Here is a 97,056-nt window from a genome sequence, read left to right as displayed (position 1 = left end):
CTCAATCACTTTCGTGATGAATCATCTGATTTCTTATTTCGACATTTCTATATGCTACTGTTCCAATCAGACTCTTTGTTGCCACTTTTTAGGTTTCACGGCTTTAACCATGGTTGCTTCTTAGAAGTAACACCTATTCGATTCGTCACACAAAAAACAGTTCCATAAACAAATTTATTATACAGAAATTATCTGTACAAGTCAAATACTTTACGCTGTCCGTGAACTCTTCTACGACTCTTCTGGGAAATTCACCTGTCCCTGCAACCACACGCTGCCCTTGAAGCGGCGTCCGACAGCAGGTTCGCCCAGCAGATCAATGCTGTTGATTGCAACCTTTAAATTCAGGTCGTTGCAACACAGGGTCAGAATATGTACCTTTTCGCCCGTCAGTCCGTTGGTTACAAGCTTCATATCCGTGATTTCACCCAGAACAGAATACTGGTCACATTCCACACCATACGGCATGAAATACGTATCTACAAGACTGAAAATATCGGCTTTTTGAATCTTTCTGGAAATGGACGTGTAGGTGTCCATATCTTCTAACGTCAGGCTTTCCATCGCTTCTTCATCGCCGCCGCGTGCAGCTTGAATCAGACGGTTTCTCTGTACCGCGTCCTTGGCAATCTTCTTTTTCTGCCATTCCGTCTTCTGAATCGGCATCATGATCGTTCCCTGACAGGAAAGTGCGGAAAGGTTCAAAGAAGTACCCTTTGCCGGGATCTTGCCTTCTCCCTGCAATTTCAGATACGAAATCATATTTTGCAGGTAAAAAATCAGGGAAACACCAACCTTCGGATCGTCGCAGATTCCCGCATAGGACTCCTTCGCTGCGTGGCGCTCGATTGAGATATCCTCTGCTGTACTGACAAGATCGGAGCGCAGGTACGGAAGATAATAATCGAAACTGTACGTATCGTCCTCATCAAATTCTCCGCACACTGCTATTCCGATATCTTCGGCGAAATTCCTGTCAAATTCTGCAACCAGCGTCTTTTTCCCAACGGTCGTATAGCTGCGCTCATCCGCATGAATAATGATATCCCGGATCAGCTTTTGAACCTGTTTCTTTTCTGTATACTGACTGAATCCCACTGCTCTCAAAAATTTGTGCAAGAATCTCACCTCACTTTTTGTTTATTTTAGTTTACATAATTATTTTTTGCGAATTTCTTTCATTCCGCCCATGTAAGGCTGCAGCACTTCAGGAATTCTGACAGAGCCGTCTGCCTGCAGGTTATTCTCCAGGAAAGCAATCAGCATTCTCGGAGGCGCTACTACTGTATTATTCAGTGTATGTGCAAAGTATTTTCCGTTTTCACCATTTACACGGATCTTCAGTCTTCTTGCCTGCGCATCGCCCAGGTTGGAGCAGCTGCCAACTTCGAAATACTTCTTCTGTCTCGGGGACCATGCTTCTACGTCTACAGATTTCACTTTCAGGTCAGCCAGGTCACCGGAGCAGCATTCCAAGGTTCTTACCGGAATATCCATGCTTCTGAACAGATCTACAGTGTTCTGCCACAGCTTGTCAAACCACATCTTGGAATCTTCAGGCTTGCACACAACGATCATTTCCTGCTTTTCGAACTGATGGATTCTGTATACGCCTCTCTCTTCCAGACCGTGTGCGCCTTTTTCCTTACGGAAGCAAGGAGAATAGCTGGTCAGAGTCTTAGGCAGCTCTTCTTCCGGAATAATTGTGTCGATAAATTTACCGATCATGGAATGCTCGGAAGTACCGATCAGGTAAAGATCTTCGCCTTCGATCTTGTACATCATAGCGTCCATTTCTGCAAAGCTCATAACGCCTGTTACAACATTGCTTCTGATCATGAAAGGAGGTACACAGTAGGTAAAGCCTCTGTTAATCATGAAATCTCTTGCATATGCGATAACCGCGGAATGCAGTCTTGCGATATCGCCCATCAGATAGTAGAAACCGTTTCCTGCAACCTTTCTTGCGCTGTCTAAGTCAATACCGTCAAAGCTCTCCATGATCTCTGTATGATAAGGAATTTCGAAATCCGGAACAACCGGCTCGCCATATCTCTGAACCTCTACGTTCTCGGTATCGTTTTTACCGATCGGAACAGAAGGATCGATAATGTTGGGGATGGTCATCATGATTTTCAGGATTCTTGCCTGCAGCTCTTCTTCCTGTGCTTCCAGCTCAGAAAGTCTCTTTGCATCTGCATTGACCTGTTCCTTCATCGCCATGGCTTCTTCTTTCTTACCCTGGCCCATCAGTTTACCGATTTCTTTGGAAATCTTATTTCTGTTGGCGCGCAGATCATCTGCTTCTTTCTGTGCAGTTCTGCTCTGTGCATCCAGCTCGATTACTTCATCTACCAGCGGAAGCTTTTCATCCTGGAATTTTTTCCGGATATTTTCTTTTACCACTTCCGGATTTTCTCTTAAAAATTTGATATCGATCATGACTCTTCCTCCTTAAAATCCAATCGCCATATTCAGCGCTTTTCTTTCTTCTTCACCAAGGGCGATTTCACATTCGCCGTTTTTGATTTCCTTCGTGTAGGTATAGCAGCCGTCGCTGCTGTGTACGGAATTTAAAATAAATCCGCTGTTTCTCTCATTCAGCATGCACAGGCAAAAGCTCAGATTACCGCCCATCTGGTTATAGGCATCGTATTTTACCAGTCCAGCCTTCTGATAACAGAATTCCAGTTTTTTCAGGATATTGCGGATGTCCTTTCGATTCTTCTCGCTCTCGCTTTTGATAAATTTATTATCCTCAAACAGAGCGATAATATCCTTTTCCAGGCTCTTTCCGTCTTTGCCTTTCATAAATTTGTCGTACTTTTTCTTCAGCTTTTTGTACTTTGCAAACTGTACAATGATTAAAACCAGAAGAATCAGCAATACAACAAAAATTCCGATAAACAGCCACGCAATATCCAATCCTGCTATTCCGAGATATTCCATCAACGGGCTTGTCATTGTTTTTCTTTCCTTTCTTACGGTATTTCGGTAATTTATCTTACCGTCTCACAACTTTAACCCGTGATCCGCTCCAGCAGGCGTTCCAGATCTTCATGATTATAAAATTCAATTTCTATCTTACCCGCGCCGTTCTGTTTTGCGCTCACAGATACCTTTGTACTCAGACTCTGCTTCAACCGTTCGGAGATCTCCTGATAAATTGCCTGCAGCGTCTTATTTTCTTCCTTCGGCGGCTTCGGCGGCTTGTGCAGATCTTTTACCAGCTTTTCCACCTCGCGGACACTCAGCTTTTCATCAAAGATTTTCTGTGCGATCAGATACTGTTCTTCCGGATCTTCAATGCTGATCAGCGCTCTTGCATGTCCGGTGCTGATCATATCGTCCACTACCATCTTCTGTACTTCATCGCACAATTTGAGCAGACGCATGGAGTTTGTAACGGCAGTTCTGCTCTTGGAAACCCGCTCCGCTACTTCATCCTGCTTTAAATGAAACTCTGTCAGCAGTCTCTTATAAGCCTGTGCTTCTTCGATCGGATTTAAATCCTCTCTCTGAATATTTTCAATCAGAGAAATTTCAACAATTTCCTGATCTGTCAATTCTCTGACAATAACCGGAACCTCTTTTAATCCGGCGATTTTGGCAGCTCTCCATCTGCGCTCTCCTGCGATGATTTCATAATAATCACCACGGTTCTGTACAAGAATCGGCTGCAGCATTCCGAATTGTTTTAAAGATTCTGCCAATTCCTGTAAAGAATCTTCATCAAAATTTTTACGGGGCTGTTCTCGATTCGGCTCTACCTTTGACAGCTTTACCATCAGAGTGCCGTCTTTTCCCTCCTCAGGTGATGAGGCGGTCGAAACTGTAGCATGCTTTACCTCTGACTCCATCATCACATTTGTCGGAATCAGAGAATCCAGTCCTTTTCCTAATCCTCTTTTCAACGCCATTATATACCCTTTCTCTTTATGACTTCATCCGCAAGTGCCATATAGCTCTCTGCTCCTGCTGACTTTGCATCATAAAGATTGATCGGCATTCCATAACTCGGTGCCTCTGCAAGTCGAATATTTCTGGGAATCATCGTCTTGTAAACCTTTTGATTCAGATGATCCTTGACATTTTCAACGACCTGCATCGAAAGATTTGTTCTCGCATCATACATGGTAAATACGATACCTTCGATATCCAGAGTCGGATTCAGACGTTCTCTTACCAGATTTACGGTATGGATCAGCTGACTCAATCCCTCCAGCGCATAGTATTCGCACTGAATCGGAACAAGAACTGTATCCGCTGTCGTCATCGCATTGATCGTCAGCATGCTGAGCGACGGCGGGCAATCGATGATGATAAAATCGTACTGATCTCGAATCCAGTCGATTTCATTTTTCAAAATGTACTCTTTTTTATCTACTCCAATCAGTTCAATCTCCGCTGCGGCAAGATTGACATTTGACGGAATAATTGAGACATTCTTAACAACATTCTTGATCAGACACTCTTCTACCGAACACTCACCAAGAATCAATTCATAAACTGTGTTTTCCAGTTCATTTTTTTCGACGCCGAATCCACTGGTCGTATTTCCCTGTGGATCCATGTCAATAACTAATACTTTTTTTCTTTTCGCCGCCAGACAGGCTGACAGATTGATTGCTGTCGTTGTTTTACCAACGCCGCCCTTCTGGTTCGCAATTGCTATTGCTCTCCCCATTGAAATTCATACACCTCGTGTCGTTTCACGACTTCTTCTCTTACCGTTTCAAATTCACATCATTTATTATAACATCAACATTTCAAGAATGCCATTGCTAATAGTTATAAATTTGTAAAAAGGAATGCACTTTTTTTCAGCAGTTCCGTTTTTTGACGTAAAAAGGAAATTTTCAATCTTACACGATATTCTTATTTCAGTCTAATCTTTGAAACGCACTACTGCTCCTCTCTTTCGCGATATGTCTCTATTTTTCGTTCCGACTTGTCCGGTCAATGTTTCACGTGAAACATTTGAGGATTATAAAAAAGGAGATGTTTCACGTGAAACATCTCCTTCTCATGTTGACCAACTCAGACAATCGGCATCTTCGCCGGTGTACCTGCTTTTCTCGGATATTTTTTCGGCGTCTTCTTAATCTTATCAATCACAACCAGCGTTCTTCCCATATCTCCGCCCGGAAGCTGGAACTCGATCTTATCAGATATTTCTCCGCCAAGAAGATCGACCGCTTTCTGTGCCGCTTCAATTTCCGCCTCCGCTTTTTCTGCCTTATAAGGAATGAATTTACCGTTTTCTTTTACATAAGGAAGACACAGCTCAGAAAGCGTTGATAAATTTGCTACTGCTCTTGAAACACATAAATCGAAATGCTCTCTGAACTCTGGCTGTTTTGCATAGTCCTCTGCTCTGCCATGAAGCATCTGGATCTCACCTAATTCCAGCTTATCAGAAACCTCCTGTAAAAACTTCAATCGTTTTTGTAAAGAATCCAGTAAAGTCAGTCGAATCTGCGGAAATGCAATTTTCAGCGGAATTCCCGGAAAACCTGCGCCGGTTCCGATATCAATAACGGAAACCACCTCCGTCAGGATTTCCGGATAGGCACGAACAACCGTCAGACTGTCGAAAAAATGCTTTTTCATTACATCTTTGTAATCTGTGATCGCCGTCAGATTCATTACTTCGTTCCATTCCACCAGAAGCTTATAATATTCCTCGAACTGCTGCTTCTGGACATCCGAAAGAACGATCCGCAATTCTTTTAATTCATTTTCAAATTGATCCATTCCGTACATAGAACATATGTTCTCCTATTCTTTCTTCAAATCGCGCATATGACTTTCATGCTCCAAATATACCAAAAGCACGGAAATATCTGCTGGGGAAACGCCGGAAATTCTGGAAGCCTGTCCAACCGATACCGGACGGAACGCTTTTAACTTCTGTCTTGCCTCCAGACGCAGGCTCGGAACCTCATCATAATCCATCCAATTCGGGATTTTATGCTTTTCCATCTTCTTGTACTGATCTACCTGTCGCTTCTGGCGCTCAATATAACCTTCATATTTGATTTCGATTTCTACCTGCTCAATGACCTCTGCCGGTAAAAGCTTCCGATTATGATCAATTTCTGCAAGCATTTCATAGGAAAGTTCCGGTCTGCACATCAACTCCGCCAGAGACGCTGCCGTCTTCAAAGGTGTACTGCCCATTTTCTCCAAAAACTTCTGATGCTCTGCCGATGCGCCGATCACAGTTTTTTTCAGACGATCCATCTCCTGTGTAATCATCTGTTCTTTCTGTTCCAGCCACTGCATCTGCTCTTCCGAAATCAGACCAGCCTCATAGCCCTTTCTGCGCAGACGCAGATCCGCATTGTCCTGGCGAAGCAGTAATCTGTATTCTGACCGCGAGGTCATCATCCGGTACGGTTCTGTATTTTCCTTCGTCACAAGGTCGTCTACCAGAACACCCAGATAGCCTTCCGAACGGTCTATAATCATCGGCTCCCTGCCCTGACATTTCAGACCCGCATTGATTCCTGCAAGAATGCCCTGGGAAGCCGCTTCCTCATAGCCGCTGCTTCCATTGAACTGTCCTGCCGAAAAAAGCCCCTCAACATCCTTAAATTCCAACGTCGGGTACAGCTGTCTTGCGTCGATGCAATCATATTCAATCGCATATGCATTGCGCACGATCCGGCAGTTTTCCAGCCCTGGAACCGTCCGATACATGGCAAGCTGTACATCCTCCGGCAAAGAAGAGGACATGCCACCGACATACATTTCATTTGTATAACGTCCCTCCGGCTCAAGAAAAACCTGATGGCGTTCTTTATCTGCAAATTTTACAACCTTATCCTCGATAGACGGACAATATCTCGGTCCCGTCCCTTCAATAATTCCCGCATAAATCGGAGAACGATCCAGGTTTGCCCGGATGATCTCATGCGTTTTTTCGTTCGTATAGGTCAACCAGCAGGAATCCTGATCAATCTGTACGCTTTCCGGGTCAGTAGAAAAGGAAAACGGCACAACCCTCGGATCTCCGAACTGCTCTTCCATCTTGGAAAAATCAATACTCCTTTTATCCATTCTCGCAGGCGTTCCCGTCTTGAAACGGCGCATTGCAATGCCCATTTCTTTCAGACTGTCTGTCAGGTGATTTGCCGCCTGCAGTCCGTTCGGCCCGGTATAGGTGATGGATTCTCCGCACAGGCAGCGTGCCTTTAAGTAGGTTCCGGTACACAAAATAACCGCTTTGGCTTCGTATACCGTTCCCGTAAATGTCCGCACACCACGGATTTTTTTTGTTGCACCGGCTTTTTCGGAAACCGTGTCTGAATCCACATCATCCCATAAAAGATCGCAGACTTCTGCCTGCTTGATAACCAGATGCTCCTGATTTTCCAGAATCTGCCGCATCCGTCTGCTGTATTCCGCTTTATCCGCCTGCGCCCGCAGCGAATGCACTGCAGGACCCTTCGACGCGTTGAGCATCTTTGACTGAATAAAGGTATGATCGATATTTTTTCCCATCTCGCCGCCGAGCGCATCCAGCTCCCGGACGAGATGTCCTTTCGAAGAACCGCCGATATTCGGATTGCACGGCATCAGCGCAATACTTTCCACGCTTACCGTAAAAATAACCGTTTCCAGTCCCATTCTCGCGCACGCCAGCGCCGCTTCACATCCGGCATGACCTGCCCCAATTACACATACATCAACTTTTTCTGTTATCTGAGCCATCTTTTCCGCCTTATTTTCTGTGCTTTTCTGCAATAGAATGCGCATCATACGAACATTCCATTGTCCTAAACAAAAGAATGCACGCTCTGCAAGCATTCTTTTGTCCTAAGCAATAGAATGCACGCTCTGCGAACATTCTTTTGTCATGAATCATCGCATGCTTTCTGCACCAATCATACACGAATCCTGCGTTTCCGGCAACTGTTTCTGTGGGCAGTGTTCTACAATCCTGCTCGCTGCCGCTTTTCCAAACCGTTTGCGAAACCTTCCCTTCGAGACTTTTCGCTCCTGTTTTTTTCCCATTCCTTTAGAAAATGTCTCTTCAAGACTTTTCGACACCTGGTCAGATCATTTTCCCATGCAGAATTTGGAGAAAATTTCGTTTACCAGATCATCGCCGACCTCTTCCCCGATAATCCGTCCCAGAGATGCATAGGCACTCATCAAATCAATAGAATAAAAATCCTCCGGCATATCGTCTTCCAGGCTTTTCTGAACCATTTTCAGGCTGTCATACGCCTCGCAGAGCGCTTCTTTGTGGCGCATGCTCGTGATAACCACCTCGTCCTCCGAACGGATTTCTCCATGGAAAAACATCTGCTCCAGAAGCCGCTCAAATTCCTCGATTCCGGCATTTTTCTTTGCAGAAGTGCGGATCATGGAAACCTCCCTGCCGCCGAACGCCTCCTGCAAATCCGTTTCGCTGACAGCCGCTTCCAGATCTGATTTGTTAAGCAGTACAATGACCTTCTGATCCCGGATCATCTCAATAATCTGCCTGTCATTTTCGTCCAGCGGGCGCGACGAGTCAACCACATACAGAATTAAATCTGCCTCTTTTGCATACTGCATCGCACGTTCTACACCGATTTTTTCCACGACATCATCCGTGCTGCGGATTCCCGCCGTATCGATGATATTCAAACTGATTCCCTTTAACCGGATGGATTCCTCCAGGGCATCGCGCGTCGTGCCTGCGATATCCGTTACAATCGCGCGCTCTTCTCCGACCAATAGGTTTAACAGGGACGATTTTCCAGCATTCGGCTTTCCGACAATGACGGTGCGGATGCCTTCTTTGCGTAAAAGTCCGTCCTCTGCGGACGCGATCAGCTTTCCGATCTCTCCTAAAAGCTCCTGCGTGATTTTGCCGAGTTTTTCCGAATAGCCTTCTGTACTGATATGCTCCGGATCGTCTAACGCGGATTCGATAAATGCAATTTCATATAAAAGCGCCGCACGCAGGCTCTTCACTTTCTCTGCAACAGAGCCGCGCAGCTGTTTGATCGACGCCTGCATCGAAAACTGGTTTTTCGCCTGAATCAGATCCATAACCGCCTCAGCTTCGGATAAGTCGATTCTGCCGCTCAAAAACGCTCGTTTCGTAAATTCGCCCGGCTCCGCCATCCTCGCACCGGCATGCAGAACAGCCTCCAACACACGTTTGGTTAAAAGCACGCCGCCGTGGCAGTTGATCTCTACCGTGTCCTCTGTCGTATAGCTTCTGGGTGCTTTCATGACAGAAACCATAACCTCGTCCAAAATCGTTCCGTTTTCTTCGACAAAACCATAATGAATCGTATGCGTCTGCCAGTTTTTCAGTGTGTGTTCTTTCTTCTTATTGACCACAACCCGGTTCGCAACCGCAATCGCCTCCGGACCGCTGATGCGGATAATGCCGATTCCCGCATCAGACAACGCCGTTGCAATCGCTGCAATGGTATCTGATTTCATACTACCTCCATGAATGAAAAAGAATATGCCTTGGCACATTCTCGCGCCGAGGCGCGGTTGCTTTAGCAACCATCTACCCCTGCGCCGAGTGCGCATCCTCGCGGAGCGTTTCTTATCGAATGGGAACCACATTCCCATTCGATGAAAAAGAACCGGCAGCTTTGACACCGCCGGTTCCTAAATACTTTATCTCTCGCCGTTCTTCTTCAGCGTTACAACAACGTGGCGGTAAGGCTCTTCTCCTTCGCTGTGGGTTGTAACATATTTATCATTCTGAAGAGCGGAATGAATGATCCTTCTCTCATAAGGATTCATCGGCTCCAGCGCTACAGGTCTTCTGCTGCGCTTTACCTTGTAGGCAATATTCTTTGCCAGATTTTCAAGGGTTTCTTTTCTTCTCTTGCGGTAATCTTCTGTATCCACCTTTACGCGGATATAGTCTTCAGAATCCTTATTTACTACCAGAGATACCAGATACTGTAAAGAATCCAGCGTCTGTCCTCTCTTACCGATCAGGATTCCCATTTCATCGCCCTTTAAATCGATGTCTAAATGTTTTTCAACTTCATCGTAAGCGATATCCATCACAACATCCATCTTCATGGCTGCAAATACATCATTCAAAAACTGAAGCGCCTTATCCTCAACGGTAACCCTTACCCTTGCCTGAATGACTGCCGGTTTTGCATTGAATCCAAGGAAGCCGGTAGAGCCTTCTTCCAGAATTTCATATTCCAGCTTGTCGCTTGTCACTAAAAAATGCTGGCAGGCCGCTGTTACCGCATCGCCAACTGTTTTTGCCGAAAATCTTTGGAAATCCATGCTGACCCCTCCTGTTATTTACTTATTATTCTTCTCGTTGTAATCCCTTACCATATTTGCCTTGGAAGCAAGACTTCCGGGCTTGGACGCATTTTTGTTATAATATTCCGTTGCCTTACGCATTGCCTCTTCCTTCTGTTCCTGTGTCATAGAAGGAGCTTTTGCCTTTGTGGCGGCCGGTGCAGAACTGGTTTTTACATTTCTCGTGCTCATATTGGCGTAGTTATTGAGCTTCGCAGGATCAATTCCCTGCTTGCGCAGCTTCGCATCCCGCTTCTCCAGATTTTTCTTGATCTGCGCGTCAATATCCATCTTATCGATGTGCTTGTTGATCAGCACCTGCTGCACGCTTCTTACAACAGAACCAGCAATCCAGTAAAGACCCATACCGGAAGGCAATGTATAACAGAATACCGCAGACATGATCGGCATTACGTTATTCATCATCTTCATGGAAGCTGCCATGCTGCTGTTGTCATTATTGGAAGATGCATCGGAAGCCTGGGGCATCAGCTTAACGTTCAGCCACTGGGTTAAAGCAGACAGAACCGGAATTGCCAAACCTGCAACAACCATCAGCCATGCGCCTGCTGCGATCGCTTCATGTACCATATAGGACGGAGAGTTACCCATGTTCAGACCAAGGAAATTGTTATAATGCTCCATCTTCTGCATGGTATCCGTGATCTCTGTCGCCAGCGTCGGAAAGTGATCCGCCAGATTTTTCCATTCTGAAGTCGATGCTTTATACAAAACATCAATAAAAGTGTTCTGAATGTACTCTGCATTGCCAGAGGTAAATGCCTCATTGGCAAACTGCTTTGCATACATTGCAGCATTGGAGAAGTTCTCCGAGTTGCTTAAAAATTCTGCACTGCCGGCTGTGTTGGCAAGCTTTTCCACCATCGGGAAAAATGCTTCCTTTACCTGGTTTACATAAGCCGGTACGTTCATAAACACACGATACAGAGCAAACAGAATCGGCATCTGGATCAGCATCTGCACACAGCTGCCGGTGGGAGATACGCCGTACTTTGCATAAACAGCCTTAGTCTCCTGCTGCATCGCCATCATGGAATCGTTATCTTTCTTGCCTTCGTAGCGTTTCTGAATCGCCTGCAGCTCCGGGTTCATCTTCGCGCTGAGCTTTGAGAACTTCTGCTGTTTAATGGTAAACGGCATCAGAAGCAGATAAATAACGATCGTAAAAATAATAATTGCCAGACCAATATTCGGAATCCCGATTTTGTCCAGCACCCAGAATATGCCGTTCATGATCCAGCCGAGCACTTTGGCAATCGGTCCAAGGATAGAGCCGCCATACTGTGTTAATAAAATAGCATTCAATGATATTTCCTCCTGCTTTTTGATTCCGGTTTACGGGACCGGATCATACCCTCCTTTGGAAAAAGGATTGCACCTTAAAATCCTCCAGACGGCAAGCAGTCCGCCTTTTAACGCGCCATATTTCTCTACGGCTTCCAGTCCGTATTCCGAACAGGTCGGAAAATAGGGACATTTCGTTGTCTTTAAAGGAGACAGATACCGCCGGTAGAATTTTATCATTGCGATCAGAATAGTTTTCATCATTTTCAATTCGATTGATCGGCTTCACATTCCGTTTTGGTTTCTTCTTTCATAATGTGGTGAAGCCTTCCAAGGTGTAATACTGCGCTCTCCATCTGTTCAAATGAAATGGATGCTGCAGAAGCCCGCGCTGTGATTACTATATTTAAACCACTATTAAATATATCCTCATGTAATCGATAGCTTTCCTTTACGAGCCTTTTCACGCGATGCCGAACCACGCTGTTGCCGACTTTTTTACTTACGGAAATCCCAAGCAGGTTTTCATCCTGATGATTCTCCAATACATACATGACCAAATACCTGTTGGCGCGGGAAACGCCTTTTTTGTAAACCTCCTGGAACTGCCGGTTCTTTCTCAACGACTGCGTAAATCTCATGAAATTGTCTCCATAGAGAAAATAGGCCACAAAACTGCGGCCTATGCGGATAATCTCTTTCTTCCTTTTGCTCTTCTGGCTGCTAATACTTTTCTGCCGCCAGCACTGCTCATTCTTGCTCTGAAGCCGTGTACTTTGGAACGCTGCCTTTTCTTAGGCTGAAATGTCATCTTCATGAAAGCTACACCTCCCTTTCAGGCCTTATCTGCTATAAGGCATATTTATGACATGTATCGGAAAATATCATTGACATTATATAGGAAGAAATTCGATAAGTCAAGCAATTTCCTGTATTTTAAAGGATTTTTGAACCTGGAAAATTTTTCTACAGAAATCTTTTCAAAATCGTTATTTTACACAATACAAGATATTGTTATCGGCAAAAAAATTTTTCCACAAGATCTAGTTTATAAACATCTGTGGATTTTCGAATCCACAGATCCACAGATTTACATAACATTATCCACAAAATGTGGAAAACTTGTGGATAACCCTGAATTTATCCCCACCATAACCACAGAATCCCCAGAAAATACAATGTGTATATGTGTATTCCACTTATCCACATAATCCTCATAATTATCCACGTCAACTACTCTCTGTTTGGGGATATCCACAGCTTTTGTGGACATGATCCGTGGAGTAATTAACATTTGCCATTTTCGAACAATTCGTTTATTATAGAATAGAATAAATCTCAAAGGGGATTTTATACCCTTTTTTGGGGTTTCTTTAGTGACGGTCACAGATGAGGAGGCTTTTTATGCATTTTATTGGGGAAAACTGGGAGATGATCAAGCAGACAATCCACACGGAATATGATCTTACCAACATTTCCTATAATACCTGGATTGAACCCCTGCAGTTTTATGATGTAAAGGATGATACTGTCTACATCCAGATTCCGACCGGACAGGCTCATGCCCTCAACTACATCTCCAACAAGTACAGCAATTATTTTAAGGTAACCATTTCCGAGATGATGGATCATGATTACGATATTTCATTCATCCTCGAAAAAGAGAAGGCCGCCGATACGGATACCGATTTAAAGTCTCCCTCTTCTAATATAAATAACATCAATTACGAACAGGCGAATTTAAACCCCAAGTACAAGTTCGACACCTTCATTGTCGGCAATAACAACAAATTCGCTCATTCCGCCTGTCTCGCAGTTGCGGAATCTCCCGGAAATGCCTACAATCCGCTGTTTATCTACGGCGGTGCCGGTCTTGGAAAGACGCATCTGATGCATTCCATCGGTCACTTCATCCTGGAGCAGAATCCGAATATGAAGGTTCTTTATGTCACTTCGGAATCCTTTACCAACGAAGTAATCGAATCCATCCGAAGCGGTAACGCGACCGCCATGACAAAGCTGCGCGAAAAATACCGGACTGTAGATGTCCTGATGATCGACGATATTCAGTTTATTATAGGAAAAGAAAGTACACAGGAAGAATTTTTCCACACCTTTAACGTGCTGCATTCCGCAGGCAAACAGATCGTACTGTCCTCTGATAAGCCGCCAAAAGAAATGGAAACCCTGGAAGAACGTTTCCGTTCCCGTTTCGACTGGGGCCTGATTGCGGACATCCAGCCACCTGACTATGAAACCCGAATGGCGATCCTGCGCAAAAACGCCGAGGCATGTAATAAACCCGTCGATGATGAGATTTTTAAATACATTGCTACCAATATTAAGTCCAACATCCGGGAACTGGAGGGCGCTTTTAACAGAATTATTGCCAAATCCAAGATTGAGAACCAGAGTGAAATTACAATGGAACTGGCAGAAGACGCCTTAAAAGACATTATAAATCCTGACAAACCAAAGGAAATCACACCGGAACTGATTATAGAAGTCGTTGCGGAACACTTCGGCGTTTCTCCGGAAGATATTACTTCCAAAAAACGGAACTCCGAATTCGTTCAGCCGCGTCAGGTTGTCATGTACCTGTGCAGGAAGCTGACGGATACTTCCTATGTCAATATTGGCAAACTGCTCGGCAAAAAAGACCACACTACAATTATCCACGGTGTGAATAAAATTGAGGATGAGTTAAAAAATAACGACGAATTGGCCAGCAAGGTTGAAACGATCAAAAAGAAGATCTGTGTATAACCTGGTCATAATCCCCGACTTATCCTAAGGTTGTACACAGGATAACCGTTTCCTGTTTTCTGCTATTTTACAGGGCTTGTGATACTTATCCACATTTCAACAACGCCTATTAAGAAAGATTACGAATTTAATTATTTATATCTTTGTTTGCGCTCCTGCAGGCCATCGCACGCCGGGTGTCTTTGGAAAACCCAGTGGATGTGGATAAGTCACAGAACACACCGTTAAAAGAAGGGAGTTTTTCACATATGAAATTTATCTGTCCGAAATCAGAGCTATTAAACGGACTTCAGGTTGTTTCCAAAGCAGTTCCTGCCAAAACAACTATGACAATCCTCGAATGCATTTTAGTTGACTGTACCCAGGGATGTATCAAACTGACTGCCAACGATATGGAACTCGGCATTGAGACCATTGTAGAAGGCACGATTGAAGAACCTGGCGTTATTGCGCTGGACGCAAAGATTTTTCTTGAAATTGTCAGAAAATTACCAGATAACGATATTACGATACTATCTGACAATAGCTATCAAACTCTGATAACTTGTGAAAAAGCGAAATTCAACATTGCCGGAAAATGCGGCGATGATTTCGCTTACCTGCCGGAAATAGAGCGCAGCAATAGCATTGTTGTTTCTCAGTTCACATTGAAAGAAGTTATCCGCCAGACGATTTTCTCGATCGCTGACAACGATAACAACCGTCTGATGACCGGCGAACTGTTTGAAATTAATGGCGATGAGCTGAAGGTGGTTTCCCTCGACGGACATCGCATTTCTATCCGGAAAATTCAGCTGAAGGATACCTATGAACCCCAGAAAGTTGTTATCCCGGGTAAGACCCTGAATGAAGTCAGCAAGATTCTTTCCGGTGAAACAGAAAAAGATGTATCCCTGTTCTTTACCGACAATCAGGTTGTGTTTGAATTTGATCAGACAACCGTTGTATCCAGACTGATTGAAGGCGAATATTTCCGCATTGACCAGATGCTTTCCAGCGATTATGAAACAAAGGTGACAATCAACAAACGTGAATTGTTAAGCTGTATCGACCGTGCGACTCTGCTCGTAAAGGAAGGCGACAAAAAGCCGATCATTATTAACATTACAGACGGTCTGATGGAGCTGAAAATCAACTCTGCCATCGGCAGCATGGACGAGCAGATCGATATCGAAAAGAGCGGAAAGGATCTGATGATCGGTTTCAACCCGAGATTTTTGATCGATGCGCTGAGAGTCATTGACGATGAACAGATCACGATTTATCTGGTTAATCCAAAGGCTCCCTGCTTTATCCGCAATGAGGAGAACAGCTACATTTACCTGATTCTCCCTGTTAACTTTACAACTGTTTAACTGCAAAAGCGCCGGAAAATGGCGCAGGAAAGAAGGAACGATTCATGCAGACCTATCGGATCAGAGATGAATTTATCAAGCTTGGACAGGCTTTAAAAGCAGCGGGCTTTGTGGAGTCCGGCGTCGACGCCAAATTCGCTGTACAAGACGGGCTTGTCAAAGTAAACGGACAGGTAGAAACCGCACGCGGTAAAAAGCTGGTGCCCGGAGACGTGGTAGAATATGACGGACAGACCTTAAAGATCGAGTGAATTTCCATACACCGATCTGACAGAAAGAGGAACTATGGTTATTAAATCGCTGGAATTATCCAATTTTCGGAATTACAGCCTGTTAAACCTTTCCTTCGACCGAGGGACGAATATTTTATACGGCGATAACGCACAGGGAAAAACCAATATCTTAGAGGCAATTTATCTGTGTGCGACAACCAAGTCCCATAAAGGCGCAAAGGATAAGGATATCGTAAATTTCAACGAGGAGGAGGCACATATCCGTGCCTATCTCGAGAAAAAAGAAGACGAAATCCGCATCGACATGCACCTTCGGAAAAACAAATCCAAGGGCATTGCGATTGACGGGACCCGCATCAAAAAAGCGGCGGAGCTTCTGGGCATTATGAACGTGGTATTTTTTTCCCCGGAAGATCTGTCCATTATCAAGAACGGTCCGGCAGAGCGCAGACATTTCGTGGACATGGAGCTGTGTCAGCTGGATGCAGGATATCTGTACAACTTAAACCATTACAACCGGATTGTGAACCAGCGCAACCGGCTGTTAAAGGATATTTACCAGAATCCGTCCCTGCGGGATACGCTGTCGGTCTGGGATGACCAGATGGCGGCGTTTGGCAGCCAGGTGATCGAGAGAAGGATCACCTTTACGGAGCAGCTAAACGACATCATCGGAGAGATTCACAGCCGTCTTTCCGGAGGCAGGGAGCATTTAAAGGTTGTGTATGAACCGGATGTGACGAGCGAGAATTTTGCAGAGGCACTGCACCGTAACCAGGAGCGGGATATCCGACTGAAGATGACATCAACGGGTCCGCACCGGGATGATTTTTCATTCCTGGCAGACGGCGTGGATATCCGTAAATTCGGATCCCAGGGACAGCAGAGGACGGCGGCGTTGTCCTTGAAGCTTTCCGAGATTGAGCTTGTCAAAAAGATGACAAAGGATACGCCGGTGCTTTTATTAGACGACGTGTTGTCGGAGCTGGACAGCAACCGTCAGAATTACCTGCTGAACAGTATCGGGGACATTCAGACGATTATTACCTGTACCGGTCTGGATGATTTTGTCAACAACCGGTTTGAGATCAATAAAGTTTTCAGAGTAGCAAACGGGACGGTGGATGCCGGCCAGAATGGAGGAATATAAATGAGCGTTGAATACGGAGCAGATCAAATTCAGATTCTGGAGGGTCTGGAAGCGGTCCGCAAACGGCCGGGCATGTATATCGGTTCCACCTCTTCCAGAGGTCTGCATCACCTGGTTTACGAGATTGTAGATAATGCGGTGGACGAGGCATTGGCAGGCTTCTGTGACCAAATTGAAGTAACGATCAACGAAGATAACTCGATCACGGTTGTCGATAACGGACGAGGCATTCCGGTTGGAATCAACCACAAAGCGGGCATTCCTGCAGTAGAGGTTGTTTTCACAATCCTGCACGCCGGCGGTAAATTCGGCGGCGGCGGATACAAGGTTTCCGGTGGACTCCATGGCGTAGGCGCATCCGTTGTAAATGCGCTTTCTGACTGGCTGGAGGTCGAAATCTGTCAGGGCGGAAAGGTTTACAAGCAGCGTTACGAGCGTGGTCATGTCTGCTATCCGTTAAAGGAGATCGGAACCTGCGATTTGGAAAAGACCGGAACAAAAGTAACGTTTAAGCCGGATGCGACGATTTTTACCGAGACGACGGTTTACGAATTTGATATTTTAAAGACACGTCTGCGGGAAATGGCATTTCTGACTAAGGGATTAAAGATTTCCCTGACAGACCTGCGCGGGGAAGAGCCCCACACAAGAACCTTCCACTACGAGGGCGGTATCCGGGAGTTCGTCACCTATCTAAACGGCAGCAAGGTTCCGCTTTATGACAAGGTAATGTACTTTGAGGGCACGAAAAACAATGTTTACGTCGAGGTTGCACTGCAGCACAACGATTCCTACAACGAGAGTGTGTTCTCTTTTGTCAATAATATCAATACGCCGGAGGGCGGTACGCATCTGGTGGGCTTTAGGAATGCGCTGACAAAGACGTTTAACGACTATGCGAGAAGTAATAAACTGTTAAAGGATAACGAGCCCAACCTGTCCGGCGACGATATCCGTGAAGGTCTGACTGCGATCATCAGTGTCAAGATTGAAGATCCTCAGTTTGAGGGACAGACCAAACAGAAGCTGGGAAACTCCGAGGCGAGAAGCGCTGTGGACAGCGTGGTGAGCGAACAGCTGACGTATTTTCTGGAGCAGAACCCGTCCGTTGCAAAGACGATTGTAGAAAAGTCCGTTCTGGCGCAGCGTGCAAGGGAAGCGGCAAGAAGGGCGCGGGATTTGACGAGAAGAAAGACTGCGCTGGAAAATACAGCCCTGCCCGGCAAGCTGGCAGACTGCTCGGATAAAGATCCGAAAAATTGCGAGATTTACATCGTAGAGGGTGATTCCGCGGGCGGCTCTGCAAAGAAGGCGAGAAGCCGTGCGACGCAGGCGATCCTTCCCCTGCGCGGCAAGATTTTGAACGTAGAAAAAGCCCGTCTGGACAAGATTTTTTCCAATGCCGAAATCAAGGCGATGATTACCGCATTCGGAACCGGAATTCATGAGGACTTTGATATCAGCAAGCTGCGGTATCATAAGATTGTTATCATGACGGATGCCGATGTGGATGGTGCGCATATCGCAACGCTGATGCTGACCTTTATTTACCGGTTTATGCCGGAGCTGATCAAGCAGGGACACGTTTATCTGGCAAAGCCCCCGCTGTATAAGCTGGAAAAGAATAAAAAGGTTTGGTACGCCTACAGCGACGAAGAGCTGGCGGCGATTATTAACGAGGTCGGCAGAGATCAGAATAACAAAATCCAGCGTTACAAAGGTCTGGGTGAGATGGATGCAGAACAGCTCTGGGAGACGACGATGGATCCTGAGCACAGAATCCTGTTAAAGGTCTGCATGGATGAAGAGACGGAATCCGAAGTGGATCTGACCTTCACAACGCTGATGGGCGACCAGGTGGAACCCCGCCGGAAGTTTATCGAAGAGAACGCTCAGTTCGTAAAGAATCTGGATATTTAGAAAACTGATTGGAATGCCGCCTGGGCGGCTGGATAAGAGGAAAGATGGAAGATAATATTTTTGACAAAATAGAAGAAGTCGATCTGAAGAAAAAAATGGAGGAATCTTATATCGATTACGCAATGAGCGTAATCGCTGCCAGAGCCCTCCCGGACGTCCGCGACGGCTTAAAGCCGGTACAGAGACGTGTTCTGTACTCCATGATCGAGTTAAATAACGGACCGGATAAGCCGCATCGTAAATGTGCGCGTATCGTCGGTGATACGATGGGTAAATATCATCCCCACGGCGACAGCTCTATCTACGGAGCGCTGGTCAATATGGCGCAGGAATGGAATACCCGTTATCCGCTTGTTGACGGTCATGGAAACTTCGGCTCTGAGGATGGCGACGGCCCTGCAGCGATGCGATACACCGAAGCGAGATTGTCCAAGATCTCGATGGAAATGCTGGCGGACATCAACAAGGACACCGTTGATTTTGAACCGAACTTCGATGAAACGGAAAAAGAGCCGGTTGTACTGCCCTCCCGTTATCCGAATCTGCTGGTAAACGGTACCTCCGGTATTGCAGTCGGCATGGCGACCAACATTCCTCCCCACAACCTGCGGGAGGTGGTCGATGCGGTCGTAAAGATCATGGACAATCGCATTTTGGAAGACCGCGACACCGAAATTGAAGAGATCATGGGCATCGTCAAAGCGCCTGATTTCCCGACCGGCGGCGTGATTTTAGGAACCCGCGGCGTGGAAGAGGCATACCGGACAGGACGCGGCAAAATCCGTGTCCGCGCCGTGACCAATATCGAGACGCTTCCAAACGGCAAGAGCCAGATCATCGTGACGGAGCTTCCCTACATGGTAAACAAGGCGAAGCTGATTGAGAAGATTGCAGATCTGCATAAAGAAAAGCGTATTGACGGCATCACAGATCTGAGAGATGAATCCAACCGTGAGGGCACCAGAGTTGTCATTGAGCTGCGCAGGGATGCGAACGCAAACGTTATCTTAAATCAGCTTTACAAGCACACCCAGATGCAGGATACCTTCGGCGTTATTATGCTGGCACTGGTAGATGGACAGCCGAAGGTGCTGAGCCTGCTGGATATGCTCAAATGCTACATCGCCCATCAGGAAGATGTCGTTACCAGACGGACAAAATATGACTTAAATAAAGCCGAAGAGCGCGACCATATTTTACAGGGCTTGCTGATCGCACAGGATCATATTGATGAGGTCATCCAGATCATCCGCAGCAGCCAGACCCCTCAGATCTCCAAGGATCGTTTGATCGAACGCTTTGGTCTGACCGACGTACAGGCACAGGCAATTATCGATATGCGTCTGCGTGCGCTGACCGGTCTGGAGCATGAAAAGCTGGAAGCAGAGCATCAGGAGCTTTTGAAAAAAATTGCAGAATTAAAGGCAATTCTGGCAGACGAGAAGCGTCTGCTGGGTGTTATCCGCAGCGAGCTGCTTGTGATCAAGGACAAATACGGAGATGACAGAAGAAGTAAGATCGGCTATGATGAATTTGATATTTCCATGGAGGATATGATCCCGAGAGAGAATACGATCATCGCCATGACGAACCTTGGTTATATCAAGCGAATGACCGTCGATAACTTTAAGGCGCAAAACCGCGGCGGCAGAGGCATCAAGGGCATGCAGACGATCGAGGAAGACTTTATCGCAGATCTTCTGATGACGACAACACATCATTATGTGATGTTCTTTACGAATTTTGGACGTGTTTATCGTTTAAAAGCATACGAAATTCCGGAAGCTGGACGTACTGCGCGGGGTACGGCAATCATCAACCTGCTGCAGCTTGCTCCGGAAGAAAAAATTTCCGCCATCATTCCGGTAAAGGATTACGAAAAGGACGACAACCTGTTCATGGTAACCAGAAAGGGTATCGTCAAGAAGACTCCGATTCTGGAATACAGCAACGTCAGAAAGAACGGCCTTGCGGCGATTAACCTGCGGGAGGACGACGAACTGATCGAGGTGAAGGTAACGAATGCGGACAGCGAGATTTTCCTCGTAACGAGAGACGGCATGTGCATTCGTTTCAAGGAAACCGACGTCAGAAATACCGGCAGAACGTCGATGGGCGTGATCGGTATGACGCTGTCTGACAACGATGAAATTGTCGGCATGCAGTTAGACCATCAGGGAGATTCGCTGCTGATCGTTTCTGAAAACGGTATGGGCAAGCGTACCTCGATGGACGAATTTACGGTACAGCACCGCGGCGGCAAGGGCGTGAAGTGCTATAAGATCACGGAAAAGACCGGCTATGTCATCGGTGTAAAAGCCGTTACGGATGAAAACGAGATCATGATGATCACGACAGAGGGCATTATCATTCAGATCCGTATGGATGATGTTTCCCAGCTGGGCAGGATTACCTCCGGTGTGAAGCTGATTAACCTGGATGCAGGCGTAACCGTAGCACAGATTGCAAAGGTACGGGAAAAGGTATCGGACGGAAATCAGGAATTTGACGATGTAGACGATGCAATGGAAGATGTCTCAAAGCCGAGTGAAGTTGACCAAGAGGAAGACGACGATCCGGCGGAGGAGCATATTACCATGCCGGAAGAGACAGAAGAGGACGAATAAGACGATGAAGGTTTTTGCACACAGAGGTTTCAGCGGAAGATATCCGCAGAATACGATGCTGGCTTTCCAGAAGGCTCTGGAAAGCGGCTGTGACGGAATCGAACTGGATGTCCAGCTCACAAAGGACGGTGAGGTTGTCATTATCCACGATGAATATTTGGACGACCTGACGGACTTTACCGGAAATGTACGGGATTACACTTTAGGCGAGTTAAAAAGCTGCAATGCGGGCGGAAAATGGCAGGAAACCTACGGCTTCCAGCCAATTCCGACCTTTGAGGAATACTGCGAATGGGCATCCGGCAATTCGCTGATTACCAACGTGGAGATCAAGAGCAGCGTGTACTATTACGAGGAGCTGGAGAAAAAGACGATGGAGCTGATCGAGCGCTTTGGCTTAAAGGAGCGGATCATCATTTCCTCCTTCAACCATCTGTCTGCACTCTCCTGCAAGGATTTTATGCCGGATATGAAAACCGGTGCTCTCGTGGGAAATGGCGGCATCGCAAATGCAGGCTATTACTGCAAAAAGTTTGGGTTTGAATGTTATCATCCGGGCATTGAAGGACTGACGAAGGAAGAGGTAGAGCTCTGTCATAAAAACGGCATCGAGGTCAATGTATGGACGATTAACAATATGGACGATCTGGAAAATATGTATGAGTGGGGCTGTGATGGCGTCATCACCAACTATCCGGATGTCTGCAAAAGCTGGCTAAAAGCAAAAAAAGCGAAGGGCTGAGAAACGCTCTGACACGCGTTTTCTGCGGCGCAAGGCGCTGCAGCATTTACAAAATGGAGGGTATGGTTATGGAAAAGCAGTTTTACAATTTTGTAAAAGAGGTCTATGACAAGCAGCTTGGTGTAGAAGGCATTGCAATTGCTGACGGGGAAAAGATCCTGATGGAGCATCATTTTACACCGGATCAGGCGAGAAATATCTATTCTCACACAAAGAGCTATATGAGCACAGCAGTCGGTCTGGCAATTGCCGATGGTAAGCTGTCACTGGATGACAGACTGGCAGAGTTTTTCCCGGAGGCGGTTCCGGAAAATGCACAGCCGGAGCTGTTTGAAATTCGTCTGCGTCATCTTCTTATGATGTCGAGCGGTTTCCATGAACCATATCTGATGGGCGCAAACCGGCGTGCAGGTGTCGGGGCGCCGGATTACGTCAAATATATGCTGAGCAGACCCGTAAAGGTACAGCCGGGCAGCGAATTCGTCTATTCAACGGCAGACAGCATTCTGGCAGGCCGTATGGTGGAAAAGGCAGTGGGAAAACGGCTTTCAGAGTATCTGTATGAGCGCTTTTTTGAACCCCTCGGACAGGGCTTTCCGATCTGGGAAAACTGTCCTCAGGGACATCCGATCGGTGGCGGCGGCATGTTCATGACGCTTTCCAATATGCTTAAGATCGGTCAGGTATATCTGATGGATGGAAAATGGAAAGGACAGCAGCTGGTAGATCCTGCATGGATCAAAGAAGCAACCGCAAAGCAGATCGAAACACCGAATCCCGGAAACGATATCTGGGTTTGTGGTTATGGCTACCAGTTTTGGAGAAATCCGTATGAGGATTCCTACCGCGCAGACGGTGCCTATGGACAGCTGACGATGGTGTTGCCGAAGAAGGGACTGATCGTAGCCATTCAGTGTCCGGAAAGCGGCGATCTGAACAAAGTAAAACCGGTAATGCATGAACTTATTTTGTCTCTGTAAAACGGAAAAAGAATACATCAGAAGGAGAAAAAATACTATGGAATATTCCGCAATTTTTCATGATATGGATAAGAGATTCTGTTATGCAATCGAGAAGGATTTATTTGTAATACGCGTGCAGGTAAAGAAAGATGATATGAAGGAGATCATCCTTCACTATGAGGATAAGTATATCCCAATGGAGCGTGAGGATACGCGAAAGACCATCGTGATGAAAAAGGTTGCTACTTCACAGTTTAATGATTATTATGAAGCACAGGTTCGGATGCACCTGATCTGTCTCCGCTATTTCTTTGAATTTACGGATATGCAGGGAGAAAAGGTATATTACGGCAACTATGAGTTTGATAAGGAATCTATCACAAACAGAGACAGAATGTTTGACTGTCCGCAGAACCTTCGGGAGGAAGAAATGTTTGAGGTCCCGGATTGGGCAGCAAATAAGGTCGTGTATCAGATCTTTCCATCCCGTTTTGCAGCATCACAGCCGGTAGACAAAAAGCTTTGGTATAAAGCACCCATTACGCCTATGGATGATCTGCATGGTGACCTCAGAGGAATTATCGATCATCTGGATCATATTCAGGATCTGGGAATTGATGTTATATATATGACGCCCAGCTTCAAATCGGATTCCTGCCATAAGTACGATACCATTGATTATTATGAAATCGATCCTTCCTTTGGAACAAAGGAGGATCTTAAGGAGCTGGTACAAAAAGCACATGACCGCGGGATGAAGGTGGTTATGGATGCGGTGTTTAACCATACCGGAAAAGAGTTTTTTGCATTTAAGGATATCCTGGAAAAGGGCGAAAAATCCAAATATCTGGACTGGTATTATATCGATGAATTGCCACTGAAGGGCGAATGGGGAGAGATTCCGAACTTCTTGTGTTTTGGGTATTATGGTGGAATGCCAAAGCTGAATCTGAAAAATCCAGAGGTTGCAAACTACATTACGGACGTTGCATGCTATTGGATCAGGGAATGTGACATTGACGGATGGAGACTGGATGTAGGAGATGAAATCAGTCATTTCTTCTGGAAACGTTTCCGAAGAGCAATCAAGGCAGTAAAGAAGGATATGCTGATCATTGGGGAAATCTGGCATTATGCGGGAGATTTTCTGGAGGGAGATGAATGGGATACGGTCATGAATTATCCTTTTTATCTGAATCTGATAGATCTGCTTGCAGATGAAAAGATCAGTGTCAGCCAGTTTGTCCAGAATCTTGGATACCTGAAAGGACGCTTACACAAAAAATGTTATCCTCTTATGTGGAATCTGATCGACAGCCATGATACGGCAAGATTTTTACATTTATGTAAGGACAATAAGAAAAAGCAGCATCTGGCAGCGGCCTTCCAACTGTTATTGCCGGGAATGCCTATGATTTATTACGGGGATGAGTATGCGATGCCTGGAGCAAATGATCCAGACTGCAGACGAGGCATGTACTGGGATGAAGAATACCAGGATAAAGAGATGTTTGAATGGTATAAACGACTGCTGCAGGTTCGAAAAGCACATACCTGTATCGTAGAAGGGGAATTGGCAGAAGCCATCACAAGGGATGAAGATGAGACAATCGTTCTGATAAGAAAAAATGGGGAAGAAACCATTGCCCTGATTTTCAATTGCAGCGATCATACGAAGGAATTTAAGGAGTATGCGCAAAAACAGGATCTGCTTACAGAAAAGGCTTTTGACGGAAAAGTTGAGGCATTTGATGCCGCTGTAATAGTATTTTAAGCAGTTTAACTGTGATCGCAGAGCAGGGCTGGAAGTCCTGCTCGCGGCTCGTTTGGCACAAAGATAAAAATGGGTTACATAAAAGGAGCTTCGCAGAAACCTGTGTTTCTGTCGAAGCTCCTTTTTACTTCATAGGAAAATGTGTCCTATGAAGTAAAAACGCTCCGCGGGGATGCGCACTCGGCGCAGAGGTAGATGGTTGCAGAAGCAACCGCGCCTCGGCGCGAGAATGTGCCAAGGCACATTCTTTTTTAGATGTCAGAATTGCATTTTTTAAGCATTTTTCTTTGCTTCTACCTGGATAAATTCAACCTTGCCGCATTCACCTGGTACATAGATTTTTTCTGTGATATCTGTTGTTGTGAAGGTCATGAAATCCAAATCCTCACGCTTCCATGCTGTTGCAGGTACATGCATTACTTCTTTTTGAGCAAGTAAGGGAATACTTGTTCCTTCTTTCTGGAAAACAAGAAGGGAGGTACCGCCATCTGCAAAGGATTTCGTTTCTACATGGACAAAGGATCCGCCTTCATATACTTCTTTGCTTTCAATATTTCTCCACTGACCTTCCGGAAGATACAGATCGTATTCCTCTCTGTCAAAGGCGGGCGAAACCAATAAGGAATCTCCCAGCATATACGACAGATTCTGCATCTTTGCCATTGGATCCTTTGGATATTCCATTACCACCGGACGAAGCATCGGAATGCCGAAAAGATGGCTCTGGCAGGCTGTATGATAAAGATATGGAGCAAGACGATGTCTGAAATTGATCCATTCTTTAACGTTTTTCAGGGCCAGATCACCATACTGCCAAGGCTCTCTCGGTGTTTTGCCATGTGCTCTGGATAAGGGCATCCAAAGTCCCATCTGTACAGAGGAAAGATAATCTTCTGTATCAGGGCGCTCCTCATTTCCGGTATAACCGGTATGATAAAATCCGCCCAGATCATACCCCCAGAAGGATACACCGGACATTGCCATGCCAAGGCCGGCCTGAAGGATCGCACTGTGAGTCGCTTTATCACTGGAGGAGTCTCCTGCCCATGCTGCCGGAATCGTATGAGAACCAGCATAACCGCTGCGTCCCCAAAGAAGGGGCAATTCTCCGCGTTTTTCACAGATTTCCTTCATCCATCCGTAAATATTCTTTGCATACAGATAGGTCAGCAGATTATGTCCTTCGTATCCGTTCATTCCATTGTAGAACACAACATCCTTCGGTACTGCTTCAGAAAAATCTGTTTTAATGACAGAAACGCCCATGCGGACGATCTTCTTGATCCGTTCTCCGTACCATTCCAGAAATTCCGGATTTGTAAAGTCAAAGCAGGCACATAAATACTCTGAGTCAGCGGTGGATTTAAACAATGCCGGCTGTCCCTCTTTATTTTTAATAAAGAATCCGCGCTCTGCCAGAGCCTTATATTCCGGTGAATTTTCCTGCAAATAGGGATAGTTCCAAAGACTTAAATGAATATTCTTTTTATTTAATTCCCGGATCATTCCCTCGGGATCAGGAAAGCGTTCGGTATCCCATTCCCATAAACCGGCCATATCCGGCTTCTGCCAGCCATCGATATGGATTACATCAATGCCTACACCAAGCTGTTCCGCCTTATCAACCACATCTTCGATTTCCTTACGGCTCATATAGGAGCATTTGGACATCCAGAAACCAAAAGCCCACTGAGGAATCATAGGGATCTGTCCGGTAAGCTGCAGATACTGCTGTAACAGCTTCTTATAATCCTTACTCTCTTCTGCTAAGAAAATGTAATCCAATACAGGGTCATTACTGCCGATCTGATAACTGATCCATGAGGAAGCACCCATGTCAAAGGACGAACGGGTAAAGGTGTTTAACAAGATGGAATATCCGCGGCTGCTTGTAAAATAGGGATGTCCTTTGTAGGAATCCTCTGAGTTGGTTGACAACGCATCCTTCTGCCAGCATTCGATCCGCTGTCCGCGCTTGTTAAAGTGTGTAAACTTCTCACCAAAGCCCCAGAACATCTCATCGGAAAACAGGACAAACTGCTCGAAGGTGGAAATGCTTTTTCCGGACGCATCTACCTGAAAGCCTGTCGGAAGCTGTTTCCAGCGATTATCTACGTTCGTATCGAAGGCCTGTTCCTTTGTCAACAATTTTCCATTTTGATATACGGACATTTCCCAGTAATCTTTTTCGAAATGCAGACTTAACTGTTCTGTCTCATATACAAAATAATGTTGGGTCTCGACAAGTTTGGCATTTTTGCTTTCAAATTCGGAAGCAGACGTAGATTCCAGCACGGTCTGTCTGTGACTTTGGGCAGTCAGCTCAGGTACCATAACAAATCGGAATACAGATGGTGTCAAAAATGTGACACAGACCTTTACGGTACGATCCTTCCATGTACGTACTGCAAAATGCAGCCCATCCTCCTGAACACATACGGACTCAATTTTGGTCAGAAAATCATATTCATCCGAAAAAATAGTTCTGCGAACGCCATATTGAGGATTATATTGGGTTTCTGTTTCAGCTGACATATATTGTCCTCCCTGAAATTTTAATATTTTTGTGTCTGCCGCTATACATATTTCCAAATAAAACACATTCTTTTTGGTAATAATGCACAATTGGCAACGTTTCCGATTTCAGTATATCATACCTTTTTACTTTTTAAAATATCTTTTTGATTCTATAAAAAATGAATCAGAAAATGGTTCAAAAAAATAGGATCAGGATCCCCTTTTTTTCTGGAAAAACCTTGCAAACATCGGCATGAGAAGGTATTCTAAACATAGAATAACAGAGCATAGATTTGGGAAAAGTACGAAAGGGAAAGGGAAAGGAAAATAAAAATCAGAAAATTACGATTAAAATTGTTTGCAATTCTGCTGCTTTTTGCAGTCGGAGCAGGAGTTTTGTGGAAGCTGTCAGATAACAGTACCTTTGAAACCACCTTTTATCGCGTGACCTCGGAAAAGATCGGGGAGAATATAAGGGCAGTGGTGTTGGCGGATTTACATAACAACGTATTTGGTCAGGATAACGAACGACTGTGTTAAGGGATGTTCGCAAAAAGGACTCCTGAACGACCTGAATGAGCGCTGCTTCACTGCGCTTGCGCTCTGTGACAAAGAACGGGATATAACCGCCCTGCCGTACCTTAGGAACCATGAGGTACATCGTCCCCATACGTGTGTCCAGACGGCTCGGACGGTAGCCGCTGCGATAGCCGCTCCTTCCGTCCGAGCGCTGACTTTTCTCTGCCCCCAGCTGCTGATCCACCTCGGTCTCCATGAGCCGTGTGCACAGCCATTCCAGCATGCTCAGCATGGGATCCGGCTGAGTCATACATTGCAGTAGTAATTCTGTGAGATTTGTGTTATTCTTTTTGTGAGCCATTAGGGTCTCTCCTTTGCAGTATGATTGTCTCGACAACTTTCATTTTACAGGAGCCCCTAGTGGCTTGTCTATTTCCTTTTCACTTTTGCAAACATCATTGTACTCTATCAAAGCTGGTATCGGAGGACAGACTGCGCAGGAAATTTTCAGAAAAAGGAGCGCGGCTCATCCGGGAATCGTTTTCCCTGAAAGCGTCAATTGATCGCCTGGAACATTTTTATGAGGAGATTTGTAAATGAGTATTCCTAAGAAAATTCATTATTGCTGGTTTGGAAGAAATCCACTGACGGAGTCGGCAAAGAAATGTATTGAGAGCTGGAAAAAATACTGTCCTGAATATGAGATCATCGAATGGAACGAGAATAATTTCGATCTGACGGAAAACCGATATGCACGGGAGGCCTATGAGCAAAAAAAATGGGCATTTGTCAGTGATTATGCGCGGTTAAAGATCGTGTATGAACAGGGCGGAATTTATATGGACGTGGATGTGGAGCTGATCAAACCGCTGGATGAGCTTACAGAGCTGGATGGTTATATGGGCTTTGAAAAAGAGATAGATGGTCAGATGTGGATTGCAACGGGCCTTGGCTTTGGTGCACGTGCAGGGCATCCGATCGTCGGTGCACTTTTAAAGGACTATGAGGATATTCCTTTTATCAAAGAGGATGGAAGACTTGATACAGAGTCTTGTCCTGGACGCAATACGCGGACGCTGCGCACCTTCGGTCTGCGCCTTGACAATACAAAACAGGAAATTGACGGAATCATTTTTCTCCCGACACAATACCTTGCTCCTGTCAGCTATTTTCATCGAAAAAAAGAGATCACAGAGCATACGGTTTCCATTCATCACTATGACGGAAGCTGGCTGAACGAAAAGGAACAAAAAAGCCTTCGGTTAAGAAGGCTTTTAGGAAACAGACTGTATCATCGTCTGCAGTGTCTGTGGTATAAAATCAATCCGAGGAAAAAGCAGCCCTAAATCAGCTGATGGATTTTACGAGATGGAAAATAGTATTCTGAGCGGTCTTTTCACAGTTGTTCAGATTGCTTAAGGTATCGGAGAACAGCTTATCCAGCCGGTTTCCCAGCTCCGGAAGGGAATCGTCTGTCTGAGGCTTATCAGCTTTTGGCGCTTCCAGAGTCGGGAAAGGCGTGGTCGAAGGGGGAAGCACTGCGGACAGCTGAACTCTTTCAAGGCTTTGCTGTACCTGCTGCAGGACGTTTCCTGATTGAACCAGCTGCTTGCGAAGGGAGGTCAGATCCTTCTCTTTTTTCGCAAGGTCAGACTGCAGGGTTTCGATCTGTGCAGACTGAGCTTCGAGCTGAGTGCGCTGCTGTTTGATCTGCGCAGACTGAGCCTCGAGCTGAGCGCTTTGTTGTTTGATCTGTGTTGCCTGGGCCATTAAACGCCCCTCCTGCTCCCGTACCTGATGCTGAAGCGTCGAATCCTGTGCCGGAAATTGCTTGAGGGTTTCCATGACCTGGCTTTGCAGGGTGCGGATCAAATCCTCCGCTTCGCGCTTCTGACGGCGTGTGATCTGTATCGTTTCTTCCCGGAGTGCGCGAAGCTGGTCGGAACCGTTCTCGGAGGACTTCTTTAAAGAAGCGACCTGTTCCTGCAGCTGTTCGATCGTAGATTCATATACTGTTGATAGATGACGGTTCTGTGGATAAGTCCGGTGAAATCTGCGATGCCTGTGCATTAAAGGATAAAAGGATCAAGGTCATCCACAAAAAGAATGGCGGAGTGAGTGCGGCAAGAAACACCGGACTGCAGGAAGCTCGTGGGGAATATATCACCTATGCGGACTCAGACGATCTTGTGGGAAGGACAATCTATACAGAGCTGATCGACGCTATGGAGCAAAACGGAACGGACAGCGCCTGCTGCAGCTATGAAGCCTTTACGGGGGCTGGTACAGAGCAGGGGATGGCAGGCAGCAGGACAGGAGTGCAAAAGGCATCTGGCAGCAGTAGAAGCAGGGGGCAGATCTGCCGCGGCACGGAGGCGTTTAAGGTTTTTTTGAGAGAAAATAACTACGCACCTGTGGTGTGGAACAAGGTTTTTAAACGGGAGGTACTGAAATCTGCAGAGGGGCTGTTTTTGTTTGAAAAAAATACGACCCTGGGGGAGGATGAAAAATGGCTGGCGGAGGTTTTCTGCGGCAGAGAGACTTCTGCCTGCTTTATTGCAAAGCCGCTGTACTATTGGAGACGGCGGGACAGCAGCGCGACCCATACAGAGAAGGAAGGAATCACGAAAAACAATCTGGACAGTATCCGGGTGCAGGAGGAGCTCTTAGAGACTGTAAAAGTTCTGCAGGATGCAGAGCTGGAGGAGCTGTTAAAATGGAGGTTGTATCTGGCTGTTATGGATGTTGTGAGGAAATGCTATAAGCGCAGAGATACGGAGAATTTTCGGTACTACTATCAAAAGCTGAAACAAATCGGAAAAGTGCGCACATTTGGCGAATCCGGGACAGAAAAAATTCGGAGGCTGGTGTGGAGCGTCTTATTCCGACTGCGGGTTCTGTAAAGGGATGCCCTGCAATGGCGCGGGTGAACAGTAACATTTACGCAGAAATGATAGTGAAAATGAGAAAATTATGGTTTTCTTTTTGGTGGTGAACTGTTAGAATAAAGGATATCAGAAACGTTTGGAAAAACGTGAAAGAAAAGACAGGAAGGGGAATATTCCATGAAGAATTTTGACGTAGTTGCACTGGGTGAGCTGCTGATCGACTTTACCGAGAACGGCAAGAGCGCACAGGGCAATATGACTTATGAAGCAAATCCGGGCGGAGCGCCCTGCAACGTGCTGGCAATGTTGAACAAAGCAGGCCGCAAGACCGCATTTATCGGCAAAGTCGGACAGGATCTGTTCGGCAACAAATTAAAAGCAACCCTGGATGAGGTTGGCATCGACACTTCCAACCTGATCATTGACGAAGATGCAAGAACAACTCTGGCATTCGTAGAGACCTTCCCGGACGGCGACAGAGACTTCTCTTTCTACCGGAATCCCGGTGCAGATATGATGCTGCGCAAGGAGGATCTGCATGAGGATCTGATCCGCGATGCGAAGATTTTCCACTATGGCACACTGTCCATGACTCATGATGGTGTCCGTGAAGCGACCAAGAAAGCGATTGACATCGCAAAAGAAAGCGGCGCAATCCTTTCCTTCGACCCGAACCTGCGTCCCCCTCTGTGGAAGACCTTAGACGATGCAAAAGAACAGGTTGCATATGGTCTGTCCAAGTGTGACGTTTTAAAGATTTCCGATAACGAGATCCAGTGGTTCACCGGCGAAGAGGATTTCGATGCAGGTATCGCACAGCTGCGTGAACAGTACAATATCCCGCTGATCATGCTGTCTCTGGGAAGAGACGGAAGCCGCGCTTACTACAAGGATCTGCGCGTAGAGGTGAAGCCTTTCCTGCAGGATTCCACCATTGAGACAACCGGTGCCGGCGACACCTTCGGCGGCTGCTGCCTGCACTATGTCCTGAAATACGGTCTGGACAACCTGGATGAGGAGAAGCTGACTGAGATGCTGACCTTTGCAAACGCAGCAGCATCCATCGTAACCACCAGAAAAGGCGCACTGCGCGTAATGCCTGACGTGGAAGAGGTTGAGGCGTTTATCAAATCCAGAGCCTAAAAGGAACGGAATATGCTTTTTAATTCCCATATTTTTATGTTACTGTTTCTGCCGCTTCTGCTGGCAGGATGGTATTTTCTGAACTGGAAAAAGAAATTTCAACTGGCACAGGGATATCTGATCGGGATGTCCCTGTGGTTTTATGCGTATGCAAATCTGCAGTATCTGTGGCTGCTTCTGTTCAGCTGTCTGATAGGCTGGCTTCTGAGCTGTCTGCCTGAAAAAATTTTCTCGAAAAAAGGGAAAAAAGTGCTGACTGGTGTCGGATGTGTTTTTCATCTGGGGCTGTTGGGGTATTTTAAGTACAGCAATTTTTTCCTGGAAAATCTGAATACAGTATTTCATACGGACTTTCCGATGCTGCAGATCCTGCTGCCGGTTGGAATCAGTTTTTACACGTTTCAACAGCTGGCATACCTGATTGACCGGTGCCGGGGAGATGCGCCAAGGGACAGCTTTTTTGACTACCTGATATTTATGGTTTATTTTCCGCAGCTGCTGCAGGGACCGATTCTGCTTCGTTCAGAGTTTATGGGGCAGCTAAAGGAGCCGGAAAGGCGCAGGTTTCATGCAGAGCGGTTCTCGGAAGGGATCCAGTTTTTCGTGTTCGGTCTCGCCAAAAAAGTGCTGCTGGCGGATACGCTGGCAAAGGCGGTCAACTATGGATACAGCAATGTTTCGATGCTGGACAGCATTTCGGCACTGCTTCTGGCGGTCGGGTATCTGACGGAGCTGTACTTTGATTTCAGCGGCTATTGTGATATGGCGGTCGGTTTGGGCAAAATGATCGGTCTGGAGGTCGCAGAAAATTTCGATGCGCCGTTTCACTCTGCTTCGGTCAAGGAATTCTGGCGCAGATGGCACATGACGCTGGGACGGTTTTTTACAAGGTATGTATACATCCCCCTGGGCGGAAATCGGAGGGGGAAGATGCGGACGCTGTGCAATGTGATGATCGTTATGCTGCTTTCAGGGCTCTGGCACGGCGCGGCGTGGACCTTTGTGCTGTGGGGATTTTTACATGGAGTCGGGATGATCTGGGATAACCTGGAGCATCCGCATTTACCGAAAAAATGGATGCGGCAGGCAGCGACCTTTGCCTATGTATGTATGACCTTCGTGTTTTTCAGGGCGGAGAGCATTGCGCAGGGGGTTGACGTTTTAAAAAGCATTGTCAGCCTGAAATGGAACGGCTTTGTGTTTCAGATGGCATCGGCGCTCGACATGACGGAATGTTACATTATCACAAAGGCGCTGTCGATGAAGCTGCCGGGACTACTTTCGTGGTTCTGGCTCGGAATTTTTGTTGTGCTGATTGCAATCTGTTTCCGGGTTCTTTCCGGAGAAAAAGTATCCGGCGTGGTTGCATTGCAGAGGCAGAAAGGCTATGGCAGGCTGTATCCGGTGCTTCTGGCGGTTTTGTTTACCTGGTCAATAATCTCAATGACAGGCGTGAGCGAGTATCTCTATTTTTCGTTTTAAAGGGAAAATGGCGGCAGTATGATCTGTCCGGGACAGTGTGAGGAATGAGAGAAAAATTGAAAAATAAAATTTTTCAATCGCGAGATTTGTGTCTGCGCGCACTTGACACAAACTCGACATGCGCAAAAAGCGTGCGCAGAAATGAGCGGAAAATATGGTAAATTCCAAATGGATTCGGCGTTTTGCGGTCTGGACGGCAGCGCTTTTAGCAGCGATCGCAGCAGTGGTAGTGATTTTTGACCCGTTTTATCATTTTCACGGTCCGCTGCCGGGGATGAAAGCAGTCGTAACGAAATCGGAATATCAGTGTATCGGCACAATACGGAATTTTTCTTATGACAGCGTGCTGGCAGGATCCTCTACAGCGGAAAACTATAACAATCACTGGTTTGACGAGGCATTTTCCTGTAGGACGGTCAAGGCGATCAAAAGCTCCGGGACATGCGCAGATCTGAAATTTTATATGGATGAAGCGTTTGCGACGCACGATCTGAAAAATGTGTTTTACAGCCTCGATCTGTTTGCCTTGGACGGCGACCCGGAGACGAATTTTGTCAACGATTCGATGCCGCTGTATTTATATGATAAAAATCCGTTCAATGACGTGAAGTATCTGTTCAACAAGGATGTATTGTTTGAGGATATCCCGTATCTGCTGGCGATGAATTTCAGCGGGTACGACGATGGGATGTCTTATAATTTCTGGCAGTACAAAACCTTTTCTGAAGAAGAGGCGAGAAAGCATTACGAACAGTCGGAAGAGATTGCACCGATGCAGGAGCCGTCTGAGTGGCAGGCACGGGTAGAGGAAAATATTGGTTTGTTGACAGATATGGTAAAAAAGCATCCGGAGACAGAATTTTATTTTTTCCTGCCGCCCTATTCCGAGCTTTGGTGGGACAGCGTGTACCGGAGCGGGCAGACGGAGGAATATCTCTATGCCAGACAGGCGGCGATGGAAGCGCTGATTGCGTATGACAATGTGCAGATTTACGATTTTCAGACGGATGAGGATATTATTTTGAATCTGGATTATTACATGGATCCGATTCATTTTTCTGCGGATGTGAATCAGTTCATGGTCGTAAAAGCAAAGGAAGCCGATGTAGCATATCTGGTGACAAAAGAAAATCTGTCTGACCGGTGCAGTGCAATGCGCAGGCTGGCAGAGAAGATCACAAACAGGTAGCAGGAGTATTTACACGAGATATTTTCCAAACATTTTTAGGGTGTGATCATGACAGATATTTATCAGAAAGCTTATACGAGCATATATCCTTCCAGGCTTGGGGATATTTTGCTGGCGGCGGACGAAATCGGGCTTACCGGTTTGTGGTTTTTCGGGCAGAGCTATTTTGCAGATACACTTCCGGCAGAGCAGGTTGCGCAGGAAACGCCGATACTTGCACAGGCAAGGGAATGGCTGGACGAATATTTTTCGGGAAAAGAACCGGACTTTACACCGAAGCTGCATCCGATCGGATCGCCGTTTCGGCAGGCGGTATGGAGGATTTTGCTGCAGATTCCCTATGGTCAGACGATGACCTACGGAGAAATCGCAAGCCAGATGGAAAAGCTGCAGAACCGGCCTCATATGTCTGCGCAGGCGGTAGGCGGTGCGGTGGGACATAACGGGATTTCAATCATCATTCCATGCCATCGGGTTGTTGGGACAAAGGGGAACCTGACAGGGTATGCAGGCGGACTTGACAAAAAGATGGCACTGCTTGAGCTGGAGCATGCCAATCGGAAAACTTATCCGGAAAATTTGTCGCTGTAATGAATATGCATATCTTCCCAGTCCATAAATAATACATAGAATACTTTTCCATATTGTGGGCTTTCTACAATTCTCCCATGATCCAGTACAGAAAGATAAGATCCGTCCGCCTTTCGAAGATGAAAATGAATATAGTCATTTTCATTTCCGCTGTCGATTTGTTCCCAAATGCTTGCTTCTATCTGCTGCTGCTCATCTTCACGAATCAGGTTGTGAAAACTCTTATTGGTGAGCCTGAAGAATTCATCCATACTTTGATATCCGGTCATAGAAAGAAATTCATGGTTTGCATAAAAAAGTTCGTCATCTTCCTTGTCTGCTCTGTATATGATAAATGCACCCGGAAGGTGTTCGGAGATATCTCTAAGTGCAAAGCCCAGCTGTTTGCGAACAACGGATTGAAGTTTCTTACTGTAAGACATACATCCATTTTTCCCGTGAAGCTTTATTTCATAGAGAGCTGCATCTGCACAGCGCATGAGCTGTGAAAGACTGGATGCAAAGGTCGGATATTCCGCATATCCAAGAGAAATATAAAATTGCTGCTCCCTTCCTCTGCATGAGAATGTTTTGGGAAGGCTGGTGAATTGCTGCAATTGCGCTTCTGCTTCTTCAAAGGTATAGTTAGGGAGAAGAACACAAAATTCGTCTCCACCGTTTCTTCCTAATATGGCATCAGATGGAAAAAAAGCTTTCATGCTGTCTGCAAGACATTTCAATGCCTTGTCACCATAACCGTGTCCATAGATATCATTGATAAACTTAAAGTCATCAATATCAAAAAGTGCAGCCACAAAATGAGTTTTCGGATTTTTAGCTATCATTTTCGCTGCCAATTCATCAAATCCATAGCGATTGTAAATATTGGTAAGGGAATCCGTGTGTGCCAGTATCTGAAATCTGTTTTTATTTTCTTTCGAAGTCAGCCATACACAGGTAAGAACGGACAGAAGTATAACGTTAGCAGTTAATATCACACTGGTTTTTGCTATTAATAAATTGTTTCGCCATCCACCTTGAGGAGCTACTTCAAACATCCATTCCTCTTCCCCTATCGTAAAAGTATAAGAAACCGGATTTATCAACGAATCATTTGATTGAGAAACAATGTTATAGGTATCACTCCAGGGAGCATCTGTCTTTGAAATTCTGTATTCATATCCAAAGCTGGAAAGTGCACTGACCGCGTCTGAGAAAATGTCGGGTACACGCAGGACAACAATGGTAAAGCCCCAGAAATATTCCAACCCGTTTTCATCCTTCAGGAAAATGGGATTGCGGACAGCAATTCCAGAGCCGCCCTGTTTCAATTTGAATGGTCCCTGGGTAATGATTGTATGGTTGTCCCTTGCATAACAGGAAATCTTTCCACGATCTTTATCATGGAGCAGATCAATTTTGCCTGCTTCATTTCCGGTGGACGGATAAATATCTGTCACAACACCATTCGGAGCAAGCTGCACGCTTTCAATAGAATCAGACATAAGATTTTCTGCAATCATGTCAAACTGGTTAAATTCTCCAGATTCACTGATCAAAATCTGTTTCAGAACATCCGTAACGTCTATCCCTTCTGTAATCTCATTTTTTATGCGTTCCCCATAGGTTGTTGCATTTAATAATGCTGTTGTATGGTTCTGTGCTGTTTCATGAGAGTCTACTTTGTATAGGATTATACCAACAAGGCATATACCCAGTAAGAAAACGATAAGCGGAATAAGTGTTTTTTGTTTCATCTAACATGCCCTTTTTTTCAGAGGTGTTTTGCAAGACCTCTGTTGATGTCAGTCATGGCGGCTGTTTTCATAGTATTTTCCCTCACATTGTGTTCCGTGTCAAGATTTCGTACAAGCTAAAATAAGAAGGAGAGCCAAAGCTTTTGGATATTGTTTTTGTCATTTTACAGAGCTCGCAGCGTTCACAAATTCTTCACAAAAAAATTAGCACTCGCCTATTGACACTGCTAATAATGAGTGTTATATTACATCTAGAACAAAGGAAAGGGAACAAAAAGAACAGAAGATGCCGAAAACGGAATCGGAGTTCTCAGAAAGCTTTTCTTTGAACCAGATAAAATGACAACCACTTCTGAAAAGGATTCACAGAAGGCATGATAGAAGGAATGGAGGAATGACTTATGTTACTGCCTAGAATTTGGGATGAAGATTTATTTGAGAATATGGATAACTGGATGAGCTGGCCGGATGAGAGTGAGTTCTTCGGTAAGAAGAATCCTCTGTATGGCAAACATGCAAAGAACCTCATGAAGACAGATGTTCGGGAAACCGAGGATGCTTACGAGGTAGATATTGATCTGCCTGGCTTCAAGAAAGACGAGGTTACGATCACCGTCGAAAATGGTTATCTGAATATCAGCGCTGTCAAAGGCCTTGATAAAGACGAAACCGATAAGAAGACCGGCAAGTATATTCGTCAGGAGCGTTACGCAGGCAGCTGCTCCAGAACATTTTATGTCGGCGAAGCCGTTGAACCCGAGGATGTTTCCGCGAAGTTTGAAAACGGTATCCTGCAGCTTCACATTTTGAAGAAGGAAGCAAAGAAGGTAGAAAAGAAAGACAACCGGATCGCAATTGAAGGCTGATCTTTTCGGTATACAAATCTGAGCATTCCGTCAAAATCTCACCTGATAAAAATCCCGGTGCGTGAAAACGTACCGGGATTTTTTGTCGTAAAGGAAGCTTCGATTTTATACAATAAAAACGCTTTGGGAGGATCCCACTGCGGCAGGAAAGGAAAAGGGCGATATTCGACAGGAGAAATGCGCTGGATTTCACCCGAAAGGTTGCGTAAAAAGGCTCAATCATGTAAAATCAAAGTAATATCTTTGAAAAATGAGCGGCAGGACCGCAGCATGGAGGATGAAATGGATATATTCGGAATATTGGCGATGGTCGGGGGACTTGCTCTGTTTTTATACGGTATGCAGGTTCTGGGAGATGGTCTGAAAAGAACGTCGGGCGGACGTCTGGAAGAAATTCTGGAATCGCTGACTTCCAACAAATGGAAGGGCGCGCTGCTGGGCTGTGTTGTCACGGCAGTAATTCAGTCATCGTCAGCAACGACGGTAATGGTAGTCGGACTCGTAAACTCCGGTATTATGAAGCTGACGCAGGCTGCAGGCGTTATTTTGGGAGCGAACGTCGGAACGACCGTTACTTCCTGGATGCTGAGCTTGACTGGTATCGAAAGCAGCAATGTGTTTGTACAGCTGTTAAAGCCGGCGAACTTCTCACCAATCGTCGGTATCATTGGCGTGATCATGCTGATGACCGCTAAAAATGATAAGAAAAAAGATATCGGTACGATTTTGATCGGCTTTGCAGTTCTGATGTTTGGTATGGAAACTATGTCCTCTGCAGTAGAGCCGCTGGCGGGCAATGAGAAATTTACCGGCATTCTGACGATGTTCTCCAATCCGATCCTTGGTATGCTTGCCGGTCTGGTGCTGACTGCGGTTATTCAGAGCTCTTCTGCATCCATCGGTATCCTGCAGGCACTTTCCATGAGTGGAACACTTACCATCGGTTCTGCGATCCCGATTCTGATGGGTGAAAACATCGGTACGGCGATCACTGCGATCCTTTCCTCTATGGGCGCAAGTAAAAATGCGAAGCGTGCAGCGCTGATGCATTTATATTTCTGTATTTTAAAGACAAGCTTTTTCATGGTGCTTTTTTATCTGATCGATGCGATCGTACATTTTTCGTTTATGACAGAGCTTGCAAACCCTTTCATCATTGCCATGATCCACAGTATCTTTAACCTGTCGGCGGTGATTATCATGCTGCCGATATCCGAAGTATTGGTAAAGCTTGCGATGAAGACGATTCCGGTTACTCCGGACGAGCTCGAGGATGTTCCGGTAGAAAAGAGCATTCAGATCCTGGACGAGCGTTTCCTGGCATCGCCGCATTTTGCACTGGAGCAGTGTAAAACAGCCGCAGGCGATATGGCAGAGTATGCCCGGGAAGCCCTGTTGCTTGGAATGGGGCTTGTGACAGAGTTCCATCCAGAACAGGCAAAGCGGGTGGAAAATCTGGAAAATCTTGTGGATTCCTACGAAGATCAGCTGGGTACTTATCTGGTAAAATTAAGCAGCCGGAATCTTTCTACGAGAGACAGCCATACACTGTCCACGCTGCTGCATTGTATCGGTGATTTTGAGCGGATCTGTGACCATGCGATCAATCTCGTAGGATATGCACAGGAAATGGCGGAAAAGGATCTGCATTTTTCTGCCAAAGCAGAAGAAGAGCTGAAGGTATTTACGGCGGCGGTTCAGGATATCATGAACCGTGCGGTAACAGTATTTAAGAACGATGATCTGAAGCTTGCAAAGTCTGTAGAGCCTCTGGAAGAGGTGATCGACGGACTGAATATGGAGATCAAGAGACGCCATATCCGCAGATTACGGAAGGGAAAATGTACCATAGAGCTTGGACTTACGCTGTCGGATATTACGACCTGCTACGAACGTGTTGCAGACCACTGCTCCAATATCGCAGTATGCCTGCTGCAGGTCAATGAAGACGGCTTCGATACCCATGGCTATTTGGAAATGGTCCGTGATACGGACAATCCGGAGTTCCGCGCAGAGGTGGCAGAATTTGAACACAAATACGAGCTGCCCCGTATGAAGAAGGATGAAATCGATTCTCTGCCGACGATCGCTTTAGAGGAAACAGATACAGCCTCCGGAGAAAAGTCAGATTTTCTCAGCAGTCGAATTCAGGAGCGTAAGAAAAAGAGAAAAGACGGGAAAAAGAAATAAAGAAGGCACCGCAACAACCGGACGATTTTATTTCAGCCAAATCAGCCTGTTTGGTTCTATGATAAGCGGGCTTTGTGGGGGTGGGATAGAGAGCATTTTGCCCAGGGAAGCGGCGATGGCATTTTTGAAATAGCAGGCATTTCGGTCGGAGTCAGGATTTGTTTTGAAGTGCGATTCCCGGAGTATTTCAGGGAGCTGTATGCGAGGAAAACGGACTTGAATGTCGTTCTGTTTTACGATGTGTCGGATGTGGATGACACAGGCAGATACGATTTGATTAAAGGGCATCTGCAGACCCGCGCGGTAGAAAATGTGTCGACGATTGTTTCCGTTGATTCGATTCATCCTTACCAGACTGCACCGACCGCAGTTTTTGGAAAATCCGGTCAGATTTTAAAAGAATGTACCCGGAATCAGCCGGAGCTTCTGATCTATGATTTCGAAAAGACAGAGGACGATTTTGGCGAAACGGGGCGGCGGACGATTTCGGACACGCTTTTTTTCGAAGGAAAGTGAATAAAAACAACGACATTAAATATCGGTATGGCTTTTGTCTTGTGGCCATCCAACGATATTTGGTGTCGTTTTTTTGTTTCCGGAGAAAAGGAGTGGATAAGCTTGGTTCCGTAAAAAAATACGGCATAAGTTGAATGATTGTTATGTTAAAAAAATTCAGCGTAGAAAACTTTAAAGGGTTTCAGGATAAAATCACATTTGATATAGGATCACCCAGCAATTATAACTTTAATTCTGAAATTATAAAAAACGGTTGTGTGACAAAAGGAATTATTTATGGCATTAACAGCAGCGGTAAATCAAACCTTGGATTGGCTATTTTTGATATCATTACCCATTTGACAGATAAACAGAAATTGCTTTCCAGCTACGATTTTTACCTGAACATGAGTGGAAGAAAATCCTTTGCTGAATTTGAATACACCTTTATGTTTGATGGTCATGAAGTGGTTTACCGATACAGCAAAAATGATGTAAATACTATGAAGAGTGAGAGTTTATCTATTGATGGAAAGGAAGTTATCTTTTTTGATTTTCTTACCAGGGATGGGTTCACCTTGCTGGATGGTTCCGGCACTTTGAATGTATCGATCAAGAGCGAGAGTCCGATTTCCCGTGTAAGGTATGTGAACAACAACTCTATTCTTACGGATAATGAGCAAAATCGGGTATTTAAAAAGTTTATTGATTTTGTGGAACGTATGCTTTTGTTTTATTCGTTAGACAGCCGGGGATATGAAGGCTTTACAAATGGTAACGAAGGTGTAGCGGAAGGTATTGTAAATAGTGGAAAAGTGCAGGATTTCCAGAGGTTCCTGAAAGAAAATGACATTGACTATGAATTATACGGATGCGAAGTGGACGGCAAAAAAGCAATCTACTGTCATTTTGATAATACAGATGCTGATTTCTTTAAGATCGCCTCTACCGGAACCAGATCACTGGCATTGTTCTATTATTGGTATATTCGTATGGAAAAGGCATCTTTTGTGTTTATAGATGAATTTGATGCATTTTATCATTTCGAATTATCCGAGTCGGTGCAAAGACATTTGAACCAGATAGCTGGAGTTCAGATATTTACAACGACTCACAACACGGATCTGATGAGCAATGATCTGCTTAGACCGGATAGCTATTTCTTACTTGCAAATAACAGCATAAAAGCGATTTCTCAATTAACAGAAAAGGAACTGCGTCAGGCTCATAATCTTCAGAAAATGTATAAGGCAGGTGCATTTAATGGCAAATAAAGACTATAAGGCATTTATAGTCGAGGGAGAGGTCAGAGAACCTCAGGTGATTGACAATATTTCGAAGATATTCTTTTCTCATAAAAATTATAAAGTCATTACGCTTCCGACTGGGGAAAATTATACATTAGCTATCCGATGGTTGAAGCACTGAGAGATTATCAGCCGGGAAAATACGGGAATGGAGCAGATTGCTTCGCAGAGATAGAAAATCTTGGCAGGTATAAGAATGTTTCTGCGACAAGGGCACTCAATCCGCATTTTAAGGAGTATGATATTGATATTTGGAAAGACATTATCGATGTGTTTGCAATGAAGGTATTGTGTTTATATAAGTTGTCGGATACAATGGAATACGCGCAGTATTTCGAAGAGGTAACACCGGGTCAGATATATGTCATGGAAGTACAGGAGGCTGAGAGACAGCGGGTATTTGTGTTGAGTGCATTTCCGGAATTTTTGCTGGATTATTTTGGGGTGAAGCTGTGGAAAACAAGTGTGAAACATACAAGAAATCAGATGAGTGAGTTAGAATGCAGAAAGAACTGGTTTCAAAAATCTTGAAAAAAGTGTCAAAATCTGCAAAAAAAGTTTTAAAGAAAAGTATACGAGGGAAAATTTGATGAAAAAAAGAGTTTATCTGGCGATATTTGCATTGACCTTTGGACTCTGCGCAGGCTGCGGAAACAAGGAAGCAGACAGCGATATTTCGGGTACGGAAGACACCGTTTTTCAGACAGAAGAACCGCTTGAGCTTTCAGGCACAGGAAATATTGATTTAAGTGAAGAAAATAAGGATTCCGGCGAAGAAAATGCTGATTCCAGTGAAGAAAATAATGGTTCCGGTGAAGAGGATACTGATATCGAATCAACCGATACTCAGGAGATCGATTTTACGCGCGATTATTCTGAGGACATCAAAAAAGATGTGGACGATGTAGTATCGGCTTCGGCTTCTTTGCAAGAGGAACTGGAAAATATTCACACGCTTTCCGAACAGTATGAGGCGATTGCCCAAACTGCTCAGACGCAGGGGGAAATGAATATGTCGTCTGGATGGTTTCTCAAAATCTGGGATACGGAACTGAATAACCTGTGGAGCAGATTCAGCGATTCGGCGGATGCGCAGACGAAGGAAAAAGTCCTCGCAGAGCAGAGAAGCTGGAACTCCATGAAAGAAGAAGTGGCGCAGGAGAGCCTTGGTTTCAGCGAAGAAAACGGGAGCATGTACTCGCTTCTTGTGAACTTTTTTCAGGAAGAAATTACAAAAAACAGAGCTTACGTCCTTGCAAATGAGCTGGCAAAGGTGAAGGGCGAAGCATTTGAAATGCCGGAGCGGTCGACGAAGTACGGAGTGTTTGTGGATAATCAGGGGACCGGCAGTGTATACAGCCGGTTATGTACCCAGCAGGGCGTAAATGGCAGCGATGAAGCGGTGATCTCCATTTACAGGCAGGGCGAGCTAAAAGGAAGCTTTGTGGATAACGGAAACGGGGAGCTGGAATTTTCATCCGAGGATGGCTCTGTAAAGGGAATTATTCAGATCAACGGCTGGGACGGCGCGAGCTTTGAAGTGACGGAGACATCCAACCCGGATGCATTTCCCGTAGGACAAAAAACGGAATTTCCGTTTGCGTTTTAAAGAAAACAGAATATCAGAATCGAACACCCCCAGACCTGACCGAAGCGCGATGCCCGGCGGGGCTGGGGGTGTTTTGTGTGCCGTATCTTACCAGATTCCCAGCACATGCTGCATGAGCAGGCTCATGGAAGCGATGCCGACCCAGCAGCAAAAGCCCAGGGCGAGCGGTTTACCGCCGGTTTTGATGAGTTTTACGATGTTTGTATTTAAACCGACCGCGCACATGGCGAGGACGATGAAGAACTTGCTCAGTGTTTTGAGAGGAGAAAATACGGATGCGGAAACACCGAGAGAGGTTGCGATTGTTGTGATGACGGAAGCCAGCACAAAGTAGAGAATAAACATCGGGAAAATCTTTTTAAACTCGACTTTTTTGCCTTCGGAACCGGCTTTTTTCGTGCGGACAAAAGCGAGTACCAGCGTGATCGGAATGATCGCAAGGGTACGGGTCAGCTTTACGGTAACAGCTTTGTCCAGTGTCTGTGTACCGAGCTGATAGAGGGAATCCCAGGTGGATGCGGCAGCGGTCACGGAAGAAGTATCGTTGACAGCAGTTCCGGCGAAAATTCCGAAGGCTTCGCCGCTTGTGGTGGAAAATCCGAGCAGCGCGCCGAGGGCCGGGAAAAACAGGGCAGCCAGCATGTTGAAGAAGAAAATAACGGAAATTGCCTGCGCAACCTCTTCATCATCTGCATCAATAACGGGGGCTGTTGCAGCGATTGCGGAGCCACCGCAGATCGAGGAACCGACACCGACCAACGTGGAGATTTTGCCGGGAACGTGCATGATACGGTGCAGCACATAGGCGATAATCAGCGAGGTGGAAATCGTTGCGAGGATGATCGGCAAAGACTGCTTTCCGGTTTCCAAAATAACGGAAAGGTTTAAGCCAAAGCCAAGCAGGATGACTGCGTACTGCAGCACCTTTTTGGATAAAAATGTGATGCCGCTCTGGAACTGTGTCTTATCTTTGAGCAGCAGTGTGATCAGCATACCGGCAAGAATACCGAATACCGGACCGCCGACAACCGGGACAGCCTGTCCCAGAAACCAGCAGGGAATGGCAAGGACGAGGCATAACAGGATGCCTTTTACATTTTTCTGAATGAAACTCATGTGTTCTCCCTTCCTGACGGAACGTTCGCCGCCAGTTTTCTCTCATAATTACGTGTCAGATCAGAAGTTTTTGAAACTGACGGATGCAGCAGTTTACAGTACCGCCTGCAAACAGTTATTATCCTAGCACAGAAATATAATAAATTAAAATGATATATTTATAAAATGATAGATTTTTGTTATGATGAAGCGAAAACTGCTGTGGAAAAGGAAAGAAACCGGGGAAATGCAGAGATTTCTGCATTTCTGACAAATCGCAGTCTGCGGCGGGAAAAGAGGAGGATATGAAAAAATTTTTAAAATACGTTGTGCCGTCGGTACTGGCGTTTGCACTTTCTGGTATTTATGCAATTGTAGATGGCTTTTTTGTAGGAAACAGTGTCGGAGATGTCGGACTTTCTGCGATCAATGTGGTATATCCGGTGGTGACGCTGATGCAGTCGGCGGGCACCGGAATCGGAATGGGCGGTGCGGTCATGTGGACGGTACGGCGTGCAGAGGGACAAAAGGAGGACGGAGACGAGTATGTGCGTACAGCGCTGCGGCTGCTGCTTCTGACGAGTATTGTACTGACGGCTGTGATGCTGATCTTTATGGATCCGGTGCTGTCCTTTCTGGGGGCAGAGGGGACGATTCGTCCCCTGGGTGAGGAATATCTGCGGATCATGGTCTACGGGACGACGTTTCAGGTATTTGCGACAGGCATTGTGCCGCTGATCCGTAATAACGGAGGCGCTTCCTTTGCGATGGTTACAATGATCGCCGGATTTGGAATGAATATTGTACTGGATTATCTGTTTGTCTGGGTGCTGCAGCTTGGTATGGCCGGTGCGGCATGGGCGTCGATCCTGGGGCAGGCTGTGACAATGGTGTGCTCTTTTGTTTATGTATGGAAAGAAAAGCTGCCGGTATTGGGCGTCTGTAAGGAGTTTGGAAGAAGGGTCTGCAGAATCGTGCAGATCGGCATCGCACCGTTTGGACTGTCGCTTTCTCCGATGATCTCCCTGCTGTTCATGAACCGTTTCTGTCTGTCCTATGGAGGGGAAACTGCGGTTGCGAGCTATGCCTGCATCGCTTATGGATTGACGATCGTGTATCTGCTGATGCAGGGCGTGGGGGATGGAAGCCAGCCGCTGATGAGTCTGCATTACGGTGAGGGCAAAACAAAAGAGGTGGACCGGGTGCGCAACATGGCATATGCAACAGCGTGGGTGCTGGCACTTGCCTGTATGCTGATCCTTTATATGACCAGATATGATCTGGGTGTGATCTTTGGTTCTTCCGATGTCGTAACGCAGATGACCGGAAACGCGATGCCGATATTTCTGGCCGGACTTTTGTTCTATGCGTTTTCGAGAATTACCACATCAGGATTTTATGCGACGGAGCAAAGCCTATTTTCCTACATCTGTGTGTATGCAGAACCGGTACTTTTATTGCTCCTTTTGTTGATCGTGCCGAGGATTTTGAGGCAGGACGGTGTGTGGCTGAGCATGGTGCTTTCACAGATCCTGACTGCAGGAATCGCATGTTTGCTTCGTCAGAAAGAGAAGAAGCGGATTGTGTGACCGCGTAAAAAGGGTAAAAAGTGCTGACCGCACGATCTTATATATTTCTGAAAGAATAATATATGTAATTGAGAAATCTCCTGTGCTACACTTCTTGTGCACAGGAGATTTGCAGTTATGTAAACCTATGAGATTTTCAGGATTCCAGATAGGCGCGCAGATATAAGCGGCGATAGGAGGACGGTGTCATGCCGGTCTGTTTTTTGAAGAAATTCGAAAAATAAAACTGGCTGCCGAATCCGAGAGAATCTGCGATGGAAGCGATGGGCAGATCGGTGGAGGTCAAAAGCTGCGTTGCGGTTTCCGTTTTTTTCTGAAGGATGAACTGACCGGGAGAAATGCCCATACGGGACTGGAACAGCCGCGTAAAGTGGCTGACATGATATCCGGCAGCCTCTGCCATTTGCTGTACCGTGATCTGCTCGTTCAAATGTGTTTCCACATAAGCGATGGCATCGGAAAGGGGCGAGTCAAAGGTCTGCGCAACGAGGGAAACGCTGTCTGGCGGACAGCATTCCAGATAGTAACAGAGCAGGTTTAAAACAGCCTGTTTGGCTTTCAGCGCAGAAAAGATATCATCCTGTCGGACGCTGTGGACGAGATCGAGGAAAAGCTGTTCGGCCTTTTTCGGGTCTTTCGCGTCGATGCAGAGCGGCAGATGAATGAGTTCGAACAGGTCGGTCTGCTGGCAGGTGATCTCGAAATGGCAATAGTAGGTGCGGTATGGATTATGGATATCGGTAAAAAACGCCTGGTTCGTGTAGGCGGGGAGCAGATACAGCTGTCCGCTTGTTGGATGGATGGTTGTCTCATCGATGCAGATGGTTCCCTCCCCCTGCAGGACGAGCTGAATGCTGGAAAAGGGCGGAACCGAGGAATCACATTTCCACGTCTCGTCACAGATGATGAGGTTGGCGCGTTCCAGACTGACGGTCGCTTCGCGCAGGCGGTTTTGGATAATCAGATTTGTTTCGTTCATAGGTTGTCTGTCCTGTTGCAGTGGTTAAGCATGATTTCGCGGATTGTTTTGTGCATTGCGCATCTACAGCCCGCTGGAAATTATAATCATTATTCTATCATACAAAAAGGAGATTTTGCAAATGGCACACAAGATCAGAGAAGTTTACATTGTACATCATTCTCACACAGACGTTGGTTACACAGACCTGCAGGAACAGGTTATTTACAACCAGGTGAATAACATTCGCCGGGCAGTAGAGCTGATTGTGGATGGACTGGAAAAAGGAACCAATCAGAAAGGTCTGAAATGGAACTGTGAGACCTGGTACTGCGTAGAACAGTTTTTAAAGGTTGCAACGAAAGAAGAGAAAAAGGCGTTCTTCGATCTGGTAAAGAAAAACAGCATCGGTCTTTCCGCAAACTACTTAAACTTCAATGACCTGGCGGACTGCGAATATCTGACCGAGAAAATCCATGATATGCAGGAGGTATGCGCTGAGGAAGGTATTACCGTAAAGACGGCGATGTTTGCGGATATCAACGGTATTTCCATGGGACAGAGAGATGCTATGCTCGCAAACGGCGTTGAGTTCTTATATACAAATATCCACACCCATCACGGTATGTATCCGCTGTATCAGAACCAGAAGCCTTATTTCTGGGAAAATGAAGACGGCAAGCGTCTGCTGGTATGGAGCGGCGAACATTACAACCTGGGCAATGCGCTCGGTATCGTATTCAACAAAAATGTCAACTTCATGACAGAGAATTATTTCGGCAAAGCACAGGGCGATGCTGCAGGGGCGCTGGAGAAGCTCCACTCCAACCTGATTACAAGCATGGAGGAATATGAAGAAAACGGTTATCCCTACGATTTCTATATCACAAGCGTTTCCGGTGTATTTTCCGACAACGCGCCCATCAATCCCTCAATTGCAGACACGGTAGCGTTGTTCAACGAAAAATACAGCGAAGAAGTTACCCTGCGCATGGTAACCTTACAGGAGCTGTATGATCTGATCCGCAATAAGGTAGCGGATGCTCCCGTTTACCGCGGTGCGATCAACGACTGGTGGGGCAACGGTGTTGGCAGCACGCCTTATGCAGTAAAGCATTATAAAGAGGCAGTTCGTTTAAACCGTATCTGCGACCGACTGGAAGAAAAGACCGGTGTTCATAACGCAGAGCTGGTAAAAGCTTACGGCGATAACTCCTTGCTGTATGCGGAACACACCTGGGGGCATTCCGCAACCGTAACCAACCCTTACGATACCATGGTAACAAACCTGGATATACGTAAAAACAGCTATGCATCCAAAGCACATGAGGCAGCGGCAATGCGCAAAAACGAGCAGTGCCATCTGCTCGGCGATATCCTGCGTTACTACAATCTGTCCGGTAAGGTAAAAGCAGTATCCACCAGCCATGAAAAGAGAGTATTCCCGGTTGAGTTCTATGTGGAAACCATGAGCCTTCCGGCTGTAAAAGTAACCGATGACAAGACAAACGAAGTGATGGAGGTTCAGCTGTCTACACATCCCCGCGGTGTTCTGGTAAGCTTCCTGGCTGAATTTGAGCCAATGGAAGAAAAGACCTTCACTTATGAAGAACAGCCGGCATCGGTACAGACCCTGTTTACCAGAACCGCATGGGTCGGCGCAGAGCGTGTACGTGATATTATCAATACTTATGATACCGAAAGCTACAAGCTGCCTTACGGTATGGAAAACGATTCCTTCAAAATCAGCTGGAAGGTCGGCGAAGGAATTACTTCTTTCTATAATAAAAAAGCAGAGGTGGAAATGTGCAAGCCCGGATTGGAGACTTTCTTTACTCCTGTCTATGAGTGTACCAAAATCCGCAAGGATGTTTATGAAGAGCGCCGTCTGATCGGCAGAAATATCAGAGGCCTGCACGCGGAACAGTATCAGGGCGACTTAAAGGATGTAAGGATTCTCGATCATGGCCCGGTATTTACTAAGGTGGAACTGGTATTTGATCTGGAAGGAACGTACTACAGCAGCGTTATCATCAAGATGTACAACAAGCTGCCCAAGATTGAGTTTTCTTATCATATCGCAAAGACACTGAGCGAGGATATCGAGAGCGTATTTATGCCTCTGGCACTGAACCTGCCTGATGCAGAGGTTTCCATCCAGAATGGCGGCGTAGCCATGCGTCCTGGTATCGACCAGCTGCCCGGCACGAATATGGAGTACTATCTGGCAGATGAAGGCCTGATCTACCGTACCAAGGATCAGACGATTCTGGTAAATACATTTGATACCCCTCTGCTGTATATGGGAGCAATGGAATCCCATCCGATTCTTCTGTGCGATAACAGGGAAGAAAACAACAAGCGTCCGGTTTACAGCTGGATCATGAACAATACCTGGGAGACAAACTTCAAGATGGATCTGTCCGGCTTCAGCGAATTCCGTTACGGCGTGGAGATCGTAGACAACGGTTCTGTAAAAGAAGGCATGGAGCGTCTGTCTGATAACGATAAGGGCGTTGTAACCTTTATCTGCGGTTGATAAGGGCAGCTTGTTGGAAGGGACTCTGAAAGGATTCAAAACCGGTATCTATCCTTTCGGAAGTATGCTATAATGAGCGCAAGTGAGCGAAGGAACACAAGCTTTTAAAAGCACACAAAAGGAGGGGTTTTCTATGAGCAGCAAAATGACTGTCAAAAAGGAAGCGATTATGGCCCGATTTGGGGGAATGGGGTTCCATAACAGCGAAGCAAACGTCTGGCGGGAGATGGATGACGTCCAGTTCAACCAGTACGTCGGCAAGGTTTATCGGGAGCTTTCGCCCGGTTTTTCCAGAATGTGGGGAGGCTTTCCGGAATGGACGAAGGAAGAGATGGACGCGTTCGCAGAATATTGTGAAAAAATGCAGTGTAAGGTTGGTGCAACAATCTATCTGACCGGGCATTGCGTGCGGTATGAGACGGACGAGGAGCTGACTGCGTATGCATCGAATGTTGCAGACCGCCTGGAGTATCTGATCTATGAAAAGGGTCTGAGCAACGTTAAGATTTATTGTATGTCCAATGAACTGAGCCTGGATGACTGGGGAGACCTGGCATTTGAAATGGCTACGTTCAAAAAATATCATACCTATCTGTATAACGAGTTTGCGCACAGACATCTGCCGGTCTACCTGCTGGCGACCGACGCTTCCCCGATGGAGCGCTGGGAGACGGTGGAATGGGCGATTGCAAACGGCATGGTTCCGATTTCCAACGTATTTGGCGGACATCATTATGTAAACGACTTCGAAGCGGAGGATCTGGATTTTTATAAGATTTTCAAGCGTCACTGCTCTGATGTTGTCAATATGTTAAAGCCTTACGAGCGTCGTTTTATTCTGGGCGAGTTTGGTCTGGCGCAGGCATTCAAGCAGGGACAGAACAATATTAATGGCGTAAAGATGGACGTGTGTGATGCCTTCTATAACGGAAAGGAATCCTACTCTGCGCTGCAGATTTGTGAGATGGCACTGGCAGCAGTTAATGCCGGCGTGTATGCGATGGCACTCTGGACCTTTGTAGATGTTCCGAATCCCCGTGATCTGCAGTACCGTCTAAACAAATGGGGATTGCTGCGCTGGGATGATACGGATTACGGCGCACGGGACTGGCTGTATGCCTATGGCCTGCTGGTTCGCTATTTCCGGAAAAATTCCAAACCTCTTACGATTTCCTCCGAGGACTATCTGCTGCGCAGCGGCGGCGTTGTAAACGATGACGGTTCCTTCTCTGTTGCGATCGTCAATCGTCACAAAGAGCCCGTTGAGATCGATATTTCTCTGGAAAATCTGAAATCAGACAAGGCTCTGCGCAGATATCTGTATGATTCTGCCAATGTGCCCCGCAGCAAATTTGCAGACCTGCAGGATTACGATGAACTGATTGCATGCGCCGGCAACAGCGTGCATGTGACCGTTCCGGCAAGCTCCATCGTTCTGCTGACAACGGATTACACCGATCATAAGCCGGCAGCAATTACAGGTATTTGTGCAGAAGACGGGACAGTTACCTGGGAAGCCTCTACAGAGGCAGAGCATCGCTATTATCGTGTATATAAGGGTGATTCTGCAGACTTTGTTCCGACAAAGGAAAATCAGGTTGCCTCCACCATCGCAACGTCCTTTACGGATCCTGACGCAGCGCCCGGATTCTATAAAGTGGAGTCTGTCGATGCATGGGGAAATCACTGAACGGCAGCCGCGATAGCTGTTTGGCGGCAATAAAGTAATATGATGCCAGGGGCAAAAGGTCTAAGCCCACATGAGCTTGCTCATAGGTGGGTGAAAGACCTTGTGACCCGCCCTGATAGGAGCATAAAAGTGGGATGATAATCCCACGATATGCGACTATCGGGCAGGATTGTGGGAGTGCGCAGCACGGAACAATCCGTAGGCATCAAGTCGGGGGCTTTTGACCCCGACATCAGTAATATAGTTTGGTTGTGCGGATCAGACGGGAAGAAACGAGGAATGAGATGACCTATAACGAAGCGATTGAATGGATGGATTCAAGACACTGGAGCGGCACGGGAAAAGGGATCGTGCGGTCACAGGAGCTTTTGGAACGGCTTGGAAATCCGCAGGACAAGCTGAAATTTGTACATGTGGCGGGTACGAACGGCAAAGGTTCGGTCTGCGCGTGCCTGTCGAAAATTCTGACGGCAGCCGGCTATCAGGTTGGACTGTTTGTTTCTCCCCATTTAAAACGTTTTAACGACAGAATTTATTTTAACGGAACAGAGATCGGAGACGAAGATTTTGCGAGGTTGGCGTCACGGATCCGAACACAGGCAGAAGTCATGAAGGATGCGCCGACGGTGTTTGAGATCATGACGGCAATGGGGATGCTGTATTTTGCAGAAAAACAGTGTGATCTTGTGATGTTGGAAGTCGGCATGGGCGGCAGGCTGGATTCCACCAATGTGATCCGAACGCCGGAGGCTGCTGTTATCACCTCCATCGGATTAGATCATACAAAGGAGCTGGGTGATACACTGGAAAAAATCGCGGGAGAAAAAGGCGGCATCATAAAAACAGGGGGCACGGTCATTGTGGACGGAAGCAATACAGCAGTTATGCCGGTATTTGAAAAAATCTGTCAGAAAACAGGCGCGTTGCTTGTTACAAGCGCGCCGGAACAGATCCGGAATGTTGTGTTAAGTCCGGCGGGCGAGGTATTTGATTATAAGGATCTGAAAGAGCTTCATCTCTCTTTGACAGGTGTCTATCAGATGAATAACGCGGCGGTGGTCATAGAAACTCTTCGTGTGCTGGAACAAAAAGGGTATAGGATCGGTGAAGCTGCTCTGCGCAAGGGGCTTTCAGAGGTGTATTGGCCGGGACGCTTTGAACGCCTGCATGAGCAGCCGACCTTTCTGGTGGATGGCTCCCATAACCCGGACGGCATCCGGGCACTGCTGAAAAGCCTGCGCAGTTATTTTCCGGATAAAAAAATCCGTTTCCTGCTGGGGATTCTTTCTACAAAGGATGTCAGCACAATGCTGCAGCTGATCGAACCTTTGGCAGAAGAAATCGGCGTGATTATGCCGCCGTCTGAAAAAGCGATGGATAATGAAAGAATGGCGCAGCAGATCAGCCGGGAATGTGCGGTAAGGACGACGGCATTTGATTCGATCGAAGAAGGGGTACGCAGTATGATCGAAAATGCTGAAAAGGAGGATGTGATCTGTGCAACCGGCTCGCTGTATTCGATTGAAGAGATCCGTACCTGCGCAAACCGGGAATTTCATCAAAACTGCGGAGGCTGTGAGAGACTGTGACATCGGAAGAAACTGCGCGCTTTACTGCAGCAAAGGAGCGGATCATCGGTAAAAATCGGGAACGCAATGGTATCGGCACCCTTTCGGAAAAGACGGTTCACGCGGTGTTGAAAAACTATTACGCTCCGGATGAAACGCAGCATGAAATTCCGGTGGAGGGCTGCGTGGCAGATATATTTAATGGAAAAGAGATTATCGAAATCCAGACCAGAAGCTTCGATCGGATGCGCCCGAAGCTGGAGCGATTCCTGCCGCTGTATCCGGTGACGATCGTGTACCCGATCCCATACTGCAAGCATGTTTTCTGGATCGACGAGGAAACCGGAGAAATTTCCGGCGGACGGAAATCTCCATTAAAGGGAAGTCCTTATCTGGCATTTAAGGAGCTGTACCGGATCAAAGCTTATCTGCAAGACCCGAACCTGACGATCCGGCTCACGTTTCTGAATATGGAAGAATATAAGCTGTTAAATGGCTGGAGCCGGGACAAAAAACGTGGCTCCAGCCGTTATGACAGAATTCCTGTTTCCATTGAGAGGGAAATGGAATTTACCTGCGCACAGGATTATGTCCAGCTGATCCCATACGATCTGCCGGAGCCCTTTACATCTGCGCAGCTTGCGAAAGCTGTGCAGATTCGAAAGGAGCAGGCTGGTATTGTGTGCAATATCCTTCATGACCTTGGCGTGATGAAGCGGGAGGGCAAAAAAGGAAATGCGTATCTCTACAGGGTGGTGGAGGTATGAGTTTCGATGGACAGAACATCATCCAGAAAAATCTGCATTCCATCCTCCAGTGTGAGGATGCGCTGGAAAAGGTCGAGCTTTTTGACCGTGCCGGATATAGAGACATAGGAACCGCCCTGTTTGCGTTTGTCAGGGCAAAAAAAGGTAATGGAAATCAGCGGTTTTTCGGAGAGATGTTTGAGAAGCTGCTGAAATTGTATGTCGAGAAGCTCTTGCAGATCTTCGTTGAGTGTGATCTTTTCTTCTGTCAGGCGTGCTGTTTCCAAAATGGCGGAATCATAGCCGGTGAGAGCGGCAAAGGGAGAAAACTGGGCTGCGCGGTCATGCATGGACATCTGAGGATGTGTTTTGGAAACGTGGTGCGGAAGATGGATGATATCGCTGTAGTCTGACTTCATGCCTTATGTCCTCCGATCTGGTTGTTGCGGTCTTTGGCGGTTGCGCCCTCTTCCAGGTTCATCGCTTTGAGGACTGCGTTTTTACCGAATTTTTTTCGGATGGAAAGCATCGCCTCCTGCAGCTTTCGCTCACGCTCCAGGTCAGCAGCGTCGGCTTTCTGTTTTTGTTCTTCTGCTGCATAATCTGTGAAAAGATCGAGCTGGGTAAAGCGGTCTTTCTTTTGCAGAGCAGTGTCCTCCGGGATAATGTGGTTGGCGACAATATACAGCCGGCGGATCAGGAGCGTCGGATCGATAAGACGATCGAAAAGATCGACGGCGGCGTTCATGATCCTGTGGGAAGAGGAGGTGTAGTCGTCCAGATTTTGGGTTCCATGCGCCTGCTTTGGAATCGAACGGCCGTAGCGGTCTGTTTCGATGGAACCGTGGTAGGCGGATCTCCGGGAGGGATCGGACAGGTTTTCGATATCGTAGCCGACGGTGAGGACAATCTGGTCGGTTACGATTTTTTTATTTACAAGATCGAGGGCGAGCTGGTCTGCCATTTCTTTCAAAACGAGCTTTGCTTTGTCTGTCTCATACGGACAATGCAGAACCTGCCCGGAGCTGATGCTGTTGGTTTCCGGTTTGTAGGCTTTGATTTCCGGGACGGTGCAGGGTTCAAAGCCCCAGGCGTGGTCGATCAGAAGCTCTGCATTTTTTCCGAAAAGCCGATAGAGCAGGTCTTCATTTTTGACAGAGCAGCGTGCGATATCCCCCATCGTGAACAATCCATTTTCGGCAAGCTTTCTGGCATAGCCGTGTCCGATGCGCCAGAAGTCAGTGAGCGGCTGATGTGCCCAGAGCTTTTGTCGGAATGTCATTTCATCGAGAAAAGCGATGCGCACTCCGGATTCATCTGCCGGGAGGTGCTTTGCTACGATATCCATTGCAACCTTGCAGAGAAAAAGATTCGTCCCGATGCCGGCAGTAGCGGTGATTCCTGTCGTATCCATGACATCGAGAATAATTTTGCGGGCAAATTCGCGGGCAGTCATCCCGCTGGCGGGCAGATAATCCGTAATGTCCATAAAAACCTCGTCGATGGAATAAACTACGATATCCTCCGGTGCGACATATTTCATATAGATAGAATAAATTCTGGTGCTGCATTCCATATAATGCGCCATCTGGGGCGGCGCGATCAGAAAATCAACGGCGAGTGCCGGATTCTGAGAAAGCTCCGAGAAAAAATAGGATGTACCGGAAAGTATCTGTCCGGGCGCATGCTGTTTTCGTTCGATATTGACTTCCCGGACTCGCTGCTTTACTTCAAAAAGACGACTTCGTCCGGACATGCCAAAGCTTTTCAGAGATGGTGTGACAGCAAGACAGATGGTTTTGTCTGTACGGCTGATGTCTGCCACGACAAGGTTGGTATCAAGGGGGTCAAGGCCGCGCTCCCGACATTCTACGGAAGCGTAAAAGGACTTTAAGTCGATGGCAATATAGATGCGGTCTTCCATGAAATGTTGGCTCCTTTCTTTACATTGCAGTGGCTTTTTTATATTATACACGAACAGATGTTTGCTTTGCAAAGAAAATTTTTTATCTGGTTTCCTATTTTTTTCGAACAGTCTTTCAGAAATCTGATATACTATAATCTATCTGATGCCAGGGTGAAAAGGAGGGTTCCTTATTATGTTCAGACAAGGAAAACAGGCTGTGAAAAAATCGGCACAGCAAAATGTTGTAGTTATTTATGCCGATGATCTTGGTTTTGGGGATCTTGGATGCTATGGGAGCAGGAAGATCGACACCCCGAATCTGGACAGGCTGTGTGCAGAAGGATTGAAATTCACCAACGCATATTCTACCTCTGCGGTTTGTACGCCTGCACGCTTCAGTATCCTGACAGGGCGTTATCCGTTCCGGAATGAGCAGGCACATATCCTGCCGGGAGATGCGGGCTGTATTATCAAAAGAGAGCTTGATACCGTTCCAAAGCTGTTTCAGAGAGCGGGGTATCATACCGGAATTGTTGGAAAATGGCACCTGGGGCTGGGAGATGGCAGCAAACCGATCGACTGGAATCAGGAGATCAATCTGACACCGATAGACCTTGGTTTTGAGGAATCATTTATTTTTCCGGCAACGGCAGACCGTGTGCCCTGTGTATTCTTAGAGGGACGCTCGGTGGTAAACCTGGATCCAAAAGATCCGATCGAGGTTTCCTACGAAGCAGAATCTCCCTTTGAGGATATTCCAACGTATTATAAAAATCCGGAGCTTCTGCGCGTGCGCTCTTCTCACGGACACGATAAGAGCATTGTAAACGGCATCGGAAGGATTGGCTATATGCGCGGCGGAAGCAAAGCAGTCTGGAAGGATGAAGAGCTGGCAGAAACCTTTTTAAATCGGGCAACGCAGTTTATTTCAGACAGCTGCAGGGCAGAAAAACCATTCTTTTTGTATTATGCCCTTCATCAGCCCCATGTACCCCGCGTGCCTTCTGCACGCTTTGAGGGCGCGACCGGACTGGGACCCAGAGGGGATGTGATCGCAGAGCTTGACTGGTGCGTTGGAGAAGTGATGGCTGCGCTGGAAAAAGAAGGGATTCTGGATAACACCATGATTATTTTTTCCAGTGATAATGGACCGGTACTGGATGATGGTTATCTGGACAGAGCATATGAATTAAATGGGACGCATCGGGCAGCAGGACCGCTGAGAGGCGGAAAATACAGCAAATTTGACGGTGGTACAAGGATTCCGTTTATTGTATACAGTTCTGCGCTGAAGCATCGGGGTGTTTCTGAGGCGCTGATCAGTCAGGTAGATCTGTATGCTTCCTTTGCACATATGCTTGGCATCGAAACAAGAGAGGACAGCGCAGTAGACAGCCAGGACAGGTATGCGGCACTGATCGGAGAGGATCCTGCAGGCAGATCAGAACTGATGACAGAGGACTTATCCTGCGGAAAAATGCTGCGCTGCGGCAGCTGGGTATACTTATCTCCCAGCGAAGGAGCTCCATATATGCCCTTTACCAGAATTGAAACCGGTTTATCAAAGGATCCGCAGCTTTACAATATGGATTATGATATCGGGCAGCAGAACAACATCGCCTGGGATTATGCAGATCAGGTGGAGAAGATGGAAAAGCGTCTGCAGGAGATCCTGACAAGCGAAAGCACCAGATAAAAGTAAAAAAACGTAACTGTGAGGGTACTGAACAGTTTGTAAAAAACAAAGAATGCCCGGAAGATCCGGACGGAAAGGATAGGAAATGGCAGGATATCTGATTAAAGAAACCACTTGCGAGGAACGCAAACAGATCGTGGAGGAGGCACTTGGCAATCTGTCCGCCAGCTGCGACGGCTGTATGGCGGGACTTGCGGATATGTATCAGGATTACATTGACGGCAAAAAAGAAATCCGTGACATCAACATGGAATTCAATGCCAGATACGAGAGAGGAGACATGGATCGGGAAGAAAGAAGAAGCTGCCCGATGTCCGTGTAAAGGGAGAAAGAATAGAAAGACAGGAATCAGCCGGGGCGCGATAGTGCATTTCGGCTGATTTTTTCATAATCGAAACTGTCAGTTGATAAAAACATTGTGAGGAAGTAAAACTTTACTTTTTTACAGTGTTGACAGTGCCAAAACGGACAGATATAATAGCAGCAGGGTAAAATCGAAGGAAAGGTTTGGAAGAAGAAATTGGAAAGAAAATACGATTTGACAAAGGGAGATGTTTTCCGGACGATCCTGATGTTTATGCTGCCGATCCTGGCAGGAAACGTATTTCAACAGCTGTATTCTGCTGTGGATACGATCATCGTGGGCCGTACCCTTGGTTCTGACGCGCTGGCGTCGGTTGGAAGTATCGGAAGTCTGCAGTTTCTGGTGTTTGGATTTTGTTCCGGCCTTGCCGGCGGTGTGACAGTTGTGACATCTCAGTTTATTGGCGCAGGAAAAACGGAAAATGCGAGACGTTCCACAGCGGTGATCTATATGATCTGGGCGGTGGTTTCCCTGCTTTGTACCGTGGTAGGTATTGTTTGCCTGCCAGGGCTTTTGCATATTTTGAATATGCCGGAAAATCTGTTTCAGCGTGCGTATGCTTATCAGCTGGTCTGCTTTATCGGACTTGGAGGACAGCTTTTATACAACGTGGAATCAAGCCTTTTGAGGGCGATTGGAAACAGCAAAGTACCGCTTATTTTTCTGATCATTTCCTCTGTGTTGAATATTATATTGGATTTTGTGTTTATTCTGGTGTTTCATATGGATGTGATCGGAGCAGCTGCAGCGACGATTCTGGCCCAAAGCCTTTCCGGGGTCGGCTGTCTGATCTACAGCTTTCGGAAATATCCGCAGCTGCGTGTCAGAAAAGAAGATTTTAAAATATCATTTGCTTTTCTAGCGGATCATCTCCGGGTAGGGCTGCCGCTTTCGATTCAGGACTCCATTACGGGCGTCGGAATGATGGTATTTCAGAGTGCGCTAAACGGGATGGGTGCAGATGCGATTGCGGCATACACTGCATGTAATAAGTTGGAAACCTTTGTCGTGATGCCGATGTATTCGATCGCAGTTGCCATGGTAACGTTTACAGCACAGAATTTTGGTGCGAAGCAATATCAGAGAATTCGAAAAGGAATGAAGGTTTCCCTTTTGAGCTGTCTCTTTTTCAGTGTTGTGGTAGGCGGATTGATCATTGTGTTCTGTAAGCCGCTCGTTTCGATTTTCGTTGGAAGCGGTGCAGCAGAGGTGATCCGGCTGTCCAGAATTTACAACAGTATTGAAGCCAGCTGCTTATGGTGTGCGGCACTGTTGTTCACCTACCGGGGCGCGGTGCAGGGAACCGGAAATACGAAGATCCCGATGATGGGCGGATTTTTGGAGCTTCTCATGCGTGTTTTTGCAGCACTTTGCTTAAGCCGTATCTGGGGCTTTCCGGGACTGGCAATGGCCTATCCGCTGGCGTGGATATTTGCGGCACTGTTAAACATGTGGTATTATCGAAAGCTAGACAAAAATGATTTTCAGTGTACCAGAACTTCATCAATATGAAGAAGAATATGTTCCATGAGATAGAGGAGGACGAGTTGCTCGTCCTCCTTTGTCATGTCGGAAATCGGCTGCAGGAGAGTGATGTGGAGAATTGAGGTATCCAGAGAGCTTTCCGTAACTGCAAAGGCACAGAGACATTCTTTGCCAAATACGGAAACCTGCGCCTGAATATCACCGGTCATAACTTGGTCATAGGAGCTTTTCAGGCGATCCAGAATATCAAAAATCGCATAGACGGTCATACGCCGCGGACAGCCTAGATCCTGTTTGAGCGTGAACATGAGAGAGCCCTCCTATTACATTTTCCAATGAAAACTGGCGTTTTTTGCTTTTTTCAATGCTGCAGACTTACAGCGGACGCAGCGTGCCTATTATTTCGGCAAGCACATTGCTGGAGTTATCAATATTTTCTTCGGATGTGCTTGCACCGACGATATAGGGGACACCGTCGATATCAGCTGCAGCGAAGATAGAAATATCAGAATCGTGAGAAACGATCCGAAATTGCCAGACAATATCGTCTTCACGGCTTTCTGTCATGATCTCCGAAAGGGAAGCGCCGGAGACATCTTCCCAGATGCCGGAAAGGTAAGCAATACATTCGTCTGCGTTTTTTCCGGCAGAAAGTCCCTGCTCCACCTCAATATATTCCTCTTCGTTGGAGGAAAGGAAAAGAAGGAGGGCGGTTCCGCTGTTGCCGTTTGGAAGCGTAAAGCTGCTGCGTCTTGTGCTGCTGATCTGAGTGGAATCCGTGATGCATTGGATGCCTGCAGCGGTGTCGCAATAGCGCTCGTAGGTAATATCCACAGGACCATTTATACGAAAGGATGTCAGACTGTTGTAAATCTGTGTGTGGTCTGTTTCGGAATCCTTTGGATAGGAGCCGACGAGCAGATATGCGCCAAAGTCATTCCTTCCTTCTACTGCAAGCAGTACATGCTGCAGGGTGGTCTGGCTGGAATCTGTTCCCTGGAAGAAAATCTGGTAAGCGGACTGTCCGCCGAAATCGTCCGGTCCTGCGGTCAGAATCATGGCGTCGGTAAGACCGTAGCCCTCTGCGTAGGAGGAAACAATATCCTCCCGGTAGTTTTCGATGTCGGCAAGGGAATAGATCGGAACAATTGTAGCCCAGTTGAAGCTGGTTTCGATCCGGCAGTTTCTGGCATTGTTGGTAAAAGTAAAACCATCATCTGAAACGCTATACTCTGCCGGAACGTCGATGGTAGCATTTAAAATTCCGAGATCATAGGTGACAACTTCTGTACCGATGCTGTCGTTTGAATCGCCGGAAGAAGAATCGTCCGGTGCGTCTGAATCCTGCCCGGGCGGGGTTTGAGAGGGCGTCGGCGTATCCGAACCGGGAGGTGCAGATGCAGAAGAAGGATTCATGGACGAAGCAGAGTTTGTATAGCTGGTATTTTTTCCGGACTTTCCGGAAAGGGGCAAAAAGAGGACGAGGGCGACTACCGCGACCAAAGCGCCGCCAAGAGCGACTGCCAGAAGCGGATTTTGTTTCAGATGTGCCGACAGGACAGCAAAAAATGTGGCAGGTCGGGAAGACACCGCGCCGGAATATGGCTGCGGTGCGTTTGCCGTTGATCCGGGGGATGGCGATTGTGCCGATGCAGTTGCGACATCCCCGTTCAGCGCGCAGATAAAGGCTTCCATGCTCATGAAGCGGTCTTCCGTACGGATGCTGAGCGCCTTCAGAATCGCCTGTTCGATGGCAGGGGAAATGGAGATGCCAAGCTCGGAGGGGCGTTTGAGCGTATCGCCGTGAATCCGTTCGATGGAATCCGGCGGAAGAACTCCGGTGATGCAGCGGTAAAGCGTTGCACCCATGGCATAAACGTCTGTCCAGGGTCCCTGATTTCCATGGGAAGAGTATTGCTCCTCCGGGGCATAGCCATGCTTTAGAATAACGGAAACGCTTTTCCCATCACCGGAAGCAAAGCGCGCTGCGCCGAAGTCCAGAAGCCTGCTGTCACCGTCGGCGGTCAGGTAAATGTTGTCCGGGCTGATATCCCGGTGTAAAAGCTGCATGGAGTGGACAGAAACGAGCGCGTTCATAACAGGCAGCAGGATTTTCAATGCTTCTTCGCAGAAAATTTTTTCCCCGTGCGCAGCAAGATAGGCTTTTAGACTGGTGCCGTTCACGTATTCCATGACGAAGTATGCGGTGTTGTTTTCCCGGAAATAGTTCTGGACGGAAACGATATTCGGTGTGTTCTGGAGCTTTGCCAGAATGCGTGCTTCCTCCAGAAAACGTTCCATTCCGGATTGATAATCCTTTTCCTGATGACTGGTCAGAACGACAGTATAGCGGTCGGTGTTCCGGGTAGCCATGGCGGAGGGCATATATTCTTTGATGGCGACTTTGATTTCGAGGGTCAGGTCAAAGCCGAGGTAGGTAATGCCGAAGCCGCCGATGCCGAGGACTTTGCCGATCAGGTAGCGACCGTTTACAATTGTGCCCAGAGGAAGGGCGAGATAGGGCTGCTGCTTTGTTTCATCGAACCCGCAGACGGGGCAGACCGTGCCGGGTTCTTTTTCGGAAAAGCAGCCGTAACAGATACGTTCGGGATTCATAATTCCTCACATTCCGCCGCAAAAGCGGCTTTTGATGATAGACAGTTGTAAAATGTTCCGGTGTATTAGGAAAAGGCTGGCGAGATCGCATCGGGACGGCTGATGCAGGTCAGGACGAAAAGCGTCTCATCGATGCTGCGGATGCGTTCCGTATGGCGAAACAGCAGCCCTACGAGCCAGTCTGTCGCGTTGTTGGCTTTTGAAAATTCAATCTGGATTTCCAAAGGTTCAATATAAAAATCTCCGCAGCAGACAAGGCCGCCCTCCCCCGGCAAAAGTACCGGGAGAGAAGTCTCTTTTTGCAGCCGCCCATCTGCCATCAGATGGTAAAAGACGGCAGCTTCGGGAAAAGAAAGCGTATCGGGGGAGAGCTCGACCAGCCGCGTTTCAAGGAGAGCCGCACAGGAAAGCCCTGTTTGGGTAGAAATCGTATCAGATGCAGTCATAGGTTCTCTCATTTCTGCGCACGCTTTTTGTGCATGTCGAGTTTGTGCCAAGTGCGCGCGGACACAAATCTCGTTTATTCATGACAATAGAATACTGGCAGAGCGTGCATTCTATTATTCCTTCGCAACGAGAAAACGGTTTGAGGGATCGCAGAGGAAGAACGTATCTCCGGCATAGAGCTTTTCGGGGACGTTCGGGGCGAGCTTTTTCCCATTTCCAAGGAAGGTTCCATAGGAGGAACCGAGGTCGGTCAGGACGAAGCAGCTTTCCCCCGGATTGTAGGAAAGCTGGCAGTGGCGGCTGCTGATGCCGGGCGTGCTCTTTTCATAAACGATGTTGCAGAACGTAGGATCTCTGCCGATGGTAACCTTTCCCTTGAGCAGGTCGAAGCTCTGCCCTGCGTAGCTGCCGGTCATTCCACGCAGGATCGCATGAGCGCCGGAGCTGCCTGCCGCACCGGAGTGTACAGGATTGCCGTTTAAGCCGCTTGCTGAGCCATTCGCCAGACCGCTGTTTCGATCTGCCAGGCCGCTGCGGTTATTTGTAACGCTGGCTGCAGCCTTCCTTTCCTTCCAGAAGAAAAACGTGCCCGCTGCGATCAACAGAATGCCGAGTAGGAGCAGCACAGCACTGCCGGGACCGTGGAACAGGGAAAAACCAGAGCTCGAAAACGTGTAGGGAATGCGCTCAACATCCAGGATTTTCGTCAGCTCGTTGATGATGATGGCATAGTTCATGCCAAGGCTCAGCCCGGTATTGGGATCAATGGCGCCTGCAACGTTGATACCGATTACGTTTCCTTTTTCATCGACCAGAGGACCGCCGGAGTTGCCGGGAGCGATGGAAACGTCCATTTGAAATGCCTCATAGGTGGAAAAAGAGGTGGTTGTACGTTTGCTGATGATGCCTCGGGTGATTGTAATATCGTCTATATCGTAGGTGGCAAAATCCTGACGCTGGGAGGAATTGCCGGGATAGCCGAGCGCGTAGGCGGTGTCGCCGATCTTGATGTCGCCGGAGTCGCGCAGCGTCAGGGCAGTCCGTTTATCCGTCGGGGAGGGCAGCTGCAGGATGGCGATATCCTTTTCCTCCTGAGGGGAAAAGTAGACGACCTTGGCTTTTACATAGTCGTTTTCCGCTGCGGAAAAAAAGACATCAATTTCCCCTCCGTAAAGACTGGAATCATAGCGGGGATAGGTATAGGCTTTATTGACGACATGCCCGTTTGTCACGATGTACTGAATCGGCTGTCCGGGCGTGCCGATGGCCCAGCCGGTTCCCATTCCGGCTTCGCTGTTTCCTTCGTTGTCATAGACTGTCGCATAGACCATGACGATACCGTTTCTGGATTCATAGGGATCCTCAGAGGAGCTTTTGGTCAGCCCTGTGATGCCGAAAATGGATGAGACAGCGCCGATCAGGATTAGCACAAGGGCGATCAGCTGTTTAGAAGAGAGTTGTTTGGTTTTCATTCAGTATTCTCCTTTTCCCCGTAATAATGTAAAACGATTGCGGTATAGTTATCCTGTGTGGGAAGTGCGGCTTTTCGGATTGCTGTTTCAAGCGCGCTGCAGCAGTCCTGAACCGGAAGCTCCATCGCCTCGCGGATTTGTTTCAGGGTCAGCGGATCGCTGATTCCGTCGGAGCATAAGAGCAGGACGTCCCCCGGGAAAAGGGAAAGTGGAATGTAGGTGCGATCCGGCGTGACCTCCTCCTTCCCGATATATTGGGAAAGTGCGCCTGCCTGTGGGTCAGAAAAAGCTTCCTCGATGGGAAATGCGCCGTGAAAGGAACGCAGCAGCAGGTCCTTTTGAAATTCCTGCCGGGTGTTTAATGCATAGAGCTGATGTTCCCGGAGCAGAAAAAGGTCACTGTCTCCGACGCTCCAGAAGTGCAGTTGATTTCCCGAAATCCAGGCAGCGACAAGGGTGCAGCCGCCATGGCCGTAAAACTGCTGATAGATAGTTTGGGTACATGCGGAAATCAGCTTTGGCACGCTCGTGACGGCTGGTTCCGGAAATGGAAAAGCATTCAGGAGACAGGCGGTCGTCTGGCAGGCGATCCGTTGTCCTTCCGCCATTCCGCCCATGCCGTCACAGAGAACGGCTAAAATCCCGTCTGTTTCATAGCGGTCTGCCGGAGAGATTCCGAAGGCATCCTGCTGCTGTTCACGCTGTCCGAGCCCCTGCAGGTTTGCAATTTCCAGAATGGAAGTTTTTTCCGGGGTCAGAACGGTGGTAACGCAAAGCGACTCCGGTGCTGGTTCGGATGGCTGCTGCTGAGTCTGTGCTTTTTTTCGCTTTTTAAAAAAGAACATGAGCTATTCCTCACTCCACTGAAACTGTTCGCTGCAAAGAGGCAGGAAAAGCAGTCGGCTTTTTCCGACCTCGATGATGTCGTATGCTTTGAGCGGATGAACCATTTCGACCTGTTCATCGTTGCAGTAGGTAATGCCGCGTCCCTGCCCGGGCGAAAGGGAAAAGGTGTTGTGTTTTACATCGTAAGTGACCAGTGCATGACTTTCACGGGATACGGTATCATCATCCGGCAGGGAAACATCCATCGCGGCAGCCCGTCCGATAAAGTTTCTTCCTGAAACGAGACGGAAATCCGTTCCGCGGTGTGGACCTTCGATGCAGATCAAAAAGCCGACTGCCGGATCAATACCGATTTTCTTTTTCATCACAGCGACTGTTTTGCCGCTGTCGAAGGCTGTCGCAGCTGCAGCAGCAGGATTGCCCGGAAAGGCAGCCACTGTCTTGCCGATATCCGCTGCAGCCATCGTCTTTCCGATCCCTGTATTCTCCTTGCAATACGGACAGCTTTCAAATCTTGCTTCATCATAGAAATGACCATTATCACACTGCTTCATAGAGTCCTCCTTGTTTTCCGAAGGAAAATGCGACTGCATTGAACGCTGCGCTGCGGTTTGCGTCAGGCGGGCATTTTCCGTTTTGCAGTTTTATTGTTACCTTCAGTCTACGCGTCGGGCGGTCATCCGGGTATGCCGTATGCGCGCCAAAACGGCGAAAAATGCGGTTTGGCGCTGGTGCGCCAGGGGAAAATAGGGAGAAGTGTGGATTAGGAATCGATTTGAGTCGGTAATTTGAGAAAAATGCAATTTATCGAATCATACTTTAGTAAATCGTAATTGACTAAACCGTAATTCGATACTATGATGAAAGAAACAGGAGGTACGGCAGAATGTTTATCGGACGGGAAAGAGAGCTGCAGACGCTGGAGCGGCTGTTTTATTCGGATCATTTTGAGTTCGCTGTTATTTACGGCAGACGGCGTGTGGGAAAAACTGCTTTGATCAGTCGTTTTATTCAGGATAAAGATGCGATTTATTTTATGGGTGTTGAAAGCAGTGAAAAACAAAATCTTGAAAACTTGAGCAAAAGTATTATGGAATACAGCAGCGGGATAGAGGCTGAGACGTCCTTTCTTTCTTTTCAGGCGGCACTGGAATATGTGTTCCGACTGGCAGAAAAGAAACGGGTCATTCTGACGATCGATGAATATCCGTATGTGGCGCGCGCTTCCAAAAGCCTTGCTTCCACATTACAGTTGTTGATTGATAAATATAAAGAAGCTTCAAAACTGATGTTGATTCTCTGCGGATCCTCGATGTCCTATATGGAGGATCAGGTTTTGGCATATAAAGCCCCCCTGTACGGACGGCGCACTGCCCAGATGAAAATACAGCCGTTTGATTTTGCGGAAACCTGTCGTTATTGCCAGTATTTCAGCCCGGAAGAAAAAGCCTTGATGTATGGAGTTGCAGGAGGTACGCCACAGTACCTTTTACAGATGAATGATCATCAGAGTGTGGAGGAAAATATTAAAAATACCTTTTTAAATCCGAACTCCGCAATTTATGAAGAACCCTCCAGTCTGCTGAAGCAGGAGGTACGGGAACCTGCTATTTACAATGCAATTATTACAGCGATAGCAACAGGGGCATCCCGGATGGCTGAGATTTCGACGAAAGTAGGGGAAGATTCCAATGTTTGTTCGACCTATGTGAAAAATCTGATTGCACTTGGTATTATTCGTAAGGAAGTTCCTTATGGAGAAAAAACGACGCGCAAAACAATTTATTCGATCGAGGATAATATGTTTCGGTTCTGGTATCGTTTTGTTCCGGAAAATAATTCGATCATCGCCCGTGGCGCGGTGGAACTGGCTTACAGGCGGATTGAGCCGCACTTGTCAGATTATATGGGACATATTTTTGAGGATATCTGTTCGCAGTATCTCTGGGCATTGCTGCTGAAAGGAAAAAGCCCGGTTGATTTTTCGGAGCTGGGACGTTGGTGGGGAACAGATCCGCGTACCAGAAGCCAGACGGAGATCGACATTATGGCAGAGCAGGATCGGCAGGCAGCTTTGTTTGGAGAATGCAAATGGACGAATGAAAAAGTGGATGTTGGTGTGTTGGATACGCTTGTTGAGCGTAGCCATTTGTTTCATTATGATCAGACCTTCCTTTATCTGTTTGCCAAGACCGGTTTCACCCAGGGCTGCATAGAAAAAGCCGAACATCTTGGCAATGTCCGGCTTGTGACGTATTCGGATATTTTAAAAGAGCTGGTTCCTGAGACTTAGGGAAATATAATTTCAGCTCCGGTTACAGGTTTTTGCGCTGCCATTCGATGTAGGACTGGTACAGTCCCATCCGGGATTTTGCACCGACCTTTTCATAAATGGATGTGATATAGCGCTGACAGGTTCTTCGGGAGATGAAAAGGCTGTCGGCGATTTCCTGGATGCTCTTTTCTGTGTTGACGAGTTGGTCAAAAACAGACTGTTCCCGGTCAGTCAGAGAAAATGCCGTGGAAAATGTGGAAAACGGGTCTGCATTGGGAGTGTTCTGTGGATAATCCGGATCGGAGGAAATGTCCGAAACCGTAGAGGCGGACGAATCGTTGCCGAGGGCGGCCTTTGTGTTATGGATCGCGTTCGCTTCGCAAGTTGCCTGCATTTTGTGAGTCATAGTGCCGCCTGTCTCAGTCTGTACGCCCGGCGCATTTAACATGCTATAGGCTGCGATCAAAATGCTTACCGTTGCGAACAGGACAAGAGCCGTGATAATCAGCGTGATGCTGCTGTTCGATGCGATCAGGGAGAGAGACAGGTTTGAGACCAGGGCAGCGCCCGCATTGTTGACAGCACGCCCCATTCCTGCCCAGAGGCGCGGGCAGCGGGTATCTTCGGACAGCGCCAGAAAAGAGGTCGTAAAGAATACGACGAAAAATCCGGAGGACAGGTAAAAGACGATCAGTCCGATCAGGAAAGAACCGCCAAGCTGCAGGATTGCGACGCTGAGCGTGGAAAGCATCATAATGCAGTACATGATGAGATTCATGAAACGTCTGTTATGGAGGTCAAACAAAAATCCGGCAGCAAGTCCGCTGCAGGCGAGCAGGATACGAGGCCACTGACCGATATCCATGGTTCCGTCTGCGTGTCCCAGTGTAACGGTGTTGTCCAGTGTACTGAAAATACAGGTCATAAAAATGACGAGAAAGATCAGCAAAACGAGCTGCGGCAGGGCACCGGAGGCAGATGGAGCAGGGAGCTTATGCTGTGGGTCGGTGCTGCCGGAAGAGACGCAAGCTGACGTGTCTGACATATGTGGACAGGGATTTGTCACATCGGACACCTGAGGGCTGGAATTTGCAGTGTCCGGCATCTGGGAGCTGCGGCTTGCCTTCCGGTGCTGAAACCGGAACAGGAAAAATACGATAAAAAGTAACGCGGCGCAAAGCAGCAGCTGTTCTGCCAGGGCAGAAGAAATCAGACTGTTGTTTAGAAATTGCAGCAGGATAGCAAACCCATAGGAAATGCCAACCATGCGTGCGAAATATTTTTTGTCAGAAATTTCACAAAGAAAATGGTAATGCACTGCGCTGCCGAGGATGCCGAGAACCAGAAACAGAAGCATTCCGACGGCAGTCAGAAGACCGGGCGGAACAGGACTGCCAAGGATTACAAAGCAGACGATTGCCAGCATTGTAAGTGTGAAAAACACAGCGCTGTGCAGGCGATCGCGAAAAAACCGAAACAGCAGAGGATAGAGGCAAAAGCCGATCGCACTGATACCGAGCGCATAATTCTGGACGTTCACCGTCCGGGCGCTGGAGGCGTTTTGAGCGATCTGGTTGACATAGAAATACTCTGTGCTCAAAAAGAGAAATGTAAAAACCGCCAGCATGGAAATGGCGCGGAGGGATGAAGGTTTTGTAAGTTCCTGTTTCATAAAGGGGAAAGCTCCATTCGTATCGTTCACGAGTGTCGGTTGACAGCTCTTTAAAAGGGAAAATGCTGTAAACCTTGAATCGGACTTCTTTTTCGTTGCATAATTCATTATATAAAATTTGAAAAAACAGTGCAATCGCTTCGCCGCAGAGAACTGAGAAAAGAGGTAACGGGAAAGAAAATAAAAAAACAACACCATAAATTTTAAAGGGGAGAGTAAAAGGTATGTACGAAGAGACACAAATGGAGAAAACATTCCGGAAATTAAAACGTCTGGAAGAAATGCTGCATGACCGGATGTTCATTCCGGTGGATCAGGTGGAAATGAGCGTCTGGACGACGAAAAAGCCGGTGCATGAGGTGCCGGATCGGGCGCTGTTTAGTCCGTGCGAAAAGGGACGAAAGTGGCTGGAGGAGGGATTGTATTGCTGGTTTCTGGGGGATTATACCATACCGGAAAAGCTGGCAGGACAGACACTTTTTATCTTTCCGAAGATCAAGGGCTATGAGGGGATGCTCTGGGTTGACAAAAAGCCCTATGGGAACTTCACCTTTAAGGTAATTCAGAACAGCTACGGATATCATTACTGCGACCTGCTGACAAAGGGAAAAGCAGCGGGCGAGCAGCTGGAAATCGCGCTGGAATATTATTCGCATCATTATGTGCGCGGCACGCAGCCGTTTGAGGAAAGTGACGAGGTATTCGAGATCGCTTACGATCATGTGGATATCTGTGTAAAAGACGAGATCGTCTGCAACTTCTTCTACGATCTGCACATTGTAAACCAGATGGCGGAATCCCTTTCCAAGGAGCAGTTCCGCAGAGGGGATGCGGTCCGTGCGCTGTTAAGAGTGCACGAGATCATCGACTACGATATCGACCTCGCAGATCCTGTCGAATGGCATGAAAAAGCGCAGAAAGCGGACGCTGTTTTACAGAAGGTTCTGTCCGACCGCAACGGACCGCATGCAGGCTTTGCAGGTCTGATCGGGCATTCCCATATGGATACCGCATGGCTGTGGCATCTGGATGAGACGGTGGAAAAGTGCGCGAGAACCTATGCAAACCAGCTGTCTTTGATGGATCAGTACCCGGATTATAAATTTATTCAGAGCTCCGCGGTGCATACCTCCTGGATGGAACAGTATTATCCTGCCATTTTTGAAGGGATGAAAAAACGGATTGCCGAGGGCAGATACGAGCCAAACGGCGGCGTCTGGGTAGAGTGCGACTGCAATATTCCCGGCGGTGAATTTATGGTGCGCCAGTTCTTATGGGGACAGCGCTATACGATGAGCAGATTTAACTATCGTTCCAACTGCTTCTGGCTGCCGGATACGTTTGGCTACAGCGCAGCCCTGCCGCAGATCATGAAAGGCTGTGGGGTGGATTATTTCCTGACGACGAAGATGGCGTGGGGCGATACGAACGAGTTCCCGTATGATACGTTTTATTGGGAAGGAATTGACGGTACAAGGGTATTTACTCATACAAACCGTACCCATATCTGGCCGGATGCGCAGCAGCTTCTGGAATGCGTCAACGGCTGCAAGGGCTACGGTATCAAGGATAAAAATGTGACGGACAGCAGACTGCTTTCCTACGGCTTCGGAGATGGCGGCGGCGGTCCGGAATTTGAAATGGTGGAAATTGCAAATCGATTAAAGGATGTAGAGGGGCTGCCCAGAACGGAGCATATCCGTGTCGGTGATTTCATGCAGAAGCTGGAAAAAGAGAGCTTCCGTCCTTCCGTTTATGCAGGGGAGTTGTATCTCGAGCTGCACCGCGGCACGCTGACCAATCAGCACCAGATCAAGAGAAATAACCGGAAAGCGGAGATTGCCCTTCGAAATCTGGAATATATGACCGTCCTTTCTGCATTGCAGTCGGGCAAAACGATCAGCGGGGAAGCGATTGCACCTCTGACCGAGCTTCTTTTGCTGAACCAGTTCCATGACATCCTGCCCGGAACCTGTATTCCGCGTGTGCACGATGAATCGCTGGCACAGACTGGGCATGTGATCGAGGAAGCGATAAAGCAGACAAAGGAACTGCTTGCAGACATGGCAGAGGAAAACAGCGCGGCAGATGGCGCAGATCATGTATTTCGGACGATTTACAATACCCTTTCCTTCGACCGGAAAGACACGGTTTATCTGCCGATTGAAAAAGACAGCCACATCGACAGCACATACGGACAGCAGATCGTTGAAAGGCTGGATGGGCAGGACTACCTCGCGGTAGATGGACTGAACGTTCCGGCATTTGGCAGCCGCAGCGTAGCGCTGGTGGGTGGAGCGCCTGTTGAAAACGCTGGCTGTGAGGCGGCAGCTGCGTTTGTCCTGGACGGCGATCATCTGCAGACGCCTTACTACGATGTGATCTTTGATGAAAGAGGTTACATTTCATCCCTGATCGACCGTGAAAACGGCAGACAGCTAAAGGGAGAGGGCTATGCACTCAATACGTTCCTTGTGGCGGAGGATGTGCCGGATTCCTGGGACAACTGGGATCTGGATGCGGATATCGCGGACAAATGGAGAGACTGTGCGAAGCTTTTGAACCGTGAGGTCATTTCCTGCGGAGCGGTTGAACTGCGGATCCGGAGTGAATATCAGCTGACGAAAAACAGCAGCCTGCAGCAGGATATGGTATTTTACAGTAAGGATAGAAGAATCGTTTTTGAAACGGTGATGAACTGGCAGGATGACCACCGCTTCTTAAAGACAGCGTTTGACACTTCGGTTCAGAGCCGTTTTGCGAAACACGAAGTTCAGTTTGGGTATATCGAGCGTGCAACTTACCGCAACACGTCCTGGGAAAAGGCGAAGTTCGAGGTTTCCAATCATAAATATACAGACCTTTCTGAACCTGGATACGGCATTGCAGTTTTGAACGATTGCAAATATGGCGTCAGCGTGGAAAATGGACGCATCTGGCTGTCGCTGCACAAAGGCGGCTGCCGTCCGGACTACAGAGGCGATAAAGGAATTCATGAATGCACTTATGCCTTGCTTCCGCATAACGGCGGCTTTGGCGCAGAAGCAGTCGTACAGCCTGCATACGAGCTGAACATTGCTCCGGTTGTTATGCCCGGCAGAAAAGAGCTGGAATCCTTCGCCACCGTGGATGCACCGAATGTTATCGTGGAGGCGATCAAGCCGATGGAGGATGGAAACGGCTATGGGCTGCGTCTCTATGAAGCGGAGGGAACTTCCGTGCGGACAAAGCTTCATCTGACAGAAACCGGCAAAAAAATCATGCTGACGAATCTGCTGGAAGAGGAAATCGAAACGCTTCCGGATGAAAAGGAAATTGCACTGGAATTTAAGCCATTTGAAATTAAGACGATTTGTGTATTGATGAAACAATAGAATGCACGCTCTGCGAGCACTCTATTGTCATGAATAAGAACATACCGCCCGGCAGCTTTTGTAAGAAGAGTTGCCGGGCGGTATGTTTGTTATGGGAGACGAAGCATCTTGATGAAAAATGCTTCGCCTCTGCGATATGAGGGGAAAAACGGGCGCTGGAAAAGGTGGGGGAACCAGCGCCCGACTGTCCAAAAGGTATTGGCAGATTAAGAAGCTTCCGACAGCAGGAGAATCATGCGAACCGGGAAGGCGCTGTCGTTGCCGTTTGCAGCATAATTGACTTCGAAACTCAAAGTCTGCGCATTGTCGGGCGTCATTACAATCTCTGACTGCGTGCCGTCAGTGTGAAGCGCAACCAGACGGTGTCCTGCAAGCAGGGAAGCCGGAACGGTAAAGCGCACGATGCCGGTCGGCTGTACTGCCCGGTGATGTTTGATCACTGCTGCGGACATAATGCCTACGCCGTTGTCAAGCGTGCCGATGCAGAGAACCGGTGATCCGGCAGGAAGCGTTCCGGTTACAGCCTGTGCGGAAACATCGGAAACCGGCGACAGGAAATCTTTGCCGTCTTTTTTACCGCATGCCGGGCAGAAAGAGAAGTTCGACAATCCTGCGGACGGAAGAGAGAGGGTAACCGAATGACAAAAGCTTTCTGTAGAGACAGCAGAGCTTTCGGTCTGTCTGAAACCGTTGGAAACAGAAGCAACAGGCTCAACTGCCGGAGCAGATTCCGGCACAAGGGTCGGCGTTTTTACCGTATTGAGCTTTACATTACTGCTTTTGCCATCGAGAATATCCGAGCCTTTTGTTCCGTTGATATTTGTATTTGCTCCAATAGAAATATCGATTGTGCTGGAAGCTGTACCGCCGCCAATGGCGATATCGGAAGAACCGTCGATATTGGAGACAGCCGCGTTGCCGGAAATTTCGATTTTACCGGTTCCGGTCGGTTCAGAAGAAGCTTCACCGATCAGGGGAGTTCTGGAAGTGCCGAATTTGGTGTCACTGCCGATTTTTACCTGGGCGTTATCTGTTATGGTAATGGTTCCGTTCATCGGGGCTTTGGCAGGGTTATAATCCGGATTGGCTTTTTCAGAAGCACCGATGGCAGGATTGCTGCAGGACGTGTTCTGGGAAAAACCGTTGGAGCCGATTGCGGTAACTTTGGAATTATCCTTTATTGTGATTGTTCCGCCGGAAAAGGTGCTGTCCCATCCACTGCCGATTCCGGCGGATGCGGAACCTCCGGAGGCAGTAACCTCAGCATTGCCGCCGATGATAATATCCCCGTTATAATCTCCTTTTTCTCCGCAGCCGATGCCGGGACCACACCAGGTGGCATCTGCGTTGACTTTTGCATTTCCATCAATGGTAATCGTGCCGGTAAAATTGCCTTTTTCGCCGGAACCGATAGCTGCAGAGCCGGTATCGGAAGGATTATAGTATTCTCTTGTTGCGGAGATTGTTACATCATCGGTGATGTGGATAGAACCGGTAAAATCTTCTTCTCCCTGTCCGGTGTCGCTGCTGTATCCATTGGAGCCGATTTTAGCGCCATCGGTCCAGCCGGATAGCGTGAGGGAACCGTCGCCGCGCAGGGTGAGATCACCATCGCTGACATGGATCATGGACGGGGAGGATTCGTCTTTGCGGTTAATCGTATTCGTACCGCGAACCGTGATGTCTGCCTTGGAGTCGCCTTTGACATCAATGGCAGATTCCTGGGAATGCTTCAGGTTGATGTCCTCAATCGTGATGTTCGCTGTCGCGTCATCGGAGGTTGTGATCGTAATGGTGCTGTCGGAAGCAACATCGGAATCCCGATTGGTAAAGGTCGGATCGTTATCTCCTATGGTATTGTTGTTCTGGGAAACGGTCTGCCCGCTCTCAGAAGCGCTCACGATGACGTCACCGTCTTCCATATACCAGGTGGCAGCATAGGCGGTCGATGAAAGAGAGCCGGAAAGAAGAGCGATCGTCAGAAAAAAGGCGGAAATTCTTTTCTTTTTCATAGGCAAAGTCTCCTTGGAATTGTTCTGTTTGGATGTAGGGCGAAAGGTGTGCCGTGTATCAGAGTTTTAGTCCTTTTGCCCAATGTTTCATTCTAATTAAATGATACTATAAGTCTCAAAAGAATAATAGCCGTTATTTTCTCAAAAAAACCAGTGAAATCAGACAACGGTTTGGTTTACTCGTGACATTTCCCAGTTTTTTCCCTTGACACGATGGAAAAAGTCGATATAATAAATTGAAAATGATTTTTAATTTCAAAATGAACCGCGGCGGTTTTGGATATCGCCGTGCGGGAGTATGCGCGGATGCCGCAGTGGTTCACAGGGGGAGAAAAATGGCAGAACGTGTCAGATACAGAACGAAGCAACAGGAGCTGATCCGGGATTGCCTGGAAAAACACGGCGACCGGTTTGTGACGGCGGAACAGTGTATGGACTGTCTCAAAGCCGAAGGAATTCACGTTGGACAGACGACGGTTTATCGGGCTCTCGACCGTCTCACAGAGGAGAACGCCGTGATCAAAATTCCGGCAGTGGACGGCGCAGGCGCGCAGTACCGCTATATCGGAGAATTGAGGCCGGGCAGCCCGGGGCGACTTGTCTGCCTGCAGTGCGGGAAGATCATTCCTCTGGAATGTAACAAGCTCCATGGATTTTCCGAACATATCCTGAAAGAGCATGACTTTGCGCTGGATTCCTCGCATCTGATCTTTTACGGCTGCTGTCGGGAGTGCCGCAAATTCAGGGAAACACAGGAAGGACTGCAGGACAGAAATGAGGATGAATAGAAAAAAGCAATGCGGGAAGCATGCTGTGATTTCCGGCATCAGAATGCCGCAGCTGCGCTGCACACGGGTATCGGAAAGCGGCATCCTGCGTCGTGTGGCGTTGGCGCTCTGCGCGTGCTTACTGTTTACCACAGTGTTTGTCGGCTGCGGCACGGAAACTCCTGACGAACCAGTGGATCCCAACAAGCTGCAGGTGATGGCGAGTTTTTATACGATGTACGATTTCGCACAGAAAATCGGCGGCGAGCACGTCCAGGTGACCTGCATGGTGCCGTCCGGTACAGAGCCCCACGATTGGGAGCCGTCCACAAAGGATATTACCCGGATGGAGCAGGCGGACGTTTTTATCTATAACGGTGCTGGGATGGAGCACTGGGTTTCAGACGTTCTGGCGGGGCTTTCCAATAAAAAATTGATTTCCGTGGAAGCGTCGCAGGGAGTGAGCCTGCTGCGCAGCGCAGAGGAAGAGGAGAGCCATGACCATGAGGCTGTGCATGCCGATGAGGACGAAGAGGACAGTCATGACCATGGGATCGCGCATGCTGATGAGGACGGTCACGATCATGCGGGTGAAGAAGACGCCGCTGTGAGCAATGCGGCCGCGTATGAAGACGATGCCGCCGACCACACTGTTGTCGCCGCACCGGACGGTCATGACGCCCACGAGCACGGCGAGTACGACCCCCACGTTTGGCTGGACCCGATGAACGCAAAACAGGAAATGCAAAATATCTGCGAAGCGTTTTCTGAGGCGGATCCGGAGCATAGCGCAGACTATCAGGCAAATTATGAGAAATGGGCAAAACAGCTCGACGAGCTGGACAAAACCTATCAGACGACGCTGGAAAATCTGTCGGAGCGAAACATCGTTGTGGCGCATGAGGCGTATGGATATCTGTGCAGGCGTTATAACCTGACGCAGGTGAGCATCGAGGGCATGTCGCCGGATTCCGAACCCGACCCGGGACGGATGGCAGATATTATCGATTTTGTCCGGGCAAACAACGTCCGTGCGATTTTCTTTGAAGAGCTGTCCGGCTCGAGGACGGCGGAAACGGTAGCGGCGGAAACCGGCGTGAAGCTTTTGACCCTCAGCCCGCTGGAAGGCCTAAGCGACAGACAGGAAGAAACCGGCGGAGATTATTTTTCCGTCATGGAAGAAAATCTGCAGCAGCTGACAGAAGCTTTGCGGTAAGGAGCAGACATATGAATGCGATAGAAATCAAAAATCTGCACTTTTCCTATGGAAAGGAAAATGTGCTGGACGGCGTCAGCCTTTGCCTGAAAGAAGGGCGGCTGGCGATTCTCGCAGGAGAAAACGGGGCAGGAAAATCGACGCTTTTAAGGCTTTTATTAGGAGAGCTCCCGATCGGGGAAAGCCACAAAGGGGATCAAGAAGAAGGCAGCGGCGACGGCAGCATTGAGATTCTGGGGCAGGATATCCGACAGTTTAAAGACTGGTCGAGCATCAGTTATGTGCCCCAGAACGGGATGGGTGGCTGGAAGGATTTTCCGGCATCCGTGGAAGAAATCGTGCGCGCAAATTTATATAAGCAGATCGGATTGTTCCGGTTTGCGGGGAAAAAAGAGCGGCAGCAGGTAAGAGCTGCGCTGGCGCAGGTGGGCATGGAGGAATACCAGAACCGTTTGATCGGCAGACTTTCTGGCGGGCAGCAGCAGAGAGTGCTCCTGGCACGCGCCCTGGTCAACGAGCCGAAGCTTCTGATTCTGGATGAGCCGACGTCGGCATTGGATGAAAAAAATGCGTCACACTTTTACCGACTGCTCAAAAAAATCAATGCGGAGAAAAGGATCACCGTTCTGATGGTGACGCATGACCTCAAACGTGCATCGTCCTATGCAGATGATATCTGGGTGCTGGAGGACGGAAGGGTAAAACAGGAAGCTGGGAAAGGAGACGGGCAGGCATGAGAATTTTTGAGTATCTGTTTATGCAGCGGGCGTTTGTTGTCGGAATTTTGCTGGCGGCGGTTGTGCCCTGCGTCGGAATGGTCGTTGTCTGCAAACGTCTTTCCATGATCGGCGATGCACTTTCCCATACGTCGCTCGCCGGCGTCGCAGCAGGACTTTTGCTGGGTGTCAATCCGGTGGCGGGCGCAGCAGCAGCCTGTGTGGCAGCGTCCTTCGGCATTGAGGCGATCCGCAGAAAGCTTCCGCGCTATTCGGAAATGTCGATATCCATTATCATGTCAGCAGGAATTGGTCTGGCGGGTGTGCTGTCCGGTTTTGTGAAAAATTCGGCAAACTTCAATAGCTTTCTGTTCGGCAGCATTGTGGCGATCAGTGATGCCGAGATGATTTCAGTCATCGTGGTGTCTGTTGTGGTGCTTGTGTTATTTTTGCTTCTATATAAAGAGCTGTTTTATATTTCATTGGATGAAAGAAGCGCGCGGTTGGCGGGCGTGCCGGTCGGCATCGTCAATTTTATCTTCACGATTATGATTGCAGTGACGGTTTCGGTTGCAGCACGGACAGTAGGCGCGTTGATGGTATCGTCGATGATGGTCGTTCCGGTAGCTTGTGCGATGCAGCTGGGAAAGAACTTTAAACAGACTGTATGGTACGCTGTCGGTTTGAACGTGCTGTTCATGATTATCGGGCTGTTTGCGGCGTTTTATCTGGGCTTAAAGCCGGGCGGCACAATCGTTTTGGTGGGCGTTGCAGCGCTTCTGATCATTTTTATTGGGAAACGGATTGTGTTCGGAAAGCAGGAATAAAGTCGCAATTGACACAGGGAAAAAAGCGTGCTACCATGTTCGTGGTTAATAATAACTAACCAAAGAAAGCCGTGCCGTACGATAGGTAGTATAGACATATCCTGCGCCGGTCGAAGGAGGAAACGAACATGATGAAAGCATCTGATGCAAAGAAAATCGGTTTATTTTTAGGAGGCGTATTATTCGGAACAGCCGGAATCAAGATCCTTTCCAGCAAAGACGCGAAGAAAGCATACGTACAGTGTACCGCGGCAGCGCTTCGCGCAAAGGACAGCGTTATGAAGACCGTAACAACAGTTCAGGAAAACGCTGGAGATGTTCTGGCAGAAGCAAAGCAGATCAACGAAGACAGAGCTGCAGAAGAAGTGGAAGCTGAAGTAAAAGAAGAAGCCTGATTCAGGGCAGTGGGGGACGGAGCCGGAGACGGCGCCGTCCTTTTTGACGGAGTCCCGTTTTCTGAAAAAGCGCGAAGCGTATCAGCGGAGTGGAGATAAGATGAACTTTAAAATCAAACACAAAATTCCCGGGCGAATCCGGGTGCATATGGGGCAGTCCAGAATGAGCTTTGACCAGGCGGACACCCTACAGTATTTTCTGGAAGCACAGCCAGGTGTAACAAAAGCGACCGTATACGAGCAGACGCAGGATGCGGTGATCGAGTATGACGGCGAATTAAAAGAACTGATGGAGGCGCTGAAAAGCTTTCATTATGAAGACGTCCAGCTGCCGGATTCCGTTCGTTCCAGTTCGGGACGTGCGCTGAATGTAGAGTATAAAGAAAAACTGATCGGGCATGTGGCAAAACGGTTATTTACAAAATACATGCTTCCCTTACCGATCAGAAATGTGTATACTATATGGAAAGCTTTCCGTTATGTAAAAGAAGGCGTCCTATGCCTTTCCAAAGGAAAACTGGAAGTCCCGGTTCTGGATGCGACAGCGATTACCGTATCAATTCTGCGGCGGGACTGCCAGACCGCAGGATCGGTTATGTTCCTGCTTGGTCTGGGTGAAATCCTTGAGGAGTGGACACATAAAAAGTCTGTCGGCGATCTGGCGCGCAGCATGTCGTTAAATGTCGGAAAAGTGTGGATAAAGACCCGGGATCAGGAAATCCTTGTGGATGCTGCATCCGTCGTACCGGGCGACCATATCGTGATCCATGTCGGCAACGTCATTCCGTTTGACGGCGTAGTGGCAGACGGCGAAGCGATGATCAACCAGGCTTCCATGACCGGTGAATCCGAGCCTGTACGCAAGGAAAGGGGCGGATTCGTTTATGCCGGAACCGTTGTGGAAGAGGGCGAGCTGACGATTGAGGTCAAGGCGGTTTCCGGCTCGACCCGCTACGAAAAGATCGTTACGATGATCGAGGATTCCGAGAAGCTCAAGTCCGCAGTAGAAGGACGTGCGGAGCATCTGGCGGACAGGCTGGTTCCCTATACCTTCCTTGGAACCGCTCTTACATGGCTGTTTACAAGAAATGTTACCAGAACGTTATCCGTACTGATGGTTGACTTTTCCTGCGCATTAAAGCTTGCGATGCCCCTGACTGTCCTGACAGCGATCCGGGAAGCAAACGCAGCGAAGATCACTGTAAAGGGCGGAAAATATCTGGAAGCATTTTCCGAGGCTTCCACCATCGTATTCGATAAGACCGGTACGCTGACCAAAGCGCAGCCTACGCTGTATTCCGTTGTCACATTCGGTAAGGAAAAGGAAGACGATCTTTTACGTCTGGCAGCATGTCTGGAGGAGCATTTTCCTCATTCGATGGCAAAGGCGGTTGTGCGTGCAGCGGCAGAGCGTAATCTGGAACATGAGGAAGTACATTCCAAGGTGGAATATATCGTTGCACATGGCATTGCCTCTTATGTTGGAGAAAAGCGTGTGGTAATCGGCAGTGCTCACTTTGTATTTGAAGATGAGAAGTGCCGGATCCGTCCGGAATATCAGCAGCGTTTCGATGAGCTGCCGCTGCAGTATTCCCATCTGTATCTGGCAGTTGACAACGTACTGGAAGCAGTGCTCTGTATTGAGGATCCGGTGCGTGAAGAGGCAAAACAGGTTATCCGCGAGCTGAAACGGGAAGGCTTTACAAAAATCGTCATGATGACTGGCGACAGCGAGCGAACAGCAGCGGCGATCGCAAAACAGATCGGCGTGGACGAATACCATGCGGAAGTTCTGCCGGAGGACAAGGCGAACTTTGTCCAGCAGGAAAAAGAAGCCGGACGCAGGGTAGTCATGGTCGGCGACGGAATCAACGACTCCCCGGCGCTTTCTGCCGCGGATGTTGGTATTGCGATTAGCGACGGTTCGGAGCTTGCGCGGGAAATTGCGGATATTACAGTCGGTGCGGACAGCCTGCAGGAGCTGGTTTACCTGCGCCGCTTAAGCAAAGAAATGATGCGTCGGATTCATGTCAACTACCGTGCAATCCTTGGCATCAACGGCAGTTTAATTGCAGCCGGTGTGACCGGGCTGATTCAGCCTACGACATCCGCGCTGCTGCATAATACGACAACACTGGCCCTGAGCCTGAGAAGCATGAGCTGGAAAGTTCCGGGAGAGGCAGGGCAGGAATAAAAAGAACGGAGACAGAGAATGAAAAAGGCGATGATTGCCATGAGCGGCGGCGTAGATTCGAGCGTTGCGGCATGGCTGATGAAGCGGGACGGATATGATTGTATGGGCGTTACGATGCGCCTGTTTGCCGGAGAGGACAGCTGCGAACGAAAAGGGCATACCTGCTGTTCGTTAGATGACGTGGAGGACGCAAGAAGCGTTGCACGTCAGCTGGGCATTCCGTATTTCGTGTTCAATTTTACGGAAGATTTCGGCACACAGATCATGGACCGCTTTGTCTGCGCCTATGAAAACGGATTCACCCCGAATCCTTGTATCGACTGTAACCGTTATATGAAGTTCGAGAAGCTGATGAAGCGGGCAAAGGAGCTGGATTACGATTACGTTGTAACCGGACACTATGCCCGAATCGAAGAACAGGACGGAAAGTTCCTCCTGAAAAAAGCCATCGATGAAAAGAAAGACCAGAGTTATGTGCTCTACAGCCTGACGCAGGAGCAGCTTGCACATACGCTGTTCCCCCTGGGCGGCATGACGAAGCCGCAGATCCGGGAAATGGCGGAAGAACAGGGACTGATCAATGCGCGCAAGCATGACAGCCAGGATATCTGCTTTGTACCGGACGGAGATTATGCCGGATTTATTGAACGATACACCGGCAAAAGCTTTGAGCCGGGCAATTTTGTAGATCAGGAAGGACATGTGCTGGGGCAGCATAAGGGAATTATCTGCTATACGATCGGACAGCGCAAAGGGCTGGGACTAGCCCTGCATGAGCCGATGTATGTGTGCAGGATCGATCCAAAGACCAATACGGTAGTCCTTGGACGCGACCGGGATTTGTGGTCGAAGGAGCTGACGGCGAAGGATTTCCACTGGATCAGCGGCGAGGTGCCGACGGGCACGCAGCGCATCAAGGCGAAAATCCGTTACCGTCACCAGGAGCAGTGGGCGAACGCAGAGATCACCGGACCGGACAGCATTCATCTGGTCTTTGACGAGCCCCAGAGGGCAATTACCTGCGGACAGTCGGTTGTACTTTATGATGGCGATGTTGTAGTGGGCGGAGGAACAATCAATGGATTATGTGGTTCTGGATCTGGAATGGAATCAGGCGTCTGATAGCCGCGATGCCCGCAACAGACTGCTTACGTTTGAAATTATTGAGATCGGTGCGGTAAAATTAAACAGCCGGATGGAAATTGTGGATACCTTTGAGGAGCTGATCCGTCCGCAGGTTTATGATACCATGCACCATATTACAGAAAAGCTGATCGGCATCCATATGAAAGATCTCTCCGGATGTCGGACATTTGATGTCGTGATGAAGGACTTTCTGGCGTGGTGTGGCGAGGATTTCATGTTCGGTACCTGGGGACCGCAGGATCTGACGGAGCTTCAGAAAAATATGCGGTTTTTCGGTATGGAGCCCCTTGGAAAAGGACCTGTCCGGTTCTATGATATTCAGAAGCTGTTTTCCATCGCCTACGAAGATCAGAAGGTGCGAAGGAGCTTGGAATATGCAGTAGATTATCTGCAGATTCCAAAGGATATTCCGTTTCACCGGGCGATCAGCGACGCGGTGTATACCGCACGGGTATTTCAGATGATCAAAGACCCGATTGCATTGCAGCGGGTTTCCTTCGACACGTTCCAGCTGCCGGAAAATCACCGCAGCGAGGTGCATGTCGTATTCGATAATTATGCAAAATATATTTCCCGACCGTTTCCGGATAAGGAGGCGTTGATGGCGGATAAAGAGGTTCTCTCCACCAGATGTTATCTGTGCCATCATAACCTTCGCAAAAAAGTCCGCTGGTTCTCGCCAAACGGCAAGCACTATTACAGCCTGTCGTGGTGCGATAAGCACGGTTGGATGAAAGGAAAAATCCGCGTGAAAAAAGCGGAAGATGACATGGTTTACGCCGTCAAGACGACGAAGCTGGTCGGAGAGAAAGAGGTTGCCGCCCTGATGGAGAGAAAAGATCACATCCGCCAGCTGCGTAAGGAGCACAGACACCGCGAAGCGCAGGAAAAGCTCGGGAAACGGTGAGGCGGGGGGCTGACATCGGAGACACGCCGGGGAGCCCATATAATAAAATAATACGAAAAAACGCCACAGACCGGTTTCAAAAGAAATGGTCTGCGGCATTTTTGTGCATCCCGTTCTGTGTCTTACGCGAAGGGATCGGTGTAACGGTCGAAGTCGATGATTTCATCTTTGCGGTTGCGGTGTCGTTTCATGATATCGCGGCGCTTGCGATTGCGGCTGTGTCCGATCAGAATGGAACGGATCACCAGAATGACGATCAGGATAACCGCGACAATGCTGACTGCAAGCAAAATCTTACGGACGTTTAAGAAAATAACATTTCCCCCCGGTGTGGAAACTGCGGTCGGAGAAGTTGTGGAAGCGACGGATTCAGACGCTGTAGTGCCAGCCTGCGCGCTCGTGGCGTCCTGTGTGCCGGAGGAACCGTTTGCACTGGAAGCATTCGCATTGCCATCCGTGCCGGAGCTGTCTGTGCTGCTTTGCGCATTAGAAGCGCTGCTTTGTACGCTGTTCGCATCTGCCTTGGAAGAGCCATCCGCTGTTGCGATGGCTGCGCTTTCCGTTTCAGAAACCGGTTCTGCACTGAAATCAAAGGGCGTTATGCTGGAAAAGAGGATCGGCGCGCTGCCGAGATCCTGACCTTCGTAGGAGTAGTGGATGACAGCGGCCTGTCCATCCTTCAGGTTATCATAGCTCAGCTCGGAATCCAGATCGGCAAAGGTGAGCGTATCCGGAAGGAGAACTTTCGCATCCGGGTCGATAGAAAGGATGTCGGACTGATTGAACGTATTTGCGAACAGGTCGCCGTTTTTTACCTGATAGGTGGTGTCTTCTTTGGATGCTGTAACAGAAGAAAAGTTGCTGAAACCGTAATCAAATAAGCTTATCGTATCCTTGAACTGCTGCGGGGACTCCTCCATCATAACGACGCAGATCAGCTTCAGCCCGTCTTTCTGGGCGCAGGAAACGAGGTTAGAGCGAGCGTTTGCGGTGTAGCCGGTCTTACTGCCGACGAGATATTCGTAAGCGTAGGTTTTACCGGGCAGCAGCTTGTTTTTGCTGTTCGGAATCAGATCCTGTGACAGCGTTGCGCTTGCCGGGATTTTGTAGCTTGCCGTGTCAGACATGCGGCAAAGCACGTCATCGGAGAAAAACTTCTGTCCGATCAGAGCGAGGTCATGGGTGGAGGTATAGTGATTGTCATCATGCTTGCCATTGGTATTGACGAAATGGGAATCCGTGCAGCCGAGCTCCTTTGCGGTTTGGTTCATTAAATCTACAAACGCTTCCATACTGCCGCTGATATGTTCGCCGATGGCATTGCCGCATTCACTGCCGGAGCCCACCAGCAGACCGTAGAGGGATTGTTCCATCGTGATCGCTTCACCGGCTTTGATGCCGATGTTGGAATCACTTCGCCAGTCGATGCTGTGCACCGCGGTATCGGAATATTCGATCATTTCATTTAATTCGCTGTTCTGACGCGCAATGTAGGCAGTCAGAATCTTGGTTGTGCTGGCGGGATAGAGCTTTTCATGGATATTTTTGGCATAAAGGATTGCACCGCTGTCCGCATCCATCAAAATCGCGGAGCGAGCGTTGAGGATCGGACCCTCCGGCCAGTTTTTGATTTCGTTGCTCTCAACCGGGATCGAAAGGTTGGCCTCCGCCAGCGCCTGGTAATCGATGACCTCGGCGCGAGCCGTTAAAACAGCGCCACAAAACAGATTGGCGCCGACTCCAAGTGCTATCATAAAAGAAAAGAAGGATCTTTTCTGGAAAAATTTCATGTAATGTACCGTCCTTTATTGAAAGATAGTAACATCATACACTATTTCCAGGCAGATTTTAAGGGCAGAACAGCAAAATTCAAAATTTTTTAAAATTTAGACTACAGTTCCCTCGTGGCATCCCGCGCACAGAATTCCATGCTTGCATGAGAATTTGCCCACGGGATGCCACGAAGGGAGCGCCGCTTTATGAGCAAAAATGAGCTGCGAAGCAGCGGAAAGCGTCGAAGACGCGATTCATGACAATAGAATGTTCGCGGAGCGTGCATTCTATTGTATTGCGAATGGCGCGGGCAGCATCCCCAAAACGCAAAGCTTCCTTTTTATCCCGAAATATAGTAAGATAAATTGATATCAGGATTGTGGGAGTGCGCAGCACGGAACAATCCGTAGGTATCAAAGCCAGGGCCAAAAGGTCTGAGCCCACATGAGCTTGCTCATGGGTGGGAGAAAGACAAAAACCCAATAAAATAATAATGAAAAACAGTGAGGATAATTCATGAGATTGCGCAATATTACAGGCTGTCGGGAAATGATCGGGGAGAGCGAGTTTGTCGTACACGAACCGGAAACGATGAAAGGGAAGTGGAGAGAAGCGTTTGGCAACGACCATCCGGTTTATGTGGAAATCGGCATGGGCAAGGGACGTTTTCTGATGGATATGGCGCGCCTTTACCCGGAAATCAACTTTATTGGTATCGAAAAATATTCCAGCGTGCTGCTGCGCGCGGTTCAGAAGCTGGAAGAGGAAGAACTGCCCAACGTTCGCCTAATCCGCATGGATGCAGAAGATCTGGAAAATGTTTTCGCGCAGGGAGAGCTGGATCGCATTTACCTGAATTTTTCCGATCCGTGGCCGAAGGACCGTCACGCGAAAAGACGCCTGGAGTCCAGACAGTTTCTGGCAAGATACAATCAAATTCTGAAAAAAGACGGAACGATCGAGTTTAAGACGGACAACCGCGCCCTGTTTGATTTTGCACTGGAAGAAGTGGAAGCAGCAGGATGGACTTTGAATGAAAAAACCTTTGACCTTCACGCGGATGCGCGCTTAAACGAAGGAAACGTCATGACTGAGTATGAGGAACGGTTTTCGGCACAGGGAAATCCGATCTGCAAGTACATTATCAGCCGTTGAAAAACGGAACACCGCATTCTCGTTACTTTAGTGATGAGTTAGGTGTGCCAAATTTTTTATTAAAAACAGAACAAATGTTTGCTATGTAGAAAGACGTATTGTATAATACAAATATGAAAAAAGATATGTTTGCTGTTAAGAAAAGTGAACTTTCATATGGTAGAGGATATGTATATTCTTTACAATACCATCTTGTTTGTGGAATCCATCGCATTGCGCAGTTACCGTAAGTGACCGAAGCCGGGATCAGGTAACGGCATATATCGAGGGACAAAAAGAGAAGGGAAAAAGAAAGTAGGGAACTTTATGCAGATTGTATCCAGCTATGGAGTAGAAATGAAAAAAAAGAATATACCGCTCCGTGCTACGCTGGATATTTTTAGGCAAGCAGTTTCCTATCTGATTCCGGTGTATGCAGAGACCTGGGAAGAACTTTCAGAAATCCGGAATCCACAAAAACGCTTTAATGCAGCGGAGCATCTGGTACATGAAACGAAAAAGAATCATGCCAGGTTTGCGTTTGATCGGCATTTTCCTAAAATGCCATCTTACCTGAGAAGAGCGGCGATCCAACACGCACTTGGAGCAGTGTCCTCCTATCAAACACGTCTCGGTTTGTGGGAAAAGGGAGAGTTAAAGGGGAAACCAAAGCTGGTCTGTGAGAATCATGCAATGCCGGTATTCTATCGGGATGTCATGTATAAGGAAGCAGAATATGGAGAAGATGTTGCTTATTTAAAGTTATTTGATGGACGCGAGTGGAAATGGTTCCAGGTAAAATTACTCCATACGGATATGGAATATCTTCGGAAAAAGTGGAGCGGAAAAAAGGCATCTGCCCCAACTTTGGAAAAGAAACATCATACATATTTCCTTCGATTTTCGTACACAGAGGAAGTAAGCTTATCGAAAACAGCGGTAAAAGAGCAGGTGATATGCAGTGTTGATTTAGGGATCAATACGGATGCGGTCTGCAGTATCATGCGTGTGGATGGCACTATCCTGGGACGGAAATTTATCAATTTTACCAGTGATAAAGACCATTTGTATCATGTACTTGGCAGAATCCGCCGTTTTCAGAGAGAACATTCCTCCAGACAGGTACAAAGCCGGTGGAATTATGCAAAAAGGCTGAATATGGAGCTGTCCCGCAAAATAGCTGCGACGATCACGAAATGTGCCATAGAATATCAGGCGGATGTAATTGTGTTCGAATATCTGGAAACGCAGGGGAAGCTATCCGGAAAAAAGAAACAGAAACTTCATTTATGGAGAAAGCGGGATATTCAGAAGCTGTGTGAGCATCAGGCTCACCGGAACGGGATCCGTGTATCCAGAGTCAGCGCCCAAAACACCAGCAGGCTGGCCTGTGATGGAAGTGGAGCAGTGGTAAGAAATCCGGAGAACCATAGCCTGTGTACCTTTCAGACAGGAAAACAGTATAACTGCGACCTGTCAGCATCCTATAATATTGGAGCGAGATATTTTATACGGGAACTTTTAAAACCCTTACCGGAAACGGAAAGGTCTTCTCTGGAGGCAAAAGTACCTGCAGTGAAGCGCAGAACCTCATGTGTTTATGCGGATTTAAGAAAGCTTTATGCAGAATTAAAAGCAGCATAAACACAGGCAGATATACAGCGGACTACCTGTAATGTGGAAACTGGCCGTATCCGGCGCAGAAAAAGTGCGTATCCGCACGAATTCTAAGTTACTGGCGTATCCGCCGATATTTGGTCTTGTCGTTTAAAACGACTGAGAAGCACGTGACTTTAGTCATGTGAGGTTCACTCCCCTGCATAGGAAAAGCCGTTTTCCGATATACATAATAAAAAGACTCGGACGGACAACGGCATGGAAAGAATGGAACAATTAAAAGCGATGCTTTCCCTGTGTCTGATTTTCGGCGTGGCGTTCTGCCTCGGAAGCGTTGTGGGGCATACGGTGAGCGTGCGGGATCAGGCGGTGATGGCACGTCCTGCACAGAAGGACTGGGGACTTTCCTTTCAGGAGGACAACAAACCGCCTGTGGCGGACGAAAATATGGAGCAGCTGGCGCAGTATGATGCGTTTTATGCGGAGAATACGACGGAAAAGGTTTTGTATCTGACGTTTGACTGCGGATACGAAAATGGAAACACGCCGGCGATTCTCGACGCATTGAAAAAGCATCATGTGCCGGCGGCTTTTTTTATTGTAGGGAATTATCTGGAAAAAAATCCCGACCTGGTCAAACGGATGCGGGCGGAGGGGCATATCATCGGGAACCACAGCTATCATCATCCGGATATGAGCCAGATGGGAAAAGAAGAGTTTCAGAAGGAGCTGGCACAGTTGGAAGACCTGTACGAGCAGACAACCGGCGAAAAGATGTCGAAGTTTTATCGTCCGCCCCAGGGTAAATACAGCGACAACAATCTGCAGCTGGCAAAGGAGCTTGGGTATCGGACGATTTTCTGGAGCCTTGCCTATGTGGACTGGAAGCAGGAGGAACAGCCGACCCGCGAAGAGGCGATGTCAAAGCTGTTAAAAAGAGTTCATCCGGGAGCGATTGTACTGCTGCACAATACGTCCCGGACGAACGGAGAAATTCTGGATGAGGTTTTAACAAAGTGGGAGGAAATGGGGTATCATTTTGCTTCGCTGGAAGAACTGGTATCCTCCGGCAGCAGGGAAGCACGGAGCTTTTTCTTGACGGATAACCAGGAAAATCCGGTAAAGAGCGCCGCGCCGACCCATGCAGCAGGATCGCAGAAGCAGGCGAGGGGAAAGCTTACAAGCTTCATGGCGATCAGTGCTGTGATCATGCGGGCAAACAGCTCGGCTACGCCGCCCATCATCGGCAGGAAGCTGTAGCCGCAGCCCTGCATGATGTTTCGGAAAATAAAAATCGTGGAAAGCGGAATATAAAAGACCGCACACATATAGATATAGGTTTTTGCCCAGGGCATCAGGGAAGCTATATCGATGTCTCCGGAGAAGAACAGGGAAAGCAGCGGGCGCAGGAACAGACCAACGGTAGCTGCAGCGAGCAGCGAGTAGATGACGCTGATCAGGAGAGCGGAACGGACGCCCTTTTCCAGACGGTGATAATCGCCCTTGCCGTAGTTCTGACCGCCGTAGCTTGCCATTGTCTGTCCCATCGACATCATGCCCTGTGTTACGAGGCTCTGCACCTTGCTGGCAGCAGTAAAGGCAGCGACTGCCACCGAGCCGAACAGATTGATGGCAGCCTGCATCACCATTGCTCCGGATGCAGTAATGGAAAACTGCAGTGCCATTGGAATGCCCATTCTCATCTGATATGCCGTGTCTGATGCGGAAAGTCGCCACTGGGTGCGCTCCGGGCAAAGCACGGGAACGTTCTTATAAATATAGATCAGACACAGTACCGCAGAAACGCCCTGTGAAATATTGGTTGCAATTGCAGCACCTGCCACACCCATATGGAAGCAGAGGATCAGGAGCAGATCGAGCACCACATTCAGACAGGCGGAAAATACAAGGAAAAACAACGGAACCTTACTGTTGCCGATGGCCCGCAGAAGTGAGGAAAACAGGTTATAAAAAATACAGGCAACGACTCCGCTGCAGATCAACATGCTGTAGGTATACGCATCGGCAAAAATATCCTCCGGTGTATTCATAAGGAGAAGCAGAGGCTTCATGGTGCTCAGACCGACCACGGTTATAAGGATTGTGACAAGAACAGAGAGCAGGATACCGTTTGCCACACTGGCGCGGACGGCTTTTTCATCCTTTGCTCCATAACGCTGTGAGGTCAGAATCGTAAATCCGGCGGTAATGCCCTGTGCAAAGCCGATGATCAGAAACATAACTGTGCCGGTGGAGCCAACGGCAGCCAGAGCGTTCGCACCGACGAAGCGGCCGACGATGATCGTATCGGCCATGTTGTAAAACTGCTGGAAAATATTGCCGACTAACAGCGGCAGGGTAAATTTGAGTATGATGGACAACGGTTTGCCCTGAGACGGTAGTTCTTTTATCCCACAAAAAAGCCGACAGTTATATCCACATTGATGTGGAGTTTGGAGAGGGCGAGGGCAAGATTCCGGTAGATAGTATTGCTAAAAGAGCCGAAGCGTACAAACCCAAAGAAAAAGTGACCTACAAAATGATTAAGGAGTACATAGAAGCGAAATACGGCTTCAAGGTACATACCGCATATATCGCAGAGGTAAAGCGAAATTTGGGATTGCCGATGTATGATGCTCCTAATGCGGTAGAAGAATTGAAACAGCCGAGGAAACATCCGACACCAGAAAAGGTAGAAGCAATCAAAGATGCACTTCGTTATTTTGCAGTGATATAAAACTTTACTTACAATCGAATATTTCTTACATAGCCGTTTATTCATTTATTTGAGTAAGCGGCTTTTTTCACCCCTATTTTTCGGAATAGGGATATTTTTTGTAGAAGGAGGAGGTTTATTTGAACACGCAAATCATCGCCATCGCCAACCAGAAAGGCGGCGTTGGCAAAACAACAACTTGTGCGAACTTGGGAATAGGTCTGGCACAGGCCGGAAAGAAAGTGCTTCTGATCGACGGGGACCCGCAAGGAAGCCTGACAATCAGCTTGGGCCACCCCCAGCCGGACAAGCTGCCCTTTACACTGTCTGACGCTATGGACCGTATTCTGATGGACGAGCCGCTGCGCCCTGGCGAGGGTATCTTGCACCACCCAGAGGGGGTTGACCTGATGCCCGCCGACATCCAGCTCTCCGGTATGGAGGTCTCCCTGGTGAATGCCATGAGCCGTGAGACCATCCTGCGGCAGTATCTGGATACGCTCAAGGGACAGTATTCCCATATCCTGATTGACTGCCAGCCATCCCTGGGTATGCTCACGGTCAACGCCCTGGCCGCCGCCAACAGGGTCATAATCCCCGTTCAGGCGGAGTATCTGCCCGCCAAGGGCCTGGAACAGCTGCTCCAGACCGTAAATAAGGTGAAGCGGCAAATCAACCCCAAGCTCCAGATCGACGGTATATTGCTGACGATGGTGGACAACCGAACCAACTTCGCCAAGGAGATCGCCGCCCTGCTGAGAGAAACCTACGGCAGCAAAATCAAGGTGTTCGGCACCGAGATTCCCCATTCTGTCCGGGCAAAGGAAATTAGCGCCGAGGGCAAAAGCATTTTTGCCCATGATCCTAATGGCAAGGTGGCCGAGGGCTACAAGAATCTGACCAAGGAGGTGATAAAACTTGAAAAGCAGCGCGAAAAAAGTAGAACTGGCTCCATACGATGACTTGTTTTCCACCGAAGAAAGCCGCCAGGATGCCAAGCTGGAAAAAGTACGGGAAATCCCGCTGTCTGAGCTGCATCCTTTCAAGAACCATCCCTTCAAAGTCAAGGATGACGAGGCCATGATGGAGACCGCCGACAGTGTTCGGCAGTATGGTGTTCTGGTTCCGGCGATTGCCCGCCCGGACCCGGAGGGCGGCTATGAGCTGGTTGCCGGTCACAGGCGGCACCGGGCAAGTGAGCTGGCCGAGAAAGAAACCATGCCTGTCATTGTCCGAGACCTGGACGATGATGCCGCCACTATCATCATGGTGGACAGCAACTTGCAACGAGAAAGCCTGCTCCCCAGTGAAAGAGCATTTGCATACCGCATGAAGCTGGAGGCCATCAAACATCAGGGGGAACGCTCTGACTTAACTTCTCGCCAAGTTGGCGAGAAGTCGCAGACCTCTATTCAAAAGGTTGCAGATCAAGCTGGGGAAAGCCAACGGCAGGTACAGCGCTATATCCGTCTGACAGAGCTGATTCCTGAATTGATGGACATGGTGGATGAAAAGAAAATTGCCTTAAATCCTGCTTATGAGCTGTCCTTTCTCAAAAAGGAGGAACAGGTAGACCTGTTGGACGCGATGGACAGCGAACAGGCTACCCCTTCTCTTTCTCAAGCCCAGCGGCTTAAAAAATACAGTCAGGAGGGGCATCTGACCCTCGATATGATGCGTGTCATCATGGGTGAGGAAAAGAAAAGCGATCTGGACCGAGTGACATTTACCTCTGATACCTTGCGGAAGTATTTTCCTAAAAGCTATACGCCCCAGCGGATGCAGGAGACCATTATCAAGCTATTGGAACAATGGCAGCGTAAACGTCAGAGAGACCAGGAGCGATGAAAGGAGCCGCCTATGAAAGATATTTCAGCCCGTGAGCTGAAAGGACACAACATTCTCGCCGTAGAGAGGTTTTGGGATAACACCCGCTGGATGATTGAGTTTTCCGTCCTGCGTCCCAGCACAGCTTACGGCAGCCCCGGAGAGGAAATGCGGCTGTTTTTGACTGAGGACGGGTATCAGGCCGCCCTGCAAAGCCAGCAGCGCCGGGAGATCAAGATCAAGCGTTACGCTCGTGTGATTGAGGGACATATCCTCGATTTCAAACCGGGAAAACGCCGCCGCTCATAAACCCATACAACGAAAGGAAAGGAATGACTATGTGTACGGTAAAGGAAATTCAAGAAGCAATCCGGGAAGATTGCAAATCTCAGCATGACATGGAATCAACGGATATTGACCGAGTGATGCAAACACTTCCTTTCGCCCAGGAGGAGCCATTTACAGAGGCGCGTCCTCGAAAGCCGCTGTTTTGGTTCTATGCAAGAAAATTTGAAAAGTGTTGAACACCGCAATTCTTTGGAATGAGGATTGCGGTTTTTTTGTACCCAAAATTCGGAAGGAGTGAGGTCGATGGCCGTTTTTCGCATTGAACGGACCCGTGATTATACCGTGATGAGCAATCATCATTTACGAAATGCAAACCTGTCGTTAAAAGCCAAGGGGCTGCTTTCCATGATGCTGTCTTTGCCAGAGGACTGGAATTACACCACCCGTGGTCTTGCAAAGATCTGTAAGGAGGGCGTGGATGCCATAGGCGCTGCGTTGCGGGAATTGGAGGCTGCCGGTTACATTATGCGGCACAAGCTGCGTGACCGGCAGGGACGCATCAGCGATACAGAGTATGTCATATACGAGCAGCCCCAGCTTAGAAAACCGGATACGGATTCACCAGATACGGAAAACCCGTATATGGATAAACCGGATACGGAAAAGCCCGCAGAATTAAATATAGAGAAATCAAATACTCAAAAATCAATTACTCATGGATCAAGTACCGATTCCATTCCCTTCCGGGAAACAGCGGCGGCAAGACCGCCGGAACGGAAAGGAAGGGATGCGATGTCTGTCACAGAGATAGAAAATTATCGGGAATTGATTTTGGAGAATATCGAGTATGACTGTCTGAAGCAGCGTTATCCTCTCTACCTGGATGACCTGAATGAGATTGTAGAGCTGTTGGTAGAAACGGTCTGTGCCAAACGAAAGACCACCCGGATCTCTGGTGCGGACTTTCCTCACGAGATTGTACGCTCCCGCTTTTTGAAGCTGGACAGCTCTCACATCGAGTTTGTCATGGACTGTCTGCAAAAGAACACCACCCAGGTACGCAACATGAAGCAGTACCTGCTTGCGGTGCTGTTCAATGCGCCTACCACCATGAATAACCACTACACTTCACTGGTAAATCACGATATGCACGCAGGCGGCTGGTAAAGGCCGCCTTTTATCATGCCAAAGGAGGCACGACATGAACCAGATGGAAATTTTCAAAAACCCGGAGTTTGGCAGTATCCGGGTCATCGAAGAAAACGGCAAATACCTGTTCTGCGGAACGGATGTGGCCGCTGCGCTGGGGTACAGCAATTCCCGCGATGCAATTATCCGCCATTGTAGGTATGTCGTGAAACGCGACGCACCTCACCCACAAAGCCCCGACCGCAAAATCAGTATGACTTTTATCCCCGAAGGAGATTTGTACCGCCTGATTGTTCACAGCAAATTGCCATCGGCAGAACAGTTTGAACAGTGGGTATTCGATGAGGTTCTGCCTACCATTCGCAAGCACGGGGCCTATCTCACAAGAGAGAAGCTTTGGGAGGTAGCTACTTCCCCGGAGGCTCTGATGAAGCTCTGCTCAGACTTGTTGGCTGAGCGTGAAGCAAATATTTCTCTGCGTAAGGAAAATGCACAGCTGGAGGGCAAAGCCGCTTTCTATGACCTGTTCATCGACTTAAAGCACAGCACCAATCTCAGGACAACCGCCAAAGAGTTGGATGTCCCGGAGCGCCGGTTTGTTCGGTTTCTGATAGAACGACGGTTTGTGTACCGCACAGCATCCGGCAATGTGCTGCCCTATGCCAATGTGAAAAATACGGGGCTGTTCTGTGTGAAAGACTACTGCAATCACGGGCATACCGGCTCCTACACGCTGGTTACGCCAAAGGGAAAGCTCTACTTTGCTCAGCTGCGGGAGATGATCTTGCTGGTCTCATAAGAACGGAAAGGAAGTGGGTTTTATGCAGGAAGGCAAAACAATCGGGCAGCTGATGGAGGAAATGCGCCAGAAAGCCGGGGCGCAGAACTATCACGGTCATGACTACATGGATCTCCAGCGATTTGCGGAGAATACCCGGCACATGATTATTTTTGATGTACTGACGCATGACTCCCCGGTTGGCTGGAAAGGAGAACGCACCCGCCTGTTTTTGTCAGATATAGGCTATGAAAAAGCTCTGGACAGTCAGGCAAATGGGCAGATCAAGATTCTCAGCCATGCAAAGGTCAGAAATGGAGATTTGTTTTATGACCACAAAGAACAGATACGATAGGAGGAATCCGATATGAATGAGGAAAAGAAAGTACCCTTTAAGTGGGAATATGGGGAAGAAACCATATCGCTGCAACTTGGAATGTATGCGAATAATCAGCGGCTTTATATCGGCATGATTACCCATACAGAAGATGGAGCTGAGGCGTTTGCAGATATGACGGTGAACCTACCAGGATATTCCCTGGACCCCGGAGAGGCGTTTATTTCCGGTGACATCAGCAAGGATTTGCTACGATTCATCAAAGAGAACAAATTGGGGAAGGTGCTTCCCTATCAGGTTCAGTCCGGTTATGGAAAATATTCTGCTGTTGCCTTTGATCTGGAGAAGCTGAAGGCATTTGACCCCAAAGGTGTGGCAGAGTTCCGGAAAGAGTGGAATCTGCCGGATAAGAAGCCGGTAAAGAAAAAGAGCCGCGGGATGGAGCGATGAAAAAATACCTCCTCCGGCGGCTGGTGGTCCCGCCTTAGAAAGAAATGCACCACCCCTGCACATTTTGTGGAAAGGAGGCGATGAAAATGCAGGAAGAAGTGGAAAATAGGACTTTGACGCTGGTTGTCAGTGGAACAAAGTTTACCGGCAGAATGTTTAAGGCTGCCATAAGCAAGTACATGGCACATCGAAAGGAAAAGAAGCTGGAAAAACAGAGAAGCCGTGATGCGCCGGTTGTTCCGCATGGAAAACAGACTGTGAAGCAGCTTGTCGGGCAGAATCAGGGAATATCCAACATTGAGATCACAGACCCCTCTATCAAGGAGTTTGAGAAAATCGCCCGGAAATATGGTGTGGATTATGCGGTGAAAAAGGACCGCAGCAGTTCTCCGCCAAAGTACCTGATTTTTTTCAAAGGCCGTGATGCAGATGCTCTGACAGCAGCTTTTACAGAGTACACCAACAAAAAGGTCAAAAAGGCAACGAAAACAGAGCGCCCGTCCGTACTGGCAAAACTTAACCAGTTCAAAGAGATGGTTAAAAATGCTGTGGTGGATCGCACCAAGCGAAAGGAGCTGGAACGATGAAAAAGACATTGGACATCAAAAAGCTCATTTTGCTGAATATGCCGTATATCCTGCTGGGGCTGTTTGCTACCAATTTTGGAGAGGCATGGCGAATGGCACAAGGGGCGGATGCTTCAGAAAAGTTTCTTTCGCTGGTTGCGGTTCTGCCTGGGGCGTTGCAAAGTTTCTGGCCAAGCCTGCATCCATTGGACTTGTTGGTAGGGCTGTGCTGCGGTGTTGGTCTGAGGCTGGCGGTGTATCTTAAAAGCAAGAACGCCAAGAAATATCGACATGGTTTGGAATATGGTTCGGCCCGCTGGGGAACCCGTGAGGATATTGCACCTTACGTTGATCCTGTATTTCAGAACAATGTGATTCTGACGAAAACGGAGAGCCTGACCATGAACAGCCGCCCCAAGGACCCCAAAACTGCCAGAAACAAAAATGTACTGGTGATTGGCGGCTCCGGTTCCGGTAAGACCCGATTCTGGCTGAAACCCAACCTGATGCAGATGCACAGCTCCTATGTTGTGACGGACCCGAAAGGAACAATTCTGGTGGAGTGCGGAAAAATGCTCCAAAGGGGTGCGCCCAAGCTGGGGAAGGACGGAAAGCCCATGAAGGATAAGCACGGCAAGGTCATTTATGAGCCGTACCGAATCAAGGTCCTAAATACCATCAACTTCAAGAAGTCCATGCACTATAACCCTTTCGCCTATATCCATAGCGAAAAGGACATCTTGAAGCTGGTAACAACGCTGATTGCCAATACCAAAGGCGAAGGCAAGGCCGGAGACGATTTCTGGGTCAAGGCGGAAACATTGCTGTATTGCGCGTTGATTGGATATATCCACTATGAAGCTCCGGTGGAGGAGCAAAACTTCTCCACCCTCATCGAGTTCATCAACGCCATGGAAGTCCGGGAGGATGACGAGGAGTTCAAAAATCCCGTAGACCTGATGTTTGATGCACTGGAATCGGAAAAGCCAAACCACTTCGCAGTGCGGCAGTATAAGAAATATAAGCTGGCAGCCGGCAAAACCGCTAAGTCGATTTTGATTTCCTGCGGTGCGCGTCTGGCCGTATTTGATATTGCGGAGCTGCGCGAGGTTACATCCTACGATGAGTTGGAACTGGATACGCTGGGAGACAGAAAAACGGCTCTGTTCCTCATTATGAGTGATACGGATGACAGTTTTAACTTTCTCATTTCCATGTGCTACACCCAGTTATTCAACCTGCTTTGTGAAAAGGCCGATGATGTGTATGGCGGCAGGCTTCCGGTTCATGTGCGCTGTTTGATTGATGAGTGTGCTAACATCGGGCAGATTCCGAAGCTGGAAAAGCTGGTGGCCACCATCCGAAGCCGTGAAATCTCTGCCTGTCTGGTGTTGCAGGCACAGAGCCAGCTCAAGGCAATTTACAAAGATAATGCCGATACCATCATCGGCAATATGGATACTTCCATCTTCCTGGGTGGCAAAGAACCAACGACGTTGAAAGAGTTGGCGGCTGTTCTGGGAAAGGAGACCATAGACACTTACAACACCGGAGAGAGCCGGGGACGGGAGACCTCCCACTCGCTTAACTATCAGAAATTGGGAAAAGAGCTGATGAGCCAGGACGAGCTGGCAGTTATGGATGGCGGCAAGTGCATCTTGCAGTTGCGCGGTGTGCGTCCGTTTCTTTCAGACAAGTATGACATTACCAGACACCCTAATTTCAAATACACAGCTGATGCAGACAAGCGAAATACCTTTGATATTGAAGCATTTTTGTCTGCCAGACTAAAACTCAAGCCTGATGAGGTCTGCGATGTATATGAAGTAGACACGGAGGGCGTGTAATACGGTTCCGCTGAGAAAGGAGTGATCGTATCTATTTGCCGCAACTGCCTCTGTTGAGGCCATTGGCGTACAAAGCGGGCAATCATCAACAAAATAATGAAAAAGGAGGACAGCCGGGATCAGGCTCTCATATATCGAGGGCAGATTGTTCCGGCTTTTGTGCGCTTATGAAACAAACCTAACTAATCATTCAAATGATTCCGGCTAATATTATTTATGGCATTTTTTGAACAGGCAATTACCGTTCTTCAGACTCTCGTTATCGCTCTGGGTGCTGGTCTTGGTATCTGGGGTGTCATCAACCTGTTGGAAGGTTATGGCAATGACAACCCTGGCGCCAATGCTCATGTGCGGTAAAGTAATAAAAAGATTTAGGTAGCCGCCTTAACTATTC

General features: G+C 47.9%; 82 protein-coding genes and 4 pseudogenes. 55 read left to right on the top strand and 31 right to left on the bottom strand.

The features are described from left to right. Window positions 1-231 precede the first annotated feature (231 nt). From ACLTOQ_RS00430 to rpmH, 13 genes are all read right to left on the bottom strand, one after another. Window positions 232-1,128, bottom strand: a complete 897-nt coding sequence (locus ACLTOQ_RS00430; protein WP_308728817.1) for a DUF3881 family protein — start codon at window positions 1,126-1,128, stop codon at window positions 232-234. Between the two features lie 30 nt (window positions 1,129-1,158). Then, entirely contained in the window at window positions 1,159-2,442 is a 1,284-nt protein-coding gene (gene serS, locus ACLTOQ_RS00425) for a serine--tRNA ligase (RefSeq protein ID WP_021914295.1), read from the bottom strand. Window positions 2,443-2,454: 12 nt separating this feature from the next. Further along, complete coding sequence (locus ACLTOQ_RS00420) at window positions 2,455-2,964, bottom strand: DUF4446 family protein (RefSeq protein WP_308728816.1); 510 nt, start codon at window positions 2,962-2,964, stop codon at window positions 2,455-2,457. Window positions 2,965-3,020: 56 nt separating this feature from the next. After that, on the bottom strand, window positions 3,021-3,920 hold the full coding sequence (locus tag ACLTOQ_RS00415; RefSeq protein ID WP_337755296.1) for a ParB/RepB/Spo0J family partition protein: 900 nt from the start codon (window positions 3,918-3,920) through the stop codon (window positions 3,021-3,023). Continuing rightward, complete coding sequence (locus tag ACLTOQ_RS00410; RefSeq protein ID WP_021914298.1) at window positions 3,920-4,687, bottom strand: ParA family protein; 768 nt, start codon at window positions 4,685-4,687, stop codon at window positions 3,920-3,922. The genes ACLTOQ_RS00415 and ACLTOQ_RS00410 overlap by 1 nt, the downstream gene beginning before the upstream one ends. Before the next feature lie 353 nt (window positions 4,688-5,040). Beyond that, window positions 5,041-5,766, bottom strand: a complete 726-nt coding sequence (gene rsmG, locus ACLTOQ_RS00405; RefSeq protein WP_412272125.1) for a 16S rRNA (guanine(527)-N(7))-methyltransferase RsmG — start codon at window positions 5,764-5,766, stop codon at window positions 5,041-5,043. Window positions 5,767-5,781: 15 nt separating this feature from the next. After that, the gene (mnmG, locus tag ACLTOQ_RS00400) at window positions 5,782-7,719 is read right to left on the bottom strand and encodes a tRNA uridine-5-carboxymethylaminomethyl(34) synthesis enzyme MnmG (RefSeq protein ID WP_412318384.1); all 1,938 of its coding nucleotides are present in this window, start codon (window positions 7,717-7,719) and stop codon (window positions 5,782-5,784) included. Between the two features lie 348 nt (window positions 7,720-8,067). Then, the gene (mnmE, locus tag ACLTOQ_RS00395; protein WP_412318383.1) at window positions 8,068-9,453 is read right to left on the bottom strand and encodes a tRNA uridine-5-carboxymethylaminomethyl(34) synthesis GTPase MnmE; all 1,386 of its coding nucleotides are present in this window, start codon (window positions 9,451-9,453) and stop codon (window positions 8,068-8,070) included. 186 nt (window positions 9,454-9,639) lie between these two features. Beyond that, complete coding sequence (jag, locus tag ACLTOQ_RS00390) at window positions 9,640-10,275, bottom strand: RNA-binding cell elongation regulator Jag/EloR (protein ID WP_118496058.1); 636 nt, start codon at window positions 10,273-10,275, stop codon at window positions 9,640-9,642. 18 nt (window positions 10,276-10,293) lie between these two features. Beyond that, window positions 10,294-11,622 carry a YidC/Oxa1 family membrane protein insertase gene (locus tag ACLTOQ_RS00385; RefSeq protein WP_412318382.1) on the bottom strand — a complete coding sequence of 443 codons (1,329 nt, stop codon included), beginning with the start codon at window positions 11,620-11,622 and terminating at the stop codon, window positions 10,294-10,296. A gap of 30 nt (window positions 11,623-11,652) precedes the next feature. Further along, window positions 11,653-11,862 (bottom strand): membrane protein insertion efficiency factor YidD, encoded by a 210-nt coding sequence (yidD, locus tag ACLTOQ_RS00380; protein ID WP_117960954.1) that lies wholly within the window; start codon window positions 11,860-11,862, stop codon window positions 11,653-11,655. A gap of 5 nt (window positions 11,863-11,867) precedes the next feature. Further along, a complete protein-coding gene (gene rnpA / locus ACLTOQ_RS00375) occupies window positions 11,868-12,242 on the bottom strand; it encodes a ribonuclease P protein component (RefSeq protein ID WP_021914451.1) in 375 nt (124 codons plus the stop codon). A gap of 41 nt (window positions 12,243-12,283) precedes the next feature. Beyond that, complete coding sequence (gene rpmH / locus ACLTOQ_RS00370) at window positions 12,284-12,418, bottom strand: 50S ribosomal protein L34 (protein WP_022003951.1); 135 nt, start codon at window positions 12,416-12,418, stop codon at window positions 12,284-12,286. Between the two features lie 587 nt (window positions 12,419-13,005). Between rpmH and dnaA the strand changes: the two genes are divergently transcribed. The 9 genes from dnaA (at window position 13,006) to ACLTOQ_RS00325 (ending at window position 25,130) form a co-directional block, all read left to right on the top strand. Beyond that, window positions 13,006-14,367 (top strand): chromosomal replication initiator protein DnaA, encoded by a 1,362-nt coding sequence (gene dnaA / locus ACLTOQ_RS00365; protein WP_021914452.1) that lies wholly within the window; start codon window positions 13,006-13,008, stop codon window positions 14,365-14,367. A gap of 248 nt (window positions 14,368-14,615) precedes the next feature. Then, the gene (gene dnaN, locus ACLTOQ_RS00360; protein ID WP_117960903.1) at window positions 14,616-15,722 is read left to right on the top strand and encodes a DNA polymerase III subunit beta; all 1,107 of its coding nucleotides are present in this window, start codon (window positions 14,616-14,618) and stop codon (window positions 15,720-15,722) included. A 44-nt stretch (window positions 15,723-15,766) separates the two neighbouring features. Next, a complete protein-coding gene (locus ACLTOQ_RS00355) occupies window positions 15,767-15,973 on the top strand; it encodes an RNA-binding S4 domain-containing protein (RefSeq protein WP_021914454.1) in 207 nt (68 codons plus the stop codon). A 34-nt stretch (window positions 15,974-16,007) separates the two neighbouring features. Then, entirely contained in the window at window positions 16,008-17,105 is a 1,098-nt protein-coding gene (gene recF, locus ACLTOQ_RS00350; RefSeq protein ID WP_021914455.1) for a DNA replication/repair protein RecF, read from the top strand. After that, a complete protein-coding gene (gene gyrB, locus ACLTOQ_RS00345; protein WP_412318380.1) occupies window positions 17,106-19,025 on the top strand; it encodes a DNA topoisomerase (ATP-hydrolyzing) subunit B in 1,920 nt (639 codons plus the stop codon). Window positions 19,026-19,069: 44 nt separating this feature from the next. Beyond that, window positions 19,070-21,652, top strand: coding sequence for a DNA gyrase subunit A (gene gyrA / locus ACLTOQ_RS00340; RefSeq protein ID WP_021914458.1), 2,583 nt, complete (start codon window positions 19,070-19,072; stop codon window positions 21,650-21,652). Window positions 21,653-21,656: 4 nt separating this feature from the next. Further along, window positions 21,657-22,394 (top strand): glycerophosphodiester phosphodiesterase, encoded by a 738-nt coding sequence (locus tag ACLTOQ_RS00335; protein ID WP_412318379.1) that lies wholly within the window; start codon window positions 21,657-21,659, stop codon window positions 22,392-22,394. A 68-nt stretch (window positions 22,395-22,462) separates the two neighbouring features. Further along, window positions 22,463-23,374, top strand: coding sequence for a serine hydrolase domain-containing protein (locus tag ACLTOQ_RS00330; protein ID WP_021914460.1), 912 nt, complete (start codon window positions 22,463-22,465; stop codon window positions 23,372-23,374). A 37-nt stretch (window positions 23,375-23,411) separates the two neighbouring features. Continuing rightward, window positions 23,412-25,130, top strand: a complete 1,719-nt coding sequence (locus ACLTOQ_RS00325; protein ID WP_021914461.1) for a glycoside hydrolase family 13 protein — start codon at window positions 23,412-23,414, stop codon at window positions 25,128-25,130. A gap of 273 nt (window positions 25,131-25,403) precedes the next feature. Here ACLTOQ_RS00325 and ACLTOQ_RS00320 read toward each other — a convergent pair whose 3' ends face one another. After that, window positions 25,404-27,665 (bottom strand): TIM-barrel domain-containing protein, encoded by a 2,262-nt coding sequence (locus ACLTOQ_RS00320; RefSeq protein ID WP_412318377.1) that lies wholly within the window; start codon window positions 27,663-27,665, stop codon window positions 25,404-25,406. Window positions 27,666-28,043: 378 nt separating this feature from the next. Here ACLTOQ_RS00320 and ACLTOQ_RS00315 point away from each other — a divergent pair, with 378 nt between their 5' ends. Then, the gene (locus tag ACLTOQ_RS00315) at window positions 28,044-28,187 is read left to right on the top strand and encodes a hypothetical protein (protein WP_337597744.1); all 144 of its coding nucleotides are present in this window, start codon (window positions 28,044-28,046) and stop codon (window positions 28,185-28,187) included. A gap of 10 nt (window positions 28,188-28,197) precedes the next feature. Here ACLTOQ_RS00315 and ACLTOQ_RS00310 read toward each other — a convergent pair. Continuing rightward, window positions 28,198-28,527, bottom strand: a pseudogene (locus tag ACLTOQ_RS00310) (transposase); the annotation flags it as partial. Window positions 28,528-28,762: 235 nt separating this feature from the next. On the opposite strand from ACLTOQ_RS00310, the gene ACLTOQ_RS00305 reads away from it, so the two are divergent. After that, entirely contained in the window at window positions 28,763-29,512 is a 750-nt protein-coding gene (locus tag ACLTOQ_RS00305; protein WP_021916254.1) for a glycosyltransferase family 32 protein, read from the top strand. 1 nt (window position 29,513) lies between these two features. On the opposite strand, the gene ACLTOQ_RS00300 is transcribed toward ACLTOQ_RS00305, so the two are convergent. After that, window positions 29,514-30,236 (bottom strand): hypothetical protein, encoded by a 723-nt coding sequence (locus ACLTOQ_RS00300; RefSeq protein ID WP_337597720.1) that lies wholly within the window; start codon window positions 30,234-30,236, stop codon window positions 29,514-29,516. Here ACLTOQ_RS00300 and ACLTOQ_RS00295 point away from each other — a divergent pair. The 5 genes from ACLTOQ_RS00295 (at window position 30,200) to ACLTOQ_RS00275 (ending at window position 35,459) form a co-directional block, all read left to right on the top strand. Beyond that, on the top strand, window positions 30,200-31,069 hold the full coding sequence (locus ACLTOQ_RS00295; protein ID WP_021916256.1) for a glycosyltransferase: 870 nt from the start codon (window positions 30,200-30,202) through the stop codon (window positions 31,067-31,069). The two genes, ACLTOQ_RS00300 and ACLTOQ_RS00295, sit on opposite strands and share 37 nt — an antisense overlap. 162 nt (window positions 31,070-31,231) lie before the next feature. Continuing rightward, complete coding sequence (locus ACLTOQ_RS00290; protein WP_021916257.1) at window positions 31,232-32,197, top strand: carbohydrate kinase family protein; 966 nt, start codon at window positions 31,232-31,234, stop codon at window positions 32,195-32,197. A gap of 12 nt (window positions 32,198-32,209) precedes the next feature. Further along, the gene (locus ACLTOQ_RS00285; protein ID WP_021916258.1) at window positions 32,210-33,679 is read left to right on the top strand and encodes an MBOAT family O-acyltransferase; all 1,470 of its coding nucleotides are present in this window, start codon (window positions 32,210-32,212) and stop codon (window positions 33,677-33,679) included. Between the two features lie 154 nt (window positions 33,680-33,833). Then, window positions 33,834-34,868 carry a hypothetical protein gene (locus tag ACLTOQ_RS00280; protein WP_021916259.1) on the top strand — a complete coding sequence of 345 codons (1,035 nt, stop codon included), beginning with the start codon at window positions 33,834-33,836 and terminating at the stop codon, window positions 34,866-34,868. A 48-nt stretch (window positions 34,869-34,916) separates the two neighbouring features. Continuing rightward, complete coding sequence (locus tag ACLTOQ_RS00275; protein ID WP_021916260.1) at window positions 34,917-35,459, top strand: methylated-DNA--[protein]-cysteine S-methyltransferase; 543 nt, start codon at window positions 34,917-34,919, stop codon at window positions 35,457-35,459. Here the strand turns inward: ACLTOQ_RS00275 and ACLTOQ_RS00270 are convergent. After that, window positions 35,435-37,195, bottom strand: coding sequence for a diguanylate cyclase domain-containing protein (locus ACLTOQ_RS00270; RefSeq protein ID WP_021916261.1), 1,761 nt, complete (start codon window positions 37,193-37,195; stop codon window positions 35,435-35,437). The genes ACLTOQ_RS00275 and ACLTOQ_RS00270 overlap by 25 nt on opposite strands. Before the next feature lie 401 nt (window positions 37,196-37,596). On the opposite strand from ACLTOQ_RS00270, the gene ACLTOQ_RS00265 reads away from it, so the two are divergent. The 6 genes from ACLTOQ_RS00265 to ACLTOQ_RS00240 all read left to right on the top strand — a co-directional run bounded on the left by ACLTOQ_RS00265 (window position 37,597) and on the right by ACLTOQ_RS00240 (window position 43,662). Beyond that, on the top strand, window positions 37,597-38,061 hold the full coding sequence (locus tag ACLTOQ_RS00265; protein ID WP_021916262.1) for an Hsp20/alpha crystallin family protein: 465 nt from the start codon (window positions 37,597-37,599) through the stop codon (window positions 38,059-38,061). A gap of 282 nt (window positions 38,062-38,343) precedes the next feature. Further along, window positions 38,344-40,251, top strand: coding sequence for a Na/Pi cotransporter family protein (locus ACLTOQ_RS00260; RefSeq protein WP_021916263.1), 1,908 nt, complete (start codon window positions 38,344-38,346; stop codon window positions 40,249-40,251). 24 nt (window positions 40,252-40,275) lie between these two features. After that, the gene (locus ACLTOQ_RS00255) at window positions 40,276-40,767 is read left to right on the top strand and encodes a carbon-nitrogen hydrolase family protein (RefSeq protein ID WP_337426347.1); all 492 of its coding nucleotides are present in this window, start codon (window positions 40,276-40,278) and stop codon (window positions 40,765-40,767) included. A gap of 134 nt (window positions 40,768-40,901) precedes the next feature. After that, window positions 40,902-42,020, top strand: a complete 1,119-nt coding sequence (locus ACLTOQ_RS00250; protein ID WP_021916265.1) for an AAA family ATPase — start codon at window positions 40,902-40,904, stop codon at window positions 42,018-42,020. A gap of 138 nt (window positions 42,021-42,158) precedes the next feature. After that, window positions 42,159-42,584: a hypothetical protein gene (locus ACLTOQ_RS00245; protein ID WP_021916267.1), complete on the top strand. Its 426-nt coding sequence runs from the start codon at window positions 42,159-42,161 to the stop codon at window positions 42,582-42,584. 58 nt (window positions 42,585-42,642) lie between these two features. Continuing rightward, a complete protein-coding gene (locus ACLTOQ_RS00240) occupies window positions 42,643-43,662 on the top strand; it encodes a lysozyme inhibitor LprI family protein (RefSeq protein WP_337426339.1) in 1,020 nt (339 codons plus the stop codon). Window positions 43,663-43,749: 87 nt separating this feature from the next. Here the strand turns inward: ACLTOQ_RS00240 and ACLTOQ_RS00235 are convergent, their stop codons facing one another. Continuing rightward, window positions 43,750-44,778: a YeiH family protein gene (locus tag ACLTOQ_RS00235; RefSeq protein WP_337426341.1), complete on the bottom strand. Its 1,029-nt coding sequence runs from the start codon at window positions 44,776-44,778 to the stop codon at window positions 43,750-43,752. A gap of 284 nt (window positions 44,779-45,062) precedes the next feature. Here ACLTOQ_RS00235 and ACLTOQ_RS00230 point away from each other — a divergent pair, with 284 nt between their 5' ends. Then, the gene (locus tag ACLTOQ_RS00230) at window positions 45,063-46,346 is read left to right on the top strand and encodes an MATE family efflux transporter (RefSeq protein WP_412318373.1); all 1,284 of its coding nucleotides are present in this window, start codon (window positions 45,063-45,065) and stop codon (window positions 46,344-46,346) included. 136 nt (window positions 46,347-46,482) lie between these two features. Here ACLTOQ_RS00230 and ACLTOQ_RS00225 read toward each other — a convergent pair whose 3' ends face one another. Continuing rightward, window positions 46,483-47,325 (bottom strand): AraC family transcriptional regulator, encoded by an 843-nt coding sequence (locus tag ACLTOQ_RS00225; protein ID WP_337425840.1) that lies wholly within the window; start codon window positions 47,323-47,325, stop codon window positions 46,483-46,485. Between the two features lie 121 nt (window positions 47,326-47,446). On the opposite strand from ACLTOQ_RS00225, the gene ACLTOQ_RS00220 reads away from it, so the two are divergent. The 4 genes from ACLTOQ_RS00220 (at window position 47,447) to ACLTOQ_RS00205 (ending at window position 53,868) form a co-directional block, all read left to right on the top strand. Next, complete coding sequence (locus ACLTOQ_RS00220; protein WP_412318371.1) at window positions 47,447-49,843, top strand: hypothetical protein; 2,397 nt, start codon at window positions 47,447-47,449, stop codon at window positions 49,841-49,843. Window positions 49,844-49,976: 133 nt separating this feature from the next. Further along, complete coding sequence (locus ACLTOQ_RS00215) at window positions 49,977-51,533, top strand: hypothetical protein (protein ID WP_118496082.1); 1,557 nt, start codon at window positions 49,977-49,979, stop codon at window positions 51,531-51,533. A 284-nt stretch (window positions 51,534-51,817) separates the two neighbouring features. Then, a complete protein-coding gene (locus tag ACLTOQ_RS00210) occupies window positions 51,818-53,122 on the top strand; it encodes a bifunctional folylpolyglutamate synthase/dihydrofolate synthase (RefSeq protein ID WP_021916274.1) in 1,305 nt (434 codons plus the stop codon). Continuing rightward, window positions 53,119-53,868: a hypothetical protein gene (locus ACLTOQ_RS00205; protein ID WP_337425842.1), complete on the top strand. Its 750-nt coding sequence runs from the start codon at window positions 53,119-53,121 to the stop codon at window positions 53,866-53,868. The genes ACLTOQ_RS00210 and ACLTOQ_RS00205 overlap by 4 nt, the downstream gene beginning before the upstream one ends. Here the strand turns inward: ACLTOQ_RS00205 and ACLTOQ_RS00200 are convergent. Next, a complete protein-coding gene (locus ACLTOQ_RS00200; protein WP_337425843.1) occupies window positions 53,847-54,266 on the bottom strand; it encodes a hypothetical protein in 420 nt (139 codons plus the stop codon). The genes ACLTOQ_RS00205 and ACLTOQ_RS00200 overlap by 22 nt on opposite strands. Next, window positions 54,263-55,771 carry a DNA methylase gene (locus ACLTOQ_RS00195; protein ID WP_337425844.1) on the bottom strand — a complete coding sequence of 503 codons (1,509 nt, stop codon included), beginning with the start codon at window positions 55,769-55,771 and terminating at the stop codon, window positions 54,263-54,265. The genes ACLTOQ_RS00200 and ACLTOQ_RS00195 overlap by 4 nt, the downstream gene beginning before the upstream one ends. Before the next feature lie 175 nt (window positions 55,772-55,946). On the opposite strand from ACLTOQ_RS00195, the gene ACLTOQ_RS00190 reads away from it, so the two are divergent. The 3 genes from ACLTOQ_RS00190 to ACLTOQ_RS00180 all read left to right on the top strand — a co-directional run bounded on the left by ACLTOQ_RS00190 (window position 55,947) and on the right by ACLTOQ_RS00180 (window position 59,325). Continuing rightward, on the top strand, window positions 55,947-57,449 hold the full coding sequence (locus tag ACLTOQ_RS00190) for a sulfatase-like hydrolase/transferase (protein ID WP_021916278.1): 1,503 nt from the start codon (window positions 55,947-55,949) through the stop codon (window positions 57,447-57,449). An 85-nt stretch (window positions 57,450-57,534) separates the two neighbouring features. Continuing rightward, on the top strand, window positions 57,535-57,771 hold the full coding sequence (locus tag ACLTOQ_RS00185; RefSeq protein ID WP_021916279.1) for a hypothetical protein: 237 nt from the start codon (window positions 57,535-57,537) through the stop codon (window positions 57,769-57,771). Window positions 57,772-57,969: 198 nt separating this feature from the next. Next, entirely contained in the window at window positions 57,970-59,325 is a 1,356-nt protein-coding gene (locus ACLTOQ_RS00180) for an MATE family efflux transporter (RefSeq protein ID WP_412318367.1), read from the top strand. Here ACLTOQ_RS00180 and ACLTOQ_RS00175 read toward each other — a convergent pair. The 6 genes from ACLTOQ_RS00175 to ACLTOQ_RS00150 all read right to left on the bottom strand — a co-directional run bounded on the left by ACLTOQ_RS00175 (window position 59,298) and on the right by ACLTOQ_RS00150 (window position 65,233). Beyond that, on the bottom strand, window positions 59,298-59,606 hold the full coding sequence (locus ACLTOQ_RS00175; RefSeq protein ID WP_021916281.1) for a hypothetical protein: 309 nt from the start codon (window positions 59,604-59,606) through the stop codon (window positions 59,298-59,300). The genes ACLTOQ_RS00180 and ACLTOQ_RS00175 overlap by 28 nt on opposite strands. 67 nt (window positions 59,607-59,673) lie before the next feature. Further along, window positions 59,674-61,914, bottom strand: coding sequence for a serine/threonine protein kinase (locus ACLTOQ_RS00170; protein WP_412318365.1), 2,241 nt, complete (start codon window positions 61,912-61,914; stop codon window positions 59,674-59,676). 65 nt (window positions 61,915-61,979) lie between these two features. Continuing rightward, complete coding sequence (locus ACLTOQ_RS00165; protein ID WP_412318363.1) at window positions 61,980-62,360, bottom strand: hypothetical protein; 381 nt, start codon at window positions 62,358-62,360, stop codon at window positions 61,980-61,982. A gap of 114 nt (window positions 62,361-62,474) precedes the next feature. Next, window positions 62,475-63,833 carry a trypsin-like peptidase domain-containing protein gene (locus ACLTOQ_RS00160; protein ID WP_412287386.1) on the bottom strand — a complete coding sequence of 453 codons (1,359 nt, stop codon included), beginning with the start codon at window positions 63,831-63,833 and terminating at the stop codon, window positions 62,475-62,477. Beyond that, entirely contained in the window at window positions 63,830-64,678 is an 849-nt protein-coding gene (locus ACLTOQ_RS00155; protein ID WP_412318361.1) for a PP2C family protein-serine/threonine phosphatase, read from the bottom strand. The genes ACLTOQ_RS00160 and ACLTOQ_RS00155 overlap by 4 nt, the downstream gene beginning before the upstream one ends. 3 nt (window positions 64,679-64,681) lie before the next feature. Next, window positions 64,682-65,233, bottom strand: a complete 552-nt coding sequence (locus tag ACLTOQ_RS00150) for an FHA domain-containing protein (protein ID WP_337425846.1) — start codon at window positions 65,231-65,233, stop codon at window positions 64,682-64,684. A 332-nt stretch (window positions 65,234-65,565) separates the two neighbouring features. Here ACLTOQ_RS00150 and ACLTOQ_RS00145 point away from each other — a divergent pair, with 332 nt between their 5' ends. Beyond that, complete coding sequence (locus tag ACLTOQ_RS00145; protein ID WP_337425847.1) at window positions 65,566-66,972, top strand: ATP-binding protein; 1,407 nt, start codon at window positions 65,566-65,568, stop codon at window positions 66,970-66,972. Window positions 66,973-66,994: 22 nt separating this feature from the next. Here the strand turns inward: ACLTOQ_RS00145 and ACLTOQ_RS00140 are convergent, their stop codons facing one another. Continuing rightward, on the bottom strand, window positions 66,995-68,626 hold the full coding sequence (locus ACLTOQ_RS00140) for a helix-turn-helix transcriptional regulator (protein WP_337425848.1): 1,632 nt from the start codon (window positions 68,624-68,626) through the stop codon (window positions 66,995-66,997). Between the two features lie 242 nt (window positions 68,627-68,868). Here ACLTOQ_RS00140 and ACLTOQ_RS00135 point away from each other — a divergent pair, with 242 nt between their 5' ends. Continuing rightward, window positions 68,869-72,000, top strand: coding sequence for an alpha-mannosidase (locus ACLTOQ_RS00135; protein ID WP_412318359.1), 3,132 nt, complete (start codon window positions 68,869-68,871; stop codon window positions 71,998-72,000). Window positions 72,001-72,206: 206 nt separating this feature from the next. On the opposite strand, the gene ACLTOQ_RS00130 is transcribed toward ACLTOQ_RS00135, so the two are convergent. Further along, window positions 72,207-74,012: a hypothetical protein gene (locus tag ACLTOQ_RS00130; RefSeq protein WP_412318357.1), complete on the bottom strand. Its 1,806-nt coding sequence runs from the start codon at window positions 74,010-74,012 to the stop codon at window positions 72,207-72,209. 335 nt (window positions 74,013-74,347) lie between these two features. On the opposite strand from ACLTOQ_RS00130, the gene ACLTOQ_RS00125 reads away from it, so the two are divergent. The 8 genes from ACLTOQ_RS00125 (at window position 74,348) to ACLTOQ_RS00090 (ending at window position 82,180) form a co-directional block, all read left to right on the top strand. Further along, complete coding sequence (locus ACLTOQ_RS00125) at window positions 74,348-74,800, top strand: Fur family transcriptional regulator (protein WP_412318355.1); 453 nt, start codon at window positions 74,348-74,350, stop codon at window positions 74,798-74,800. Further along, window positions 74,793-75,995, top strand: coding sequence for a metal ABC transporter substrate-binding protein (locus tag ACLTOQ_RS00120; RefSeq protein WP_412318353.1), 1,203 nt, complete (start codon window positions 74,793-74,795; stop codon window positions 75,993-75,995). The genes ACLTOQ_RS00125 and ACLTOQ_RS00120 overlap by 8 nt, the downstream gene beginning before the upstream one ends. Before the next feature lie 11 nt (window positions 75,996-76,006). Next, window positions 76,007-76,732: a metal ABC transporter ATP-binding protein gene (locus ACLTOQ_RS00115; protein WP_308727537.1), complete on the top strand. Its 726-nt coding sequence runs from the start codon at window positions 76,007-76,009 to the stop codon at window positions 76,730-76,732. Next, window positions 76,729-77,538 carry a metal ABC transporter permease gene (locus ACLTOQ_RS00110; protein ID WP_262587800.1) on the top strand — a complete coding sequence of 270 codons (810 nt, stop codon included), beginning with the start codon at window positions 76,729-76,731 and terminating at the stop codon, window positions 77,536-77,538. Before ACLTOQ_RS00115 ends, ACLTOQ_RS00110 begins: the two co-directional genes overlap by 4 nt. A 128-nt stretch (window positions 77,539-77,666) precedes the next feature. Further along, entirely contained in the window at window positions 77,667-77,933 is a 267-nt protein-coding gene (locus ACLTOQ_RS00105) for a DUF6110 family protein (protein WP_337673190.1), read from the top strand. Window positions 77,934-78,033: 100 nt separating this feature from the next. Continuing rightward, the gene (locus ACLTOQ_RS00100; RefSeq protein WP_412318352.1) at window positions 78,034-80,127 is read left to right on the top strand and encodes a heavy metal translocating P-type ATPase; all 2,094 of its coding nucleotides are present in this window, start codon (window positions 78,034-78,036) and stop codon (window positions 80,125-80,127) included. Between the two features lie 18 nt (window positions 80,128-80,145). Beyond that, complete coding sequence (gene mnmA / locus ACLTOQ_RS00095) at window positions 80,146-81,249, top strand: tRNA 2-thiouridine(34) synthase MnmA (RefSeq protein WP_021916295.1); 1,104 nt, start codon at window positions 80,146-80,148, stop codon at window positions 81,247-81,249. Continuing rightward, the gene (locus ACLTOQ_RS00090) at window positions 81,206-82,180 is read left to right on the top strand and encodes an exonuclease domain-containing protein (protein ID WP_412271555.1); all 975 of its coding nucleotides are present in this window, start codon (window positions 81,206-81,208) and stop codon (window positions 82,178-82,180) included. Before mnmA ends, ACLTOQ_RS00090 begins: the two co-directional genes overlap by 44 nt. Window positions 82,181-82,302: 122 nt before the next feature. On the opposite strand, the gene ACLTOQ_RS00085 is transcribed toward ACLTOQ_RS00090, so the two are convergent. Then, window positions 82,303-83,970 (bottom strand): D-alanyl-D-alanine carboxypeptidase family protein, encoded by a 1,668-nt coding sequence (locus tag ACLTOQ_RS00085; RefSeq protein ID WP_412318350.1) that lies wholly within the window; start codon window positions 83,968-83,970, stop codon window positions 82,303-82,305. 499 nt (window positions 83,971-84,469) lie between these two features. On the opposite strand from ACLTOQ_RS00085, the gene trmB reads away from it, so the two are divergent. The 3 genes and pseudogenes from trmB to pdaA all read left to right on the top strand — a co-directional run. Next, window positions 84,470-85,108, top strand: a complete 639-nt coding sequence (trmB, locus tag ACLTOQ_RS00080) for a tRNA (guanosine(46)-N7)-methyltransferase TrmB (RefSeq protein WP_337673674.1) — start codon at window positions 84,470-84,472, stop codon at window positions 85,106-85,108. Between the two features lie 336 nt (window positions 85,109-85,444). Then, window positions 85,445-86,731 carry an IS200/IS605 family accessory protein TnpB-related protein gene (locus ACLTOQ_RS00075; RefSeq protein ID WP_412318348.1) on the top strand — a complete coding sequence of 429 codons (1,287 nt, stop codon included), beginning with the start codon at window positions 85,445-85,447 and terminating at the stop codon, window positions 86,729-86,731. A 231-nt stretch (window positions 86,732-86,962) separates the two neighbouring features. Further along, window positions 86,963-87,772: pseudogene (pdaA, locus tag ACLTOQ_RS00070) on the top strand (delta-lactam-biosynthetic de-N-acetylase); the annotation flags it as partial. Here the strand turns inward: pdaA and ACLTOQ_RS00065 are convergent. Continuing rightward, entirely contained in the window at window positions 87,739-89,085 is a 1,347-nt protein-coding gene (locus tag ACLTOQ_RS00065; RefSeq protein WP_412318346.1) for an MATE family efflux transporter, read from the bottom strand. The pseudogene pdaA and the gene ACLTOQ_RS00065 sit on opposite strands and share 34 nt — an antisense overlap. 11 nt (window positions 89,086-89,096) lie before the next feature. Between ACLTOQ_RS00065 and ACLTOQ_RS00060 the strand changes: the two are divergent. From ACLTOQ_RS00060 to ACLTOQ_RS00005, 12 genes and pseudogenes are all read left to right on the top strand, one after another. Further along, a pseudogene (locus ACLTOQ_RS00060) lies at window positions 89,097-89,441 on the top strand (23S rRNA (uracil(1939)-C(5))-methyltransferase RlmD); the annotation flags it as partial. Between the two features lie 119 nt (window positions 89,442-89,560). Continuing rightward, window positions 89,561-90,382: a ParA family protein gene (locus tag ACLTOQ_RS00055; protein ID WP_055658171.1), complete on the top strand. Its 822-nt coding sequence runs from the start codon at window positions 89,561-89,563 to the stop codon at window positions 90,380-90,382. Then, window positions 90,339-91,268: a ParB/RepB/Spo0J family partition protein gene (locus ACLTOQ_RS00050; protein WP_412318343.1), complete on the top strand. Its 930-nt coding sequence runs from the start codon at window positions 90,339-90,341 to the stop codon at window positions 91,266-91,268. The genes ACLTOQ_RS00055 and ACLTOQ_RS00050 overlap by 44 nt, the downstream gene beginning before the upstream one ends. Before the next feature lie 12 nt (window positions 91,269-91,280). Next, the gene (locus ACLTOQ_RS00045) at window positions 91,281-91,556 is read left to right on the top strand and encodes a DUF5720 family protein (RefSeq protein WP_009322018.1); all 276 of its coding nucleotides are present in this window, start codon (window positions 91,281-91,283) and stop codon (window positions 91,554-91,556) included. 29 nt (window positions 91,557-91,585) lie between these two features. Beyond that, entirely contained in the window at window positions 91,586-91,771 is a 186-nt protein-coding gene (locus tag ACLTOQ_RS00040) for a hypothetical protein (RefSeq protein ID WP_009322017.1), read from the top strand. A gap of 67 nt (window positions 91,772-91,838) precedes the next feature. Next, window positions 91,839-92,702: a DUF6017 domain-containing protein gene (locus ACLTOQ_RS00035; RefSeq protein ID WP_412318342.1), complete on the top strand. Its 864-nt coding sequence runs from the start codon at window positions 91,839-91,841 to the stop codon at window positions 92,700-92,702. Between the two features lie 34 nt (window positions 92,703-92,736). Then, window positions 92,737-93,483, top strand: a complete 747-nt coding sequence (locus ACLTOQ_RS00030) for a BRO family protein (RefSeq protein ID WP_009004944.1) — start codon at window positions 92,737-92,739, stop codon at window positions 93,481-93,483. A 22-nt stretch (window positions 93,484-93,505) separates the two neighbouring features. Then, window positions 93,506-93,817, top strand: a complete 312-nt coding sequence (locus tag ACLTOQ_RS00025; protein WP_025487374.1) for a DUF5720 family protein — start codon at window positions 93,506-93,508, stop codon at window positions 93,815-93,817. 12 nt (window positions 93,818-93,829) lie between these two features. After that, entirely contained in the window at window positions 93,830-94,249 is a 420-nt protein-coding gene (locus tag ACLTOQ_RS00020; protein ID WP_055658165.1) for a DUF4313 domain-containing protein, read from the top strand. 86 nt (window positions 94,250-94,335) lie between these two features. Beyond that, on the top strand, window positions 94,336-94,836 hold the full coding sequence (locus ACLTOQ_RS00015; protein ID WP_007886614.1) for a PcfB family protein: 501 nt from the start codon (window positions 94,336-94,338) through the stop codon (window positions 94,834-94,836). Then, complete coding sequence (locus ACLTOQ_RS00010; RefSeq protein WP_007886616.1) at window positions 94,833-96,662, top strand: VirD4-like conjugal transfer protein, CD1115 family; 1,830 nt, start codon at window positions 94,833-94,835, stop codon at window positions 96,660-96,662. The genes ACLTOQ_RS00015 and ACLTOQ_RS00010 overlap by 4 nt, the downstream gene beginning before the upstream one ends. 216 nt (window positions 96,663-96,878) lie before the next feature. Continuing rightward, a pseudogene (locus ACLTOQ_RS00005) lies at window positions 96,879-97,007 on the top strand (Maff2 family protein); the annotation flags it as partial. Window positions 97,008-97,056: the final 49 nt, after the last annotated feature.

The sequence above is a fragment of the Gallintestinimicrobium sp. genome (assembly GCF_046968865.1).
Lineage (GTDB): Bacteria > Bacillota > Clostridia > Lachnospirales > Lachnospiraceae > Gallintestinimicrobium > Gallintestinimicrobium propionicum.
The sequence above is the reverse complement of the archived record's forward strand: the minus strand, read 5'-3'. Positions and strand labels throughout refer to the sequence as shown.

Coding starts and splice junctions, on each gene's coding strand:
- serS (WP_021914295.1), bottom strand. CDS start 2,442: ATGATCGATATCAAATTTTTAAGAGAAAATCCGGAAGTGGTAAAAGAA.
- ACLTOQ_RS00420 (WP_308728816.1), bottom strand. CDS start 2,964: ATGACAAGCCCGTTGATGGAATATCTCGGAATAGCAGGATTGGATATT.
- ACLTOQ_RS00415 (WP_337755296.1), bottom strand. CDS start 3,920: ATGGCGTTGAAAAGAGGATTAGGAAAAGGACTGGATTCTCTGATTCCG.
- ACLTOQ_RS00410 (WP_021914298.1), bottom strand. CDS start 4,687: ATGGGGAGAGCAATAGCAATTGCGAACCAGAAGGGCGGCGTTGGTAAA.
- rsmG (WP_412272125.1), bottom strand. CDS start 5,766: ATGTACGGAATGGATCAATTTGAAAATGAATTAAAAGAATTGCGGATC.
- mnmG (WP_412318384.1), bottom strand. CDS start 7,719: ATGGCTCAGATAACAGAAAAAGTTGATGTATGTGTAATTGGGGCAGGT.
- mnmE (WP_412318383.1), bottom strand. CDS start 9,453: ATGAAATCAGATACCATTGCAGCGATTGCAACGGCGTTGTCTGATGCG.
- jag (WP_118496058.1), bottom strand. CDS start 10,275: ATGGATTTCCAAAGATTTTCGGCAAAAACAGTTGGCGATGCGGTAACA.
- yidD (WP_117960954.1), bottom strand. CDS start 11,862: ATGAAAACTATTCTGATCGCAATGATAAAATTCTACCGGCGGTATCTG.
- rnpA (WP_021914451.1), bottom strand. CDS start 12,242: ATGAGATTTACGCAGTCGTTGAGAAAGAACCGGCAGTTCCAGGAGGTT.
- rpmH (WP_022003951.1), bottom strand. CDS start 12,418: ATGAAGATGACATTTCAGCCTAAGAAAAGGCAGCGTTCCAAAGTACAC.
- dnaA (WP_021914452.1), top strand. CDS start 13,006: ATGCATTTTATTGGGGAAAACTGGGAGATGATCAAGCAGACAATCCAC.
- dnaN (WP_117960903.1), top strand. CDS start 14,616: ATGAAATTTATCTGTCCGAAATCAGAGCTATTAAACGGACTTCAGGTT.
- ACLTOQ_RS00355 (WP_021914454.1), top strand. CDS start 15,767: ATGCAGACCTATCGGATCAGAGATGAATTTATCAAGCTTGGACAGGCT.
- recF (WP_021914455.1), top strand. CDS start 16,008: ATGGTTATTAAATCGCTGGAATTATCCAATTTTCGGAATTACAGCCTG.
- gyrB (WP_412318380.1), top strand. CDS start 17,106: ATGAGCGTTGAATACGGAGCAGATCAAATTCAGATTCTGGAGGGTCTG.
- gyrA (WP_021914458.1), top strand. CDS start 19,070: ATGGAAGATAATATTTTTGACAAAATAGAAGAAGTCGATCTGAAGAAA.
- ACLTOQ_RS00335 (WP_412318379.1), top strand. CDS start 21,657: ATGAAGGTTTTTGCACACAGAGGTTTCAGCGGAAGATATCCGCAGAAT.
- ACLTOQ_RS00330 (WP_021914460.1), top strand. CDS start 22,463: ATGGAAAAGCAGTTTTACAATTTTGTAAAAGAGGTCTATGACAAGCAG.
- ACLTOQ_RS00325 (WP_021914461.1), top strand. CDS start 23,412: ATGGAATATTCCGCAATTTTTCATGATATGGATAAGAGATTCTGTTAT.
- ACLTOQ_RS00320 (WP_412318377.1), bottom strand. CDS start 27,665: ATGTCAGCTGAAACAGAAACCCAATATAATCCTCAATATGGCGTTCGC.
- ACLTOQ_RS00305 (WP_021916254.1), top strand. CDS start 28,763: ATGAGTATTCCTAAGAAAATTCATTATTGCTGGTTTGGAAGAAATCCA.
- ACLTOQ_RS00300 (WP_337597720.1), bottom strand. CDS start 30,236: ATGCACAGGCATCGCAGATTTCACCGGACTTATCCACAGAACCGTCAT.
- ACLTOQ_RS00290 (WP_021916257.1), top strand. CDS start 31,232: ATGAAGAATTTTGACGTAGTTGCACTGGGTGAGCTGCTGATCGACTTT.
- ACLTOQ_RS00285 (WP_021916258.1), top strand. CDS start 32,210: ATGCTTTTTAATTCCCATATTTTTATGTTACTGTTTCTGCCGCTTCTG.
- ACLTOQ_RS00280 (WP_021916259.1), top strand. CDS start 33,834: ATGGTAAATTCCAAATGGATTCGGCGTTTTGCGGTCTGGACGGCAGCG.
- ACLTOQ_RS00275 (WP_021916260.1), top strand. CDS start 34,917: ATGACAGATATTTATCAGAAAGCTTATACGAGCATATATCCTTCCAGG.
- ACLTOQ_RS00270 (WP_021916261.1), bottom strand. CDS start 37,195: ATGAAACAAAAAACACTTATTCCGCTTATCGTTTTCTTACTGGGTATA.
- ACLTOQ_RS00265 (WP_021916262.1), top strand. CDS start 37,597: ATGTTACTGCCTAGAATTTGGGATGAAGATTTATTTGAGAATATGGAT.
- ACLTOQ_RS00260 (WP_021916263.1), top strand. CDS start 38,344: ATGGATATATTCGGAATATTGGCGATGGTCGGGGGACTTGCTCTGTTT.
- ACLTOQ_RS00250 (WP_021916265.1), top strand. CDS start 40,902: ATGATTGTTATGTTAAAAAAATTCAGCGTAGAAAACTTTAAAGGGTTT.
- ACLTOQ_RS00245 (WP_021916267.1), top strand. CDS start 42,159: ATGGTTGAAGCACTGAGAGATTATCAGCCGGGAAAATACGGGAATGGA.
- ACLTOQ_RS00240 (WP_337426339.1), top strand. CDS start 42,643: ATGAAAAAAAGAGTTTATCTGGCGATATTTGCATTGACCTTTGGACTC.
- ACLTOQ_RS00235 (WP_337426341.1), bottom strand. CDS start 44,778: ATGAGTTTCATTCAGAAAAATGTAAAAGGCATCCTGTTATGCCTCGTC.
- ACLTOQ_RS00230 (WP_412318373.1), top strand. CDS start 45,063: ATGAAAAAATTTTTAAAATACGTTGTGCCGTCGGTACTGGCGTTTGCA.
- ACLTOQ_RS00225 (WP_337425840.1), bottom strand. CDS start 47,325: ATGAACGAAACAAATCTGATTATCCAAAACCGCCTGCGCGAAGCGACC.
- ACLTOQ_RS00220 (WP_412318371.1), top strand. CDS start 47,447: ATGGCACACAAGATCAGAGAAGTTTACATTGTACATCATTCTCACACA.
- ACLTOQ_RS00215 (WP_118496082.1), top strand. CDS start 49,977: ATGAGCAGCAAAATGACTGTCAAAAAGGAAGCGATTATGGCCCGATTT.
- ACLTOQ_RS00210 (WP_021916274.1), top strand. CDS start 51,818: ATGACCTATAACGAAGCGATTGAATGGATGGATTCAAGACACTGGAGC.
- ACLTOQ_RS00200 (WP_337425843.1), bottom strand. CDS start 54,266: ATGAAGTCAGACTACAGCGATATCATCCATCTTCCGCACCACGTTTCC.
- ACLTOQ_RS00195 (WP_337425844.1), bottom strand. CDS start 55,771: ATGGAAGACCGCATCTATATTGCCATCGACTTAAAGTCCTTTTACGCT.
- ACLTOQ_RS00190 (WP_021916278.1), top strand. CDS start 55,947: ATGTTCAGACAAGGAAAACAGGCTGTGAAAAAATCGGCACAGCAAAAT.
- ACLTOQ_RS00185 (WP_021916279.1), top strand. CDS start 57,535: ATGGCAGGATATCTGATTAAAGAAACCACTTGCGAGGAACGCAAACAG.
- ACLTOQ_RS00175 (WP_021916281.1), bottom strand. CDS start 59,606: ATGTTCACGCTCAAACAGGATCTAGGCTGTCCGCGGCGTATGACCGTC.
- ACLTOQ_RS00170 (WP_412318365.1), bottom strand. CDS start 61,914: ATGAATCCCGAACGTATCTGTTACGGCTGCTTTTCCGAAAAAGAACCC.
- ACLTOQ_RS00165 (WP_412318363.1), bottom strand. CDS start 62,360: ATGACTGCATCTGATACGATTTCTACCCAAACAGGGCTTTCCTGTGCG.
- ACLTOQ_RS00160 (WP_412287386.1), bottom strand. CDS start 63,833: ATGAAAACCAAACAACTCTCTTCTAAACAGCTGATCGCCCTTGTGCTA.
- ACLTOQ_RS00155 (WP_412318361.1), bottom strand. CDS start 64,678: ATGTTCTTTTTTAAAAAGCGAAAAAAAGCACAGACTCAGCAGCAGCCA.
- ACLTOQ_RS00150 (WP_337425846.1), bottom strand. CDS start 65,233: ATGAAGCAGTGTGATAATGGTCATTTCTATGATGAAGCAAGATTTGAA.
- ACLTOQ_RS00145 (WP_337425847.1), top strand. CDS start 65,566: ATGTTTATCGGACGGGAAAGAGAGCTGCAGACGCTGGAGCGGCTGTTT.
- ACLTOQ_RS00140 (WP_337425848.1), bottom strand. CDS start 68,626: ATGAAACAGGAACTTACAAAACCTTCATCCCTCCGCGCCATTTCCATG.
- ACLTOQ_RS00135 (WP_412318359.1), top strand. CDS start 68,869: ATGGAGAAAACATTCCGGAAATTAAAACGTCTGGAAGAAATGCTGCAT.
- ACLTOQ_RS00130 (WP_412318357.1), bottom strand. CDS start 74,012: ATGAAAAAGAAAAGAATTTCCGCCTTTTTTCTGACGATCGCTCTTCTT.
- ACLTOQ_RS00125 (WP_412318355.1), top strand. CDS start 74,348: ATGGCAGAACGTGTCAGATACAGAACGAAGCAACAGGAGCTGATCCGG.
- ACLTOQ_RS00120 (WP_412318353.1), top strand. CDS start 74,793: ATGAATAGAAAAAAGCAATGCGGGAAGCATGCTGTGATTTCCGGCATC.
- ACLTOQ_RS00115 (WP_308727537.1), top strand. CDS start 76,007: ATGAATGCGATAGAAATCAAAAATCTGCACTTTTCCTATGGAAAGGAA.
- ACLTOQ_RS00110 (WP_262587800.1), top strand. CDS start 76,729: ATGAGAATTTTTGAGTATCTGTTTATGCAGCGGGCGTTTGTTGTCGGA.
- ACLTOQ_RS00105 (WP_337673190.1), top strand. CDS start 77,667: ATGATGAAAGCATCTGATGCAAAGAAAATCGGTTTATTTTTAGGAGGC.
- ACLTOQ_RS00100 (WP_412318352.1), top strand. CDS start 78,034: ATGAACTTTAAAATCAAACACAAAATTCCCGGGCGAATCCGGGTGCAT.
- mnmA (WP_021916295.1), top strand. CDS start 80,146: ATGAAAAAGGCGATGATTGCCATGAGCGGCGGCGTAGATTCGAGCGTT.
- ACLTOQ_RS00090 (WP_412271555.1), top strand. CDS start 81,206: ATGGATTATGTGGTTCTGGATCTGGAATGGAATCAGGCGTCTGATAGC.
- ACLTOQ_RS00085 (WP_412318350.1), bottom strand. CDS start 83,970: ATGAAATTTTTCCAGAAAAGATCCTTCTTTTCTTTTATGATAGCACTT.
- trmB (WP_337673674.1), top strand. CDS start 84,470: ATGAGATTGCGCAATATTACAGGCTGTCGGGAAATGATCGGGGAGAGC.
- ACLTOQ_RS00075 (WP_412318348.1), top strand. CDS start 85,445: ATGAAAAAAAAGAATATACCGCTCCGTGCTACGCTGGATATTTTTAGG.
- ACLTOQ_RS00045 (WP_009322018.1), top strand. CDS start 91,281: ATGAAAGATATTTCAGCCCGTGAGCTGAAAGGACACAACATTCTCGCC.
- ACLTOQ_RS00040 (WP_009322017.1), top strand. CDS start 91,586: ATGTGTACGGTAAAGGAAATTCAAGAAGCAATCCGGGAAGATTGCAAA.
- ACLTOQ_RS00035 (WP_412318342.1), top strand. CDS start 91,839: ATGGCCGTTTTTCGCATTGAACGGACCCGTGATTATACCGTGATGAGC.
- ACLTOQ_RS00030 (WP_009004944.1), top strand. CDS start 92,737: ATGAACCAGATGGAAATTTTCAAAAACCCGGAGTTTGGCAGTATCCGG.
- ACLTOQ_RS00025 (WP_025487374.1), top strand. CDS start 93,506: ATGCAGGAAGGCAAAACAATCGGGCAGCTGATGGAGGAAATGCGCCAG.
- ACLTOQ_RS00020 (WP_055658165.1), top strand. CDS start 93,830: ATGAATGAGGAAAAGAAAGTACCCTTTAAGTGGGAATATGGGGAAGAA.
- ACLTOQ_RS00015 (WP_007886614.1), top strand. CDS start 94,336: ATGCAGGAAGAAGTGGAAAATAGGACTTTGACGCTGGTTGTCAGTGGA.
- ACLTOQ_RS00010 (WP_007886616.1), top strand. CDS start 94,833: ATGAAAAAGACATTGGACATCAAAAAGCTCATTTTGCTGAATATGCCG.